84 protein-coding genes and 3 tRNA genes (2 of these 87 running past the window's edge) are annotated in these 115,343 nt (G+C 73.9%); 44 read left to right on the top strand and 43 right to left on the bottom strand.

The genetic code is table 11. From position 1 onward, the window contains the following. Nucleotides 1-340, top strand: the 3' portion of a protein-coding gene (locus tag QBL21_RS27970; RefSeq protein ID WP_407565003.1) for a VOC family protein. It extends 77 nt beyond the left edge of the window; 340 of the gene's 417 nt are visible here — the last part of the coding sequence; its start codon lies off the left edge, out of view; its stop codon occupies nucleotides 338-340. Between the two features lie 36 nt (nucleotides 341-376). Here QBL21_RS27970 and QBL21_RS27965 read toward each other — a convergent pair whose 3' ends face one another. The 3 genes from QBL21_RS27965 to QBL21_RS27955 form a co-directional block, all read right to left on the bottom strand. Continuing rightward, nucleotides 377-976, bottom strand: a complete 600-nt coding sequence (locus QBL21_RS27965; protein WP_407565002.1) for a hypothetical protein — start codon at nucleotides 974-976, stop codon at nucleotides 377-379. A 244-nt stretch (nucleotides 977-1,220) separates the two neighbouring features. Next, complete coding sequence (locus QBL21_RS27960; protein WP_407565001.1) at nucleotides 1,221-2,630, bottom strand: adenylosuccinate lyase family protein; 1,410 nt, start codon at nucleotides 2,628-2,630, stop codon at nucleotides 1,221-1,223. Beyond that, on the bottom strand, nucleotides 2,627-4,576 hold the full coding sequence (locus tag QBL21_RS27955; protein WP_407566587.1) for an FAD/NAD(P)-binding protein: 1,950 nt from the start codon (nucleotides 4,574-4,576) through the stop codon (nucleotides 2,627-2,629). Before QBL21_RS27955 ends, QBL21_RS27960 begins: the two co-directional genes overlap by 4 nt. A 214-nt stretch (nucleotides 4,577-4,790) precedes the next feature. Here QBL21_RS27955 and QBL21_RS27950 point away from each other — a divergent pair, with 214 nt between their 5' ends. Next, the gene (locus tag QBL21_RS27950; protein ID WP_407565000.1) at nucleotides 4,791-5,342 is read left to right on the top strand and encodes a hypothetical protein; all 552 of its coding nucleotides are present in this window, start codon (nucleotides 4,791-4,793) and stop codon (nucleotides 5,340-5,342) included. Here the strand turns inward: QBL21_RS27950 and QBL21_RS27945 are convergent. After that, a complete protein-coding gene (locus tag QBL21_RS27945; protein WP_407564999.1) occupies nucleotides 5,339-6,193 on the bottom strand; it encodes a helix-turn-helix domain-containing protein in 855 nt (284 codons plus the stop codon). The genes QBL21_RS27950 and QBL21_RS27945 overlap by 4 nt on opposite strands. A gap of 593 nt (nucleotides 6,194-6,786) precedes the next feature. Here QBL21_RS27945 and QBL21_RS27940 point away from each other — a divergent pair. After that, the gene (locus QBL21_RS27940; protein WP_407564998.1) at nucleotides 6,787-7,563 is read left to right on the top strand and encodes an MBL fold metallo-hydrolase; all 777 of its coding nucleotides are present in this window, start codon (nucleotides 6,787-6,789) and stop codon (nucleotides 7,561-7,563) included. 60 nt (nucleotides 7,564-7,623) lie between these two features. Here the strand turns inward: QBL21_RS27940 and QBL21_RS27935 are convergent, their stop codons facing one another. The 4 genes from QBL21_RS27935 to QBL21_RS27920 form a co-directional block, all read right to left on the bottom strand. Then, on the bottom strand, nucleotides 7,624-9,174 hold the full coding sequence (locus tag QBL21_RS27935) for an alpha/beta hydrolase (protein ID WP_407564997.1): 1,551 nt from the start codon (nucleotides 9,172-9,174) through the stop codon (nucleotides 7,624-7,626). A gap of 490 nt (nucleotides 9,175-9,664) precedes the next feature. Further along, nucleotides 9,665-10,759 carry an HTTM domain-containing protein gene (locus tag QBL21_RS27930; RefSeq protein ID WP_407564996.1) on the bottom strand — a complete coding sequence of 365 codons (1,095 nt, stop codon included), beginning with the start codon at nucleotides 10,757-10,759 and terminating at the stop codon, nucleotides 9,665-9,667. A gap of 55 nt (nucleotides 10,760-10,814) precedes the next feature. Continuing rightward, nucleotides 10,815-11,402, bottom strand: coding sequence for a DUF5819 family protein (locus QBL21_RS27925; protein ID WP_407564995.1), 588 nt, complete (start codon nucleotides 11,400-11,402; stop codon nucleotides 10,815-10,817). A 394-nt stretch (nucleotides 11,403-11,796) separates the two neighbouring features. Next, nucleotides 11,797-13,149, bottom strand: coding sequence for an ice-binding family protein (locus tag QBL21_RS27920; protein ID WP_407564994.1), 1,353 nt, complete (start codon nucleotides 13,147-13,149; stop codon nucleotides 11,797-11,799). Nucleotides 13,150-13,504: 355 nt separating this feature from the next. Between QBL21_RS27920 and QBL21_RS27915 the strand changes: the two genes are divergently transcribed. Next, entirely contained in the window at nucleotides 13,505-14,044 is a 540-nt protein-coding gene (locus QBL21_RS27915) for a winged helix-turn-helix domain-containing protein (RefSeq protein ID WP_407564993.1), read from the top strand. Then, nucleotides 14,041-14,571, top strand: coding sequence for a transposase (locus QBL21_RS27910; protein ID WP_407566586.1), 531 nt, complete (start codon nucleotides 14,041-14,043; stop codon nucleotides 14,569-14,571). Before QBL21_RS27915 ends, QBL21_RS27910 begins: the two co-directional genes overlap by 4 nt. A gap of 654 nt (nucleotides 14,572-15,225) precedes the next feature. On the opposite strand, the gene QBL21_RS27905 is transcribed toward QBL21_RS27910, so the two are convergent. Beyond that, nucleotides 15,226-15,298 (bottom strand) — tRNA-Arg (locus QBL21_RS27905). 294 nt (nucleotides 15,299-15,592) lie between these two features. Between QBL21_RS27905 and QBL21_RS27900 the strand changes: the two genes are divergently transcribed. The 7 genes from QBL21_RS27900 (at nucleotide 15,593) to QBL21_RS27870 (ending at nucleotide 26,456) form a co-directional block, all read left to right on the top strand. After that, nucleotides 15,593-17,455, top strand: coding sequence for a dynamin family protein (locus tag QBL21_RS27900; RefSeq protein WP_407564992.1), 1,863 nt, complete (start codon nucleotides 15,593-15,595; stop codon nucleotides 17,453-17,455). A gap of 818 nt (nucleotides 17,456-18,273) precedes the next feature. Continuing rightward, entirely contained in the window at nucleotides 18,274-20,466 is a 2,193-nt protein-coding gene (locus QBL21_RS27895; RefSeq protein ID WP_407564991.1) for a GTPase, read from the top strand. Nucleotides 20,467-20,586: 120 nt separating this feature from the next. Beyond that, nucleotides 20,587-21,111: a single-stranded DNA-binding protein gene (locus QBL21_RS27890; RefSeq protein WP_407564990.1), complete on the top strand. Its 525-nt coding sequence runs from the start codon at nucleotides 20,587-20,589 to the stop codon at nucleotides 21,109-21,111. A 544-nt stretch (nucleotides 21,112-21,655) separates the two neighbouring features. Further along, nucleotides 21,656-23,071 carry a Cys-Gln thioester bond-forming surface protein gene (locus QBL21_RS27885; RefSeq protein WP_407564989.1) on the top strand — a complete coding sequence of 472 codons (1,416 nt, stop codon included), beginning with the start codon at nucleotides 21,656-21,658 and terminating at the stop codon, nucleotides 23,069-23,071. Between the two features lie 355 nt (nucleotides 23,072-23,426). Beyond that, complete coding sequence (gene ettA / locus QBL21_RS27880; protein WP_407564988.1) at nucleotides 23,427-25,091, top strand: energy-dependent translational throttle protein EttA; 1,665 nt, start codon at nucleotides 23,427-23,429, stop codon at nucleotides 25,089-25,091. A gap of 1 nt (nucleotide 25,092) precedes the next feature. Next, complete coding sequence (locus tag QBL21_RS27875) at nucleotides 25,093-25,584, top strand: acyl-CoA thioesterase (protein WP_407566585.1); 492 nt, start codon at nucleotides 25,093-25,095, stop codon at nucleotides 25,582-25,584. Continuing rightward, entirely contained in the window at nucleotides 25,581-26,456 is an 876-nt protein-coding gene (locus QBL21_RS27870) for a hypothetical protein (protein ID WP_407564987.1), read from the top strand. Before QBL21_RS27875 ends, QBL21_RS27870 begins: the two co-directional genes overlap by 4 nt. A gap of 62 nt (nucleotides 26,457-26,518) precedes the next feature. Here the strand turns inward: QBL21_RS27870 and QBL21_RS27865 are convergent, their stop codons facing one another. The 4 genes from QBL21_RS27865 to QBL21_RS27850 all read right to left on the bottom strand — a co-directional run bounded on the left by QBL21_RS27865 (nucleotide 26,519) and on the right by QBL21_RS27850 (nucleotide 34,408). Continuing rightward, on the bottom strand, nucleotides 26,519-27,481 hold the full coding sequence (locus QBL21_RS27865; protein WP_407566584.1) for an ABC transporter ATP-binding protein: 963 nt from the start codon (nucleotides 27,479-27,481) through the stop codon (nucleotides 26,519-26,521). 31 nt (nucleotides 27,482-27,512) lie between these two features. Further along, nucleotides 27,513-30,347: a hypothetical protein gene (locus tag QBL21_RS27860; protein WP_407564986.1), complete on the bottom strand. Its 2,835-nt coding sequence runs from the start codon at nucleotides 30,345-30,347 to the stop codon at nucleotides 27,513-27,515. Nucleotides 30,348-30,406: 59 nt separating this feature from the next. Further along, nucleotides 30,407-33,871 carry an FtsX-like permease family protein gene (locus tag QBL21_RS27855; protein WP_407564985.1) on the bottom strand — a complete coding sequence of 1,155 codons (3,465 nt, stop codon included), beginning with the start codon at nucleotides 33,869-33,871 and terminating at the stop codon, nucleotides 30,407-30,409. Between the two features lie 132 nt (nucleotides 33,872-34,003). Continuing rightward, nucleotides 34,004-34,408, bottom strand: a complete 405-nt coding sequence (locus QBL21_RS27850; RefSeq protein ID WP_407564984.1) for a globin — start codon at nucleotides 34,406-34,408, stop codon at nucleotides 34,004-34,006. A gap of 136 nt (nucleotides 34,409-34,544) precedes the next feature. Here QBL21_RS27850 and QBL21_RS27845 point away from each other — a divergent pair, with 136 nt between their 5' ends. Further along, complete coding sequence (locus QBL21_RS27845) at nucleotides 34,545-35,558, top strand: virginiamycin B lyase (protein WP_407564983.1); 1,014 nt, start codon at nucleotides 34,545-34,547, stop codon at nucleotides 35,556-35,558. A 23-nt stretch (nucleotides 35,559-35,581) separates the two neighbouring features. Here QBL21_RS27845 and QBL21_RS27840 read toward each other — a convergent pair whose 3' ends face one another. Together QBL21_RS27840 and QBL21_RS27835 are read right to left on the bottom strand one after the other, a co-directional pair. Then, on the bottom strand, nucleotides 35,582-36,052 hold the full coding sequence (locus QBL21_RS27840; protein WP_407564982.1) for a hypothetical protein: 471 nt from the start codon (nucleotides 36,050-36,052) through the stop codon (nucleotides 35,582-35,584). A 158-nt stretch (nucleotides 36,053-36,210) separates the two neighbouring features. Beyond that, entirely contained in the window at nucleotides 36,211-36,753 is a 543-nt protein-coding gene (locus tag QBL21_RS27835; RefSeq protein WP_407564981.1) for an ATP-binding protein, read from the bottom strand. 321 nt (nucleotides 36,754-37,074) lie between these two features. Here QBL21_RS27835 and QBL21_RS27830 point away from each other — a divergent pair, with 321 nt between their 5' ends. Genes QBL21_RS27830 through QBL21_RS27820 form a run of 3 tightly spaced genes read left to right on the top strand, consistent with a single transcriptional unit; the run spans nucleotide 37,075 to nucleotide 38,438 of the window. Beyond that, nucleotides 37,075-37,944, top strand: coding sequence for a helix-turn-helix domain-containing protein (locus QBL21_RS27830; protein WP_407564980.1), 870 nt, complete (start codon nucleotides 37,075-37,077; stop codon nucleotides 37,942-37,944). Beyond that, nucleotides 37,944-38,156, top strand: a complete 213-nt coding sequence (locus QBL21_RS27825; protein WP_407564979.1) for a DUF397 domain-containing protein — start codon at nucleotides 37,944-37,946, stop codon at nucleotides 38,154-38,156. Before QBL21_RS27830 ends, QBL21_RS27825 begins: the two co-directional genes overlap by 1 nt. A 42-nt stretch (nucleotides 38,157-38,198) precedes the next feature. Continuing rightward, nucleotides 38,199-38,438: a DUF397 domain-containing protein gene (locus QBL21_RS27820; RefSeq protein ID WP_407564978.1), complete on the top strand. Its 240-nt coding sequence runs from the start codon at nucleotides 38,199-38,201 to the stop codon at nucleotides 38,436-38,438. Between the two features lie 258 nt (nucleotides 38,439-38,696). Here QBL21_RS27820 and QBL21_RS27815 read toward each other — a convergent pair whose 3' ends face one another. The 8 genes from QBL21_RS27815 to QBL21_RS27780 form a co-directional block, all read right to left on the bottom strand. Further along, the gene (locus tag QBL21_RS27815) at nucleotides 38,697-39,101 is read right to left on the bottom strand and encodes a hypothetical protein (RefSeq protein WP_407564977.1); all 405 of its coding nucleotides are present in this window, start codon (nucleotides 39,099-39,101) and stop codon (nucleotides 38,697-38,699) included. 216 nt (nucleotides 39,102-39,317) lie between these two features. Next, entirely contained in the window at nucleotides 39,318-40,385 is a 1,068-nt protein-coding gene (locus tag QBL21_RS27810; protein ID WP_407564976.1) for an ABC transporter permease, read from the bottom strand. Next, a complete protein-coding gene (locus QBL21_RS27805; protein ID WP_407564975.1) occupies nucleotides 40,382-41,107 on the bottom strand; it encodes an ABC transporter ATP-binding protein in 726 nt (241 codons plus the stop codon). Before QBL21_RS27805 ends, QBL21_RS27810 begins: the two co-directional genes overlap by 4 nt. Nucleotides 41,108-41,253: 146 nt before the next feature. Then, complete coding sequence (locus tag QBL21_RS27800; protein ID WP_407564974.1) at nucleotides 41,254-42,528, bottom strand: extracellular solute-binding protein; 1,275 nt, start codon at nucleotides 42,526-42,528, stop codon at nucleotides 41,254-41,256. Nucleotides 42,529-42,530: 2 nt separating this feature from the next. Then, nucleotides 42,531-43,517: a hypothetical protein gene (locus tag QBL21_RS27795; RefSeq protein ID WP_407564973.1), complete on the bottom strand. Its 987-nt coding sequence runs from the start codon at nucleotides 43,515-43,517 to the stop codon at nucleotides 42,531-42,533. Continuing rightward, on the bottom strand, nucleotides 43,514-44,992 hold the full coding sequence (locus QBL21_RS27790; RefSeq protein ID WP_407564972.1) for a hypothetical protein: 1,479 nt from the start codon (nucleotides 44,990-44,992) through the stop codon (nucleotides 43,514-43,516). The genes QBL21_RS27795 and QBL21_RS27790 overlap by 4 nt, the downstream gene beginning before the upstream one ends. Before the next feature lie 24 nt (nucleotides 44,993-45,016). Next, nucleotides 45,017-47,548 (bottom strand): tetratricopeptide repeat protein, encoded by a 2,532-nt coding sequence (locus QBL21_RS27785; protein WP_407564971.1) that lies wholly within the window; start codon nucleotides 47,546-47,548, stop codon nucleotides 45,017-45,019. Continuing rightward, nucleotides 47,545-48,894: a serine protease gene (locus tag QBL21_RS27780; RefSeq protein WP_407564970.1), complete on the bottom strand. Its 1,350-nt coding sequence runs from the start codon at nucleotides 48,892-48,894 to the stop codon at nucleotides 47,545-47,547. Before QBL21_RS27780 ends, QBL21_RS27785 begins: the two co-directional genes overlap by 4 nt. A 90-nt stretch (nucleotides 48,895-48,984) precedes the next feature. Between QBL21_RS27780 and QBL21_RS27775 the strand changes: the two genes are divergently transcribed. Next, the gene (locus tag QBL21_RS27775; protein WP_407564969.1) at nucleotides 48,985-49,290 is read left to right on the top strand and encodes a trypco2 family protein; all 306 of its coding nucleotides are present in this window, start codon (nucleotides 48,985-48,987) and stop codon (nucleotides 49,288-49,290) included. Nucleotides 49,291-49,448: 158 nt separating this feature from the next. Here the strand turns inward: QBL21_RS27775 and QBL21_RS27770 are convergent, their stop codons facing one another. From QBL21_RS27770 to QBL21_RS27735, 8 genes are all read right to left on the bottom strand, one after another. Beyond that, the gene (locus QBL21_RS27770) at nucleotides 49,449-50,378 is read right to left on the bottom strand and encodes an FHA domain-containing protein (protein ID WP_407564968.1); all 930 of its coding nucleotides are present in this window, start codon (nucleotides 50,376-50,378) and stop codon (nucleotides 49,449-49,451) included. 94 nt (nucleotides 50,379-50,472) lie between these two features. Next, nucleotides 50,473-51,828, bottom strand: coding sequence for a vWA domain-containing protein (locus QBL21_RS27765; protein WP_407564967.1), 1,356 nt, complete (start codon nucleotides 51,826-51,828; stop codon nucleotides 50,473-50,475). A 122-nt stretch (nucleotides 51,829-51,950) separates the two neighbouring features. Further along, nucleotides 51,951-53,357: a PP2C family protein-serine/threonine phosphatase gene (locus QBL21_RS27760; protein WP_407564966.1), complete on the bottom strand. Its 1,407-nt coding sequence runs from the start codon at nucleotides 53,355-53,357 to the stop codon at nucleotides 51,951-51,953. A gap of 11 nt (nucleotides 53,358-53,368) precedes the next feature. Further along, the gene (locus tag QBL21_RS27755; RefSeq protein WP_407564965.1) at nucleotides 53,369-55,960 is read right to left on the bottom strand and encodes a tetratricopeptide repeat protein; all 2,592 of its coding nucleotides are present in this window, start codon (nucleotides 55,958-55,960) and stop codon (nucleotides 53,369-53,371) included. Between the two features lie 28 nt (nucleotides 55,961-55,988). After that, nucleotides 55,989-57,290, bottom strand: a complete 1,302-nt coding sequence (locus tag QBL21_RS27750) for a hypothetical protein (RefSeq protein WP_407566583.1) — start codon at nucleotides 57,288-57,290, stop codon at nucleotides 55,989-55,991. Nucleotides 57,291-57,374: 84 nt separating this feature from the next. After that, nucleotides 57,375-58,373 carry a glutamate ABC transporter substrate-binding protein gene (locus QBL21_RS27745; RefSeq protein WP_407564964.1) on the bottom strand — a complete coding sequence of 333 codons (999 nt, stop codon included), beginning with the start codon at nucleotides 58,371-58,373 and terminating at the stop codon, nucleotides 57,375-57,377. 20 nt (nucleotides 58,374-58,393) lie between these two features. Continuing rightward, nucleotides 58,394-59,899, bottom strand: a complete 1,506-nt coding sequence (locus QBL21_RS27740) for a hypothetical protein (RefSeq protein ID WP_407564963.1) — start codon at nucleotides 59,897-59,899, stop codon at nucleotides 58,394-58,396. A gap of 332 nt (nucleotides 59,900-60,231) precedes the next feature. Next, nucleotides 60,232-60,768 (bottom strand): HNH endonuclease, encoded by a 537-nt coding sequence (locus QBL21_RS27735; protein WP_407564962.1) that lies wholly within the window; start codon nucleotides 60,766-60,768, stop codon nucleotides 60,232-60,234. A 322-nt stretch (nucleotides 60,769-61,090) separates the two neighbouring features. On the opposite strand from QBL21_RS27735, the gene QBL21_RS27730 reads away from it, so the two are divergent. The 7 genes from QBL21_RS27730 to QBL21_RS27700 all read left to right on the top strand — a co-directional run bounded on the left by QBL21_RS27730 (nucleotide 61,091) and on the right by QBL21_RS27700 (nucleotide 69,108). Further along, the gene (locus QBL21_RS27730; protein WP_407564961.1) at nucleotides 61,091-62,101 is read left to right on the top strand and encodes a mechanosensitive ion channel family protein; all 1,011 of its coding nucleotides are present in this window, start codon (nucleotides 61,091-61,093) and stop codon (nucleotides 62,099-62,101) included. Between the two features lie 172 nt (nucleotides 62,102-62,273). After that, complete coding sequence (locus QBL21_RS27725) at nucleotides 62,274-63,482, top strand: ROK family protein (protein ID WP_407564960.1); 1,209 nt, start codon at nucleotides 62,274-62,276, stop codon at nucleotides 63,480-63,482. Nucleotides 63,483-63,592: 110 nt separating this feature from the next. Then, nucleotides 63,593-64,939 (top strand): ABC transporter substrate-binding protein, encoded by a 1,347-nt coding sequence (locus QBL21_RS27720; RefSeq protein WP_407564959.1) that lies wholly within the window; start codon nucleotides 63,593-63,595, stop codon nucleotides 64,937-64,939. Then, complete coding sequence (locus QBL21_RS27715) at nucleotides 64,939-65,886, top strand: carbohydrate ABC transporter permease (protein WP_407564958.1); 948 nt, start codon at nucleotides 64,939-64,941, stop codon at nucleotides 65,884-65,886. The genes QBL21_RS27720 and QBL21_RS27715 overlap by 1 nt, the downstream gene beginning before the upstream one ends. Beyond that, nucleotides 65,886-66,815 carry a carbohydrate ABC transporter permease gene (locus QBL21_RS27710; RefSeq protein WP_407564957.1) on the top strand — a complete coding sequence of 310 codons (930 nt, stop codon included), beginning with the start codon at nucleotides 65,886-65,888 and terminating at the stop codon, nucleotides 66,813-66,815. The genes QBL21_RS27715 and QBL21_RS27710 overlap by 1 nt, the downstream gene beginning before the upstream one ends. Continuing rightward, nucleotides 66,812-68,077, top strand: a complete 1,266-nt coding sequence (locus QBL21_RS27705; protein WP_407564956.1) for a 6-phospho-beta-glucosidase — start codon at nucleotides 66,812-66,814, stop codon at nucleotides 68,075-68,077. Before QBL21_RS27710 ends, QBL21_RS27705 begins: the two co-directional genes overlap by 4 nt. Next, nucleotides 68,068-69,108 (top strand): N-acetylglucosamine kinase, encoded by a 1,041-nt coding sequence (locus QBL21_RS27700; protein WP_407564955.1) that lies wholly within the window; start codon nucleotides 68,068-68,070, stop codon nucleotides 69,106-69,108. The genes QBL21_RS27705 and QBL21_RS27700 overlap by 10 nt, the downstream gene beginning before the upstream one ends. A gap of 265 nt (nucleotides 69,109-69,373) precedes the next feature. Here QBL21_RS27700 and QBL21_RS27695 read toward each other — a convergent pair whose 3' ends face one another. Next, nucleotides 69,374-72,514 (bottom strand): beta-N-acetylglucosaminidase domain-containing protein, encoded by a 3,141-nt coding sequence (locus QBL21_RS27695; protein WP_407564954.1) that lies wholly within the window; start codon nucleotides 72,512-72,514, stop codon nucleotides 69,374-69,376. 598 nt (nucleotides 72,515-73,112) lie between these two features. Here QBL21_RS27695 and QBL21_RS27690 point away from each other — a divergent pair. From QBL21_RS27690 to QBL21_RS27675, 4 genes are all read left to right on the top strand, one after another. After that, nucleotides 73,113-73,334 (top strand): hypothetical protein, encoded by a 222-nt coding sequence (locus tag QBL21_RS27690; protein WP_037752677.1) that lies wholly within the window; start codon nucleotides 73,113-73,115, stop codon nucleotides 73,332-73,334. A gap of 135 nt (nucleotides 73,335-73,469) precedes the next feature. Continuing rightward, entirely contained in the window at nucleotides 73,470-75,728 is a 2,259-nt protein-coding gene (locus QBL21_RS27685; RefSeq protein ID WP_407564953.1) for a 4-alpha-glucanotransferase, read from the top strand. Next, nucleotides 75,721-77,382: an alpha-L-fucosidase gene (locus tag QBL21_RS27680; RefSeq protein WP_407564952.1), complete on the top strand. Its 1,662-nt coding sequence runs from the start codon at nucleotides 75,721-75,723 to the stop codon at nucleotides 77,380-77,382. Before QBL21_RS27685 ends, QBL21_RS27680 begins: the two co-directional genes overlap by 8 nt. A gap of 88 nt (nucleotides 77,383-77,470) precedes the next feature. Next, nucleotides 77,471-77,695, top strand: a complete 225-nt coding sequence (locus QBL21_RS27675; RefSeq protein ID WP_407564951.1) for a hypothetical protein — start codon at nucleotides 77,471-77,473, stop codon at nucleotides 77,693-77,695. Nucleotides 77,696-77,861: 166 nt separating this feature from the next. On the opposite strand, the gene QBL21_RS27670 is transcribed toward QBL21_RS27675, so the two are convergent. Next, entirely contained in the window at nucleotides 77,862-78,659 is a 798-nt protein-coding gene (locus QBL21_RS27670) for a VOC family protein (protein WP_407564950.1), read from the bottom strand. A 176-nt stretch (nucleotides 78,660-78,835) separates the two neighbouring features. Here QBL21_RS27670 and QBL21_RS27665 point away from each other — a divergent pair, with 176 nt between their 5' ends. Together QBL21_RS27665 and QBL21_RS27660 are read left to right on the top strand one after the other, a co-directional pair. Beyond that, complete coding sequence (locus tag QBL21_RS27665; RefSeq protein WP_407564949.1) at nucleotides 78,836-80,260, top strand: RNA polymerase subunit sigma-70; 1,425 nt, start codon at nucleotides 78,836-78,838, stop codon at nucleotides 80,258-80,260. Nucleotides 80,261-80,491: 231 nt separating this feature from the next. Further along, complete coding sequence (locus QBL21_RS27660; protein ID WP_407564948.1) at nucleotides 80,492-81,274, top strand: SDR family NAD(P)-dependent oxidoreductase; 783 nt, start codon at nucleotides 80,492-80,494, stop codon at nucleotides 81,272-81,274. Nucleotides 81,275-81,339: 65 nt separating this feature from the next. Here QBL21_RS27660 and pepN (QBL21_RS27655) read toward each other — a convergent pair whose 3' ends face one another. The 3 genes from pepN (QBL21_RS27655) to QBL21_RS27645 form a co-directional block, all read right to left on the bottom strand. Next, a complete protein-coding gene (pepN, locus tag QBL21_RS27655) occupies nucleotides 81,340-83,922 on the bottom strand; it encodes an aminopeptidase N (RefSeq protein WP_407564947.1) in 2,583 nt (860 codons plus the stop codon). Nucleotides 83,923-84,182: 260 nt separating this feature from the next. Then, nucleotides 84,183-85,220: an aspartate-semialdehyde dehydrogenase gene (locus tag QBL21_RS27650; protein WP_407564946.1), complete on the bottom strand. Its 1,038-nt coding sequence runs from the start codon at nucleotides 85,218-85,220 to the stop codon at nucleotides 84,183-84,185. Nucleotides 85,221-85,446: 226 nt separating this feature from the next. Continuing rightward, complete coding sequence (locus tag QBL21_RS27645) at nucleotides 85,447-88,773, bottom strand: S8 family serine peptidase (protein ID WP_407564945.1); 3,327 nt, start codon at nucleotides 88,771-88,773, stop codon at nucleotides 85,447-85,449. Between the two features lie 368 nt (nucleotides 88,774-89,141). On the opposite strand from QBL21_RS27645, the gene QBL21_RS27640 reads away from it, so the two are divergent. Next, nucleotides 89,142-90,914: a TIGR03767 family metallophosphoesterase gene (locus tag QBL21_RS27640; protein WP_407564944.1), complete on the top strand. Its 1,773-nt coding sequence runs from the start codon at nucleotides 89,142-89,144 to the stop codon at nucleotides 90,912-90,914. Nucleotides 90,915-91,010: 96 nt separating this feature from the next. Here QBL21_RS27640 and QBL21_RS27635 read toward each other — a convergent pair whose 3' ends face one another. The 3 genes from QBL21_RS27635 to QBL21_RS27625 form a co-directional block, all read right to left on the bottom strand. Continuing rightward, complete coding sequence (locus tag QBL21_RS27635; RefSeq protein WP_407564943.1) at nucleotides 91,011-92,105, bottom strand: hypothetical protein; 1,095 nt, start codon at nucleotides 92,103-92,105, stop codon at nucleotides 91,011-91,013. A gap of 144 nt (nucleotides 92,106-92,249) precedes the next feature. After that, complete coding sequence (pepN, locus tag QBL21_RS27630; protein WP_407564942.1) at nucleotides 92,250-94,856, bottom strand: aminopeptidase N; 2,607 nt, start codon at nucleotides 94,854-94,856, stop codon at nucleotides 92,250-92,252. A gap of 36 nt (nucleotides 94,857-94,892) precedes the next feature. Continuing rightward, the gene (locus QBL21_RS27625; RefSeq protein ID WP_407564941.1) at nucleotides 94,893-96,341 is read right to left on the bottom strand and encodes an amino acid permease; all 1,449 of its coding nucleotides are present in this window, start codon (nucleotides 96,339-96,341) and stop codon (nucleotides 94,893-94,895) included. 351 nt (nucleotides 96,342-96,692) lie between these two features. Between QBL21_RS27625 and QBL21_RS27620 the strand changes: the two genes are divergently transcribed. From QBL21_RS27620 to QBL21_RS27605, 4 genes are all read left to right on the top strand, one after another. Then, on the top strand, nucleotides 96,693-97,310 hold the full coding sequence (locus tag QBL21_RS27620) for a biotin transporter BioY (protein WP_407564940.1): 618 nt from the start codon (nucleotides 96,693-96,695) through the stop codon (nucleotides 97,308-97,310). Nucleotides 97,311-97,739: 429 nt separating this feature from the next. Then, nucleotides 97,740-98,225 (top strand): ribose-5-phosphate isomerase, encoded by a 486-nt coding sequence (locus QBL21_RS27615; protein WP_407564939.1) that lies wholly within the window; start codon nucleotides 97,740-97,742, stop codon nucleotides 98,223-98,225. 66 nt (nucleotides 98,226-98,291) lie between these two features. Further along, entirely contained in the window at nucleotides 98,292-99,101 is an 810-nt protein-coding gene (locus QBL21_RS27610) for an Fpg/Nei family DNA glycosylase (RefSeq protein WP_407564938.1), read from the top strand. A 145-nt stretch (nucleotides 99,102-99,246) separates the two neighbouring features. Next, nucleotides 99,247-100,389, top strand: a complete 1,143-nt coding sequence (locus QBL21_RS27605; protein WP_407564937.1) for a PP2C family protein-serine/threonine phosphatase — start codon at nucleotides 99,247-99,249, stop codon at nucleotides 100,387-100,389. Between the two features lie 213 nt (nucleotides 100,390-100,602). Here QBL21_RS27605 and QBL21_RS27600 read toward each other — a convergent pair whose 3' ends face one another. Beyond that, nucleotides 100,603-101,796, bottom strand: a complete 1,194-nt coding sequence (locus tag QBL21_RS27600) for a cation:proton antiporter (protein ID WP_407564936.1) — start codon at nucleotides 101,794-101,796, stop codon at nucleotides 100,603-100,605. Nucleotides 101,797-102,098: 302 nt separating this feature from the next. On the opposite strand from QBL21_RS27600, the gene QBL21_RS27595 reads away from it, so the two are divergent. After that, nucleotides 102,099-102,908 carry an ABC transporter ATP-binding protein gene (locus tag QBL21_RS27595; RefSeq protein ID WP_407564935.1) on the top strand — a complete coding sequence of 270 codons (810 nt, stop codon included), beginning with the start codon at nucleotides 102,099-102,101 and terminating at the stop codon, nucleotides 102,906-102,908. 23 nt (nucleotides 102,909-102,931) lie between these two features. Beyond that, on the top strand, nucleotides 102,932-105,484 hold the full coding sequence (locus tag QBL21_RS27590) for an FtsX-like permease family protein (RefSeq protein ID WP_407566582.1): 2,553 nt from the start codon (nucleotides 102,932-102,934) through the stop codon (nucleotides 105,482-105,484). A gap of 133 nt (nucleotides 105,485-105,617) precedes the next feature. On the opposite strand, the gene QBL21_RS27585 is transcribed toward QBL21_RS27590, so the two are convergent. Next, entirely contained in the window at nucleotides 105,618-106,757 is a 1,140-nt protein-coding gene (locus QBL21_RS27585) for an acyltransferase family protein (protein WP_407564934.1), read from the bottom strand. A 623-nt stretch (nucleotides 106,758-107,380) separates the two neighbouring features. On the opposite strand from QBL21_RS27585, the gene QBL21_RS27580 reads away from it, so the two are divergent. Next, nucleotides 107,381-107,575, top strand: coding sequence for a hypothetical protein (locus tag QBL21_RS27580; RefSeq protein ID WP_407564933.1), 195 nt, complete (start codon nucleotides 107,381-107,383; stop codon nucleotides 107,573-107,575). A gap of 108 nt (nucleotides 107,576-107,683) precedes the next feature. Here QBL21_RS27580 and QBL21_RS27575 read toward each other — a convergent pair. Further along, a tRNA-Gly gene (locus QBL21_RS27575) sits at nucleotides 107,684-107,754 on the bottom strand. A 224-nt stretch (nucleotides 107,755-107,978) separates the two neighbouring features. Between QBL21_RS27575 and QBL21_RS27570 the strand changes: the two genes are divergently transcribed. The 5 genes from QBL21_RS27570 (at nucleotide 107,979) to clpX (ending at nucleotide 112,931) form a co-directional block, all read left to right on the top strand. Then, nucleotides 107,979-108,052: transfer RNA gene (locus QBL21_RS27570), tRNA-Pro, on the top strand. 185 nt (nucleotides 108,053-108,237) lie between these two features. Then, on the top strand, nucleotides 108,238-109,665 hold the full coding sequence (gene tig / locus QBL21_RS27565) for a trigger factor (RefSeq protein WP_407564932.1): 1,428 nt from the start codon (nucleotides 108,238-108,240) through the stop codon (nucleotides 109,663-109,665). Nucleotides 109,666-110,045: 380 nt separating this feature from the next. Beyond that, nucleotides 110,046-110,648 (top strand): ATP-dependent Clp protease proteolytic subunit, encoded by a 603-nt coding sequence (locus QBL21_RS27560; RefSeq protein WP_407566581.1) that lies wholly within the window; start codon nucleotides 110,046-110,048, stop codon nucleotides 110,646-110,648. Between the two features lie 81 nt (nucleotides 110,649-110,729). Beyond that, nucleotides 110,730-111,422, top strand: coding sequence for an ATP-dependent Clp protease proteolytic subunit (locus tag QBL21_RS27555; protein ID WP_407564931.1), 693 nt, complete (start codon nucleotides 110,730-110,732; stop codon nucleotides 111,420-111,422). A 216-nt stretch (nucleotides 111,423-111,638) separates the two neighbouring features. Next, on the top strand, nucleotides 111,639-112,931 hold the full coding sequence (clpX, locus tag QBL21_RS27550; protein WP_407564930.1) for an ATP-dependent Clp protease ATP-binding subunit ClpX: 1,293 nt from the start codon (nucleotides 111,639-111,641) through the stop codon (nucleotides 112,929-112,931). A 112-nt stretch (nucleotides 112,932-113,043) separates the two neighbouring features. Here clpX and QBL21_RS27545 read toward each other — a convergent pair whose 3' ends face one another. Then, entirely contained in the window at nucleotides 113,044-114,144 is a 1,101-nt protein-coding gene (locus tag QBL21_RS27545; protein WP_407564929.1) for a hypothetical protein, read from the bottom strand. A gap of 179 nt (nucleotides 114,145-114,323) precedes the next feature. On the opposite strand from QBL21_RS27545, the gene QBL21_RS27540 reads away from it, so the two are divergent. Continuing rightward, on the top strand, nucleotides 114,324-115,343 hold the 5' portion of the coding sequence (locus QBL21_RS27540; RefSeq protein WP_407566580.1) for a valine--tRNA ligase. The gene runs 1,596 nt beyond the window's last position; 1,020 of the gene's 2,616 nt are visible here — the first part of the coding sequence; it begins with the start codon at nucleotides 114,324-114,326; its stop codon lies off the right edge, out of view.

Raw genomic sequence — 115,343 nt, 5'->3', positions numbered from 1 at the left:
CGATCTGGAGGTCCGCGACGACGTCGAGTTCGAGGGCATGCGCTGGGTGACCGTGGGGTCCCCCTCGCAGCCCGAGGTGAACATCGTCCTCGAACCGCCGCTTGCCGACCCCAACGCCTCGCCCGCGGACCGCGAGGCCATGGCGCAGTTGCTGGCCAAGGGCCTGCTGCCCGGCGTCATCTTCGCCACCGACGACTGCGACGCGACCTTCGAGCGCATCGTCGCCTCCGGCGCGGAGGTGCTCCAGGAGCCGGTCGACCAGCCCTTCGGGGTACGGGACTGCGCGTTCCGCGACCCGTCGGGCAACCTGCTCCGGTTCAGCCAGCCGCGCCGTTCCTGACCCGCGCCGTACCTGACGGAGCGGGACGGGCGGCTGCTACCGCGCGCCCTCCAGCCGGGCCGAGCGGGCCGCGGCGGCCTCCGCGACCCGGCGGCTCTCCCGCGCGGTGCGCTCGGTGTCCGCCACCCGCTCGCGGGCCTTCTCCACCTGCCAGTGCGCCGCGTCCCGCGCCGCCCCCGCCGCCTCCATCTCCCGCTCCAGGGCACCGATGTACTCCTGTGCCTGGCGCAGCCCGGCCTCGGCCCTGGCCTTCTGCTGCTCGGCCTGCCGCACCTCGCCGTCCAGCCGGACGGCCTGCCACTGCGCCTCCTCGGCCTCCTGGCGGGCGCTGAGCATCTCCAGGAAGCCCGCGAGGTTCCGCACCGCACCGGCCATCTGCTGCAAGAGGAAGGCGGCGGAGGCCACGTCGTGCACCTCGAAGTTGTTGGCGCTGTCGGCCTCGTCCGACACCCGCAGGAACGGCCGCCCCGGGCGGCCGTCGGTCAACGAGTACGCGCACAGATCCACATCGAACCCCACTGTCTGGCGGGGGTCGCCCCGCCCCTGAAACATCGCCCCGGCATTCCAGCCCAGGTGGAGCACCCGGGACAGGTCGTCACCGAGAGCCCCGAAATGGTCTTCCGGTGAGTCGGCCATGTTGCACCACGGCGGACAGACGAATTGGAGGCACTCATCCATGACGGTCACCCCCTTCCTATCGTCACGAGCCGCCCCGGACTGGAGTGTTGATCACCCGCAGGGGGTACGTGGGGCCGGAGTGCCATCGACGCAGGGTGGTGAACTCGCCGCGTACGCACCGGTGATGGCGGTGCCGGCGAGGCGGCGACCCGCTCGCGTGCGGACGCGCACGTGCGGCCAAGTCGCCTGCCCCGCCGCGGAGTTACTTCCCGTCGAGCGCCCGGTCCACCAGCGCGCCGGCCGCGCCGGTGTACGAGGCGGGGTCGAGGAGGGCTGCGAGGGCCGGTTCGTCGAAGTGTTCGGCGATCGCGGGCACTGCCGCGAGAATCCCCGGCAGGGCCCGTCCCGTACGCTCCGACTCCCCGGCGGCGTCGGTGAGCAACTGCTTCGCCCGCGCCTTGCCGAGCAGCGGGGCGAGCACCGCGGCGACGCGCTCGGAGGTGACCAGGTTCTCCGTCATCCGCATGTTGGCGCGCATGCGTTCGGGCCTGACCTGGAGGCCCTCGGCGAGTTCCACCGCGGTGTGCGCCGCGCCGCCCGCCAGGCGCAGGCACTCGCGCAGCAGGTGCCACTCGGCGTGCCAGGCGCCGGCGGAGCGCTCGTCCTCGGTGACCATGCACTGGGTCACGGCGGCGGCCAGCGCCGGGACCTGGAGGGACGCGCTGCGGATGAGGGTGGCGAGCACCGGGTTCCGCTTGTGCGGCATCGCGGAGGAGCCGCCGCGGCCGGCCACCGCGGGCTCGGCCACCTCGGCGACCTCGGTCCGGCCCAGCGACTGCACGTCCACGGCGATCTTGCCGAGCGCCCCGGCGACGAAGGCCGTGACGGCGGCGACGTCGGCGACGGGGGTGCGCAGCACGTGCCAGGGCAGTGCGGCGGGCGCGAGCCCCGTCTCGTCGGCGAACGCGGCGGTCAGCCGCTCCACGTACGCGCCGGAGTCCTCCGTTCCGCCCCCGTCAAGGGCCGCGTACTCCAGATACCCGGCCAGCGTCCCCGCCGCCCCGCCGAGCGAGACGGGCAGCCCGCCCTCCAGCACCCGCCCCACCCGCTCCGCCGCGTCCAGCACCACCTGCCGCCACCCGGCGGCCTTGAGCCCGAACGTCGTCGGCACCGCGTGCAGCGTCAGCGTCCGCCCGGCCATCAGCGTGTCGCGGTGCTCCGCCGCCAGCACCTCCAGCGCCCGTGCGGTGCGCAGCAGGTCGGCGTGGACCAGGCGCAGCGCCCGGTCGCACACCAGCATCGCGCCGGTGTCGAAGACGTCCTGGCTGGTCGAGCCCCGGTGCACGTACTCGGCGGCCCCGGGGTCGCGTTCGGCCACCACCCCGGAGAGCGCCTTGACCAGCCCGACCACGGGGTTGGCCGTCTCCCGCGCGGCGCACGCGAGCGCGCGCAGGTCGAGCAGGTCGGCGCGGGCCGCGGCGGTGATCGCCGCGGCGGCGGACGCGGGCATGGTGCCCGTACGGGCCTGGGCGCGCGCCAGCGCCGCCTCGGCGTCCAGCATCGCCTGGAGCCACGCCCCGTCCGACACGGCGGCTTCGGCGGGGGTGCCGGCCCGGACGGGGGAGAGCAGGCCGGCGTCGAGGCCGGCCTCCGGGGTCGGGGTCGGGGTCACGAAGGCTCCTCTGTGGCTGGGGGGCGCGGGCCGTCCGCGGCGGTGAGGGCGAGGACGGCGCGGGCGATGGCGTCGGAGTCGCCGAGCGTCACGGAGTTCACCCCGGGTCGTATGCCCGCGGCGGTGACCCAGTGCACCGTCTCGGTCGGCACGCCGTAGGCGAAGCGGCGGGGGTGGGGCCGGTCCTCGGCGTCGACCAGGCGGTACGGGCGCTCGCCGACGGCCAGCCCGCCGGTCACCACGTCGTCGCCGGAGTCGCTGGAGATGCGGTACGGGCGGCACTGGCCGGTGGCGAGGAGGTGGGTGAGCAGGGGGTCGGCGGTGCGCCGGATGTCGGGCTCCGGCAGCCGCGCCTCGATCAGCGCCGCCGCCCGCACCGGCGGGCCCTGCACCCGGCTGGACTCGGCGACGAACGCCGGCTCCTCGCCCGTACGGTCGACGCGGACGCGCAGCTCCGGGCCCATGAACTCCAGGACGCCCGCGTTGGCCAGCGCGATGGTCTCCTCGATGCGGGAGGCGGGCGGGCCGATGGACAGATAGGCGTTCAGCGGCGTGTACCAGTTCTGGAGGTCGTCGCGGTACGAGATGCCCTCCAGGCCGCCGTGGTCGACGATGAGACGGATCTCGTTGCGCAGGTCACGCAGCACGTCGAGCGCCGCCTTGAGCGGGCCGCTGACGTTGCCCTCACGGGCCTCGCGCACGTCGTCGGCCAGGTGGCCCAGCAGCCAGTCGCGGAACTCCTCGCGGCTGCGGAACTCGCGGGTCGCGTACGGGCGGTCGATGCGCTCCCAGTCCCAGCGGTCCGCGGCGGGGATCCCGTGCTCGTCCAGCAGCGCGGCCTCGACCTCCGCGGTGGGCGCGGCGAGGTAGCGCACGACGAACGCCTCCCGCTCCGCCTCCCGGCCCTTCGCCGCCAGCAGGGCGCCGTAGTAGACGCTCGCGACCTCCTTGGCGATCAGCGGCCACAGGTCGACGGCGAAGTACACGCGCCGGCCCTCGGCGCCGCGCTCGCGCAGCCGGGCGATGACCTCGGGGGTGAGCAGCCGCGGCTCGTAACGGCCGTGCGCGCCCTTCTCGTTGTGGCCGCGGGCGTGGTACGGGACGCCGCGCCGGGAGCCGGCGAACAGATGCGGCTCGCGGCCCGAGGGCCGGTACACCAGCCGGTCGCCGCTGCGCTCGAACCGGCCGCCGCGGCCGGTGGTGAGCAGGGCGAGGTGGTCGAAGAAGTTCAGCCCGAGCCCGCGCAGCACCACCGTCTGCCCGGGGCGGATCGCCGACAGGTCGGCGTCGGCGGGGTTGACGGGCGTGACGAGCACGAGCCCGCACTCCGCCGCCTCCCGCGCCAGCTCCTTCTCGCGCTCGGTCGCCCGCGCCGGCAGGTGCCCCTGGGCGAGGACGACGGCGTCGAGATGGCGTAACCGGGTGCCGTCTTCGAGGACGAGGCACTGGCCGGCGGCGCCTTCCTCCTCGTCGAGGGTGACCGCGGTGGTCCGGTGCACCTGCACCGTCACGTGCTCCGGGGCGCCCTCCACCACCCGGCGGAAGGTGTCGCCCAGGTAGTGCCCGTAGAACGCGCGCGTCGGGTAGTCGTCCTCACCCAACTGCCGCGCCTCGGCCAGCACCCCGCCCGGCAGCGGGCCTCCTTCTCCCCGTACGACGGACCGCGCCCACTCGTACAGGCTGGGCCCGGCCTCGATGGGGCCCTCCATCTCCACGCTCGCGTCGGTGTAGATGGTCACCTGGGAGGCGACGGTGTTCATCAGCAGCAGATCAGGCTGGTCGGTCCGCCACACCCGCCCCGCGCCCGGCGGGTGGGGGTCGACGACATGGATGCGCAGCTCCTCATGGGCGGGGGACTTGCGCTCGTTCGCGCAGATCCGCTCCAGGACCGACAGACCTCGCGGCCCGGCGCCGACGATGCAGACGTTCAACTGCCCGTTGGACATGGACACCTACTCCTCGGAGGCGACGTACAGGACCCTTGCGTAGGAGACTTCCACAATGCCCGACCTCACATCGATGACAAATTCCTGTGAGGTGAACGCGCGGGCAGCGCGGGGGACGTGCGGACGGGGGCGCTGACGTGCGGATTTCCGCGCGGGCGCACGACCCGATGCGGTATGAAGTCGGGGGCGGTCGGCGTCCGGGAGGTGGTGCGGGGTGGAGAACGTCTTGCCGGGTGTGGTGGGGGCGTTCATCGGTCTGGCGGGTGTGCTGCTCGGCGCCTGGGCGACCGGGCGCAGCGAGGACCGGCGGTGGCTGCGGGAGCAGAAGCTGAAGAGCGCGGCCGACATGATCACGGCCGGGCTGCACCTGTACGAGGCGCAGGTGGACGGCAGCGACCAGCGCCGGCTCAGCACGGCGGACCGCGTGGCGTGGCAGGACCGGCTCCAGACGGGCAGGTCGCACATCCACCTGCTGTGCGGTGCGGGGACACGCGCGGCGGCGGACGGGTTCTCGGGGCTGGTGTGGCGGAACGAGGGCAGCGGGCACGTGTCGGAGGAGGACGACGTGGTGCGGGCGCTGCGGGAGTTCAACGGGCATCTGCGGCGGGAGATCAGGTCGGACGGCCCGGAGCGGTCGCTGCGGCGGGCGGGGCTCCGGCGGGTTCCGCGGTCGGCGGGGCCGCTGGGGCCGGTGGGGCCGACTGGGCCGGCGGGGGCGGCGGGGCCGGAGCGGGCGCCGGGGGACGGTGCGGGGCGGGGAGCCTAGACCGGCGGGTGGGGAGCGTCGGTCCCGTCGGGTCCGGTCGCGGGGGCGAGGAGGGCTCGCAGGCGGCCCGGCGGCAGTCCGGATTCGGCGCGTACGACGTGCGTCATGTGCGCCTGGTCGGCGAAGCCGAGTTCGGCGGCGAGGCCGCCGAGGTCGCGTTCGCCGCCTGCCAGCCGCTCCAGCGCCCGCGCGGCGCGCAGCCGGTTGCGGTAGCGGCTCAGCGTGGCGCCGGTCGCGGCGCGGAACACCCGGCTCAGGTGGTGCGGCGAGCAGCCCAGTTCGGCGGCGAGGGCGAGCAGCCCGAGCCGCGGGTCGGCGGCCAGCGCCTCCCGGGCGCCGTCGGCGAGCCGCCGCCGGGCCGCGGCCGTGGCCGGAGCGCCGCTCGCCACCCGCCGCGCGTCGAGCTGCGCAAGCGCCGCCGCGGCCAGCGCGACGGCCGACTCGGCGGCCCGGAAGGCGTCCCCCGGACCGCGGCCGGCGGCGGCGCAGAGCAGCCGGTGCCGTAGCGCCATCGCGGGCGTGGTGAACACCAGCCCCTCCGGCACGGCCGGATCGCCGCCCAGGAGTGAGGCGAGCAGCGGCTCCGAGGGCACCAGCTCGGTGTAGCGGTCGGCGCCACGCGGATGCGCGAACTGCTGCTCGCTGCCGAGCCGTTCGACGTACACCGACGCGGGGTCCATCGTCTGCTCCACGCCGTCCACCCGGGCCCGTACGACACCGTCGCGCACGAGAACGAGCCCGAAGACGTCCGCGGCACGCAGGGGCGTCCACCCGGCGGGCGGATCACCGCAGCGCACGTCGGTGACGCAGAGGTCGTCGCCGGTGAGGAGCGCGCGCCGGATCACGGCCATGCGCCCGAGCCTTGCATACCAGCGCGGCGATCGCGCACGAACTTACAAGCGCGGCGGGGGCGGTGGGCGGGAGCGTGGCGTCGTACGGCGGTTGCGTGGGGCCGCCGGTGGCGGAGGGAGCGGCGATGGGGCGGACGGACGACGTGGGTGCGGGGAGCGAAGCGGGCGGTGGCGTGGCCGGTGGGTCGGGTGCTGTGAAGGGCGGTGCGGCGGCCGGCCAGAAAGGCGGCGGGGCGGCCGGTGGCACGGTCGGTGGGGCGGGCCGTGCCGCGGGCGGCGGTGTGGTGGGGGAGGCCGGCGGCGGAGGTGCCGGACGGGGCGGTGACGTGCGGAGGGGGCGTGGCGCCGGGGGCTCCTGGGGGCGGCGACGGGTGTTGCGGGGGGTCGGGGCGGTGGCCGCGGGGGCGGTTGCCGCGTCGGCGACCGGGGCGGCGGCTGCCGCCGCGACCCGGCCGCGCCGCGGCCCGGCGGGCTCCGCCGCGGGCGGCCCCGCCTCCGGTGCCGAGACAGTCGGCGCCGAAACAGTCGGCGCCGAGGCTGCCGGTGTCGAGGCTGCCGGTGTCGCCGTGTGCCGGGCCGGGGGGTTCGAGGTGGTGGCGTTGCTGGACGCGCACGGGACGTTTCCGATGCCGCGGGCGGACGCCTTCCCCGGTGCCTCCGCCGCCGCGTGGGCGGAGGCTCGGCGCGTCGACCCGCGGGCGTTCGGACCCGGCGACGCCTGGGAGCTGGACTTCCGCTGCTTCGCCGTACGCCGGCCCGGCGGCCGGGTCGTGCTGGTCGACTCCGGCATCGGCCCCGCCGGCAGCCCCGCCGCGAGCTGGGCGCCGGTGCCGGGCCTGCTGCCCGGGCGGCTGGCCGCCGCCGGCATCGCCCCGGACGACGTGGACGCCGTGGTCCTCAGCCACCTGCACGAGGACCACTACGGCTGGTCCGTGACCCCCGACGGCGTACCCGCCTTCCCGCGTGCCCGCTACGTCGTCCAGGCCGCCGAACTCGCCGCCCTCGCCCCCGGCGACTCCGCGACGACGTACGCCGTCGAGCCGCTGCGCGCCGCCGGGCAACTGCACATCGTGGACGGCGGCACCCGGCTGGCCGCCCACCGCGGCGGTGCCGTGACGCTCGTACCGACGCCCGGGCACACCCCCGGACACCAGTCGGTCGTCGTGGACGGCGGCCGTCGGCAGGTCGTCATCGCCGGCGACGTCCTCGTCCACGCCGTGCAGCTCGCCGACCCGGCCGTGCGGTACTTCTTCGAGGACGACCCCGACCTCGCCCGCCTCACCCGGCGGCTGCTCCTGGAACGGGCCGGGGAGCGCGGCGCGGTGCTCGCCACGGCCCATCTGAACCGGCCGTTCGTAGCCCTGCGCTGACCTGCCAGGCGCGGCCGGCGCGCGCGTGCCCCCGGAGGTCGGCTCCGGGGGCACGCCGCTTCAGGGCTTGCAGCGCCGGTCGGCCGCGGGCAGGGGGCCGCCGGCGAGGTAGGCGTTGACGGCTTCGTCGGCGCAGGGCACGGGGCGGTTGCCGCCGAGGGAGTTGGCGTAGACGCCGTGGCTGCGAAGGTCCACCGTCAGCAGGCGGGAGCCGTCGAGCGCCCGGTGCAGGGCGACGCCGCCCCGGTACGGGGTGTTGTTGTCGCGGGTCGCGTGGAGCATCAGGACGGGCACGTCGTTGTCGATGGCGGTGCCGGTGTCGCCGGGCCGGGTCGGCCAGAAGGCGCAGGCGGAGATGGCGTTGGCCTGGGGGCCGAAGACCGGCTGGCCGGCGCGGCTCTGCTGGGTGGCGCGCCAGTAGGCGTGCGTGCCGGTCGGCCAGCCGCCCGCGGGCCAGCCGCCGTCCGCGCACATGGTGAACGAGGGGATCGCGAAGAGCATGTCGGCGTCGGGCGATGCGAGCAGCGTCAGCCACTGCGCGAGCACCGGGTCGGGCTCGACCGCCTGCCCGCCGAGGGCGTCCAGCAGGTTCCGTACGATGCGCGCGAGCGCGGGGTCGCTCTCCTCGTACTGGAGCAACTGGTGCATGATCAGCCGCAGTCGGGCGGCGTCCGCCTCGTGGTCGCCGATGGCGAGGGGCTGCCGCTCGGCCCGGGTGACGAGCCGTGTCACGGCCGCGCGGACACGCGGGGCGGTGCGGCCCAGCCGGTACGTGCCGTGGCGGTCGGCCGCCCACGCCGCCCACTCGCCGAGTGCGGCTTCCGCGGCGGGGCCGGTGTCCTGGAACAACTCGTACTGCGTGAGCGCCGGGTCGGTGCCGCTGTCCAGCACGATGCGGTCGGCGCGGCGCGGGAAGAGCTGGGTGTAGACGGCGCCGAGGTCGGCGCCGTAGGAGACGCCGAAGTACGACAGCGACGGCTCGCCGAGTGCGGCCCGGACGGCGTCCATGTCGCGGGCGACGTTGCGGCTGGTGGCGTGCGCCAGCAACGCGGTGTTGCCCGCGGGCTGTCCGCAGCGCCGCGCCATGTCGCGTGCGGCGGTGACGGCGGCGTCGAAGACCTCCCGGTGGGAGCCGGTGACCGGGGCGGGCGCGCCGGCGGGCGGGGCGCAGGCCAGGGGCGTGCTGTCGCCGAGGAAGCGCGGGTCGAAGCCGATCAGGTCGTAGCGGCCGGCGACCTCGCCGAGCACCGGGCTCAGCGCGAGCGGGTACTCCAGCCCCGGCCCGCCGGGGCCGCCGGGGTTGGCCAGCAGGATGCCGCGCCGCTCGGCGGGCGGGGCGGTGGCGCGGATGCGCGACACGGCGATCTCGACGCTGCGGCCTTCGGGGGCGGCGTAGTCGAGCGGCACGGTGACGTGTCCGCACTCGGCCCCGGCCTCCGCCAGCCCGGGGTGCCGCTCGGCGGAGCACGGACCCCAGTCGACGCCCTGCCGCCCGCCGGCGGCGGGCGGGGGCGCGGCGGACGCGGGTGCGGTGACGCACAGGGAGGCGGTCAGGGCGGCGGTGGCGAGCAGGGCAAGGGAGGGGAGGGAGGCAGGGGAGAGGGTGCGCATCGTGCTCCTGGAATGCCTGGAGTGCCGTGAGCGGCCGACCCGCCTGAGGTGGCTGAAGCGCTCGGCGCGTCCGGTGCGTCCGGGCACTCGGGTGATGATCTAGGGACGAAAGTTACGATGCGGTGCGACCCGCGGCCATCGGGCCAACCGCCCGACTCCGCAGGGGGATAACCCCCGGGCGGCGAGCCGGGGGGAGATGATCAGCGTTCCGACCAGCAGGTCGGGCCCTCCCCGGGGAGAAGGGCAGCCCTGCGCCCCGGCAGGACTCGAACCGGTGACCAAGCGCTGAGAAGGCGCTCGCCCGCCCCGAAGATATGCGGCTGACCTGCATAAATGCGAGCTTTCAGCGCTCGTTATCCAAGTCTGGGGGGCGCACTCGGGATCTGTCGATGCCTGGAACTGCGGGCCGTCGGGCGCAATAGTGTGGCTTGGAGGACAGCGGCGGCCTGTGCCGGCCGGGTTCCTCACCCTCCGGGCAGGTCGCGCCGTTTCATCTGCTCGTGCGGGCGGGGTCGCCCGCGGCCGGCGTCTGTGTCTCGGGGAGGTGCTGTGCGGGTACGGACGTCGTCTTGGTGGGCGTGGTCACTGCGTCTTCGGTGTTCGTACGGCGCCGGAGGGAGTGGAGTCTGGCTTCGGCGGCTCGGTAGAAGCGGTCTGGCAGGAACACCGCGTCCGCGATGAGCATCGCGCCGGAGAAGAAGGGAAGGCCCATGAGTACGGCGATTCCCAGGTGCATGGCCAGCGTCATGACCAGCACCGGATACTTGAGCCTGCCGAACAGTACGAAGGGGAACGAGACCTGGAGCAGCACTGCCATGTAGCCGGCGAGCGCGAGCAGTTGCAGGTGCTCGGACGCGAGGCCGGAGAGCGCGGGCCAGGGCTGGAAGAGGTCGAGGTGTGTGACGTAGTGCAGCGCGGTTCCGTTGCCCCAGGTGTTTCCTTGCACCTTGTAGAGCCCGGCGGCTCCGTAGACGATGCAGATCTGAGCGGCGATGACGAACATGCCGCAGTTGTGCAGCAGCGTCGTCACCTGTCGTCGAGCGGTTTCCAGCTCGCGGAGCCAGGGGGCCAGGGACAGGTTCCTCTTGGCCGTACCGCGTCCCCTCGCGCGGCAGGCACGGCGCGCGTCGAGCGACCAGCGCCGGCCGCAGGCGGTGAAGCAGAGATACACCGCCATGAGGAGGACGATGTTGTCTCCGCCGTCGGTGCTGAAGATGGCCCGGGCGTGGAAGGACGTCACGACGAGGGCGAACAGGAGTGATGTCGCCCTGGTGCGCCATCCGGCCGCGAAGAGCAGAGAGATGAGGAGTGCGGCCCCGTAGCAGAGTTCGAAGTAGAGCGGGTCGTCGGAGAGCGTCAGGAAACTGATCCAGCTCGTCTGGTCGAAGAGCTGCCGCGCGAGAGCCGGTGTCCAGGGTGCTTCGGGCCCCCACAGTTCGTCCCGGTGCGGGTACTCGTTGAGCAAGAACGCGAAGTAGAGCGTTCCGTACCCGATGCGCAGCACGGCTGCGGCGTGGAGGGACACATGCCACTCTACGAGCATGATGCGCATGCCGCCGACGCGTTCGAGGAGTCGATCTGGCATGGATCCGGCGGCCCGTACGCTTCTCCGAGTGGGCGGGGACGGCGCGGGAGTCCGGTCAGAGTGCATCGCGTTCCACCTTCCACCACGGCAGGTTCCGTGTTTCCGCGGGCTGGGGTTGCGGCCGGGAGCCGTTCGCACGGGCAGGGCCCGTGATGGGCTGCGTGACCACGCGCATCTGAAGGGCCTCGAAGTCTCCGCCCCGTGCCGCCGAGACTCGTTGTGCGGCCACGTTGCGTAGGTACTGCTTCATCATCACGGCGCGTTCGGAGTGGGATTCATCGGTGTTGCCGTGCATTTCGACGTAGGCGGTCCATGCCCGGCGCAGCGTGTTCTGCGCTGTGTGGCTGGGTGCGATGTGATGCCGTACCGCGGCGTTGTCCAAGGCGGTGAGATCGAACCAGGGGCTGGTCTGTGATTCACCGTCGGCCGTGGTATGCCGGGTTCGCACGGAGATCTGCCGGTCGACCGACTCCGGGTTCGGGGCGAACAACCGCCAATTCTGCTCGAAGAGGGGATACACCCAGGAGTGGATCTGCTTTTCGTAGCGTTGCGAGAGGGGATTGGATGGTGCCACGTGCAAGAACACCAGGGCGAGGTGAGCGATCGTCATCACCAGGGCCAGGGCAACCATGCCGGTGACCACATTTCTCAGGTGACGCGACAGGGCCCTCGAGCGTCGCGATGCTGTGGTGTCCCCCCGTGGCGGAGGTTCAGAAGGGACTTCTTTCAGGCTCACCGGATTACGGTCGTTCAGCACGCGGTCACGACCGGCATGTTCCATCTTGACCGACGTCTCCTTCTTGTGTTCGTACGCTTCAGCATCAAGTCGGCGGGCGGCGGCGTTTCAACGCCGCCGCCCGCCGCTCCGCTGGCTGCGCCCTCAGGAGCACTCCCACGAATGCACCTGGTAGGCGGTGCAGCGGTCGGTCGCACGGACGCTGCGGGTAGGAGGATGATCCCGCAGCGCACGGCTCACGACGGGATTCGCCACAGCCGGACGGGTGTATTTTCTGCCATGGGCCCGGTCCGGCCCTGGACTACGACGAGGCCTTGTCGTGGTGCTTGCACTTGTCGTGGTGCTTGCACTTGTCGTGGTGCTTGCACTTGTCGTGGTGCTTGCACTTGTCGTGGTGCTTGCACTTGTCGTGGTGCTTGCACTTGTCGTGGTGCTTGCACTTGTCGTGGTGCTTGCACTTGTCGTGGTGCTTGCACTTGTCGTGGTGCTTGCACTTGTCGTGGTGCTTGCACTTGTCGTGGTGCTTGCACTTGTCATGGTGCTCGCACTTGTCGCCGTGCCCCCCGCCGGTGGTGGCTCCCGTCGTGGCTCCGGTGGTGCCGCCGGTCGTGGTGGCCCCTGTGCTGCCGCCGGTGGTGGTGGCTCCGGTGGAGCCACCGGTCGTCGTGGCCCCTGTGGTCCCGCCTGTGTTGGTGGCGCCTGTGGTGCCGCCGGTCGTGGTGACACTCGTGGTGCCACCTGCGGTGTTGGCCCCAGTGGTGCCGGCGGTAGTGGAGTTGCCGGCGATGGCACCTCCCAGCAGCCCGCCGGTGGTCACCCCGGTAAGACCGCCGAGCAGCCCACCCCCGCCGGTAGTGCCCCCGGTGGTGGTCGTCGCACCGTTGGTGGTGGCACCGTTGGTGGTGGCACCGTTGGTCCCGCCGTTGCACTCCGGACGAGTGATCACGTTGGTGTCCAGGGACGTCGTGCCGTTACGCGCGAGCGCACGACCCTCGATGGTCGCGCCGGTGTTCGCGGTAATCGAGGTGAGGGCCAGGATGTTGCCCACGAAGGTGGTGTCGGTTCCCAGCGTCGCCGAACTCCCGATCTGCCAGAAAACGTTGCATGGCGATGCGCCGTTAATGAGCTCGACATTGCTGGCCGACGCAGTGGTCAGGGTGGATCCGACCTGGAAGACCCACACGGCATCGGGGTCGCCGTCGGCGTCCAGGGTCAGTGTGCCGGTCAGCCCGATCGAGGAGGAGGCGTTGTAGACACCCGGAGCGAGGGTCATACCGCCGAGATCGCCCGCGATACTCGCATCCGGAGCCTGACCAGCGGCGTCGTTGTAGGCCGTGACCAGATCACTCTGCGCTTGAAGAGCGACCGCGTCCGCGGAGTGGATCGCCCCGTTCACCAGCCCCGGCGGAAAACCGGTGATCGCTGTCCCGGGACTGACGCCGAGATCACCGGTTACCACAGTCGGGCCGGTATTGGTCACCGACTGACCGCCGAGAACAGCGAAGCTCTCCGTGGTGCCGAGCGGGACTTGGGTCGCGATTGCGTAGGTCTGCGTCGTCGTGATGGCGATCGCAGTGACCACCATCGCCACCAGCGCCGCCAGCCACGAAATGACTGTGCGCCATCTCGGGGCTCTGGACTCATTCAAGGACATCTTGACGCTCACTCCTTTGTGTAACAGCGGAGGGTGTTTCACGCAGAGAACGTGAACACGAATCTCTCCGGCGCCACAGCCTCACCGGGGCGGAGCATGACGGTTCGTCAGAACGGAGAGGAACTCAGGGTAGTAGAAGAATGCATTTAGCATTGGAGGCGGATGGGTGAAATTACCTTCGCCTAACAGTTAAAATTAAAATATGCTCACACGGGATAGCCGATTCCGGATTCTCGACGTGCGAGTCCTGAAGAACCAAGCGCTCTCGCCGGCCGTTCAACTTCGGGATTACTGAGGTTCAACTCGTGGAGTCGTAGGGGCTGACGGTTCGTCGTCCGTGCGGTATCACCGGGGCATGCGGTATCCACAGGGGGGCGGGCTGACCGCTGAACGGCAGCAGTTCCGCGAGGAGTTACGGTTCAAGGCGGCCGAGAGGTTCGCCCGGGGCGAGGTGAGCTCGGTGATCGCCAGGGACTTGCGGGTCAGCGTCCGCTCGGTGCAGCGATGGCGGCAGGTGTGGGACAAGGGTGGTCCGCGGGCTCTGCGATCACAGGGGCCGGCGTCGCTGCCGAGGCTGAGCGAGAAGCAATTCGCCCAGTTGGAGGCGGAGCTGGCCAAGGGGCCGGCCGCGCACGGCTGGGAAGACCAGCGCTGGACCCTGAGCCGTGTGAGAACGGTGATCGGTCGGCGGTTCCATCTCACCTACACGGTGCAGGGCGTGCGCAAGCTGCTGGTCCGCAACGGCTGGTCCTGCCAGGTCCCGGTCCGACGGGCGATCGAGCGGGACGACGAGGCGGTCGCCGGGTGGGTCAAGGAGGTGTGGCCCTGCGCGGAAGACTCGCGGCGGCCCGTGGAGCCTGGCTCGTCTTCGAGGACGAAGCCGGCTTCTCCATGACGCCGCCGCAGGCGAAGACCTGGTCACAGCGCGGCCGGACCCCGGTGGTGCGGGTGCGCGGCCGTTCCCGCAGACGGGTGTCCATAGCCGCGCTGACCTGCTACAAGCCCGGCCACCGGTCACGGCTGATCTACCGGCCACGCCCAGACGACGGCCGCCGCGACGGACGCAAGAGCTTCTCCTGGCGCGACTACCGGGACCTGCTGATCACAGCCCACCAGCAACTCGGCGGCCCGATCGTGCTCGTCTGGGACAACCTGAACGTCCACAAGGCCGCCGGCCTGCGGGAGTTCGCCGCCTCACGGGGCTGGCTGACCATCTACTATCTGCCGCCCTACGCACCCGACCTGAACCCCGTCGAAGGGATCTGGTCGCTCCTGCGGCGCGGCTGGCTCTCCAACGTCGCCTTCAGCACCCCCGACCACCTCATCCAACGCATCCGACGCGGCCTACGGCACATCCAGTACCGCAGCGACCTCATAGACGGCTGCCTCGCCGAGACCGGCCTGACCATCAGACCCACCTGAGCAACCCAGCGACATCACGAGTTGAACCTCAGTAGCTGACCAGTTCGAGAACCCTTCCCCCGACTGCTCCCCGGTCAGCCGGCCAGATCGAGGGCCCTGGCCCGGCGCCGGAGGGGCAGTGGGGATTGTCCGGATGCCGGCGCAGCCCACAGCCAGGTCGTCAGTGGCGTGGCCGAGGTTCGGTCCCGCAGCCCATGAGTCCCACTGAGGAGGGCCGTGCTCTCGATGCCCTCTGTGGGAAGACCTCCTCGTCGAGCACGTCTTCGTGCTGGAGCCGGTCACGGCGGTCAACGACACGCAGCCGGACCGCGCGGTCTCGTATCGGAAGTGCGCCGCCCCGCCGCCCAAACCGGACGATCACCTGTAACGGATCGAAGGGCTCCGGTACCTTCCGGCGGCTGCATGAGGCAGTCCGAGGGCCCGTGCGGGCGGCCCCGACGGCTTGATTGTCCGCTCCGTGGCCGCCGTGGGCGGCGCCGAGGAACTGATCCCGGGGGCGCATGGGGGGCGGCCACCCGTAGCAGCCCGGTTTCGGCCTGCTCCAGCGGGACGGACGCCATGGTCATCTCAATGGCGGACGGGTGCCGGCCGGCGGGTGGGGGTCAAGTGCCTGAAGTAAGGGAAGGCCCTCCCTGGGGGAGGAGGGCAGCCCTGCGCCCCCGGCAGGACTCGAACCTGCGACCAAGCGCTTAGAAGGCGCCTGCTCTATCCGCTGAGCTACGGGGGCCGGTGTGGCGTGGAACGGTGGCCGGGCTCGGCGGATCCGTGACCTTGCCAGGGGTCAAGGATAGGGCTCCGTTGAGCCACACCCGGTAGCTTCACTCCGGCACCACCTTGTGGAGGTTCAGTGAAGCGTCCCGATAATCGCAGGCGAGTGCGATTCGCGCACCGCTTTTTTCCGGGTGGCGCCGGTGGTGTTGTGCAGTCGTTATGCCCGGGTGGCGGAAGCTTCTGGGTTGAAGAAGGCGCGCTGCGGGGCTAAACGCTTTCAAATTCGGATGGAAGCGGGCATTCTTCGCATGTGGCGACCTCGGACGTACGGCCTGACCTGCTGAACGCACTCTCCGCCCTGCGCGAGTGCGTCGCCGCCGCGCGCTTTCCCCTCCCCCTCCCGGGGGCGGACGGAGCGCGGCGGAGCAGGGCTGAACTGCTGGCTCAGCTCGACGACTACCTGGTGCCCCGGCTGCACCGGCCGGACGCGCCGCTGCTGGCGGTGGTCGGCGGGTCGACGGGGGCGGGGAAGTCGACGCTCGTCAACTCGCTCGTCGGCAGATGCGTCAGCGAGTCCGGCGTGTTGCGGCCCACGACGCGGATGCCCGTCCTCGTCTGCCATCCCGACGACCAGTCCTGGTTCGCCGGGCAGCGGGTGCTGCCGCATCTGACGCGGGTGTGGATGCCCCGGCAGGACGCCCCGCACGGGCGCGTCGAGGCGTACGAGTCGTACGGTGCGTACGAGGCACAGGAGGTCGAGGAGCCGTACGGGGACCACGGCGGCGGTGCCCGTGAGGTGTACCGGGGCGGCGGTGCGCGTGAGGTGTACGGCGGCGGTGCCCGCGAGATGTACGGGGGCGGCGGGAACGGCCGTACGGGGTACGCGGCGAACAGGGGTGCCTCCGGGGCGTACGACATGCCCGACCCGTACCGCACCCGGCAGGGGCCGCCTCGCGCGGCAGCGACCTTCGGCGAGGGCGGCCACGGGCCGGACGGGACCCTGCTGCGCATCGAGGTCGACGAGAACGTGCCCAGCGGCCTCGCCCTCCTCGACGCCCCCGACATCGACTCCCTCGCCGGGCACGCCCGCGAGCTGGCCGCCGAGCTGGTGTGCGCCGCGGACGTGTGGGTGCTGGTGACGACCGCCTCTCGGTACGCGGACGCGGTGCCCTGGCACCTGCTGCGTACGGCAAAGGAGTACGACGTCAGCCTGGTCACCGTGCTCGACCGGGTGCCGCACCAGGTCGCCGGTGAGATCTCCCTCCAGTACGCGACGCTGCTGCGCAAGGCCGGGCTCGGCGACGTGCCCCGCTTCACCGTCCCCGAACTCCCCGAGTCCGCCGGCGGCGGCAACGGGCTGCTGCCCGCCACGGCCGTGCAGGAGCTGCGCGACTGGCTCGCCCGCCGCGCCCAGGACCCCGAAGCCCGCGCGGAAGCCGCCCTGCGGACCGCGAACGGCGTGCTCGCGTCGCTGCGTTCCCGGGTCTCTTCGCTGGCCGGGGCGTGCGCCGCGCAGCACGCGGCGTCGACGCGGATGGCGCACCGCGTGGAGCGGTCGTACGAGGAGGCCGCCGAGCAGGCGCACGCCGACCTCGTCGGCGGCGCCGCGTTCGCCGGCGACGCCCTCGCGCACTACCGCAACCGCGCCCTGACCGGCGCCTCCGCCGACCTCCTCGACGCCCTGACCGGCAGCGTCGCCGCCGTCCTGTACTGCGCCGTCGCCGCCGCCGACGAACGCTTCACCGCCGAGCTGCGCCGCGAGCCGGCGGCAGCGGCGGTGCCGTTCGCCGACGCGGGCACGGGGGCGCAGGAGCGGGTGGGCGTGCTCGTCCGGCGCTGGCAGCGGTGCCTGGAGGAACTGGTCGACGAGGCGTTGCGGGCGGCGGAACAGGGCGCCGACGCGAACCCGGAGGAGGTGGCGGCGCTGCTGGCGGTGGCGCTGCTCGGCGGCCGGAACGGGGCCGGGGCGGCGGACGAGTTGGCGGCGCTGCTGGGCGCGAAGGGCGGGCTGCGGCTGCGGAGCCGGGGCGGGCGGCTGCTCGGCACGTACTTCGAGCGGGTGCTCGACGGGGAACGGGACCGCCGGCTGGCGGCGATCGACGCCTTGGAGGCGCAGTCGGGCCAGCAGGCTCAGTTGATCGCGGCGATGTCCGTGTTGCAGCGGGAGAAGTGACGGGAGAGGTGGACGAGGTGCGCGCGGAGGAGACGGCGGGACGCGAGTCGGCGGAGGTTCCGGTTCCAATTGGGGAGGCGGCGGAGCCGGCGGCGGCGGTCGGTGGGGCGGACAGGGCGGGCGAGGTGGCCGAGTTGCGTGGGGTCGCGGCGGTCGGGGCTGTTGCGGCGGTCACTGGGGCGGGGGGCGTTGCTCGGGCGCCAGAAGGTGGGGATGGCGGGGAGGGCTCCGGGGGCGCGGAGGGGGCACGGGTTTCTGAGGGTGCGGGGGCTTCCGGAGGTGCGCCGGTAACCGGAGGTGCGGAGGTCGGCGCGCGTGACCTCGGTGCTGGCGGCGGTGTCGGCGGTGTCGGCGAGGCGCGGGGTGATGAGGCTTCGGCGTCGGCGCCCGCCGGGATGTGGGACGACGGGTTGATCGCCCGGCGCTCCGTGCGGTGGGGTGTGCGCCGCGGACGGCAGCAGGCGGTACGGGCGGAGGACGGCGCGGGGGCGGCTGACTCCGTGCCCGGGCCGGGGGACGGCGGGGAGCCGGGCGGGGAGCCGGGGAGCGGGGTGGCCGGCGCGTCCGAGGCGCCGGCGGCAACCGCGTCGGGGGACGGGGTGGTTGGAGCGGGTGAGTCGTCGAGGGCTTCGGTTTCGGTTTCGGCTTCGGGTTCGGGGCGGGTGGGGGCGCGGGTTGGGGATGCGCCTTCCGCCGGGGCCGGGGATGTGGTGGAGGCCGGGGGCGGCGTGGATACGGGGGGTGGCGTGGGCGCCGGGTTCGGTGCGGAGGACGGGGGTCGGGCGGATGGCGGTGGGCGAGAGGGCGGTGTCGCGGAGATGGGTGCGGACGGCGGGTTGGACGTACGGGGGGCGGGGGCGCCGGAGCCGGCGGGTGGTGCGGCGGCGGAGGGCGGTGGGGCCGGGTCCGAGGCCGGGCCGGGCGGCGGTGGCTCCGAGGCCGGGTCGGGCGGCGGCGGCTCGGACATCGGGTCGGTCGGCGGTGGCTTCGGGGACGGGCCCACCGGCGGTGGGTTCGACGTCGGGCCGGGCGGCCACGGCTACGAGGCCGAGTCGGTCGGCGATGACTTCGGGGATCCTGCGGGGCTCGGGGCGGGCCCGGTCGACGGTGGTCCCTCGGACGCCGGCGGGCGCGGCGGTGCGTACGACGGGGACGGTGCCGTGCCGCGTGCCGCGGCTCGGGGTCGCGGCGGGGCACGCGCGGGGCACGAGGCGGACGCGGGGCTGCCCGGAGGGTTCGTACCACGTGCCGAAGGCCCCCTGCGGGGGCGGCTCGACGCCCTGCGCGAACTCGTCGGCCTCTCCCGTACGCGACTCGACGGGCGCACGCTCGCCGAGGCGGGCCGCGTACTCGACGAAGCCGCCGACCGGCAGCGGCTCTCCCTCGACCACGCCGTCGTCGCCATCGCGGGCGCCACCGGCAGCGGCAAGTCCAGCCTCTTCAACGCGCTCGCCGGCGCCCCCCTCTCCGATGTCGGGGTGCGCAGGCCCACCACCTCCCTGCCCTCCGCCTGCGCCTGGCGCGGCGCCGGGGACCACGCGCCCACCCTGCTCCTCGAACGCCTCGGGCTCCCGCCGCGCGCCGCCCGCCCGCTCCGCGACGACCTGGGGCTGCGCGGGCTCGTCCTCGTCGACCTGCCCGACCACGACTCGGCGGTGGACGAGCACCGCCGCCGCGTGGAGGACCTGCTGCGCCGGGTCGACGCGGTGATCTGGGTGGTCGACCCGGAGAAGTACGCGGACGCGGCGCTGCACGAGCGCTATCTGCAACCGCTGGCCGGCTACGCCGAGGTGATGTTCGTCGTCCTCAACCAGGTGGACCGGCTGCCCGGGAACGCCGTCGGGCAGGTGCTCGACGACCTGCGCCGGCTCCTCGACGAGGACGGTCTCGCGCTCGGCGAGCACGGCGAGCCCGGCGCGTGCGTGCTGTCGCTGTCCGCGCTCACCGGGGAGGGCGTGGGCGATCTGCGCGCGGAGCTGGTGTCGTTCATCGCGGAGCGGCGGGCGGCCGAGCGCCGGCTGACCGCGGACGTGGACGGGGCGACGGCGCGGCTGCACGAGGTGTACGTGGGCGAAGGCGGCGGGGGCGGGCTGGACGAGCGGATCAGGGCGGAGTTCGAGGACCGGCTCGCGGAGGCGGTGGGGGCGGCGGCCACGGGGCAGGCGGCGGAGCAGTTGTGGCTGCGGGAGGCGGAACAGGCGTGCGGGGCGCGGCTGGTGGAGCTGTGGCGGGGCCGGGTGGCGGGTGCCGCCGGCGGCTCCGCGAAGCGGGCACCGGCGGACGTGAGCGTGCTGATGCCGGAACCCCGGGACGGGCAGCAGGGGTTGGTTCCCGCGCGGGCGGTGGTGGAGCAGGCGGTACGGACCGTCGCCGACGAGGCGGGCGTCGGGCTGCCGGCGCCGTGGGCGAAGGCGGTGCGCGAGGCGGGGGTGCGCGGGGCGGAGGGGCTCGCGGACGGGCTGACGCGGCACGCGGCGAACGCGGACCCGGGCGCGGATCCGGACTCGGTTACGGGCCCTGACTCGGTCTCTGCCCCGGGCTCTGGCTCTGACCCGGGCTCTGGCTCTGACCCGCGCGCGGAGTCGCTGGACGCGGGTGAACCCGGTGCCCGTGCTTCTGCCGCCCTGGCCGGGCCGGGCGCGGGCGGTGTGCCCCGGCCGCGGTGGTGGTCGGTGGTGGGTGCGGTGCAGCGCGGGTTGCTCGGGCTCCAGGCGCTGGCCGTGCTGTGGCTGGTCGCAGCGCTGTTCGGCGTCACCGGTGTGCCGTGGCCGGTGCCGCTGGCCCTGGTGGTGATCGCCGCCGCCGGCGGTCCCGGGCTGGCGCTGGCCTGCCGACTCGCGGCCAGGGGTCCGGCGCGGCGGTACGGCGAGGAGGCGGAGCGGCGGTTGCGCGAGGCGGCTGCCGCGAGCGGGCGGGCGCGGGTGCTGGAGCCGATGGCGGCGGAGCTGCTGCGCTACCGCGAGGTGCGGGAGCAGTACGCCGTTGCGTCGGGCGGTGACACACGTCCCTGACCTGCTGATACGTCCTCCCGGCCGGAGTTATCCACAGGGGTCGCGGGTTCGTTCGGGAGCGTGCAGCATGGAGGTCAGCGGGCAGGTGACGTGCCCGGACGGGGGAGAGGTGCGTGCGAGATGAACGAGACGATGGTGACCGTGGTGGGGAACGCCGCGACGAGCGCCGATTACCGCACGACGCAGTCGGGGGTGCCGGCGGTGCGTTTCCGGCTGGCGGCCACGGTGCGGCGGTTCGACCAGGCAAGTGGTAGCTGGACCGATGCGTACACGAATTTCTTCACGGTCTGGGCCTGGCGCCAGTTGGCGGACAACGTGGCGGCATCCGTGGCCATCGGTGAACCGCTGCTGGTGCGGGGCCGATTGCGGGTCAGGGAGTACGAGAAAGAGGGCGTGCGGTGCACGGACCCGACCATCGACGCGACTGCCGTGGGGCACGACCTCGGCTGGGGCACGGCGGCGTTCCGCCGGGTGTCGCGGCTCCGGCCGTCGTTCGCGGAGCCGGGCAGGGCGGAGCTGGACGGCACCGCGCGGGACGCCCTGGTCCCGTCCATGGAGGTCGGCGGGGTGCCCGCCGCGGCGGAGAGGGCGGAGAGGGCGGAGAAGGGCGAGCGGCAGCCGGTGCTGACCCCGGACCTGGGCTGAACAGGCCGAACGGGGCTGAGCCCGGGGCTGCGCAGGGCTGAACCCGGGGCGGGACCGGGGGCTGAACCGGGGCGGGACCGGTGCTGATCGGGGCAGGACCGGTGCTGACCCGGGGCTGGCACCCCGGCCGAGGCAGGCGGGCCGAGCCGAGCCCGGTCGGGCACGGAGCCGTCGCCGCCGCGGCCGGTGGGGCGGGCCCGGCCCCAGGCCCGCATCCCGGCCCGCTCCAGGCTCGCATCCCGGCCCGCCACCCGGGCCCGGGTGCCGGTCGGCGGGCGAAGTGGCGGCCGTGCGGTGACGTTTCCGAGACGATCAGTTCGACCGCGGCCCGCGAACTTCTGCCGGTCCGCTGGGGTTAGCCCGAAATAGTCGTCGCCCGATGTAACGATTCCGTTCTAAAACCCCGTTCCCTTGGGGCATTTGAGGTTCGCGGGACGAGGGGAGTCCATAGGATTCCGAGCGGCTCGTCGAGCCCGGAGCGAAGGCGTTCTTACGGCGGGGGCATCCGAGCCTTGACCAACCCGCCCGGAGGGGATTTTCGACCATGACTTCTGTTCGGAGGCCGTCACATCGTCGGTCTGCTCGGCTCACCGCGGCCGTGCTTGCCGCGGGCCTTGCCACCGCCGGTGCGATAGCCGGCGCCGGTCCCGCGGCAGCGCAGGAAGCGCCGCCTGCCAACGGCGCCACCGCCACCCTGGGCGGGCTCACGATCAAGGACACCGCCATCGTCCACGGCGACAGCGGTGACGACGAGATCGGTGCCGGTCTGTTCGAGATGGCCGTCGACCAGGGCGGCTCCATCCAGACCTACTGCATCGACTTCGGCAACCCCACCCAGCCGGAGGCCAAGTACCAGGAGGTGCCCTGGAGTTCCTCGTCGCTCCAGAACAACCCCGACGCGGGGAAGATCAACTGGATTCTCCAGAACTCCTACCCGCAGGTGGACGACCTCTCCGCGCTCGCGGAGACGGCCGGTGCGGGTGAGCTGACCGAGAACACCGCCGCGGCCGGCACCCAGATCGCCATCTGGCGCTTCTCCGACAAGGTGAACGTCGAGGCCAAGGACCCCGAGGCGGAGAAGCTGGCCGACTACCTGGAGGCCAGTGCCGAGGCCATCGAGGAGCCCGCGCCCTCGCTGAACCTCGGTCCGACGGCGATCTCCGGCAAGTCCGGTGAGAAGCTGGGCCCGGTGACGGTGAACACCGACGCCGCCAGCGCCGCGCTCTCGCTGTCGCCGGAGGCCGAGTCCGCCGGCGTCAAGGTCGTGGACGCCAACGGCGAGGCCCTGGCCAGCGCCGCGGACGGCACCGAGGTCTTCCTCGACGTGCCCGCCGGTACCCCCGACGGGTCGGCGACGCTGACCGCCGAGGCCACCACCCAGGTGCCCGTCGGCCGCGCCTTCGCCGGCGTCGGTGAGCACGCGAAGAGCCAGACCCAGATCCTGGCCGGCTCCAGCGACACCACCGTCACCGCGCAGGCCACCGCCACGTGGGCGAGCAAGGGCCCGATCCCGGCGCTGTCCGCCGACAAGAACTGCGCCAAGGGCGGCGTGGACGTGACCGCCGAGAACAAGGGCGACCAGCCCTTCTCCTTCGAGCTGGCGGGCGAGTCCCACACCGTGGCCCCGGGCGAGTCCAAGACCGTGCTGGTCGAGGTCGCCGAGGACCAGGCGTACGAGATCACCATCAACGGTGACGACGGCTTCAGCGAGAAGTTCACCGGCGTGCTCGACTGCGAGACCGCGGGCAACGACACTCCGGCGCCCAGCGAGCCGAGCCCGGCTTCCGCGGGCGGCTCCGCCGGTGACGACTCCGGCGACGACGGCGGCGACCTGGCGAACACCGGTGGCAGCAGTGCCACCCCGGTGATCGCGGGCGTGGCCATCGGCCTGGTCGTGGTCGGCGGTGCGACCGTCTTCCTGCTCCGCCGGCGTGCCGGTGGCGGCGCCGACGCCGCCTGACGGCTGACGCTCTGCACGACGCATCCGCACGACAGAAGGGGCCGGATCCCACGGGATCCGGCCCCTTCTCGTGTCCCCTCCCGCCGTCCCTCACACGCCCCCGCGCGGCCCGCGAAAGGCCCGTCCTGCGCCCCGCCGGCCGCCCCGGCGGTACGGGCCCCGCCCCCGCACCCCGTACGCCCCGCAGAGCCCTCGCACAGCCCCCGCCGGGCGCCCCGCCGCGCCCCCGGGCGGCCGCCCGTGCCGTCCCCGGCGCCGTGGGCGCCGGGCGCGCACCGGGGCCGTTTTCGTACGGGGCCGCGCGTGCGGCAAGATGGGTGCATCTGCCCACCTCGCATCTGCCGGACGGTTTCTCTTGGCTGAGTTCATCTACACCATGCGCAAGGCACGCAAGGCGCACGGCGACAAGGTCATCCTTGACAACGTCACCTTGAACTTCCTGCCCGGCGCCAAGATCGGTGTCGTGGGCCCCAACGGTGCCGGGAAGTCCACCGTGCTCAAGATCATGGCGGGCCTGGAGCATCCGTCGAACGGCGACGCGTTCCTCTCCCCCGGCTACAGCGTCGGCATCCTCCTCCAGGAGCCCCCGCTCAGCGAGGACAAGACCGTCCTGGAGAACGTCCAGGAGGGTGTCGCCGAGACCAAGGGCAAGCTCGACCGGTTCAACGAGATCGCCGAGCAGATGGCGACCGAGTACACCGACGCGCTGATGGAGGAGATGGGCAAGCTCCAGGAGGAGCTGGACCACGAGAACGCGTGGGACCTCGACGCCCAGCTCGAACAGGCCATGGACGCCCTCGGCTGCCCGCCCGGCGACTGGCCCGTCACCAACCTCTCCGGCGGCGAGCGCCGCCGCGTCGCGCTCTGCAAGCTGCTGCTGGAGGCCCCCGACCTCCTCCTCCTGGACGAGCCCACCAACCACCTCGACGCCGAGTCCGTCGCCTGGCTGGAGCAGCACCTCGCGCAGTACGAGGGCACCGTCGTCGCCATCACCCACGACCGGTACTTCCTCGACAACGTCGCCGGCTGGATCCTGGAGCTGGACCGCGGTCGCGCCTTCCCCTACGAGGGCAACTACTCCACGTACCTGGAGACGAAGGCCGCGCGCCTGAAGGTCGAGGGCCAGAAGGACGCCAAGCGGCAGAAGCGCCTGAAGGAAGAGCTGGAGTGGGTCCGCTCCAACGCCAAGGGCCGGCAGGCGAAGTCCAAGGCGCGTCTCGCCCGCTACGAGGAGATGGCGGCCGAGGCGGAGAAGATGCGCAAGCTCGACTTCGAGGAGATCCAGATCCCGCCGGGCCCGCGCCTGGGCAGCGTCGTCGTCGAGGTCGAGAAGCTCAGCAAGGGCTTCGGCGAGAAGCTGCTCATCGAGGACCTGTCCTTCACGCTCCCGCGCAACGGCATCGTCGGCGTCATCGGCCCCAACGGCGCCGGCAAGACGACCCTGTTCAAGATGATCCTCGGCCAGGAGAAGCCGGACTCCGGCAGCATCCGGGTCGGCGACACCGTCTCCGTCAGCTACGTCGACCAGTCCCGCGGGAACATCGACGCCAAGAAGACGCTGTGGGAGGTCGTCTCCGACGGCCTCGACTACATCAACGTCGGGCAGGTCGAGATGCCGTCGCGGGCGTACGTGTCCGCCTTCGGCTTCAAGGGCCCGGACCAGCAGAAGCCCGCCGGCGTCCTCTCCGGCGGCGAGCGCAACCGGCTCAACCTGGCCCTCACACTCAAGCTCGGCGGCAACCTGCTGCTGCTCGACGAGCCGACCAACGACCTCGACGTCGAGACCCTGTCCTCGCTGGAGAACGCGCTGCTGGAGTTCCCGGGCTGCGCCGTGGTCATCACGCACGACCGCTGGTTCCTGGACCGCATCGCGACGCACATCCTGGCGTACGAGGGCGACAGCAAGTGGTTCTGGTTCGAGGGCAACTTCGAGTCGTACGAGAAGAACAAGATCGAGCGGCTCGGCCCGGACGCCGCGCGCCCGCACCGCGCCACGTACAAGAAGCTCACCCGTGGCTGACGTGGCCCGGCACGTCTACCGATGCCCGCTGCGGTGGGCGGACATGGACGCGTACGGCCACGTCAACAACGTGGAGTTCCTCCGCTATCTGGAGGAGGCCAGGATCGACTTCATGTTCCGGCTGGCGCCCGACGAGGGCGCCGCCGGCGGCGGCACGTCCTTCGCGGGCGGCTCGGTCGTGGCCCGGCACGAGATCGACTACCGGCGCCAGCTCGTGCACCGGTACGAGCCGGTGACGGTCGAGGTGTGGGTGACGGAGATCCGGGCGGCGGCGGCGACGCTGGCGTACGAGGTGAAGGACGGCCCGGAGGACGGCGGCGCGGTGTACGCGCGGGCGTCGACCGTCATCGTGCCGTACGACTTCGGCGCCGGCCGGCCGCGGCGGATCACCGCGGAGGAGCGGGCGTTCCTGGAGAAGTACCTGGGGCCGCCGCCGGCGGGGCGCGGCGAGCGGGGAGCGCACGGAGAGCCGGGGGAGGCAGCGGCGGCATGACGCGGCGCCTGGTGTTCGCCGAGGGACGGCAGGCGGAGGGCCTGGCGGTGTTCCTGGGGCGGCTGTTGCGGTACGACAGGGGCGCGGCGGTACGTCTCCGGGTGGCCCCCGGCGCCGCGGGCGGGGGCGCGGGAGCGGCGCTGGCCGTCTTCGGGCACGCGCCGGCGCTGGAGGTGATCGTGGTCCGTACGGCGCTGCTGACGGCCGCGGCGGCGGAGCTGGACGAGACGGTGTCGGCGGGGGAACTGGCGGAGGCGATCGACGCCGCCGCCGGAACGGCGAACACCGATACGGCGAACGCCGCCACCGAGAACGTCGCCACCGAGAACGCCGGCACCCAGAGCGCGGGAGCGACGAACGCCCCGGCGGCGCACCCCGGTGCCGGTCAGGGCGAACGCCGGCCCGCGGGGGACGCCGCCGGACGGAGCGCCGGGCCCCGGCCCGTACGCGGGGAGTTGGCCGTGGCGCTGCCGGAGCCCGTGAGCGGGCCCGGGTGGGCCGGGCTGCTGCCGCCGCGCGGCGGCTGGGAGCCGGTGGCCGGGCTGCCGCGCCCGGAGGAGCTGCACGTCGCGGTGGTGGCGGGCGTCGCGGAGTTCAAGGCCCGGGTGGAGGCGCTGCCCGAGGAGAAGCGGACGCGCGCCGAGGTCGACCGGATAGGCGGCGACATCTGGAGCCGTCCGCTGGGCGGGACCCCGCTCCCGCTGCGCGCGGCCCACGCCGCCCGCGTCTTCGGCCTGCTGCCGCCCACCGCCGACCCGGCCGAGCCGACGCTCCTCGCCGCCGGCAACTGGCTCCGCCTGCGCACCCCGTACGGCTCGGTGGCGCTGCGCCGCACGGGCGGCCTGGGCCGCCTCGGCGTCACCCCCGTCTGACGCAGCCCGCCGGGGCGGGCGCACCCGGAGTCCCGCGCCCCCCGGCCCGACCGGCGCGGGCCCTACTCCTGGCCCTCCCGGTCCGGGCTGACCCGGATGTGGTCCTCCTCCAGGTCCAGGACGACCCGCTCCCGGATGTCCAGGGCCTCCGTGTACCGCCGCGGCAGTTGGAGCCGCCCCGTGCGGTCGACCGCGGCGTACTCGCGGGCCACCACCCGCTCCTCCCCGCTCGCGTCGACCTCCGTGCGGCGTACGACCTCCGACGCCATCCGGCCGTCGCGGATCGCGACCGTGCGGCGGACCTGCGTCGACACGGCCTGGTCGTGGGTGACGATGACGATGGTCGTGCCCAGCTCCTCGTTCGCCGTGCGGAAGGCGGCGAAGATCTGCTCCGCCGTCGCCGAGTCCAGCTCGCCCGTGGGCTCGTCCGCCAGGATCACCGCCGGGGAGTTGGCCAGCGCCACGGCGATCGCCGCGCGCTGCTGCTCGCCGCCGGACATCTGCTGCGGGCGGCGGTCGCGGCAGTGGGCGAGGCCCAGGAGGCCCAGCAGCTCCTCGGCGAACGCCACCCGCCGGCGGCGGGCGTGCCGGCCGCCGCCGCCCTCGCTGAGCTGCATCGGCAGCACGACGTTCTGCACGGCGGTCAGATACGGCAGCAGGTTGCGCGCGGTCTGCTGCCAGACGAAGCCCACGACCTCCCGGCGGTAGCGCAGCCGCGCCCGCGCGTCCATCGCCAGCAGGTCGAAGTCCGCGACCGTGGCGGTGCCGGCGGTGGGCACGTCGAGGCCGGCGAGGATGCCGAGCAGGGTCGACTTGCCGCTGCCGGAGGCGCCGACCAGGGCCAGCAGCTCACCCTCGGCGACCAGCAGGTCGAGACCCTGGAGCGCCTGCACCTCCACGCCGTCCGTGCGGAAGATGCGGACGAGCTGGTCGCAGGAGATCAGCGCGTCGTGTCCGTACGCCGGCTTGGCGCGCTGCTCCGCCGCCCGCCGCTCCAGCTCCTCCAGAGTCGTGCCGCTCGTCATGCCGCCCGTGCTCTCTCGCGTCTGCGCCATCTCACTCCCTCTCCCCGGCCCGCAGTTCCCGTACGGCCCGCCGTCTGCCGCCCCACCACGCCTGCACCAGCACCGCCGCCAGCGCCAGCCCCGGCACCGCCACGGACGGCAGCGCCAGCGCCAGCGGGTCCGCCCGCAGCTCCGCGCCGCCGGCGCCGAGCAGGTCGGGGCTCTCCTCGCCGAGCGCGAGCGCGCTCAGGTCGATGCCGGGCCCCAGCAGCCGTACGGTCACCAGCCCCGCCAGCGCCCCGACCAGACCGGCCGCCACCAACTGCGGCAGCGCCTCCAGCACCAGCAGCCGCCGCCCGTGCCGTCGGCTGAAGCCCATGGTGCGCAGCCGGGCCAGCAGCGCGATCCGCTCGGGCGCGGCCCGCAGCAGCGACAGCAGTACGGCGAGCAGGGCGTAGCCGGTGGCGGCGACGGCGGCGACGGCGTACAGCCGCTCGGCGCCCCGCTGGAGCTCCGAGGCGGCCAGCTCGTCCGTCACGTCGCCGCGCAGCAGCAGGGCGGCGCCGGGCGCGGAGTCGCGGGCCAGGGCGCGCAGCGCGGCGCGGTCCAGGCCGCCGGCTGCGGAGAGCAGCAGCGTGTCGGGCCGCGCCTCGGTAAGCTCCTCGGTGCCGGGCAGTTGCCGCGCCACGCTCTCGGCGTCCACCACCGCGAACTGGCCGCCGGTCAGCGCCGGCGTCACCGGCCGTACCTCGGCGACCTCCGCGGTGATCCGGCCCCGGGACGACTGGAGCCCCAGCGTGCCGTCGCCGATCAGGTCGGCGACGCCGGGGGAGACGAGCGCGGGCAGCGCCCTGCCGCCGTCCTCGTCCCGCAGCCGCCCGGCGTCGAAGGTGCCGAGGCCGAGGTCCGCGCTGAGCCGCGCGTACGCGGCGGCGTCGACCGTCAGCAGCGTGACGTCGCCGCTCAGCCCGATGACCTGGAGCCCGCTCTCGGTGCTGACGGAGGCCACGTGCCGTACGCCGCCGACCTTCCGCGCCCGGTCGGCGAGCCCGTCCGGAAGCGGTGCGGCGGAGGTGAGGCGGGCGTCACCGCCGACGCTGCGCAGCGAGGCCGTCTCGCGCGCGTCGGCCACGCCCGCGAGCACCGAGCCGCCGAAGGAGGCGGTGGTCAGCGCCACGAGCAGTGCCAGCAGCGGCAGCGCGGACGCCGCCGGGGTGCGCCCGGCGCGGGCCAGCGACAGGAAGCCGATGGCCCCGCGCGCCCACGCCGCGGGGCGGGCGGCCAGCCGCAGCGGCAGCGGGTAGAGGCGTACGAACACGGCCGCGGCGACGATCCCGACGAGCACGGGCGCCGCGCTGACGAGCGCGTCGGCGCCGCCGTCCGCGCTGCCCCGGCGGCGCAGCACCACGATGGCGCCCACCGCCAGCACCACCGCCGTCAGCTCCGCCACCAGCCGCTGCCGCGAGGGCCGCGCCCGGACCAGGTCGGTACGGGCCGGGGGCCGCGGCCGGCGTACGGCGGCCACGGCGAGCGCCGGCAGCGCGCAGAGCGCCAGCAGAGCCGTCGCGCCCGCGGCGAGCAGCGCCGGGCCGTTCCGCCCGTCGGGCAGCAGCAGCACGGCGAGGCCGCAGCCGGCCGCGGCGGCGGGCAGGACGGCGGCGGCGTTCTCGGCGAGGAGGCGTACGGCGATGCCCTTCAGCGAGCCGCCGCGCGAGCGGAGCAGCGCCAGCTCGGCGCGGCGCCGGGCCGCGGCGAGACCGCCGCTGATGCCCAGCACCACGGCCGCGACGGCGCCGACGCCGAAGGCCGCGACGGCCACGACGGGCGTGACGGCCTTGCGCAGCCCCGCGTAGCTGTCGAGCAGCCCGGTGGTGCCGGTGGAGACGTCGAGCCGGCCGCCGGTGCGCGCGCTGAGCCGCTCGTAGCCGGGGCCCTCCTGGAGGCGGGACAGGGCGTCGAGCACGGCGGGCACGTCGCGGCCGGTGAGCGCGCCGCCGGCCACGGGCACGTTCCAGTACGGCGAGGTGCCCGCGTCCTCGGTGGACAGGCTGAACGCCTGCGTCTCGGTGAAGAGCGCGGGGCCGCTGGCGGGGTGCAGGAGGAAGGCGGCGGCCCAGTAGCGGTGCGGGTCGAGCGTGGTCGGCTTCTGGCGCAGCTCGGGGGTGCGCAGGAGGGGGTCGACGGACCAGTAGTCGCTGCCCGGCGCCTTCGGCTCGACGATGCCGGTGACGTGGACGACGACCGTGCTCTCGGCCTGCGGCAGGTGGACGCGGGAGCCGACGCGGATGTTCAGCTTGTCGGCGGTCGCGGCGGAGACGGCGGCCTCGAAGACGACGTCGTCCCCGCCGCCGCGCGCCGCGCCCGCATGGCCGGGCGCCGTCGGCTCCGGCAGCCGGCCGTCGATGACGCGGGCGCGCTCCTCGACCCCGGCGCGCGCGTCGAGCTGCACCTCGGGCCGCTGCCCGTCGGTCTTCGGCAGCCACGGGTCGCGGGTGACGAGCACGGGGTCGGTCCGTACGCCGTACGAGACCTGCCCCCGCTCGGCCCGCAGCGGGTCGCGGAACTCCCGCAGTACCGGCGCCAGGAACGCCGCGACGGCCGTCCCCGACATCGACTCCGCCTGGTCCTCGAACATCACCTCGGGGTCCGGCTGCGCGGTCAGCGCCACGTTGCGCTCGGCGGCGGTGGCGCCGTCGATCAGCCGGCGGGCCTCGCGGTCCTCGTACGTGTCCACACCGCGCGGGAACGCGGCGGCGAGGAACGCGGTGACGAGCACGAGCAGCGCGAGCGCGACCGCGCCGCCCGGCGCGGCCCGCAGCCGGGTCCGCACCCAGGGGGCGGCACCGGGGCTCTCCGGGGCCTCCGGCGGGTCCTGTGCGGGGGGCATGTCACCGACCTCCCGGTGTGTACGGAGCCGGCCGGACGGCGGCACGTGCGGACGGCATGTCACTCGCCTCCCAGGCGCAGGGCCGTCGCCGGATCGCCGCGGCGCAGCGCGACGAGCACGGTGACGAGGACGGGTACGGCCGCGACCGCCGCGAGCAGGGCCGCCACCGACCCCGGCGGCAGCTCCACCACCACCGAGGGCACCGGCTGGGTGGCCCGGCCGGTGAGGGTGATGAGCGGGATCACCGCGCGGGCCAGCGCCCAGCCGAGCAGCGTCCCGGCGGCCAGCGCGAGCGTGATCAGCACGGACTGCTCGGCGGCGAACGTACGGGCCAACTGCCGCTGCGGCGCGCCCAGGGCGCGGAGCACGGCGAACTCGCGGGTCCGTTCGCGTACGGAGGCCGCCGCGCTGACGGCGAAGCCGAGCGCCGCCAGCACCGCCGCGGCGACGGCGGTGGCGGCGAGCGCGGCCTGCGGGCCCGCGCCGAGCGGGTCGCTGCCGAGTTCCGCGGCGAGTTCGTCGCGTACGAGGACGTTGGCGGGGTCGGTGTCGGCGCGGCCGCGCAGTGCCGCGACGGTGGTGTCGGTCCCGTCCGGCCCCGTCGTCAGCCACCACTCGGTGGGCAGCAGCGTGGCCAGGCTCCGCTGGGTCAGCGCGCGGTTGGCGGTGGGCAGGTCGAGCAGCAGCGCGCCGCCGAACCGCGCGCGCGACGGCTCCGCGGCGGCGGCGGGCGAGCCCGGGCCGGTGGTCGGCAGCTCCCGCACCGACCCGGCGATCTTCACGGAGAGGCTTCCGCCGGGCACGGGGACGCTGATGGTGTCGCCGACCTTCGAGCCGGTGGACCGCAGCATCCTGTCGGTGGCCAGCGCGGTCAGCGGCGGGGTCGGGCCGCGGGCGGCGGTGACGGTGAGGGTGACCAGCGGCGGGCCGCTCCAGGAGTCGTAGCTCTGGTCGCCGGTGTCGTAGCGCACGGAGAGCGCGGAGCGGTCGGTGGCACGGGGCCGGTCGACGACCGCGGTGGAGATCTCCTCGGGCAGCGCCTCGGGCTCGGAGGTCGCCCGCCCGTGCCAGGTGAACCCGTCCGGCACCGGCACCTCCCGGGCCTCGTCGGAGCCGGTCTCCGCGCCGTCCTCGCCGCCGAGGGGCCTGGCGACCTCGACGCGCTCGACGTCGAGCCGCCGCTCCCCGCCGTCCCGCGGCTGCGGGTGTACGAGCCGGAGCCCGGTGAGCCGCAGCGGCCCCGCGGGGCGGCCGTCGGGGGCGCCCGCTGCGGCGGCGATGTCGGCGGTGAGGGTGTGCGGGCGGCCGTCCGCGGGGAGGTCGCCGGCGGGCAGCTCGTACGCGGCCCCGTACCGGTCCTCGACGAGCGCCGTCACCGCGGCGCTCCCGCGGGCGCTCGCGTCGGCGCCGAGCCGCGCCACGAGCCGCAACTCCCCCGGGGACCCAGGCAGTTCCAGCCCTCCGGGCCCCGCCGCCCGCTCGCCGGGCGAGGAGCCCCCGGTGTACGCCGCCGGGTCCGCCCCGTCCGCTGCCTCGTCCGCCGGTGGGGCGAGCTTGCGCAGCAGCTCGGCGCCCCGCGCGCCGTCCGCCAGGTCCTTCCGCAGCCGCAGCCCCTCCACCGCCCCGGCCGTGTCCAGGGCCAGCACCTCCGCCGACTCGCCGCCCGACAGGCTCATGCCCCACCGGGCCGCGGGCGCTGCGGCCGTCACGCCCGGGACGCGCTCCATCATGCCGCCCTGGCCCAGCTCGGGAAGCCGGCTGGTCAGGACCCGTACGTCCGTGCCTGCGTGGAAGTCCGCCTGGTCGCGCTGCGAACGGTCCCACGAGGCGCCCTGTGCCAGCGCCAGAATCCCGATCGCCACCGCCAGCACCAGCAGCAGTACGGGACCCGCGCCCCGCAGCGGGCGGCGGCTCAACTGCCAGCCGGCCAGCGCCGAGGGCAGCCCCCGCCCCGCCACCGCGCGGCGCTCCGCGAGCCGGGCGACGGGCGGCAGCAGGCGCAGCGTCAGCACCGTGCCGGCCAGCAGCGCCAGCGCCGGCGCGGCGACCAGCACCGGGTCGATGCCCAGCGTGCCGGAGCGGTCGCCGCTGAGGGTGCCGCTGCCGGAGGTCTGCCGGTCGAGCTGCCAGTACGCCACCCCGGCCACCACCAGCAGCGCCCCGTCGGCGCCCGCCCGCAGCGGCGCGGGCAGCGCCCTGGCCCGTACCGTACGGCCCGGGGACAGCACCCCGTCCGAGCCGCCGCCACGCAGCAGCGTCGGCGCCACCACGGCCGCCGCGCAGCCCAGCGCGCAGCCGGCGGCGATGAGCCAGGTGCCGCTGCCCGCCGCGGAGTCCGGGGTGAGCCCGGCCCGCTCCAGCGGGCCCCGCGCGGACAGCAGCCGGATCAGCGGCCCGGCGAGCAGCGGCGCGGCGATCGCGGCTGGCAGCGCGAGGAGCAGCGACTCGGCGGCGGTCAGCACGCCGATGCGCTGCCGCGAGCCGCCGCGGGCGCGCAGCAGATCCGTTTCGCCGCGGCGCTCCGCGCCGAGCAGCCGGGCGACGAGCATCAGCGCGTACCCGGCGAGCAGCACGAGCTGGAGGGCGACGATCAGCAGCGTCGACCGGCTGACGAGCAGCGCCCGCTCGGTGCCGTCGAGGAGCTGCGGCAGCCGGGTGGCGGCCACCGCGCGGCCGTCGAAGACCGGCTCGTCCGCGAGCGCGCCGGACGCCTTCTTCACCGAGGCGCGCAGGGCGTCCGCGCGGTCGGCGGTCATCGTGTCGAAGTCCCCGCGCAGCACCCACGCCCCGGCGGCCTGTGCCACGCGGCCGGAGGCGAAGGAGCCGGGGTCGGTGAGCAGCGGGCCGTAGGTGGTGTAGCCGCCCTGCTGCACGCCCTTGCCGCGCAGTTCGTCGGCGAGCCAGTAGGGGGCGTCGCGGTCGCGGGGGCGGTAGACGCCGGTGATCTCGACGGGCAGCGGGGGGTCGTCGTCGCCGCGGCCGGCGAGGGTGAGGGTGTCGCCGGGGGCGAGGCCGAGCCGGTCGGCGGCGATCTGCGGCACGGCGACCGGCACGGCGCCACCGCCCGAAGCGGCAGCGGAGTCAGGCGCTTTCTCCGCCGCCCCCGGCCAGCGGCCCGCCGCCAGCGCGACCTCCGACCGCTCCAGCGCCCCCAGATGCGTCAGGTCCGGGTCCTCCCCGGCCCGCGCCGCCGGCGGCTGGAGCCGGCGCGGCAGCTCGTACGGCCCGGAGCGGTCCAGGCTCTGCACCCGTACCGGCAGCCCCGCGAAGGCGTCGCGCGCGTTCTTCCCGACCGCCTCGGCCGCCGCCGCGCGGTCCTCGCCCGTCAGATACGGGGCCTCCAGGGTCAGCGCCGCGTCGGCCGCCGCGTCACCCGCCAGCGTGCGCCGCAGCGCGGCGTCGCCGACGGTGCCGGAGAAGGCGGCGAGCGTGGCGAGTACGGCGGTGGTGAGCAGGACGGCGAGCAGAGCCGCGGCGAGGAGCAGCCGATGGGCGCGCGCCCGCAGCAGAACGAACCCCGTCACGCATCCCCCTGACACCACCGTCGAATTGTCTGGATGCTGTCAGAGCACGATCGGCCGCGGTAGCGAGGGGAAAGGGAATTTGACCTGATCGTGACCGGCCCCAACCCGCGGGTACGGAGCGGAATCCGCCGGTCAGCCGGGGGCGTTGACCATCGAGGCGGCGGCGTACACGAGGTAGTCCCAGAGCTGCTTCTCCTGCGCCGCGGGCAGCTTCAGCTCGTCCACCGCCGCGCGCATGTGGCGGAGCCACGCGTCGTGCGCCGCGCGGTCCACCGTGAACGGCGCGTGCCGCATGCGCAGCCGCGGATGGCCGCGCGCGTCGCTGTACGTGCGCGGGCCGCCCCAGTACTGCATGAGGAAAAGCGTCAGCCGCTCCTCCGCCGGGCCGAGGTCCTCCTCGGGGTACATCGGGCGCAGCAGCGGATCCTCCGCCACGCCCTGGTAGAACCGGTGGACGAGGCGGCGGAACGTCTCCTCGCCGCCCACCTGCTCGTAGAACGTCCCCGGCGGCGGCGGTCCCACTGGAATCTCAGTCATCGCTCCCATCGTCTCATCCCGCCCGGCCGAGGACCGAAGTCGTAGGACCCGGGCCCGGCCGGCCGCGAACCCCCACCCTGCCCTGACTCTCCGGGAAAAGCAGTTGCACCGGCGGTCCGCCCGCAGCCAGGGTGCGGTGGTCACCGGAACGGAGATCGAACTCCCCGTCGCGGACGGGGCCCTCTCCGGTGTGGACTTCGGCGGACACGGTGAGGGCGTGCCGCTTGTCAGCCCCCACGTCTGCGAGGAGTTTGCCGTGCACCCTTCTGCTGCCCCGGCCGTCAGGGAGATCCCCGTGGCGGACCGGGATGCCGGCCCCTACGGCATCGCGACCGGCCCCGACGGTGCGCTGTGGCTGACCTTCGCGCACAGCGGCCGCATCGCGCGTCTCACCCTCGACGGCGAACTCGACGCGTACCCCCTGGACTCGCCCGAGTGCCGCCCCGCGGTCATCACTCCCGGGCCGGACGAAGCGCTGTGGTTCACCCGGTCCCGGGACCACCGGATCGGCCGCATCACCGCCGGCGGCGAGACGGAATCCTTCCCCGTACCGACGCCCGACAGCGGGCCCTTCGGTATCGCCGCCGGGCCGGACGGGGCGCTGTGGTTCACCGAGATGAACACCGACCGTATCGGCCGCGTCACCTGCGAGGGAGAGATCACCGAGTTCGTCCTTCCCCATACGGGCGCCTACCCCTCGGCGATCACCGCGGGCCCCGACGGGGCCCTGTGGTTCACCCTCAACCAGGCGAACGCCATCGGCCGCATCACCGTCGATGGAGACATCACCACCCACCCGCTGCCCACCCCCGGCGCCGCACCCGTGGGCATCACCGGCGACGGCGCCGCCCTGTGGTTCGTCGAGATCGCGGCGGGCCAGATCGGCAGGATCTCGGTGGACGGCGAGATCACGGAGTTCCCGCTCCCCGACCGCACGGCCAGACCCCACGCCATCGTCGCGGCGGCCCCCGGGGACCTCTGGTTCACCGAATGGGGAGCCAACCGCATCGGCCGCATCACCGACGGCGGCGAGATCGCCGAGTACGGTCTGCCGTCACCGTCGTCCGAGCCGCACGGCATCACCGTAGGCCCCGACGGCGCCCTGTGGGCGGCCCTTGAGACGGGAGGGGTCGCGCGGCTGGAACCGTAGCCCGGGGCCGGCGTGGGGCCCCGTCAGTCGGCTGGGCTTCGCCGGGCCGCGGCTGGGCGCGCCGGGTCTCCGGCAGGTGTGGGGCGGAGGTGTTCCACCGTCACGCGCACCCGGCGGCCCAACCGCCGGTGCATCGCGGTCGCGACGGTCGCGGACACCCGGCCGTCGACGCTGCCCACAGCTACGGTGACCGGCCCGCCACCCGGCCCGCTGCGGAACGCACGCACCACGGGGACGATGCCCTCGACCAACTCTGGAAGACCGTCCGCGCCCGGCACCAGGGGGGCGCACGTGTCACAGATGGTGATGCCGATGAGGCTGTCAGGCTCCAGCTCCAAGGAGTCGCCGAACTGACGCAGGTCGAGGGTGATGTCCGCGGCGGGGATCGGACCGCGCCCGTAGGTGAAGCTCGTGACGCGGACCGCCGCGGGCGGTTCCTCGGCCGACTCCCGTACCTGCTGCTGCTTGGCGCCCTTGACGTTGCCGTTGGTCATCGTTCTTTCCTCGTCCCTTCGTGGTGCCGTGGGGTCGGTACGCGTGGCGATAGCGGCGGGCGTGCGGGGTGGGGGCGCCTGTAAAGCTCGTGGTTCGCGGCCGGTCGGCACCCCTGCCAGAACCCACGGCAACCTCGCGAGCACGTCACGGAAGCCGTTCATCGTCTACGGCCCGATGTCGTGTCGGCGGACTGCTCGTACGCCGACGACGCTGTGGCCGCGGGGACAGCCAACTGCGCCCACACGCTGGTACCCGCGAGCCTTCGGACCGTGCCCCACCGATCCGCCAGTTCTCCGACCAGGAACAGCCCGCGACCGGAGAGAGCGAATGCGTCGGTCTGGTCGGTCTGGCGGTCGGCCCAGTCCGGCCGGGCCGGGCCCTGGTCGATCACTCTGACCGTCAGCCGCCGCAGCTCCCGGCCGGTGAGCTGAACAGCCACGATGATCTGTGAACTGTCCGTGTGCACGCAGGCGTTGGTCGCCAGCTCACTGGCGATCAGCACGGTGTCGTGGGCCTGGTCGGGCGGGATCTGCCAGGCGGCCAGCCAGGACCGGACGAAGCCCCGCGCACACCCGGGCGTCGTGGCGCAGCCGCCGGGCAGCACGGCGCACGCGCGTCGACGGCCGCGTCGGGCGGCAGCCCGAGCTGCGAGGAGATCGTGGGTGACGTCGGCGACGGTCACGACCCGGGGCCGGATCATGTGCACACCCGCCCGGCGGGAGCCGACGCCTTCGGTACGCGGTCTCGCCCCAGGCGGGCCGCAACGTCACGCCGTAAGGCCCTGGTCGTCCGTAGAACGTCGATGCAAGGTGCATCACAGGAGGTCGTTCGGGGGCTGCTCTGACTCGGCATCAGCGGCCTCGGCTTCGTCGGAGGGTATTGCGGAGGACGGACCTCCGCCGGGCCAGCGACCCGGCACGTACGAACGAGGGCATGACTGCAATATCGAGCACAACTTGCTCGAAGAGACAGAACACTTGTTTTATCGCCAGTACTCCGCGTGACTGGCACAATGCTCCCCATGACGCACAAGAAGCTCCCTCCGCCAGTCATGAGGCGCCGCGTAGGTAGCTTGCTGCGCGATTACCGCGAACGAGCCGACCTCGCGCCCGGCGCAGCCGCCAAGCGGCTCGGCTGGGACTCCACGCGGCAAGGCCGCATCGAGCGCGGGATCTACCGGGTGCCCGAAGGCGACATGCGCAAGATGCTGGAGGCGTACGGCATCCACGAGGACGAGGATGCTGTTCGCGAGTTGGCCGCGGCCTCCAACGAGGCACCGGGGGCGGGCTGGTGGGCCTCGTACATGGGTCAAATCTCCAATGCTCTCCTCGACTTCATCACCCTTGAGTCGAAGGCGAAGAGGATCCAGGTCCAGCACCCGGCGATCATCCCCGGGCTGCTCCAGGCGCCCGGATACGTCAGGGAGATCTTTAACAGCCCTCTCCACCCGGACAACCGCGAAAGGTCGGGCATGTTGAGCGCCATCCGGATGGCGCGCCAGGAAGTCCTGCACCGCCCCGGCAGCCCGGTCCAACTCCACGCGCTGATCTCCGAAGCCGCTCTCCTTCACCGCTTCCCCAACGCTCCGGGGGTCATGAAGGAGCAACTACGCAAGCTGGCCGACGACGCCGGGCAACCCAACATCATCGTCCAGATTGTCCCGGTAGACGTGCCCGCTTACGCGGCTGCAAACCAGGCCATGACCATCTTAAACTTCCGCCATCCCTGGCCCACGACCGTTTCTATCGATAGCTCCCTGGGTGGCAGTTTCCTGGATGACCCAGCCGAAGTGAGCGACCTCTCCGTTGTGTTCGAGGAGATCGCCAAGGTCGCACTTCCCGCGGACGAGTCGCGGGATCGCATCAACACTCACCTGGAGGGGAACTTTTGATGACCGGCTACGTCCGTACCGATGAGAAGACTGGCCTGACCTGGCACAAGTCGTCCTACAGCGGCGGGGAGCAGGGGCAGTGCGTAGAGGTTGCCGAGACGGCCAGGGCGATCCAGATTCGGGACTCCAAGAACCCTGACGGTTCTTCGTTGGTTTTCACCCCTGCCGAGTTCAGCGTTTTCATTCAGTTCGCAGCCGAGTTCGACGTCTGACAGCGGGGATGTTCTTGACGGGTACCTGAAAGGACTGCGCAAATGACCACGAAAGTCGGACGTGCCCTGTCACCTGAGCTGGAGGGCGCCATCTGGAAGAAGTCCTCACACAGTGGAGGAAGCGAAGGGCAGTGCGTCGAGTACGCCGACGTGACCCAGACGCATGCCGGTATCGCAGTTCGTGACTCGAAGGACCCTGACGGTTCTGCCTTGTTGTTTACGCCCGAGGCGTTCAACGGATTCATCGCGGCCCTGAAGAGGTACGAGTTCGACCTGCCCTGACCTGACCTGGCGCATCCGATGAGGAGCGGCCCGCCTCCCCACTCGTGACAGGGGGGCGGGCCACTTCTCGTGCAACGGACTTGTCCGGTGAGCGACAGCGAACGCGAGTCGCCCAGAGGAGGTGTTCACCTCCGCGACGCCGCCGCTGCCCGAGACCACGGACCAAGGCGTGGCAGACGCCATCAGGTCAGCGGCCTCCCGAACTGAAACACAGCCGCACGATCAGCTCATCGGCTGCCGTTTCAGCAATTACAGGCACTACGCGGCGTACCCGCCCGTAATGAGATCCTTGGTGATGAAGTTGAGATAGTACTGCGCGCCGTCCCTGACGTTGGTGGCCACCACGAGCCACTCTCCGCCCTCGGTCCGCTTCCAGTCGGCCTGGCACCCCGTTCTCACGAAGCACACCCGCACGAACACGTCCCATCCGGTCCGGACGTTGATGTCGGAGCAACTGCTGGTGGTCGTCAGGTAGTTACCCGTCGCCGGCACCGGGTAGCTCACATCGCCCTGGTACTTGGTGAAGCTCTTCGCGTCGCCGTAGCAGGACATCGCTGTCCTGCCATCCTGTTGCGTCGCACCCGCCGGCACGGCACCGACGGCAAGCGTGCCGACGAGTAACGCCGCTCCAGCCGTCGCCGCGGCCACTCGATTGAATTTCATGAGGGAATCTCTCCTCTGCGTGTATGTGGGAACCACATGGACCTAGGCGTTCGGCGGTCGAATTCAGGAACCCGAGCCATTCCGGACCGGCGACCAACCAGGTCCCGCGCGAAAGAAGGTGCCGCCGGTCGCCCACGCCGCTTCGCGCTGGCAAGTATCCACAGCGTCTCGGGGACCGGTCCCGGGTCGATGCCGGTGAGCCCTTCCGGGAATGCGCTACGAGGCGTCCCAGCGGAACAGCCGGTGCGCCAGCGCCGTGAACACCGCCGCCGTCAGCAGCAGCACGCCCATCGCCGGCAGCGCGTCCGACCAGCTTCCGCCGCGCGTGAGCACGTCCTGCGACGCCTGCACCAGGTGCTTGAGCGGCAGCGCCTCGGAGATGTTCTGCACCCACGGCGGTGCGTCGTCCATCGGGAAGAACGACCCGGACAGGAAAGCCATCGGCAGCACGATGACCTGCGCGAGCCCGTTGGCGGCGTCCTCGGTCTTCGCCCACGCGCCGATCGCGAAGCCGATCGACATGAACGCCACGCTGCCGCAGGCCACCAGCGGGATCACCAGCCACCAGTCGCCGGTCAGCTTCAGCCCGTAGTACGGCACGGTGGCCACCAGCAGGAAGATGGCGGTCTGGCCGAAGGCCAGCAGCATGTTGACGCCGAGGCGGGCGGAGATCACCGGTCCGGCGCGTACCGGCGCCAGCCACAGCCGCCGCAGGATGCGCTTCTTGCGCCAACTGACCAGCCCGAGCGCCGCGCTGAACACCCCGCCCATCGCGACCGCCCAGCCCAGCAGGCCGGGGGTGAAGAACTGGATGGCCTGGAGCGACTCGTCCTCGACCTGCCCGCCGGTCAGCGTGTACGCGGGCGGCTGCCCGGTCGCCGCGATGCTGGCCCCGTCCACGACCGACCGCAGGACGCCGCCGACGCTGCCCGCCTGCACCGGGTCGGCGGCCGAGACGCGCATCTGCACCCTGCCGCCGGGCTCCTCCCACACGGCGGCGTCGGCGTCGCCGTCGCGCACCTTCTCCAGCGCCTCGGCCCGGTCCGCGGACTTCTCGATCTCCAGGACGTCGTCGAGGCCGGCGCGCTGCTTCGCCGACATCTCGTCGAACACCTCGACGGCGCCGACCTGCACCACCGTGGCGCGGGAGACGCCCGCGTCCTTGAAGAGCACGCCGAACAGGGCCAGGAACATCAGCGGGAAGACGAGGATGAAGAACACGGAGGCGCGGTCGCGCAGCAGCCCCAGCGCCATGGCCTTCGACAGGCTGACGAACGGCTTCACTCGCGGTACTCCCGCCCGGTCAACTGGAGGAACACGTCCTCCAGCGAGGCCACTGCCAGCTCCGCGACCAGCTCGGCGGGCGGGCCGATGCGCAGGATGCGGCCCGCGTCCATCACCGCGACGCGGTCGCAGAGCACCTCGGCCTCGTCCATGTAGTGCGTGGTCAGCACGACGGTGCGGCCCGCGGCGTTGATGCCGCGCAGCAGGTCCCACAGGTTGCGCCGGGCCTGCGGGTCGAGGCCGGTGGTCGGCTCGTCGAGGAAGACCAGCTCGGGGTCGTGCACCAGGGCGCAGGCGATCGAGAGCCGCTGCGCCTGCCCGCCGGAGAGCTTGTCCTCGCGGGTGCCGGCCTTCTCGGTGAGGCCGACCTCGGCGAGCATCGCGTCGGCCCGCTCGTCGCCGACGCCGTAGAGGGAGGCGAAGGTGCGGATCTGCTCGCGGGCGGTCAGCTTCTCGAAGAACGCCGACGCCTGGAGCTGGACGCCCATGCGCCGCAGCAGCGTGGGGTTGCGCGGCCACGACGGCTCGCCGAGGAGCAGCGCGCGGCCCTCGTCGGGGCGGCGCAGGCCCTCGACCATCTCCAGGGTGGTGGTCTTGCCGGCGCCGTTCGGCCCCAGCAGCCCGAAGAACTCGCCCTCGCGGACCTCGAAGCTGACCCCGTCGACCGCGCGCACGTCGCCGTAGCGCTTGTGCAGGTCGGTGACGGAGATCGCGGCGGTCATGCCGCCGACCCTAGACCCGGAGCGGCGGCTTCGGGAGGGGTGGGGCGCCGCCGTTTCCCCAGTTCGGGGACGGTACGGGGACGGGGAGTGGGACGGAGGGCGGGCCTGGGGCGCGGTCGGGGCGCGGGCCGGGGCCCGGGTCGGTCTCAGCCGCAGATGCCCGTCATCCACGGCCGCCGCTCCTCGTAGTCCTGCACCTCCTGGATGTTGCGCAGCCACGGCAGCGGGTCGAGGGCGTCGGCGGCGAGGTACTGGAGCGCGGCGCTGTAGAACGCGTCGCGTACCGCCGGCGGCATCACGTCGGAGGCGTCCAGGCAGCGCGGCAGCGCGGTGTCCTCCAGGTCGCGGACGATCCGCAGCGTCACCGGATCCTCCGGACGCGGCATGCCCCGCTCGGAGTTGGCGCTGTACAGCGGCGACTCCGAGGCCGCGGCCCAGGCCCGCTGCCCTTCCCGGGAGGCGAGGAACCGGAAGACCTCCCGCGCCTTGGCCCGGTCGTCGAAGAGCGCCGCGAAGTCCCCGCTCACCTCCCGCCCGCGGGGCACCGTCGTGCCCGGCAGGTACGGGGTCGAGGGCGCGTAGTCCGCCCGGCCGGCGGCGTCCCCGTACAGGTCGCGGGCGAACGAGCCCTGGTGCTCCGCCGCACACCGCTCGCCGGTCCCCTCCCGCCCGCCGAACAGCAGCCCCTCCGCGCCCGCGGCGCCCCGGTGGTCGTTGAGCAGCGCCCAGCGCGCCGGGTCGCTGCCGGCCGACTTCAGCACCGAGCCGAACGCCGTCCAGGCCCGGACCACGGGCTCCGCCGTCCAGGCCAGCGCCCCGCTCGCCCAGCTCGCGTACGTCCGCGGCCCGGCGGTCTGGAGCAGCAGGTCCTCGATCCAGTCGCTGGCCGGCCAGCCCGCGGCGCCGTCGTCGCCCATGCCGACGCACCACTGCCTGGCGCCGACGGACTCCGGCCTGCCGTCGGCCGCCCGGTACCAGACGATGCTCTTCAGCGCCGCCCGCACCGGCACCCAGTACACGCGCCTGCCGGACTCCCCGGTGGCCCGCGGCGTCCACGGCGCGGCGTAGTGCCCCGGCTCGTACAGCCCCCGCCCGTCGAGGGGCTGGAGCCGGCCCTCGGCGGCGTAGTCCGCCAGTTCGCCGGTGCCCGGCATGATCACGATGTCGGGCGGGGTGCCGGCCAGCACCTGCGAGAGCAGCACCTCGCGCTGGGCGGCGGTGCCCTGGTAGACGTAGTCGAAGTCGCGGCCGTCGAGCAGCTCCTCGAAGGTGTCCTCCTGCGTGCCGGTCCACGGCCCGAGCACCGTGACCGGCCGGTCCACCGCCTCGTCGACGGGCGGCTGGCCGCCGACGCAGCCGGCGAGCACGGCCGCCACGGCCGCCGCCACGAGCGTCCGGCGCAGCCGGGGCCTCCGAGGCATGGCTAGTCCTTCCCGTAGTCCGCGTAGAGCCGCCACAGCAGTCCGCCCGCGGCGCAGGCCACGGCCAGCCCGCAGCCCGCCGCCAGCCACGGCATCGCGCGGGTGGCCGCCGAGGTGGACGCGATGAGGCTGCGCACGGTCGCGGCGCCGGCGTCGATGCGGTCCCGGTCGTCGGTGCGGTCGACGGCCGCCAGCTCGGTGTGGATCGCGTCCAGCGTGTCCTGGGTGTCGTACGTCGCCGCCAGCGGCACCGTGGCCAGCACGCCGACGAGCACGAGCGCCACCGCCAGCCAGCCGCTGAACAGCCGCCCGCAGTACCGCCACAGCACCCGCCAGGCCAGCAGCAGCACCAGCGCCAGCAGCAGCAGCGCCGCCACCGCGACGATCCAGCCGGCCTTCTCGGCGGCGCTCACGTCCGTCCGGTCCTCGATGTTCGCGAGCTGCCGGTCCTGGAGGCCGGCGAGCCGCGGGAGGATGCCGGTGACCTCGCGCGTCAGCACCGTCTCGGCCTCGTAGAGCTTCTGCTCCCGCATCGGCCGGTCCGCGGCGTCCCGGTAGTAGGCGGCGTCGGTTATGGCGTCCTGGTACGAGTCGTGCAGCACGTTCAGCACCTCGACGACCCGGCGGCCGTCGTCGCCCTCGATCTGCCGGTCGGACAGCCGCGACAGCGCCTGGCGGGCCGCGCCGCTCTGCTGCCGGTAGCGCTCGCCGGGGCCGACGGTGTCCATGAGGCCGTCCTCGTAGGAGCGGCGCACCTCCGCGTCGGCGGCCAGCAGCGCCGTGCGGAACGCGACCGCGTCCTGGACCGCGGGCACCGAGCGCGCCTGGAGTTCGGCGGGCACGCGGTGCACGGTGTCGTACGACACGAGCAGCGCGGCGGATCCGGCCGCGCCGAGCACCAGCACCGCGGTGAGCAGGCGCAGCAGCCGGTACTTGACGGTCTTCGGGAAGAGCAGCGCGCGGACGAGCCGCCCGAGCCGCGCTCTCACCGCCGGTCCCCGGCGGCGGCCAGCGGGGTGCCGCAGACGACGCAGTACACGGCGGCGGCCGCGGAGACCCGGGCGCAGCCCGGGGCGGGGCAGGGGATGCCGGCGGGCGCCGGCGGGCCGGCGTCCAGCGGCCGGTCCTGCCCGCGCGACAGCCGGCTGCGCAGCACCGCCGTCCGGTCGACGGTGGCGCCGGCCCGTACCCGTACGACGCCGTTGGCCGCGTCCAGCACCTCGGCGACCCGGTTCAGGTCGTGGTCGAGGAAGTCCCGGTCCTTCAGCGCGTACGCGAGCTTCGCCGCCTCGCCCAGCATCTCCCGTGCCCTGCGCAGGTCGCCGCGGGAGATGGCGGTGCAGCCGGCGTTGAACGCCTCGGCCAGGTCGTCGCGCAGCAGGTACGTGGCGCTGGCGCCGCGGGCCCGCACCCGGCCGGGAGCCGCGTCGTACGACCAGCACACCCGCACCGTCGCCGCCGCCCGCCCCGGCAGCGCCGCCACCCCGGGGCCCAGCGAGACCTCGGCCAGCAGCAGGTCGGCGTCGAGCATGTCGGCCTCCCGCCCGGCGGCCGGGTCGCCGTCCGGGCGGGCCTCGACCGACAGGATGTAGCGGCGGGCGCCCGCGTCCCACAGCCGCGTGGTGAAGACCTGCCGCCACGGGTCCGCGCCGGCCGGCCGCGGGTCGCACCGCAGCTCCCGGCTGACGGGGGCCGCCTCGCGGAACGACAGCAGCGTCACGCCGGTACGCAGCCGCACCTCGACCGGCACCGCCGGCACCCGGGTCGCGCGCAGCCGTCCGGCGATGTCCGCGAGCCGGGCGGCCAGCGGCTCCGCACCCTCCGCCAGCTCCGCCCTGCCGTGCAGCCGGGTCGCGATCCGGGCCGGCAGCGCCGGCTCCCAGGCGCCGCCGACGCCGATGACGTCGCACGTCAACTCGCCGACACAGGCGTCGATCGCGGCGTCGAGGCGGCCGTCGTCGTGGCCCCGGCCGTCGGTGACCACGAGCAGGTGGGTGATCCGCCGCGGCGCGCGGGCGGCGTGCGCGCGGGCGGCGTCGAGCCACGCCGCGTAGCCGCCGGTCCCGCCGCCCGCCGGGCCCGCGCCCCCGGCGGGCAGCAGCCGCTCCGCCTCGAACCGCGCGGTGTTGCGGCTGATGTCGTCCGCGTACGCCCAGACCTCGCTGGCGTCGTACGGGTAGCAGATCCGCGGCGCGCCGCCGCCGTGCAGCACGGCGAACGACGTGCCGTCGGGCAGCGCCGCGATCGCGGCGCCCACCGCCCGGCGGGTCTCCTCCAGCCGGTGCGGCGCGAAGTCGAGGGCCACGACCACGCCGGTGTCGGCGGGCGCCGGGACCGGCCCGCCCGCGCCCTCGGCGGTCACCTCCACGGTGGTGTCGACGGTGTGCGCGGCCACGTCGGCCCGCAGCCGGTGCTGCGCCTCCGCGGCGTCCGCGAGCGTGACGCCGAACCGCAGCGTGTCCATCGGGAATCGCCTCCAGCGGGCGGGTCAGGCGACGGTGGGCGGGCGGACCGCGTTGTGCAGCTCGATGAGCTTGGCGCGGTCGTCGTCCCGGCAGTGCCGGGACAGTTTCCGGTAGCAGGCCGCGAGCAGCAGCCGGATGCTCCGCTCGGGGGTGTCGCGCGCGGCGGTCAGCCGGGACGGCAGGGCGCGGGGCAGGGGGCGTTCGCTCGCGCGCGGGCGGTACGGCTCGCCGAAGAGCTGCCCGTACGCGAAGCCGCCGCCCCCGGCGCCGCCGCCCGTGCCGCCGCCCCCGGCGCCGCCCGTACCGCCGTCCGCAGAACCGCCGCCGCCCGCGCCCTGCGTGCCCGGCTCCGTGACCAGGTCGAGCGCCCACTCCAGGAACTCCGCCTCCAGCAGCAGCCCGTGCTCCTGCGCCAGATGCAGCGGCGCCGCGCTGCCGGTGTCCGCGGCGTCCGCCAGCCGCGCGCGGGCCCGGCCGATCTCGGCCAGCGGCGGCAGCGCCGGGCCCTCGGGACCCAGCCGCGCGGCCGAGACCCGCAGCGTGGCGATCCACGCGGCGCCGTGGTCGGGCGAGTCCATCGGCATGTTGTCCAGCACGTCCACCGCCTCCTGCCGGCTGCCGCGGGCGAGCGCGAGCCGGGCCAGGCCGAAGGCGCCGTTGCCCTGCATGCGGTTGCGGTACCAGACGGTGCGGTAGTGGTCGGTGGCGGTCCTGCGCAGCTCCTCCGCGGTGCGCCCGGCCGCCGCCGCGGGCCGGCCGGCGGCGGCCAGCCGCTCGGCGCAGTAGCCGAGCGCCAGCTTCGGCGCGTACTCGCCGGGCAGCCGCCGGTAGACCGCCTCGTAGTGCGCGTACGCCCGGCTCAGCGCCGCCACTTCGAGTGACACCGCGTCGCCCGGGCCCGTCTCACCCTCCGGGGTGGCGCCCGGCCCGCCGCCGTCCGCGGCGGCCTGCGCCCGTACCAGGTCGAGCAGCCCCTCGTACCAGTCCAACTGCCACGCCCGGTCCGGGCTGCCGGCCAGGATCCCGCGCGCCTCGGCCAGCTCCGCCGCCGCCTTCCGGGTCGCGGGCGCCGGTGCGGCGCGCAGGTGCAGCCGTACGTTGTGGAAGCAGATCTCGGCGGACGGCTTGCCCGCCGTCTGGTGGAGCTTCTTGTCCGGGTGCGTCGAGGAGAGCCCGAAGAGGTTGCGCTGCTCGTCCTTCGGGTGCGGCCGGGGCACCGGCAGCGCCGGCGCCACGTCGCCCGCCTTCGGCGGCCGGGCGTCCAGCGGCTGCGACACCGGGCGCGCGCCCCGCCGCGGCACCGTGCGCTCCAGCCAGCGGCGCAGCGGCGGCAGTTGGCCGAGCCCCGCGTCGAGCAGCCGCCGCGTCGGTACGAACAGGGTGGAGGGCTCCGGCCGGTCGGGCTTGTTGCGCAGCGCCCGGATCTCCCGCAGCACGCCGCGCAGTTGCTCGCTCATCTCGGCGGCGGACGCGAACCGCTCACCCGGCTCCGGCGCCGTGGCGCACTGCACGACGTACCGGAAGGAGGTGATCCCGGTGCCGGGGATGTCGCGGGTGGCGGCGAAGCGGGCCAGCTCCTGGAGGGTGCGGCCGACGGTGTGCAGGTCGTGGGCGACGGTCGGCCCGGTGCGGTCGACCTCGGGGGCGGCGTAGCCCGCGGTGAGCGCGGGCGCGGTGGCCTCGCCGATCCGGCGTACGCCGCCGAGGTCGATGACCTTCAGGCCGTCGCGGTAGTGGATGACGTTGGAGGGCTTCATGTCGCAGTACGCCAGCGGGCCTTCCTTGTCCTTGCGCTCGTGCAGGTGCCCCAGCGCGTCGAGGATCCGGCAGCCGTAGGTGATGACCTCCTCTATGTCGAGGCCCCGCCGGCCGCGGCGCACCTCGGTGACGACCTTCTCCAGGGTGTTGCTGCCGACGTACTCCATGACGATGTAGTTCCTCGACTCCTCTGCGCTCTCCCGCTCCTCGCGCAGGTAGTCGAGGATCCGCACGATGTCGGGGTGGTCGAGCGCGATGAGGTAGCGGCGCTCCTCCTCGGCGAGCCGGGCGAGCTGCTCGTCGTGCCGGTTGAGCAGCTCCTTCACCGCGACCTGGGTGTTGGCCAGGCGGGTGTTCTCGGCGAGGTGGACCCAGCCCTGGCCGCCGTGGGCCAGGCAGCCGAGCACCCGGTACTGGCCGAGCATGTCGCCCTCGCGCAGCCGCGGCACGAACGAGTAGCGGTGCCGGCACTTCGGGCAGTGGCCCTCGTTCGGCACGGGCGGATCCACCAGCGGCGGCGCCAGCAGGGCGCCGCACTCCTTGTTGCCGCAGCGCTTGCCGTACGCCAGCGGGGCGTCCTCGGGGATCACCGAGTCGTGCGCCTCCTCGGCGGGCAGCTCCGGCAGCACCAGGGGATACGCCGGCCCGCCGTCCGGCTCCGGCAGCGGCGGCGCGTCGCGGTGCCGGCCGCAGCGCGTGCAGTAGCCCGCGGCCAGCAGCTCGCCGGCGCAGTTGGCGCCGGAGAACATCCGGTGGGGGCAGCGGGTGGGTGCGCCGGCCGCGTCCGCGTCGGTCATGAGGGGCCCTCCAGACGGGCGATGTCCGCGTGCAGCCGGTCGGTCAGCGCGCGTAACTCCCGTACCGGGTCGCGGGCGCAGTCGTGCGCGGTGAGCGCGGCGTTGCGGCCGTTGGCCACCCGCGGGCCGGACCTGCCGCGCTCCAGCGCGATCACCTTGCGGACCAGGCCGCGGGCGTACGCGCGCAGCGCCGGGCACTCCACCCGCCGCTCCGCCTCCCGCAGCACCCGGCCGTCGGACCCGCGCGGCACCACCAGCAGCCGCACGCCCAGAATCGTCAGCCGGCCCAGCACGTCCAGGGCCGCCGCCGGGTCCGCGGACCTGTCGACCCCCGCCACGGCGACCTTGACCGGCAGGTCGAGCCGCCGGCCGGAGTCGCGCAGGGCGGGCCGCGGGCCGCTGCCGCGCAGCCAGGCGGTGAGGGCGCTGCCGTACGGCTCCGGCAGCCGCAGCCGCTCGCCGAGCGCGTACGCGAGGTGGTCGGCGGTGCTCCCGGCGGCGTTCAGGGCGATCTCGACGCGGTCGAGCGCGGCGGTGAAGGCCAGGTCGCGCGCGGAGCCCTCGGGGGCGGCGGCGAGCAGCACCGGCGGCCCGGCTCCTGCGGCCCAGCCGGCGAGCAGCGCGGCGAGTTCGGCGTCCACGCCCGTGCCGGGCCGCGCCGGCACCACGGCGGACAGCGCGGCGTCGCGCGGCGCGGGGCCGCCGACGAGCCGGTCCACCTCCGGCAGCAGCGCCGCGATCCGGTCGAGCGGGATCATGTACGCGTGCCGCTTCTCGAACTCGGGCACCCGCTCGTCGTCGTAGAACCGGCTGACGACCATGCCCAGCAGCTCCGGCGGCGGCTCCGCCGAGACCTCCTCCAACTGCGCGTTGGCGACGGCCGTGCCGCTGAAGCCCTCGGTGGCCACGTACGCCGGGACCTCCGGGGTCAGTTGCCACCAGGCGCCGTACGGGCCCTCCACCCGGGCCCGTACCCACAACCCCTGGTCCCGGTCCTTGGGGAAGCCGCCCATGCGCACCGTCCAGCCCGTGTAGCGGGGGATGCGGCGCAGCGGCGCCGGGCGCACCCCCGGGCGGGGCGGGTCGACGGAGAGCAGCGCGACGTCACCGTCGGCCGGGTCCGCGGCGCGGGGCTTGACGCAGCCGGGCAGCGCGCGGGCGCGGCTGGGCTCGACGCCCGGGTAGTCGGCGTAGTCGACGGTCAACTCGGCGTCGGCGTGCGGCAGGACGTGCGCCGAGGTCAGGGCCCGGTCCGGGGCGATGAGGATGCCCGCGCCGAGGATGCCGCGGCCGTCGCGCAGCCGCAGCCGCCAGCCGATCCCGTCCGCGCCGGCACGATCCCCCATGACCGGTGACGATAACGCGGTGGACACCTCCCGCTCTACACTCTGGCACGTAACGATGACGCACAGTCATGGAGCGGAGGGGGCTCGCGGGTGGCACGGGAGACGCAGGACGACGAGTTGGTGGGGCTGGCGGACGCGATCGCCGAGGTGCGGCGGGAGCTGGCGAAGGCCGAGCGGGAGGGGGAGCGGAGCGACGGCGACTGGAGGTTCCGGGTGGACCGGGTGAGCCTGGAGTTCGCCGTGGAGCTGCACCGCACGGGGGAGGGGCGCCTGTCGCTGCGGCTGGGGGTGGTGGAGGCGGGTGCCGGCGGGTCCGCTACCCGGGTGGGTACGCACCGGATGCAGGTGGAGCTGGTGCCGCACGGCGCGGCCGGTGAGCGGCCGATCGGCCGCTGACGCCTCGTCGTCGAGGCGAGCGGCGGGCCGGGGGCCGGATGGCCGGGGCCCGGGTCCGGCGGTGACGTACGGGATGGGGTCCGTACGACATCGCCTCTGCCGGCGGCTCGGAGCGGTTCGGGACCGGGCCGTCCGGGTCGTGCGGGGTGAACGGGCGGCTAGCCCCGCTCGATGCGGATCGTCGTCCACGCGCCGACGTGCACCCGGTCGCCCTCTTTCAGCGGCACCGGGACGAAGGGCTGGATCGGGTCGGCCGCGCCGTTGACGGTCGTGCCGTTGGTGCTGTTCTGGTCGACGACCGCCCAGCCGCCCTCCGGCTGCTCGACGAGCATCGCGTGCTTGTGCGAGACCCCCGGGTCCTCCGGCGGCCGGGCGAGGTCGATGTCCGGCACCTCACCCGTCGACTGGCGCTTGCGGCCGATCGCGATCTGCGGGCCGACCAGCGGCACCTTCTGCTCCGGCGAGTACGCGGGCAGGTTCAGCCCGTGCGCCTCGGGACCGCTGCGGGACATCATCGCCGCGAAGTACTCCCGGTCCGGCGCCACGACCGCCACCCAGCCCACCGGCTGCGGCGGCCCCTGGCCGGGGAAGTGCTGCCCGTGGTGCTGCTGCGGCGGCGGCTGCGCCGAGCTGGGCGGCGTGATCACGAAGTCGCCGGCCATCCGCGGGTCCGGCTGCACCGGCGGTGCCTGCGGCGGTACGCCGTGGCCCATGCCGGGATGCGGCGGCGGCGGGGGCGGGGGCGGCGGTGCCTGCGCCGCGCCGGTGTCCGGGCCCAGCGGCTCGGGACCGCGGTGGACCTGGGAGGGCCCCGACGGCTGGTAGCCCAGCCCTTGCGGGTGCTGCGGGTGGAAGCCCTGCGAGAACCCGGAGGCCATCGTCGGCGGGACGTACGGCTGGGCACTCTGGGTGACGAAGTTGTACCGGCACTCCTCGCAGAACTGCGCCTGCCCCTCGCGGGGCGTGCCGCACGACGGGCAGGGCTCGGCGGCCTGTGTGGGCTCGCCGGCGGGGGGACCGGGGTAGCCGTAGCCCCCCGGGCCCGGCGGCGGGACCTGGGCGGCCGGCGGCGGGACGGCGCCCGGCATGCGGATACCGCACACCTCGCACCAGTCCTCGGCTCCTGACGGGTGACCGTTCGGGCAGGTCGCCATCTCGGTGGATCCCCCTGTCTCACTCTCGTCACTTCTTGACGCGGACGGTCTTCGTCGACCGTGTCTCCAGTGTCATCTCGTCGGCCTCCGCGACCTTGGCCTTCAGACGCACAGTACCGCTCGCCGCGTCGACCACGTCCACCACCTTCGACAGTAGCTTCGCGGTGTCCGCGTTGCCGGAGGCGCTCGCGAGCTGGACGGCGCGGCCCAGTTTGGCCGTGGCACCGTCCATGTCACCGGCCTTGCGGTCCTCCAGGCCCTGCTGGATGACCTGGGCGAGTTCCGCCTGTCCGGTGTAGTGCGCGACCTGCGCGTTGATACGGGTGGAGGCCGCCATGTCGTCCGTCCACACCGCCCGGATCAGCCCCTGGGAGAGGGTCTGCGCGCTGCCGTCGGGCTGCGGCAGGATCAGCGAGACGCGGGCGGCGAGCATCTCCTGGCCGACGGAGGCGGGGGGCACCTCGACGCAGACGTGGTAGTCGCGGGACTCGTCGCCCCACGAGCCGGTGGGGTAGTCGCCGGCGCGCGGGCCGGCCTCCGTACGCCGCTCGGTCAGCTCCTCGACCGTGGGCGCCACCTGCTTGACGAACTTTATGGTCGAGCCCTGCGGCGTCCACAGCCGCAGCGCCACGTCCGCGACCTCCTTGCCCATCGCGGCCTCCATCATCTGCGTGAAGTCCGCGGCCAGACCGGCCGGGTCGGCGACGATGTCGGCGGTGCCGAGCAGCGCCGAGGCGATGCCGGTGACCTCCTTGACCTCCCAGTCCGTGCCGACGCCGCGGGCGTCGCAGGTGAAGCGGCCGGCGCAGGCGTCGAGGGCGGCCCGCAGGTCCTCCGGCGACTCGTGCTCGTTGCGGCCGTCGGTGAGCAGGATGCCGTGCCGGATCGCCACCTCGGCGGAGCCCAGCAGCTTGTCCGTGAGCCGCAGCCAGGTGCCGATCGCGGTGCCGCCGCCGGCGCTGAGCTTGCGCAGCGCCTCCTTGGCCTCGGCGCGGGTCGAGGCGTCGGCGACCGCGAGCCGGCCGCCGCCGGGGTACACCTCGCGGGCCACGTGGGTGCCGGCGACGACGGCGAAGGCGACGCCGTCGCGTACCGTCTCGATCGCGGCGGCGGTGGCGTCCCGGGCGTTGCGCATCTTGGTGGGGGGATAGTCCATCGAGCCCGAGCAGTCGACCATGATCACGACGCCCGCGTCCGGGCCCCCGGAGCCGAACTGCGTACGCGCCGGATCGGCGGCCGGCAGCGGCATGCCGCCCGTCGTGCCGCCGCCCGTCGAGGCGACGGTCACGATCGCGTTCACCTCGCGGCCGCCCTCGGGCAGATACTCGTTCTGGTAGACCTCGACCGAGAACTCCGGCGCGTTCGACTTCGAGAAGTTGGCCATCTCGTCCCCTCCCACTGATGGTATTTAGATCTATGTAGACAATTCACCGGGCATGAGAGGCTGAACACGTTACTTGCGCCGCCCCCCCCTGGCGGATCAGGCCACCCCCCGTCCCCCTGCCATCAGGAAGGGCCTGCCCCGCCCGCCGGGCCGGGGAACGGGAGTACCGCCACTGTTACGTTGTCGTGGCCGCCGCCGTCCAGCGCGTGGCCGACGAGCACCTGGGCCGCGTGCAGCGGCCGGGTCGCGGCGTCCGGGGGCACCGCGGCGGCGAGTTCGGCCGCGGCCTCCGCGTAGTTCCACAGGCCGTCGGTGCACACGATCACCACACCCGGGCCGTCCGGCTTGAAGGACGCCGTGTGCGGGTCGAGTTCGTGCGCGTCCGCGCCCAGCCAGCCGGTGATCGCGTGCGCGCGCTCGTCCGCGTACGCGTCCGCCTCGGACATCAGCCCGGCGGCGACCATCTGCGCCGCCCACGAGTCGTCCTCGGTGAGCCGGGCCGACGGCGCGGCCCGGTCGTCCGGCACCCAGTACGCGCGCGAGTCGCCGATCCAGCCGACGGTCAGGATGCCGCCGGCGATCACTGCGCTGACGATCGTGCAGGCCGGCGCGTTCTGGTTGCTCAGCGGCGAGTGCTGCGCGGCCAGTTCGTTCACCGAGGCGGCGGCGGCGAGCAGCGCCTCGTGCATCGCCTGCTGCGGGTGCAGCCCGCGGCCCAGCGTGGTCCGCAGCGACGCGCCCGCGGCGACGCTGGCCGCGGCGGACGCCTCGTCCGGGCGACCGGCGGAGGACACGCCGTCGCAGACGACGGCGACCGTGGCGGGGGCGCCGCCCGGCAGGGTCGTGTCGGCGATGGCGAAGAAGTCCTCGTTGCGGTGGTGGCGCAGACCCCGGTCGCTGACCGCGGCGACGCCGTCGACCTCGTGCTCCATGTGGTCCCGCTCGCGTGGCTGCGCGTGACCGCAGCGCTCGCAGTAGCCGTCGGCGTCGATCGCGCCCGTACGGCACGCGATGCAGAGCCGGCCGGGCGGCACCGGCCCGGCGGCGGGCCGCTCGGCGGCGGGCCGCTCGGCGGCTTCCGGCGCGACGGCCGTGCCCAGCGCCGCGCGCGGGTCGGCGCCCTGCGGCGCCACCGGCTCGACGATGCGGTAGTGCTCCGGGTCCTCCTCGGGCGCCTCCAGCAGGAACTCGTCGGAGTCCCCGCCGTCGTGCGGGCCGGCCCCGGGTCCCGCGATGCGGTAACTGCCGGTGCGCTGCCCCTCCGACGACCTGCTGTCCGGCGCCGCTGCCGGACCGGCGGGCGGCACGGGCGGCGCAGGCGGTGCGGCCGGCGGTGCCGGCGCGGCGCCGTTGGGACGGGCCGCGGGCTCCGCCGCCGCCGGTCCGACCGCCGCGGGAGCGGGCGCCGGCGTGGGCGCCGGCGCGGCGAGATCCGCACCGCACGCCCCGCAGAACAGGTCACCCGCCTCCAGTGGTTCCTCGCACGTGGGGCACGTACTCACTTGGGATACGGGAGGTGTGTTCGCCATGGGCTTTCCTCTCATACCCAGGTCTTCGGCCGGTAGCGGTTGGCCCGTTCGACCATGTCGATCCGCTCATGGCCGTGGGGTGCGAGACGGGCCAGCACCCGGAAGGAGTTTTCCAGACCGAGCCGCAGCCCGTTCTCATCCAGCGCGCAACCCAGCAGTGGGCGCGGCGGACCGGAGGGGCCGCCCGGACCCGCGCCGGCCCCCGTGCTGCCGGTCAGCACCCAGTCCAGCGCACTGCCCAGCACCTCGGTGGACAGCCGGGCCCTGCGGCCCGAGTCCAGCCCCATGTCCTGGAGCCGCTCCACCTGCGTGCCGGCCGCCTGGAGGTCGGTCAGCAGCGGCTCCTGCGGGGCGCGCTGGCGCAGCCGGGCTCTGATCGTGGCGACGCGCGCCGCGGTGAAGTGGATCGACGCCTCCGGTACGGACTCCAGCGCCCGTACCGCACCGGACCGGTCGGCGGCGGCGAGCCGCACCCGGGCCAGGCCGAACGCGGCGCTGACGTACGCCGGGTCGGTCGTCCACACCAGCCGGTAGTACTCGGTGGCGTTGTCCAACTGGCCCAGCACCTCGGCGCAGATGCCCAGCGCCAGCTTCGGCGCGGGCTCGCCGGGGAAGGCGTCGTAGATCGCGTCGAAGGACAGCGCGGCGGTCTCGAAGTCGCGGGTGGCCAGTGCCTGGAGCCCGCGGTACCAGACGATCCGCCAGTCGTCGGGGTGCTGCGTGCCCAGCTCGGCCAGCGCCGAGCCGGTCGCGGCCAGGTCGCCCAGCTCCAGGTGGGCGCGTACCCGGCGGAGCTGTAGCTCGATGGAGTCGGTCGGCGCGTTGGACAGCGCCGCGGTCAGCTCCGCCGGCGCGGCGGCCATCAGGCCCGCCAGGAAGCCGGCGTTGGGGTCGCTGGGATTCACCCGCGGCACCGGCAGCGCCAGCGCCGCCGCGGGGGAGTCCAGCGGCAGCGTGTCGGCGATCTGCGCGGGCAGCGCCACCTGCGTGCCCATCCCCTGCCCGCCGCCCGGCAACTGCGGCGGTACGCCCTGCGCGGCCGGCAGCGCCGGGCTGCCGTTGCCCGCGGCCCGCGCCGCGCGCTCGCGCTTGTCGACCGCCCGGGCGCCGAGCCGCGAGGTCTCGCCGGTCGCCGGCGGGAACAGCTCGGTGTCCACCACCCGCAGCTCCGCCCCGAAGAGCGTGGACAGCGCCGGCTGCGGCTTGCCCGTCTGGAGCGCCACGACCTCCCGCAGCACGCCCGTCAACTGCTCGGACATCTCCGCGGCGGAGGCGAACCGGCGGGCCGGGTCGGGGTCGGTGGCGCGCACCAGCAGGCGGTAGAAGGACTCGTACCGGTTGAAGACGTCGATCGAGTCGGGGTCGGGCAGGGTGTCGACGAAGACGTTGGTGTAGCCCTGGAAGTCGAAGGTCAGCACGGCCAGCGTGCGGGCCACCGTGTACAGGTCGGAGGCGATGGACGGGCCGACGTCGGCGACCTCCGGCGCCTGGTAGCCGACGGTGCCGAAGATCGCGGACTCGTCGTCGTCCATGCGGCGCACCGCGCCCATGTCGATGAGCTTGAGCTGGTCGCCCTGCTGGATGGCGTTGTCGACCTTGAAGTCGCAGTACAGCAGGTTGCGGCTGTGCAGGTGCCCGAGCGCCTCCAGCGCCTCGATCCCGTACGCGCACGCCACCTCGACCGGCAGCGGGTCGCGCTTGCCGTCCGGCGTGCGCCGCTCGTTGGCGATCTCCTTCATCGACTTGCCGCCGACGTACTCCATCACGATGTAGCCGTCGAGGCTGCCGGTGCGCTGGTCGAGGTGCTCGACGAAGTTGTAGATGCGCACGATGCCCGCGTGCTCGATCTCCGCGAGGAAGCGGCGCTCGGAGACCGCGGCGGCGATGGCGTCCTCGTCACCGGTGTTCAGCAGGCCCTTGAGGACCACCCAGCGGTCCGCGACCGCGCGGTCGATCGCCAGGTAGATCCAGCCCAGACCGCCGTGCGCCAGGCACCCCGCGACCTGGTACTGGCCGTGGACGATGTCGCCCGCCTGGAGCTTCGGCACGAAGGAGTACGGCTGCCCGCACTTGGTGCAGAAGCCCTCCGTACGCCCCGGCCGCCCGCCGCGCGAACGGCCCACCGGCGCCCCGCAGTCGCTGCGGCTGCAATACCGCTTGCGCTCGGGCACCTCGGGGTTCTCCAGCACCGCGGTGCGCGGGTCGGGCCGCGGCACCTCCGGCACCGTCACCAGGCCCGCGCCCAGCTTGCCGCGGGAGGCGATCGCGGACGTACGGGAACTCTTGACCGAGACGGAACGGCCCGTCGACTCCCCGGTCAGCGCGCGCGACAGCCGCCCGGAGACCGACCGGCGCGACGCCCGCGAACTGCTCCGCGACGTGCTGCTCGACCGGCTCGAAGCGCTGGAGCTGCTCGACGAGCTGCCCCTGCTGCCCCGGCTGCCGCGCCGGTGGCCCGTCACCCCGGTGGGCGCCGAGCCGACCACGCCGTCCGGCGAGACGACGGGGGCGAGCCCGCAGGTGTCGCAGTACAGCTCGCCGCCGCCGACGTCCTCGTACGTTCCTCCGCAGCCCGGCCGCTGACATGCCTGCGCGTTGCTCATGACTCCCCCAACTCCGTTCCGTCCAGCCTCACGCCATGCCCCCGGGCCGGTCGACCGGGCCCGCGAGCACCTCCGCCGTGGCCCGCTGGTAGCGCAGCACCGCCTGCTCCGCCGCGATCAGATCGCAGGGCGCCGACCACAGCAGCCGGCGCGCCGCGTCGTACCGCTCCACCAGGATGCGGTCCTCGGCGAAGCCGTGCCGCGCCACCTTCGCCTTGTACGCGTCCAGCCGGCCGCGCAGCTCCGCCCGCACGGCCAGCGGCGCGGTCACCGCGGTCAGCGACTCCCGCGCCCGTAGCAACTCCTCCTCGGCCCGCTGCTCCAGGCTCTCCAGCAGCGGCGAAAGCCGGTGCCACTGGGCGCGCCTGCGGAACTCGACCGCGTTGGCCAACTGCTCGTTCAACGCCGTCGGCGGGCCGCTGACCGCCGGGACCTCGGACGCCGCGATCTTCGCCAGCACCTCGCCGCGCGCCCGGCGCGCCTCGCCCAGCGTACGGTCCGCGCGCGACAGCACGTCACGCACCCTGATCAGCCGCTCCTCCGCGTCCTGCCGGACGTGCAGCACGGCGTCGATCTCCCGGCGCACGTCCTCCAGACCGCGCGCCGCCGTGTCGTAGCGCGCGGTGTCCGGCGTACCGCCGCCGGGCGCCGCGCCGGGACTGCGCCCCGCCGGCCGGGACCAGAACGCCAGCGGGTCGCGGACCACCTCGTCGCGCAGCGACGCCAGCTCCGCGGTGATCCGCTCCAGGTCGTCGCCCGCCGGGTGCTCCCCGGGACGTACGCCGACGGACTGCGCCAGCGAACGGGTGCGCTGCAACTCGGCGGCGAGCAGGTCGATGCGCGCGGGCAGCGCCGACCACACGGAGTCCGCCGCCGCGACGACGTCGATCACCTCCGCGTACCACCGGTTCATCCGCTCCACCAGCTCGTCCAGCTTCAGCGACTCCGACAGCCGGGCGGGCCCCGTCAGCGACGCCGGATAGCCGCCCGCGACCGTACGGGGCAGGGCGGCGGCACCCGGCGCGATGGTGACGCCGTGGTCCCGCAGCAGCGCCGTCAGCTCGGCCAGCTCCGCGGTGCCGGGCGAACGGCGGCGGGTGCGGATCCGGCGGGCCGAGCCGAGCGCGCCGGTGTACGCGTCGAAGTGCGCCCACAGCAGCGAGATCGCCTGCTCGGCGGCGGCCCAGCGCTCCTTGGTCGTACCGGACAGCTCGGCGCCTTCCAGCAGCCGGCGTCCCGCGTGGTCCTGGAGCGCGAGCAGCGAGGTCTCGATCGCCTCGTGCTCGGCCCCCAGACGCGCAAGCGCACGATCGACCTCCTCGCGGTCCATCGAACCCCGTGGCGGGAGCGGCATCTCTTTCCCTCCGTGCTGCCGTACTCTGCCCGTTGCCGTGCTGTTCCCGTGTGCGCCCGCTCAGTCCTTGTACCTGGGGGCGGGCGGCCCTTCGATCCCCGGCATGGCGTCGGCCAGCCACTTGTCGTACGACTCCATCCAGCCGTTCTCGCGGTAGTCCTCCAGCAGGTGGTTGACGCGGCGCACCAGATCGTGGTCGTTCTTGTTCATCGCCACGCCGTAGGGCTCGGGGCGGTTCAGGGTGCCGAAGAGCTTCATCGACGGGTCCTGCGCGGCCTGGCCGGCCGCCAGCGCGTTGTCGGTGACGACCGCGTCCGCCTCGCCGAGCTGCACCCGCACCAGGCAGTCGAGCTGGTTGGGCACCAGCATGACCTCCGCGCCGAACGACTCCTCCTCCAGCGCACCCTGGCCCGTGGAGCCCTCGGCGGTGCACACGCGCTTGCCGTCCAGGCTCTCGTCGAAGCCGGTGATCTTCGAGTCGGCGGGCGCCAGCACCTGCTGGTCACCGGTGAAGTACTCGGTGGAGAACGCCACCTCCTCGATGCGCTCGCAGTTGATGGTCATCGTGCGCACCACGACGTCCACCCGCTCGTCCTTGAGCGCCGGGATGCGCTCGCTGGTCGGGATGGAGCGGAAGACGACCTTGCCCTCCTCGTTCCCCTTGCCGAAGATCTCCCCGGCGATGGCCCGCGCCAGGTCGATGTCGAAGCCCTCCAGGTCGCCGGTGAGCGGGTTGCGGTAGCCCCACTGGAAGCTGTTCTGGTCGATGCCCGCGATCAGATAGCCGCGGTCGATGATCCGCTTGACGCCGTCGCCGGAGGCGGTCGCGGACGGCCGCAGGCTCGCCTCCGGCGTCTCGCACTTCTCCTGGCTCGACTTCGCCGGCTGCGCCGCGACCGCGCCGCCGCCGGCCCGCTCGTCCGCCGTGCCGTCCTGCCGGTCGTCGCCCGCGAGGCCCGGCAGCAGTGCGGCGGTCAGCGCGACGGCCGCCGCCGTCCCGGCCACGCCGCCCCAGCCGCGCAGGTTCCGCCTCGTCCTCGGCGCCTTCGCCGTCCGCATCGCTGCCTCCCCCTTCGCCGTCACCGGTACTCCGAGAGCCGGCGGCCGATGCCGAACACCGCGCCGGCCGCGCCGAGCACGCCGAGCACCGCTCCGCCGATCCACAGGCCGGAGAGCGCCCCGCGGCCGTCCTCGGCCGCCGACGTGAACTCCTGCCGCTCGTGGTCCAGAGCGACCTTCAGGCTGTCGTCGACCGCGTCGAAGAACTCGCTGGTCGACTCCTCCTCGTCGCCGCCGAGGACCATGTCCTTCGCGGCCTCGTAGTCGCCCGCGACGTTCTTGTCCTGTGCCTCGCCGTGCATCTTGCGCCACTCGCGCACGTTGTTCATGGCCTTGGCGATGGGCTCGCGGCCGGCGTCGTCGTCGGCCAGCTCCATGGCGCGGCCCAGCATGCTGCCCCCGGGCGCCGCCTCGGCGGCGGGGTCCTTGCCGGCCAGCTTGTTCATGCCCTTGACGTAGCTGTCCTCGTACTTGTCCACGCCCTCCTCGGTGGTGACGGAGCCGCGGTTGACGTACGTGAGGTTCTCGTCGGCACGGGCCCGCAGGGTGTTGATCCGGGCCTCGTTGAGCGCGTGCATCGACTGGGCGCCGTGCCGGTCGGAGTCGCCGAGGCCGGAGCGGGCGAAGGTGTGCCCGACGGCGAGCCAGAGCAGCACGATCACGGTGGCCGCGGAGGCCGCCACCAGGCCGTGGTTGAACACCCGGTTGGTACGGCGGTAGTGGCGGCGCTGCGCCCAGAACAGGACCCCGAGCGCGAGCAGCCCGCTGACCAGCGCGGCCCACGGCCACGACTTGGCGTCGGAGTAGTCCTCCTCCAACTGGCCGGTCTCGGAGAGGTAGAGCTGCTGGGCGGCGGGCAGCAGCGTCTCGCGCATCTGCTCGTCCGCGTAGCGCAGGTACGCGCCGCCGAGCGGCAGGCCCTGGCGGTTGTTGGCGCGGGCGGTCTCGACCAGCGAGGTGTAGACCGGCAGCGCCTGGTTCAGCTTCTCGATCTGCTTCTGCGACTCCCCGGCCCCCTGGGAGTTGGCCGCCGCCTTCACCAGCAGCTTCGACGCCTGCTTGATGTCCGCGTCGTACCGCGCGCGCACCTGGGGCGGCTCCTGCCCGCCCTCCAGGAAGCCGCTGGCCGCCGTGGTGTTGGCGCCGGCCAGCGAGCGGTAGATGTCCGCGGCGTCGGCGCTCAGCGGCTGGCTGCGGTTGATGACGTCGTCGGCCGCCGCCGACCGGTCGGACACCTGCCATGCGGTCAGCGCCCCGAACAGCACGACCAGCACCGCGAGTACGGCCCCGATGATCCGCAGCCGGCCCGGCTCGGTGGTCGCCGCGCCGCGCAGCTTGTCGAGGCCCTCGGCGAACGCGGAGCGCCGCGCCGGCGGCGTGGCGGGCGGCGGCGGTGCCGGCGGGCCGCCCCCCGCGGACCCCGGCTGCGGTACGAGTGGGCCGTCGGGCGCGGCCTGCGCGGGAAACGCAGGCGCGGTCTGGTGCTCCGGCGGCGCGGCGCTGCCGGCCGGCGGCGGGTACGTCACGTGACCTCCCCCTGGGTCGCTGGCTGTTCGCCCGGTTGCGTGGGCGGGTCCAGTCCACCCCGGGCACGTCGGCAAGTATGGCGGCCCGCTGAGACCGTCACACCGCGATTCCCGGGATCTTGTTCGGATCGGTACCGTAGCGCGCCACGCAGTGGGCGTCAGGCTCCCATCCTGCCTTCCATCACGCGCAGAGCATCCGTTCGGTTCCTGTTCCGACCGGCTTCCGCGCCCCGGGGGGAGAGCCGGGGCGCGGGGGCCGCGGGGGGCGTCTCGAAGGACGTCGCCGCGGGAATCTCTGCGGGCATCGCGGCGGGCATAACAAAGGCCCGGTTCTAGGCAGAGATGCCGTCGATCCGGGCCAGGGCCTCGTCCGCGCCGTATGGCTGGAGGTAGGGCAACCAGCGCGGATCCCTATGCCCTGTTCCGATGATGCGCCAGGCAAGTCCGGACGGCGGCGCGGGCTGGTGGCGCAACCGCCAGCCCAGCTCGTGGATCGGCCGGTCGGCCTTCACGTGGTTGCAGCGGCGGCAGGCCGCCACGACGTTGTCCCAGCGGTGCAGTCCGCCGCGGCTGCGCGGGATCACGTGGTCGACGCTCGTGGCCACGCCGCCGCAGTACGCGCAGCGCCCCCCGTCGCGGGCGAAGAGCGCCCGGCGGGTGAGCGGAACGGGCCCCCTGACGGGGACCCGTACGAACCTCTGTAGCCGCACGACGCTCGGCGCCGCTATCACCCGGGTGGCGCTGTGCAGGAAGGCGCCGGATTCCTCCAGGCTCACAGCCTTGCCGTTCAGCACCAGCACGAGCGCGCGGCGCAGCGGCACGACGCCGAGCGGCTCGTATGAAGCATTCAGGACGAGGACGTGCGGCACGGTGCCTCCTTGTACGCCGGCGGCGCGTGGCTCGCGCCGGGACGATCTGGTCAACAGTGTGTCCTGCACTCCCGCCTCCGCGCCAGCCACGATCAGGTAAACGGGCCAACCGTCCGGCAAGGTTCCACGGCCGCCCCCGTGATGTTGATCCCCCTTTCGGCCCCGCCCTACGCCTGCCCGCGGGGGCGGTAACAGGACCGCAACACGGGCCGGCGCCGCCCGCCCCACGGCGCCCGCGACGGCCCCGTCGCAGTGGCAAAGGGGCAGGCCGGAGCGCCGGGTAGGGTGAGGGCGTCCACCCCTGAACGGAAGGTTCCAAGCCGTGTCCGCCACCGCCCGCCCGGCTGCCGAGAGCCCCTCCCCGACGATCGAGGACGGCCGCAGGAGCGCGGAGGAGACGGCGGGATGGATCCAGGAGAACTGGACCTCGTGGCTGGGCGTGGGCCTGCGGATCCTGCTCGTCGTCGTGATCGCGTACGTGCTGCGCCGCGTGGTGCAGCGCATGATCACCAAGTTGATAGGGCGCATGACGCGGACCGCCGACGCCGTCGACGGCACCGCGCTCGGCGGGCTGCTGGTCAACCACGAGAGACGCAGGCAGCGCTCCGAGGCGCTGGGCTCCATCCTGCGCAGCGGCGCCTCCTTTGTGATTCTCGGCACAGCCGCCCTGACCGTGCTCTCCGCGCTCAAGATCGACCTGGCGCCGCTGCTGGCCAGCGCCGGCGTCGCGGGCGTCGCGCTCGGCTTCGGCGCCCGCAACCTGGTGATGGACTTCCTCTCCGGGGTCTTCATGCTCGTCGAGGACCAGTACGGGGTCGGGGACACCATCGACGTCGGCGAGGTCACCGGCGAGGTGATCGAGGTCGGGCTGCGGGTGACCAAGCTGCGCGGCGACAACGGGGCGATCTGGTACATGCGCAACGGCGAGGTCAAGCGGATCGGCAACCTCAGCCAGGGCTGGGCGACGGCCGTCGTCGACGTGCCCGTGGCGGCCGGCGAGGACCTGGACCGAGTGCGCGCCGTGATCGTCGACACCGGCGAGGAGTTCGGCCGGACGGAGCCGTGGAGCGAGCAGTTGTGGGGCGAGGTCGAGGTGCTGGGCCTGACCGCCGTCTCGCAGGGTACGGCGACGCTTCAGGTGCAGGTCAGGACGATGCCGGGGAAGTCCATCGGGGTCGAGCGGGAGCTGCGCTGGCGGCTTCGGGAGGCGCTGCTCGCGGCCGGCGTCGTCATGTCGGACGTACCGCCGGGCACGGTGGTGCCGCTCCGGGCGGAGCAGGCCGCGCTGCCGCAGCAGCCGGCCGCCCCGGGCGGCGGTGGCGGCGGGGAGTAGGCCGGGGCGGGCCGCCGGGGCCGCCGGGGCGCCGGAGCAGCCGCGTTTCGCCCGTCCTCTTGACGCGCCTCGTCCGCGGCACTACTTTCGCCGCACTCCGACAGGAAAGTTTCCTAACCATTCGGGGTGTACACGGTACGGCACGAGCCCTGATCGGTGAGAGGTGACGCCCATGGCCGGTGGCCCGGGGACGCTGCGCGCGATGAACGACCGCGCCGCGCTGGAGCTGCTGCTGGAGCACGGCACGCTCTCGCGTACCCGGCTCGGCAACCTCACCGGCCTGTCCAAGCCGACCGCCTCGCAGCTCCTGGCCCGGCTGGAGGCGGCCGGGCTGGTGATCGCCACCGGCACCAGCGAGGGCAGCCCGGGACCCAACGCCCAGCTCTACGCCCTCAACCCCGCCGTCGCCCACGTCGTCGGGCTCGACGTCACCGCCGCCCGGATCCGCGCGGCCGTCGCCGACGTCACCGGCCGCACGGTCGGCTCGTACGAGCTGACCACCGCCAAGCGCACCGGCGGCGGCGCCGCGGCGGAGGGCACCGTGCGCCGCGTCGTCCGCGCCGTCGACGGCGCCGCCAAGGACGCCGGGCTCACCCGCGCCGAGCTGCACCGCGCCGTCATCGGCACCCCCGGCGCCTTCGATCCCGGCACCGGCCGCCTGCGCTACGCCTCCCACCTGCCCGGCTGGCACTCCCCGACCCTGCTGGAGGAGCTGGCCGCCGCCCTGCCCATGCCGCTGGCGTACGACAACGACGTGAACCTCGCCGCCGTCGCGGAACAGCGCCGCGGCGCCGCCCGCGGCCACGACGACTTCGTACTGCTGTGGAACGAGGAGGGCCTCGGCGCCGCCGTCGTCATCGGCGGCCGGCTGCACCGCGGCAGCACCGGCGGCGCCGGCGAGGTCGGCTTCCTGCCGGTGCCCGGCGCCACCCTCGTCCGCCAGGTCACCCGCGCCAACAGCGGCGGCTTCCAGGAGCTGGCCGGCGCCCAGGCGCTCGCCCCGCTCGCCCGCGAGCTGGGCCTCGCCCCCGAGCGCGGGCACTACGCCGAGGTCGCCGTCGCACTCGTCGCCCGCGCCGCCGCCGAGCCCGAAGACCCCCGGCAGGCCGAACTCCTCGACCGCTTCGCGCAGCGCCTGGCCGTCGGCCTCGCCTCCGTCGTCGCCGTCCTCGACCCGCAGCTCATCGTGCTCTCCGGCGCCGTGCTGGCCGCCGGCGGCGAGCGGCTGCGCACGCTCGTCCAGGCCGAGCTGGCCGAACTGGCCGCGCCCCGGCCGCGCCTGGTGACCGGCGAGGTCGAGCAGCACCCGGTACTCACCGGCGCGCTGGAGACCGCGCTCGCCGCCACCCGCGACGAGGTCTTCGACACCACCGTCCGCTGACGCCCCGCCCGGCACACGCACGGCCCGTCTCCCGCACCACCCGCCCGGCACGAGCCCGCCCGCCCCGTACCCACCCGAGTCCCCTGCACCCGCCAGGAGGTACCACGACCATGCCCGCAACCCGCCCACGTGCCCGCGCCGCCGCCGCGGTCGCTGCCGCGGCCGCGCTGTCCCTCTTCGCCGCCGCCTGCACCGGCAGCAACGACTCCGGCTCCGCGAAGGACGACCCCGACGCCGACGTCACGCTCACCTTCTGGCACGGCTGGAGCGCGCCGTCCGAGGTCGAGGCGATCGAGGCCAACATCGACGCCTTCGAGAAGAAGTTCCCCAACATCACGGTGAAGTCCGTCAAGGGCGTCAACGACGACAAGCTCAACCAGGGCCTGCGCGCCGGCGGCTCCAACGCCCCCGACGTGGTGTCCTCGTTCACCACCGACAACGTCGGCCGCTTCTGCTCCTCCCACGTCCTCGCCGACCTCGACCCCTTCCTGGAGGAGTCCGGCATCAGCCCCGAGGAGACCTTCCCGGCGCCGATGCTCGACTACACCCAGTACGAGGGCAAGCGCTGCGCGCTGCCCCTGCTCGGCGACGCCTACGGCCTCTACTACAACAAGGACGCCTTCGCGGAAGCCGGCATCGACGCCCCGCCGAAGACCCTCTCCGAGCTGGAGGAGGTCGCCAAGAAGCTCACCAAGCCCGACGGCGACGGCTACGAACAGCTCGGCTTCATGCCCAACTACCAGGGCTACGAGACCACCGTCGAGCACTACGGCGGGCAGTTCGGCCTCACCTACTTCGACGACGAGGGCAACTCCAACGCCGCCGCCGACCCGAAGACGGCCGAGATGTTCGAGTGGCAGAAGAGCATGGTCGACGCCCTCGGCGGCTTCGAGAAGCTGCGCAAGTACCGCAACACCTTCGGCGACGAGTGGGGCCCCAAGCACCCGTTCCACACCGGGCAGGTCGCCATGCAGATGGACGGCGAGTGGCGCGGCAAGATGGCCGCCGACGCCGACGTCGGCTTCGAGATAGGCGCGGCCCCCTTCCCCGTACCCGACGACCAGGCGGACTCGTACGGCAAGGGCTACCTCTCCGGCACCATCACCGGCATCGCCACCACCAGCGAGAAGAAGAACGCCGCCTGGGAGCTGGTGAAGTACCTGACCACCGACACCGACGCCGTCGTGGACTTCGCCAACGCCATCCACAACGTGCCCTCCACGCTGGCCGCGCTGAAGTCCCCGAAGCTCAACGACGACCCGGTCTACCGCACGTTCGTCGACATCGCCCAGCACCCGGAGTCCAGCCACGCCCCGTCCTCGAAGAACGGCGGCGCCTTCCTGCTCACCCTCCAGGACTACGGGCTGAAGTACGAGAGCGGCAAGGAGGACGATCTGGCGTCCCTGCTGGAGCAGGCCGACGAGCAGATCGACAAGGACAACGCGCAGGCCGGCTGATGGCCGCCGCCGTCCACACCCTGGGTGCGCGGCGCCGCCGCGCGGCGCTGCGCACCCTCGGGTTCCTCTCGCCCTGGCTCGTCGGCTTCGGCGTCTTCTTCGCCTACCCGCTCGGCGCCACCGTCTACTTCTCCTTCATGAAGTACGACGGGTTCACCGACCCCGTCTGGGTGGGCCTGAAGAACTGGCGCTACGTCCTGTTCGACTACCCCTTCTTCTGGCCCGCCCTGGCCAACACCCTGTGGCTGGTTGCCGTGATGGTCACCCTGCGCACGGTCTTCGGGCTCGGCATCGGGCTGCTCATCACGAAGATCAAGACCGGCGGCGGCGTCTTCCGCACCCTGTTCTACCTGCCGTACCTGGCGCCACCGGTCGCCGCCACCATGTCCTTCGTCTTCCTGATGAACCCCGGCACCGGACCGGTCAACACCATCCTCGACCGGCTCGGCCTGGGCGAGCCCGGCTGGTTCAACGACGCCCAGTGGTCCAAACCGGCGCTGACGGTCCTCGCGCTGTGGTGCGTCGGCGACCTCATGGTCATCTTCATGGCCTCGCTGCTGGACGTGCCCAGGGAGCAGTACGAGGCCGCCGAGCTGGACGGCGCCGGCGCCTGGGCGAGGTTCCGGTACGTCACGCTGCCGAACATCCGGCCCGTCGTGCTCTTCGCCGTCGTCACCGGCGTGATCGCCACGATGCAGTACTACACCGAGCCCATCGTGGCCGCGAAGGTCGCCAGCGGCGTCATCGGTGGATCCGGCCAGCACTTCGAGCCCGGCTATCCGGAGAAGTCGACCCTCACCGTCCCGCAGAGCATCTACCACCTGGGCTTCCAGCGGTTCGACACGGGCGCGGCGTGCGTCGTCGCCCTCGTGCTCTTCGTCCTCGCGATGGCCTTCACGTACCTGCTGATGCGCCGCGGCAGCGGCTTTCTGAAGGAGGACGACTGATGGCGGCGGCACACCTGGCCGAGCGGAAGCGGCCGGCGGCGGCGCGCCCGCCGGCCCGCGGCAGGCGCCCGCGGCGCGGCCCGGCGACGAACGCGCAGGCGCGCCGCAGGGAGCTGCTGAACTGGGTGGCGGTGCACGCCCTGGCCATCGCCGCCGCGCTGTTCTTCGTGCTGCCGTTCGTCTTCGTCTTCCTCACCGCGGTGATGAGCGACGACCAGGCGCTGACCCGGGCGCTGTGGCCGCGTACCTGGGAGTGGGGCAACTTCGGCACCGTGTGGGAGACCCCGGGCTTCCTCACCTGGTGGCGCAACACGCTGCTGTACGCGGGCCTGGGCACCGTGCTCGCCGTCGGCTCCAGCCTCCCCGTGGCGTACGCGCTGGCCAAGTTCCGCTTCCGCGGCCGGAACCTGGCGATGATGATGGTCATCGCGGCGATGATGCTGCCCCCGCAGGTCGTCATCGTGCCCATGTACCTGTTCTGGTCCCGGCAGATGGACCTGACCGGCACGCTGTGGCCGCTGATCATCCCGTTCGCCTTCGCCAACCCCTTCAGCGTCTTCCTGCTGCGGCAGTTCCTGCTGACCATCCCGCGCGAGTACACCGAGGCCGCGCGCATCGACGGCTGCGGCGAACTGCGCACGCTCCTGCGCATCGTGGTGCCGATGGCGAAACCCGCCATCGCCGCCGTCGCCCTGTTCCACTTCTTCTACTGCTGGAACGACTACTTCGGGCCGCAGATCTACGCCTCGGAGGACCCCGGCTGGTGGACGCTGAGCTACGGGCTGGAATCGTTCAAGGGCGCCCACCAGACCGACTGGAACCTCACCATGGCTGCCACGGTCCTGGTCATGGCGCCGGTGATCGTGGTCTTCTTCTTCGCCCAGAAAGCCTTCATCGAGGGCGTCACGCTGACAGGAGTCAAAGGGTGAAACTCGCAGTGGTAGGCGGCGGCTCGACCTACACCCCCGAGCTGGTCGACGGGTTCGCGCGGCTGCGCGACACGCTGCCCGTCGACGAGCTGGTGCTCATCGACCCCGCCGCCGAGCGGCTGGAGCTGATCGGCGCCCTGGCGCGGCGGATGTTCGCCCGGCAGGGCCACCCGGGGCGGGTCGTCACCACCGACCGGCTGGAGGAGGGCGTCGAGGGCGCCGACGCGGTCCTCGTCCAACTGCGCGTCGGCGGGCAGGCGGCGCGGCAGCAGGACGAGACGTGGCCGCTGGACTGCGGCTGCGTCGGGCAGGAGACGACCGGCGCGGGCGGTCTCGCCAAGGCGCTGCGCACCGTGCCCGTGGTGCTCGACATCGCCGAACGGGTCCGCAGGGCCGCGCCGGACGCCTGGATCATCGACTTCACCAACCCCGTCGGCATCGTCACCCGCGCCCTGCTCCAGGCCGGACACCGCGCGGTCGGCCTCTGCAACGTCGCGATCCACCTCCAGCGGAAGTTCGCCGCGCTCCTTGGGACCGAGCCGGAGAACGTCCACCTGGAGCACGTCGGCCTCAACCACCTCACCTGGGAGCTGGGCGTACGCCTCGGCGGCCCCGGCGGCGTCGACGTGGTGCCCAAGCTCATCGGCGAGCACAGCGCCCGGATCGCCGAGGACCTGCACCTGCCGCCCGGGCTGCTGACCCGGCTCGGCGTCGTGCCCTCGTACTACCTGCGCTACTACTACGCCCACGACGAGGTCGTACGCGAGCAGCGCGAGGGCCCCACGCGGGGCGCGAAGGTCGCCGGGATGGAGGCCGAACTGCTGCGGATGTACGCCGACCCGACGCTCGACACCAAGCCGGAGCTGCTGTCGCAGCGCGGCGGCGCGTACTACTCCGAGGCCGCCGTCGCGCTCGCCGCGTCCCTGCTGGGCGGGGCGGCGGGCGCCGTCCAGGTCGTCAACACCGCCAACCGCGGCACGCTGCCGTTCCTCCCCGACGACGCCGTCGTCGAGGTGCAGGCCGAGGTCACCGCCGACGGCGCCCGGCCGCTCGCCGTCCCGGACCTGGACCCGCTGTTCGCCGGCCTCGTCGCGCACGCCACGGCGTACGAGCGGCTGGCGCTGGAGGCGGCGCTGCACGGCGGGCACGAGCGGGTCTTCCGCGCGCTGCTGGCGCACCCGCTGGTCGGGCAGTACGACCGCGCCGAGCGGCTGACGGACGCGCTGATAGAGCACAACCGGGAGCACCTGTCGTGGGCCTGAGCCCGGGGCGGACAGCCGCTGTGCTGGCGATCGACGCCGGGAACAGCAAGACGGACGCGGCGCTGGTCGCGGCGGACGGCACGGTGCTGGGCCAGGGGCGCAGCGGCGGCTTCCGGCCCCCGACGACGGGGGTGGCGGCGGCGGTCGACGTGCTGGCGGAGGCGGTGGCCGGGGCGGTACGGCAGGCGGGAGCCGGTGCCTTCGGCGACTCCGCTGATTCCGGCGACTCCGGCGACTCCGGCGGGCCCGTCGCCGCGCACGTGTCCGCGTGCCTGGCCAACGTCGACCTGCCCGTCGAGGAACGCACCGTCGGCGCGGCGCTGGAGGCCCGCGGCTGGGGCCGTACGGTCGCCGTCCACAACGACACCTTCGCGCTGCTGCGCGCCGGCCTCCCGCCGGGCGCCGAGCCGCGCGGCGTCGCCGTCGTCTGCGGCGCCGGCATCAACTGCGCCGGGCTGCTGCCCGACGGCCGCACCCACCGGTTCCTCGCCCTCGGCAAGCTCTCCGGCGACTGGGGCGGCGGCGCGGGCCTGGCGGCGGAGGCGATCTGGTACGCGGCGCGGGCGGAGGACGGCCGCGGCGAGCCGACCGCCCTGGCGACGGCGGTACCCGAGCACTTCGGCCTCCGCACCATGTACGAGCTGATCGAGGGCGTGCACCTGGGCCGCGTCCCGGTGGCGCGCACCCAGCGGCTCGCGCCGCTGCTGTTCGCGGTGGCGGCCGGGGGCGACGCGGTGGCGCGGTCCCTCGTGGACCGGCTGGCCGACGAGGTGGTGGCGCTGGCGGCGGTGGCGCTGGAGCGGCTCGGGCTGCTCGACGAGGAGGTGCCGGTGGTCCTCGGCGGCAGCGTCCTGGCCGCGGGCCACGCGCAGTTGGACGACCGGATACGGATGCTGCTCACGGCCCGCGCCCCGAAGGCGGTCCCGCGGGTGGTCACGGCCCCGCCGGTGCTGGGCGCGGCCCTGCTGGGCCTGGACCACGCGGGCGCCCCGGAGGAGGCCAGGTCCCGTACCCGGCAGCACTACGGCTGAGGGGACTACGGCTGGGGGCGGGAGCGGCGGCGCACCGGCCCGCCGCCCGTCCGGTGGCGCCCGGCCGGGGCGGTGGCGGCGGGCTTCGCACCCCGTCCTGACATGCGCGAAGCGGTCCGGCCCGGTGGCGGACCGCGGTCGCTCACGCCGACGCGGGCGGTGCGAGCGCCCTCCGCTCCCCGGCCCGGGAGCCGTGCTCCTCCCGGGCCGTGCTCCGCCCCCGAACCGCGGGCGGCCGGCCGCGCCGGTCTCCGCGTCCCGGCGGTCAGCCGCGTACGGCGCGTACCTCCAGGGCGTAGAGCGAGTAGCCGAACTCCGTGGCCCGCTCCACCCCCTGGACGCGCACGTAACGCACCTCGCGCTCGTCCATCCGCACCGACTCGCGCCCGCCCCCGCCGTCGTCCACGGCCGCCGCGGTGCGCCAGCGGCGGCCGTCGGCGGAGACCTGCACGCGGTAGCGCTTGGCGTACGCGCTCTCCCAGTTCAGCGCCACCTCACCGACCCGCACCGGCTCCGCGAGCCGCACCTGCACCCAGGCGCCGTCCTCGACCGGCGAGGACCACCGCGTCTCCGGATCGCCGTCGGCCACCGCCGCCGCCGGGAAGTCCGGCGTCTCGTCCGCCGACGACGACGCGCGGCCGGCGGGCGCCAGGTCGGGGCCGCCCACCGCGGGGTAGGCGTGCACGGTGACGGTACGGACCTGGGTGCCGCCGCCGTCCTCCAGCCGCACCGGGATCTCGTACGTGCCGGCCGCCACGTCGTCCGTCGCGCGGATCTCGATCGGCGCCCGGGCGGTCGTGCCGCGCGGTATCCGCACCTTGCCGGGGAACTCGGCCGTCAGCCCCTCCGGCGCCTTCGCCGTCACCTTGCCGCCCGAGTCGCCCGGCCGCCGCGCGGACAACTCCGCGTCCACCACGACCGGATCGCCGCCGATGGTCACGTCGGCCTCGTCGCGGGAGAGCGTGAGCCGGGCGCCGGGCTCGTCGGCGGACCACGGCACCACCTCGTGCACCACCGGCGCGGTGGTGTCGGCCGCCCACACGAGCCGTACGGCGTCGGCGTCGGCGCGCCCGGCGGACAGCTCCGTCCAGCCGCCGCCGTCGAGGTCGCCCAGCGGGCGCCACCCGGTGCGGCCCCCGTCCCGTACCCGAACCTGCACCTCCGCCTTGGTGCCGGTGCCGGGCTGGGTCAGCACCGTCACCGCCCGCAGCGGCTGCCGGTCGAACTCCACCACCAGCGCCTCGTACGCGCCGGGCGACGGCGGCCGGGCCGCCTCGTACGCCGTGGCCGGCCTGCCGTCGGCAGCCGCCGACACCGACGAGCCCGGCAGCGGCTCCGCGCCGCCGGAGGCGGACGCCCCGGTGCCGGCACCGCGCTTGCCGCCGCCCGCGCCCAGCCAGGAGTCCGAGTCGGTCAGCGCCCGGCTGAGGAAGGCGTCGAGCACACCCGCGCCCACCACCCCGCCGCCGCGGCCCGCCTCGCCGGCCAGCCGTTGCAGCTCCAGCCGCGCCTGCCACGCCTCCTGGTTGCGCCCGTCGGCCTGCGCGGTGACCATGTCCACCGCCCGCTCGCCGGCCTCGCCGTACCGCGCCAACTGCGCCAGCCACGGCCGCACCTCGTCGCCGAACGTGCCGTCCGCCAGCGGCGCCAGCTCCTCCGGCGCGCGGCGCATCACGGTGAACGCGTCCCGCAGCCGCTGCGCCGCCCTCTCCGCGCCCCGCCGCCCGCCCGCCGCGCGCTCCCGCTCGCGCCAGAAGTCCGCGATCAGCGGCCGCAGATACGCCGACTCCTTGGCGCCCAGCTCCGAGGAGGCCGAGTTCCCGGCCAGCGCGGCGAGCGCGGCGCCCGCGCCCTCGGGGTCGGGGGCGTCCGCGGCCAGGTCGCGCACGGCGGCGCGCCAGGCGGCGTCCGGGTCGTACGCGCGCGGGTTCCAGGCGTAGTCGGCGACCGTGAACAGCGGCACGCGGGAGGCGGCGGGCTGCTCCATCGCGCCGGCCAGCAGGCCCGCGGAGCCGCCGGCGACCGCCGGGTCGCGGCCGTCGTACGGGCCGAGGAAGATACGGTCGCGGGCGTAGTCGTTGACGGGGTAGTTGTCCTGGGTGACCAGCGGGTGGCCGCCGAACGCGGCCTGTGCCTCGCGCAGTTGGCCGCCGCTGATCTCCTTGGGCACGGCCCCGACGCCGGACCACGCGACCTCCACCCGCTCGTCCAGCTCGCCGGCGAGCGCGGAGCGGTAGTCGGTGGTGCCGTCCTGGTAGTACTCGGTCGGCAGCAGCGACAGCGGCGCCGCGTCCGGGTGGCGCCGGGACAGGTGCGCGGCCAGCGCGTTGGCGGTCTCGGCCTGCGCGCGGGCGGCGGCCTCCGGGCCCGAGCCGTACTCGTCGGCGTCCTCGCCGCAGGCCCACTCGCTGTAGCTGACGTCCTGGAACTGGAGCTGGAAGGCCCGTACGCCCAGTGCCCACATCGCGTCCGCCTTGGCCAGCAGGTCCTTGCGGTCGCGGCCGGAGGAGAAGCAGAAGTTCTGGCCGGGCGCCACCGCCCAGGCGAGCGTCACGTGGTTGGCGCGGGCCCGCTCGGCCAGCTCGCGGAACCGGGCGCGCTGGTCGGCGGGGTACGCCTCGCGCCAGCCGGCCTGGCGGTACTGGTCGTCGCCGGGGGAGTAGAGGTAGCGGTTGAGCTTGGTGCGGCCCATGAAGTCGAGCTGCGCCAGGCGCTGTTCGTGGCTCCAGGGGCGGCCGTAGTGGTTCTCGGCGATGCCGCGCACGGCGGTGCCGGGCCAGTCGCGTACGGACACCGCGGGCAGCGTGTTCTCCGTACGGGCCGCGCGGGCCAGTTCGCGCAGCGTCTGCACGGCGTGGAAGAGGCCCGCCGCGTCCGTGCCGGCCAGCGCGACGACGTCGCGGCCCGCGTGCTGCCCGGCGGCCAGCCGGTAGCCGCCGGCCGGCAGGTCGGCCTGCTCGCCGGCGCCCAGGGCGCGCAGCGCGGCGTCGGCGGGGGAGCGCCGGGGCGGGCCCGGGACGCCCGCGGGGCCGGCCGGCGTCTCCTCGGCGTAGACCACAAGACCGGTGGCGGGCAGCGCCGCGCCGGGGCGTGCCTGCGTGAACTCCCGTACGCCGAAGGACCGCAGCACCTCGCGCAGCTCCGCGAGCGCCCGCGGGTCCGCGCCCTCGGGGGTGACCAGCACCGCCTGCCCGCCCGCGTGCACCTCGCCGTCGCGGGCGCGCAACTGCTGCGGGCGCGGCCACACCGCGTCGCGCAGCGCCGCCTCCGCGGCCGGCGTCCCGGTCGATCCGGCCGACCCCGCGCCGCCGGCGTCCGGCTGCTGCGGCTGTGCGGCGGCGTCCGGCGCCCGGCCGCCGAGCAGCCCGCCGATGACGGCGGCGGACAGCGCCGTCGCCGTGGCCACCCGCCGCCTGGCAGCTCCGCCCAACTCCGCCTGCCCTCCGTCCGCTTCCGATGCCGTACACCGGCCCCCCGGCCGTCGTATCCGACCGTACGCCGACGCCGTCGACCGTTCGTCACCCCGGCGTTGCACCGCGGTTAAGGATGTCCGTACGCGCGCGGTACACCGTCCCGCGCGCCGCCGCCACCCGCCCGCACGCGAGCGGGGCGCAGCCGAGAGCCCACCACCGCGGCACCGCCGCTGTCAACGCGCCGGTCGGCCCCGATCCGCCGGGAGAGCGAGCCAGGGTACCGGCGCCGTACCGCCGCGGCACCCCCGGCCTGCGCGGGAGCCGCCACCGTGCCGTCGCCGCGCCGTCATCGTGCGCTCACCGCGCGGTGCCGTCCGGACGGCGGCCGTCTTCCGTTCGCCCGGTTCCCGGCGGAAAAAGCGGGCCGGGAGGGCATACGTGCCCCAGCTCTTGCGTTACACAGGGCCCGTTACAGTGAAATCGCCCGTGCCGGGTAGTGTGACGTAAGGCACGAACGCGTGTCGCCACGACTGCCGGACCCTTGATCGGGTAGCGGCCGACGTGACCAGCCGACATCGAGGAGGACCCGCGGTGGCCGCTCCCGCTCCGTATGAAGTCAGCCACGACCACCACCTCAAACCCGTCGAGGGCGCCGACCCCGACTACGGCCTGGCCGGCGCCTGCTCCTGCGCCGAGCTGCCGCTGACCAGCGAACCCCCGCTGGCCGCGGGCACCCCGCTGACGAGCGAGCCGCCGCTCGCCGCCGACGACAACCTCATCAGCGAGCCGCTGCCGCCCGTTCACTTCACGTGACGGCCTGCTGACGGCGCGCGTCTGCCGCAGTACGATCAGCCTGCCGGCTCACCCCGGCGGCGACCCTCCGGGGCCCGCGTCCGGGTTTGTGGGTGACGCCGGAGCCGATGACGTCGCATACCACCTGGGGGTGGCATGTCTCTGGCGCGGTTAGCTGCGCTGCACGGAGTCGCGGTCTCGTACGAACGCACTCCCGGCCGCGCCGTCCAGATCCCCGACGGCACTCTCGTCGCCGTCCTCGCCGCGCTCGGCGTGGACGCCTCCGGGCCCGCCGCCGTGACCGCGGCCCTCGCCGCGCACGAAGCGGCCGAGCGGAACCGGCTCCTGCCCGCGACCCTCGTGCCGCCCGCCGGCACCCTCCTCGACCCCGGGCCGCTGCCCGCCGGCACCGAGACCGCCCTGGCCGACGAGGCCGGCGGCGAACTCGACCCCCGCGCCCCGCTCCCGCCCGGCGTCCACACCCTCACCGCCACCGCCCCCGACGGGCGCACCGGCACCGCCACGGTCATCGCCGCCCCCGCGCGTGTGCCGCAGCCGCGCCGGCGCGGCGCCGGGCTCGCGCTCCCGCTGCCCGCGCTGCTGTCCACCCGCTCCTGGGGCATGGGCGACCTCGGTGACCTCGCCGAGCTGGCCGCCTGGTCCGCACGCACCCACGGCATGGACTTCGTGCAGCTCGGCCCGCTGCACGCCGCCGTCCCCGGCGCCGCGGGACAGCCCGCGGAGCCGTCCCCGTACCGGCCCTCCTCCCGGCGCTTCGCCGACCCCGTGCACCTGCGGATCGAGGACATACCGGAATACCGCTACCTGGCCCCCGACGACCGCGAACGGGCCGCCGAGCTGGCCGGCCGCGCCGCCGCGCTCCGCGAGAAGGTGCGCGCCAAGGGCGGGCTCATCGACCGCGACGAGGTGTGGCGGCTCAAGCGCGCCGCGCTGGAACTGCTGATGCGCGTCGAGCTGACGCCCGGCCGGCGCGTCGCGTACCACCACTTCCTCGCCGAACAGGGCCAGCCCCTCGACGACTACGCCGCCTGGTGCGCGCTCGCCGAGATCCACGGCCCCGACTGGCGCACCTGGCCCGGCGGCCTCGCCGACCCGCGCTCCAACGCCACCACCCGCGCCCGGCACGACCTGCTCGACCGCATCGACTTCCACTGCCGGCTGGCCTGGCTCACCGACAACCAGCTCTGGCGGGCCCAGCGCATCGCCCGGGACGCGGGCATGGCCGTCGGCGTCGTCCACGACCTGGCGGCCGGGGTGCACCCCTCGGGCGCCGACGCCTGGGCGGAGCAGTCCGTCCTCGCCGCCGGCGTCACCGCCGGCGCCCCGCCGCACGCCCCGGGCGCCCCGGGCGCGGACGGCACGGACCACGGCGTGCCGCCGTGGCGGCCCGACCGGCTCGCGGCCACCGGGTACGGCCCGTACCGCTCGCTGCTGCGCGTCGCCCTGCGGCGGGCGGGAGCGCTGCGCGTCGGGCAGGTGAGCGGGCTGTTCCGGCAGTGGTGGGTGCCGGCGGGACGGCCGCCGGCGGAGGGCACGTACGTCGCGTACGACGCGGCGGCGATGCTCGGCGTGCTGGCGCTGGAGGCGCACCGCGCGGGCACCCCGGTGCTCGGTAACGACCTCGGCGGCGCCCCGGCGGACCGCGGCATACGGGACGCGCTGGCGGCGCGCGGCGTGCTGGGCACCTCGGTGCTGTGGGCCGAGCGCGAGCCGGCGCCGGAGGCCCCCGGCGGCGTACCGTGCCCGCGGCCGCCGGAGCGCTGGCGGGACGACGTGCTGGCCACCGTCACCGGCCACGACCTGCCGCCCACCGCCGCCCGGCTCAGCGGCGCGCACCTGGCGATACGCCACGAACTGGGGCTCGTCGACATCCCGCTGCCCGCCGCCCGCGCCATCGACGCCGTCGAGGTCGGCGCCTGGCTCGACCTGCTCGACCGGCTCCGGCTGCTGCCCGGCGGCCGGGCCGACGAGGCGTCCGTCATCACCGGCCTGTACCGCTTCCTGGCCCGCACCCCCGCGCGGCTGGTCGGCGTCTGGCTGCCGGACGCGGCCGGCGACCACCGCCCGCAGCACGTGCCGGGGGCGGGCGGCGAGTACCCGCACTGGCGGCTGCCGATCGCCGACCCCGACGGCCGCACCCTGCTCCTGGAGGAACTGGCCGACTCGCCGCGTACGCACCGGCTGCTGGCGGAGGTGGTGCGCGAGATCGGCGGCAGGGACGGCGGCGCCGTCCCGGGGCTCCCGGCCGCCGGGCCCGGCGGCGCGGAGCCGCGCGGTGGTGAGGTTCGCCTTGCGGAGTCCCGCGGTGCGGAGTCCCGCGGTGAGCAGCCAGGCGGTGCGGAGTCAGGCGGTGCGGACTCCGGCGGTACGGGCGAGGAGGACCCCGGTGCGTAGCGCCGCCCGCTCCGTCGGCACCGGAGCCGCGGCCGTCGCCCTCACGGCGACCGCCCTGCTGCCCGCCGCCCGCGAGCCCGCCTCCGCCGCCGACGGATGCAGCCGGCCGATCGAGCCCGCCTCCCACATGACGGTCGAGGACTGCGACACCTCCGAGCGCATCGTCGCCAAGGCCGCCCACATCGTGCCCACCCGCGGCCAGCTCGCCTGGCAGCGGCGCGAGGTGACCGCCTTCACCCACTTCGGCATGAACACCCTCACGGACCGCGAGTGGGGCTCGGGCGCGGAGGACCCGGCGCTCTTCGACCCCGGCCGCGTCGACGTCGCCCAGTGGATGCGTACGTACCAGGCGATGGGCGCCGAGCTGGCCATGCTCACCGCCAAGCACCACGACGGCTTCAACCTCTACCCGACGCGCTACTCCGACCACTCCGTGGCCGCCAGCCCGCACAGCCGCGACCTCCTCGGCACGTACGTCAAGGAAGCCCGCAGGGCCGGCCTCGACGTCGGCGTCTACCTCTCCCCGTCCGACGGCGCGGAACTGCCGCACGACTGGCACGCCGGCTGGCTCGCGGACCTGCGCGCGAAGCAGCAGGCGGGCGAGCCGCTGACGAGCGTCGAGCGCACCGCGCTGGCCGACGGCGGCCCGCCCTCGGGCCACGGCCGCTACGGCAACGGCAGCCCCGTGCGCACGCACACCATCCCCACCCTCGCCGAGGGCGACGACCGCGCCGACGACGTCGCCGCCGGGCGGCTGCCCACGTTCACGGTGCGCGCCAACGACTACGACGCGTACTACCTGAACCAGGTCTACGAGCTGTTCACCGAGTACGGCCCCATCGACGAGCTGTGGCTCGACGGCGCCAACCCGTGGCGGGACGCGGGCCTCACGCAGGAGTACGACTTCCGGCAGTGGTACGAGCTGATCCACGCGCTCTCCCCGGACACCGTCGTCTTCCAGGGTCCGCAGGGCGTCCGCTGGGTCGGCAACGAGCGCGGCGTCGCCCGCGAGACCGAGTGGAGCGTCACCCCGCACACCGTCGACCCCCGCTCCACGCACGGCGCGCTGCCCAACGACTCCACCGACGCCGACATCGGCTCCCGCGCCCGGCTCCTCGCGGACGGGGTGCGCCACCTCCAGTGGTATCCGGCGGAGGCCGACGTCTCCAACCGCCCCGGCTGGTTCCACCACCCCGGCGAGCGGCCGAAGACCGCGGACGAGCTGTTCGCGCTCTACGAGCGGAGCGTCGGCCGCAACGCGCCGCTGCTGCTCAACGTGCCGCCCGCCCGCGACGGCCGGATCGCCGCCGAGGACGTACGCGAACTGCGCACCTTCGGCGACCGGGTGCGCGCGGTCTACGGCGAGAACGTGCTCGACCGGCGCGGCCCGCAGACCTTCGACCGGGTCCGGCTCGGCGAGGACATCCGGCACGGGCAGCGCGTCGAGCGCTTCGCGGTGGAGGCGCAGGACCCCCGGACGGGTCAGTGGCGCGAGATCGCGGCGGGCACCACGATCGGCGCGTACCGGATCCTGCCGCTGGCCGCGCCGGTGACGGCGGAGCGGCTGCGGGTACGGGTGGACGAGGCGCGGGCGAAGCCGCGGCTGCTGCCGGTGACGGCGCACCTGAGCACGGCGGGGGAGCGCGCGCCGTAGCGGGTGCGGCGGCGGGTGGCGCGGCGGGCGGCGCGCGTTAGGAGACCCCGGGCGCGCGGGCGGCGGCGGTGTTCGCTACGGTTTGAGCGTGAACAGGAAGAAGACCCTGCGCGCCGGTGCACTTACCGCCGGGACGGCGCTGCTCATGCTGATGTCGTCCCCCGCCGCCTCCGCGCTCAACCGCGACGACGGCGACGACCCGGGCCCCGGGCTGAGCGTCGCGGAGACCCTCGGTCTCTTCGTGCTCACCCCGCTGGTCGCTTTCGCGGTGATCGCCGGACTGGTGGTCGCCGCCGAGAAGAAGAAGGGCTGACGGCCCCGGCCGTACGCCACGCGCAGGCGCCTGCTCCGTACCCAGGGGCGGGCGCTTTTGGCGCGCGTACGGGCATGGGCACGAGCGCCCTGGCCCGGGGTGGCCGGAGGCCGGGTCCGGGCGGACCGGCGCCCGGGCCCGTCGCTTGGGCTCGGCGTCCGCCCGCTCAGGCGAACTCCGGCATCTCCCCGACCGTCCGGTTGACGTTGATCACCGTGAACGACGCGCCCTGCGGGTCCTTCAGCGTCGCCATGCGCCCGAACGGCGAGTCCTGCGGCCCGAACGTCACGCTGCCCCCGCGCCGCTCCGTCGTCTCCACGGCACGGTCGCAGTCGTCCACCGCGAAGCAGACGCCCACGTGCGGGGGCGTCCCGGCGGGGAAGACGTTGCCGCTCATCTGCGCCCGGCCGAGCAGCGGGTCGCCGTCGCCGAGGCTCCACACCGCGTAGTCCATGGTGTCGTCCTGCATCCTGCGCACCCGGTAGCCGAAGACCTCGGGGAAGAAGGCGTCGGCGTGCTCGGGGTTGCGGGTGTCGACCTCCGCCCAGCAGAAGGTGCCGGGCTCGCCGATCGCGGCGAAGCCCTCGTGGCTGCCCGACTGCCACAGGCCGAAGCGGATGCCGTCCGGGTCCTCGGCGATCGCCATCGTGCCGTACGAGCCGACCTCCATCGGGCCCGTCACGACCCGGCCGCCGTGCTCGCCGACGTGCCCGGCGGTGGCGGCGGCGTCGGGCGTGGCGAAGTACAGCATCCAGTCCGCCTCGGCGTCCTGCGTGCCCGGCATCGGCGGGGCCAGCCCGGCGGCGACACCGCTGTCGGCGGACGCCTGGGTGTAGTGGCCGGCGGCCTCGCCGCCGTCCTCGAAGGTCCAGCCGAAGACGTCGGCGTAGAAGCTCTTCGCGGAGTCGAGGTCGGGGAAGGTCGCGTCCGCCCAGCAGGGTGCACCTTCGGGTCGTACGGTCATGATCGGTCGCCTCCTCCGAGGCTGGGGGGAATGCGTGGATTTCTGCACTTCTCACGCTAGCCCCGCGGCCCGCCGCCCGCGCGCGGGCGGGGCGGGGGCGGCGGACCCCGGGGCCGACGGGCGCTGGCAGAATTGCGTCACGTACACACCGCGTGACGCTGACCGGGGGAGGGGCCGTGTCCGTACCGGACGACACCTGCGCGGCCTGCGGCCGGCCGCTGCCGCCCCGCGCCGGCCGCCGGGGCCGTACGTCCGTCTACTGCTCCGCCGCCTGCCGCCAGCGCGCCTACCGCGAGCGCAGCGCCCCCGGGGCGGTCGGCTCCGTGCGGGAGCTGATCTCCGACGTCGCCGAGCGCGCCGGGCGGCTCACGCCGCAGCCGCCGGGGACGTTCTACGCGGAGGTGACGGAGCTGTCGTCGTCGGTGGGGCGGCTGCGGCGCATCGCGCGTACGGCGCGGGACGCGGCGGAAGGCGGCACGCAGGCCCGGACGGACGGCACGCAGGAAAACGTCTCGCAGGAAAACGTCTCGCCGGAAAACGTCACGCCGCCGCCCGTGACGAATCCGCCACCGGACACCTCCGGCGCCCCGGAGGCTCCCGACGACGCGGACTTCGCCGGGCTGATGGAGACGTACCGCCGCGAGCTTCAGGTCCACTGCTACCGGATGACCGGCTCGTACGACGAGTCGGAGGACCTCGTCCAGGAGACCTTCCTCAAGGCGTGGCGCCGCCGCGAGACCTACGAGGGCCGCGCCGCCGTACGCGCCTGGCTCTACCGCATCGCCACCAACACCTGCCTCGACCACCTCCGCCGCCACTCCCGCACCCCCGCCCGCTACGAGCGCCTGCCCGGCATGACCCACGGCGACGCCGAGCCGCCCGTCCGCGTCACCTGGCTCCAGCCCTACCCCGACGAGCTGCTGGCCGACGTGCCCGCCGCCGACGCCGGCCCGGAGGCCCTGGCCGTCGCCCGCGAGACCGTCGACCTGGTCTTCGTCACCGCGCTCCAGCACCTGCCGCCGCGCCAGCGGGCGGTGCTCGTCCTGCGCGACGTCGTCGGCCTGCCCGCCGCGCAGACCGCCGGCCTGCTCGACCTGAGCACCGCCGCGGTGAACAGCGCCCTCCAGCGCGCCCGGCCCGCGCTGCGCGCGCACCTGCCCGCCGGCAAGCGCGCCGAGTGGGCGCCGCCGACGCCGCCGACGTCCGCGGAGCTGGCGGTCGTCGAGCGGTACCGGGAGGCGGCCGAGCGGCTCGACATGGCGGCGATGGCGGCCGTGCTGACGGAGGACGCGAAGCTGACGATGCCGCCGAACCCGTTCTGGTTCGTCGGGAGGCAGACGATCGCGGACTTCGTCGCCCAGTCGCTCGACCCGGCCCTGCCCGCCTTCTTCGGCGACTGGCGGCATGTCCCCACCCGCGCCAACGGCCGCCCCGCGGTCGCCGGTTACGTGCGCCGGCCGGGCACGACGGTGTACCGGGCGCAGACGCTGGAGGTGCTGCGGGTGACCGGGGGCACGGCCCGTGCCGGAGGGCGGATAGCCGAGATCACCACGTTCGAGCCGCACCTGCTGCCCGCGTTCGGGCTCCCGATGACGCTCTGAGGAGCGGGCCTGACGTACGGCGGAGTGCGGGCATCCCGGCGGTGCCCCGGAACGCCCACCCGCGTACGCCGCAGGCCGGTCACCCCGATGGCGCCGGGCGTCCTGCCCGGGGCGGGCATTCGGGCGAACACCGCCGCCCGCGCCGCCGCGCCCGGCGGGGAGCGATGACTGACCCGCCCCGCATGCGTCTCATGGCCGACACCACTCGATGACCACAGCCGAGGAGCGACCATGCTGCTGGAGAACAAGAACGCGATCGTCTACGGCGCCGGCGGAGCCATCGGCGCCGCGGTGGCCCGCACCTTCGCCCGCGAGGGCGCCCACGTCCACCTCGCCGGCCGGCACGCGGCGAACGTCGAGATGGTCGCCAGGGACATCACCGAGTCCGGCGGCACCGCCCACGCGGCCGTGGTCGACGCACTGGACGAGCGCGCGGTGGAGGAGCACGCGGCCCGGGTGGCGGCGGAGGCGGGCTCCATCGACGTGAGCATCAACCTGATCACCCGCAACGACGTGCAGGGCACCCCGCTGGTCGACCTGTCCGTCACGGACTACGTCTCCTGCGTCACCGGCGGCCTCACCACCAACTTCATCACCGCCCGCGCCGCGGGCAGGCGCATGGCGGAGCAGGGCTCCGGCGTCATCCTGGCGCTCGACAGCGGCTCGTCCCACACCAGCCCGATGATGGGCGGCACCTGCCCCGCGGACGCGGCGATCGACAGCCTCGTCCGCGCCCTCGCCCAGGAACTCGGCCCCCGCGGCGTCCGCGCCGTCGGCCTGTGGGCCGCCGGCGTCCCGGAGACCCTCACCCCGCAGAAGCTCGGCGCGGTCAACCCGTCGATGGCCACCCCGGAAGCCCTCCGCGGCGTCCTTGCCACCCTCGACGACCTCCGCATGCTCCCGTCCTCCCCCCGCCTCCAGGAGATCGCCGACCTCGCCGCCTTCCTCGCCTCCCCCCGCGCAGGAGCGGTCACCGGCACCTGGATCAACGCCACCGCCATGTTCACAAGCTGAGCCCCGGCGGGGACGCGTGCGGGCCCCCGGCGGTGCCGGGGGCCCGTGGGGTCGGGGGCAGGGGGTCAGGGTGTGGCCGCGGCTGCGTCGGCCTGCTGGGCGCGGAGGGCGCGCTCGACGCCGGCGCGGGACTCCGTGACCATGCGGCGCAGGGCCGGGGGCGGCTGGGCCTCGGCCAGCCAGGTGTCCGTCGCGTCCAGGGTGGCCTGGGAGACCTGGAGGGACGGGTAGAGGCCGACGACGATCTGCTGGGCGATCTCGTGGCTGCGGGACTCGAAGACGTCCTTGACCGCGTCGAAGTACTTCGCCGTGAACGGGGCCAGCAGGTCCCGCTGGTCGGTCTGGACGAAGCCGCCGATCACCGCCTCCTGCACCGCGTTGGCGAGGTTGCCCTCCTCGACGACATCCGTCCACGCCCGCGACTTCGCCGCCGCCGTGGGCCGGGCCGCGCGGGCCGAGGCCGCGTGGCGTTCGCCGGCGGCGGTCTTGTCGCGCTCCAGCTCCGCCGCGATGGCGTCCTCGCCGGCGCGGCCGGTGGCGGCCAGCCGGTGCAGCAGCGTCCAGCGCAGCTCGGTGTCGACGTCGAGGCCCTCGATGGTGCGGGAGCCGTCGAGCAGGCCGGCGAGCAGGTCCAGTTGGCCCTCGGTGCGGGCGGTGGCCGCGAAGGCGCGGGCCCAGGCGAGCTGGTGGTCGCCGGCCGGCTCGGCGGCGTGGAGCTGGGTCTCCGTCTCCGCCGACCAGCGGGCGAGCCCCGTCTCGCGCCAGTCGGGCGCCGCGTAGAGGTCGAGGGCCAGCTTCACCTGGCGGTGCAGGGACTGCACCACGCCGATGTCGCTCTCCTTCCGGATGCCGGAGAGGACGAGGTCCAGGTAGTCGCGGGTGGGCAGTTCGCCGTCGCGGGTCATGTCCCAGGCCGACGCCCAGCACAGGGCCCGCGGCAGGGTGGTCTCGAAGTCGCCGAGGTGGCGGGTCACCACGTCCAGGGAGGCGGGGTCCAGCCGGACCTTGGCGTAGGTGAGGTCGTCGTCGTTGAGCAGGACGACGGCGGGGCGGGGCCGGCCGGCCAGTTGCGGCACGTCGGTCAGCTCGCCGTCGATGTCCAGCTCCAGCCGGTCGGTGCGCACCAGCCGGCCGTCCTTCAGCTCGTACAGCCCGATGGCGATGCGGTGCGGGCGCAGCACCGGCTCGCCCTTGGCGCCGGCGGGCAGCGCGGGGGCCTCCTGGCGGATGGCGAACGACCTGACCACGCCGTCGGAGTCGGTCTCCAGCTCGGGCCGCAGCACGTTGATCCCGGCGGTCTCCAGCCACGCCTTGGACCAGGCCGCCAGGTCGCGCCCGCTGGTCTCCTCCAGCGCGCCGAGCAGGTCGCTCAGCCGGGTGTTGCCGAAGGCGTGGCGCTTGAAGTACGCCTGCACGCCGCGGAAGAACTCGTCCTCGCCGACGTACGCCACGAGCTGCTTGAGCACCGAGGCGCCCTTGGCGTACGTGATGCCGTCGAAGTTGACCAGCACGTCGTCGAGGTCGGCGATCTCGGCCATGATCGGGTGGGTGGACGGCAGTTGGTCCTGCCGGTAGGCCCAGGTCTTCATCTGGTTCGCGAACGACGTCCACGCGTGCGGCCAGCGCGAGCCGGGGGCCTGGGCGAGGCAGGCGGTGGAGGAGTAGGTGGCGAACGACTCGTTCAGCCAGAGGTCGTTCCACCACTCCATGGTCACCAGGTCGCCGAACCACATGTGGGCCAGCTCGTGCAGGATCGTGTCGGCCCGCATCTCGTACGCCGCGTCGGTGACCTTGGAGCGGAACACGTACTGGTCGCGGAAGGTGACCGCGCCCGCGTTCTCCATCGCGCCGGCGTTGAACTCCGGGACGAAGAGCTGGTCGTACTTCTCGAACGGGTACGGGTAGTCGAAGCGCTTCTGGAACCAGTCGAAGCCCTGCCGCGTGACCTCGAAGATCGCCTCCGCGTCCAGGTACTCGGCGAGGGACGGCCGGCAGTACACGCCCAGCGGCACCGTCCGCCCGTCGCCCTCCCAGGTGCCGTGCACCGACGCGTACGGCCCGGCGATCAGCGCGGTGATGTACGTCGACATCCGCGGCGTGGGCGTGAAGCGCCACACCCCGTCCGCCGGCTCGGGCGTCGGGGAGTTGGAGATGACCTGCCAGCCCTCCGGCGCGGTCACCGTGAACGCGAACGTCGCCTTCAGGTCCGGCTGTTCGAAGTTCGCGAACACCCGGCGCGCGTCGGGGACCTCGAACTGCGTGTACAGGTACGTCTCGCCGTCCACCGGGTCGACGAAGCGGTGCAGTCCTTCACCCGTATTGGTGTACGCGCAGTCGGCGACGACCCGCAGCACGTTCGGCCCCGAGCGCAGCCCCGGCAGGGTGATCCGGGAGTCGGCGAAGACCTCGGCGGCGTCGAGCGCGGTGCCGTTCAGCACCACCTCGTGCACCTCGGGCGCGACGAGGTCGGCGAAGGTCTCCGCGCCGTCCTCGGCGGCCGAGAACCGCACCGTCGTCACCGACCGGAAGGTGCCCCCCTCCTTGGCCTCCTTGGCGCCGGAGATGTCGAGGTCGATCTCGTACGCGTCCACCTTCAGCAGGCGCGCGCGCTCCCGCGCCTCTTCCCGGGTCAGATTCGTGCCAGGCACCTGGGCTACTCCTTACCCCTACGACTGACCGCAATCCTCGCACGCCGGACGCCTGCGCGGAGCGGCCTGTGGATGACGGCGGCACCCCGGCCGTACGGCCCGTACCGCCTGTGGAAAACCCGGCCCGGCGCCGGGCCGGGCCACCGGTCGAACACCGCCGATCGCCGGTCGGTCGCGTATCAGCCGTCGGTCAGCCGCCCGGTCGGCTTCCGGGTCAACCACCCAGCGGCCGGCGGCTGGCCGACCCCGTGTCGCCCTCCTCAGGACCGCCGCTCGGCCGCCACCAGCTCCGCGATCTGCACCGCGTTCAGCGCCGCGCCCTTGCGCAGGTTGTCCCCCGAGAGGAACAGCGCGAGCCCGTTCTCCGCCGTCTCGTCGCGCCGGATGCGGCCCACGTACGACACGTCCCGCCCCGCCGCGCCCAGCGGCGTCGGCACGTCCGCGAGCGCCACGCCCTCCGCTCCGGCCAGCACCTCCGCGGCCCGCGCGGGGCTCAGCGGCTCGGCGAAGCGCGCGTTGACCTGGAGCGAGTGCCCGGTGAAGACCGGGACGCGGACGCAGGTGCCGGAGACCTTCAGCTCCGGGATCTCCAGGATCTTGCGCGACTCGTGGCGCAGCTTCTGCTCCTCGTCCGTCTCGTCGAGCCCGTCGTCGACGAGGGAGCCGGCCAGCGGCAGCACGTTGTACGCGATCGGGGCCACGTACTTCTCCGGCTCGGGGAAGGCGACCGCGGCGCCGTCCCGGGTCAGCTTCGGCGCGTCCTCGCCGGCGGCGCGGACCTGCCGGAACAGCTCCTCCACGCCGGCCAGGCCGGAGCCGGAGACCGCCTGGTAGGTGGCGACGACCATGGAGACCAGGCCCGCCTCCCGGTGCAGCGGCTTGAGCACGGGCATCGCGGCCATCGTGGTGCAGTTCGGGTTGGCGACGATGCCCTTGGGGCGGTCGGCCACCGCGTGCGGGTTGACCTCGGAGACGACCAGCGGCACGTCGGGGTCGCGGCGCCACGCGGAGGAGTTGTCGATCACGACCGGGCCCTGCGCCGCGACCTTCTCGGCGATCGCCCTGGAGGTGGCGCCGCCGGCGGAGAACAGCACGATGTCGAGCCCGGAGTAGTCGGCGGTGCCGGCGTCCTCGACCGTGACCGTACCGCCGGGAGCGCCCTGCCACGGCAGCGTGCGCCCCGCGGACCGGGCCGACGCGAACAGGCGAAGCTGGTCCACCGGGAAGGCCCGCTCGGCGAGGATGTCGCGCATCACTCCGCCGACCTGGCCGGTGGCTCCGACGATTCCGATCTTCATGGCTCTCCGTTTCACAGGTGCGGGGTGCGCCCTCCATGATGCCGGGCGCCGGGCGGCTGGCTCCAGTCGTTTCCCCTGCCCAGCCGCCCGCCCCGGGCGACCCCCCGCGGCGAACTGAGACACACGCCACAGGGGCGGGACACCGGCACTGCGGCGTCCCGCCCCCGCGGGTTCCTTCAGGACGTACGCGCCGCGCACACCGGCGCGCGCGTACGGGCAGCCGCCGCTACGGCACCACCGTCCCGATGCGCACGCTGCCCGCGCCCGCCGCCGTGCCGCGGGCGTTCTGCAACTGCACCTCGCCGAAGAACTCGCGGCCCTGCGGACCGGGCGCCGCCACCGTGACCTCGGCCGCGACCTCGGTGCTCTCGCCGCTGGCCAGCTCGACCGGCTCGTCGCCGACGCCCACCTCGCCCAGCGCCGGGGAGAAGTACACGTCGCGGTAGTCGTACTCCGTCGTGCCCGCTGGCACGTCGTAGGCGAAGACCTCCACCGTGTACGTCCCGGGCTCCGGGTCGGCGAGGGAGACCCCCTCCTCCGAGTCGGCGTCCGCGGCCTGCGCCACCTGCACACCGTCGCGGTAGAGCGTCAGGTCCAGGTCCGCGTTGGCGTCGGAGGTGGCGCCGATCACCGCGTCGAGCCGGGTGACGCCCTCGGCGACCTCGATCTCCGTGGTCTGCGTCTCACCGTTCGCGATGCTCGGCCGGGTCGACAGACCCGAGCCGAGCGGCCCGCCGGCGAGCTTGCCGGACACCGGCGCGAACTCGTTGGTGACGGTCCACTCCACCGGGCTCGGCGTGCCGACCTTCGCCTCCTCGATCGTCTGCACCTCGGGGTCGAAGGCCGCGCCGAGCGCGGTCGCCTCGACCGTGAACGGGTTGTCCAGCTCCGGCGAGGTGCGCCGCGACTCGACCTCGATCTCCCACACGCCCGGCATCGGTTCGTCGTAGGAGCGCAGGTCGGGGCGGCAGGTGTTCGCCGGGTTGTCGTAGTTGTTGTAGCAGAACGGCGTCGAGGTCTCGTCGACCGGAATGCCCCACGGGTCGATCGCGATCCAGCGGGTCTGGCTCTTGCCCTTCAGCCCGCTCATCGCCACCTCAAGGGTCTTCGCGCCCTCGGGGACCTTCACGAAGTACGAGCGGTGGTCGTTGCGCTGCACCTTGTTCGACACCTGGTACCCGTACGCCGGCGCCGCCAGCTCCTGCGAGCCGACCACCGTCGTCAGCACCCGGTGGTCGATGCCCTCGGTGCGCTTGCCGTCGACCAGCAGCGCGGCGCTGTGCAGCCCCGCGGAGCGCGGCTTGGCCTGCACCCGGACGGTCAGCGGCTGGCCGCGGCGCAGCGTGACGTCGTCGTCGCCGAGCAGCTTGAACGTGCCGTCGTTGCCCTGCCACTCCAGCTCGTGCGGCGTGCCGCCGGCCGGTCCGGAGGTGCGGGTGAGGGTGATCTCGTACGTCTCGGACTCGCCGCGCGCCGGGCCGCTCTCGCGGTCGTAGACGCCGCTGCCCACGCCGGGGGTGGCGAGGAAGCCGCCGAGCACGGTGTCGACGGGCGCCTTCACGTCGTACTCGTACGCCGTGGCGCCGTCCTCCAGGGAGTCCCAGGCGTCGACGACGTCGACCCGGCCGGCACCCTCCGCGTACGCCTGCACGCCGGGGATGTGGTCGGCGGTGGAGGTCATCGCGGTGCGCAGCGAGTTCGGGGTGACGTCGATGCCCTCGCGCTCGGCGGCGGACAGCAGCAGCGCCGCGGCGCCCGCGGTCTGCGGCGAGGACATCGAGGTGCCCTGGAGCATGCCGTAGCCGGGCGGCAGCTCGTAGCCGGCCTCGGGGACGGGCTCGCCGGGCTGCCAGGTCGGGATGGTGTTGACCGACGCGCCCGGCGCGGTGATCGTCGGGGTGGCGCCGCCGTCCTCGCGCGGGCCGCGGGAGGAGAACGGCATCATCGCGTACTTCTTCTCCACGCGGCTGCCGTAGTTCGCGGCCCAGGTCTCGCGGGACGCGGCCGCGCCGACGCTGATGACCTTGTCGGCCAGGCCGGGGTCGCCGATCGTGTTAGCGCCCGGGCCGTCGTTGCCCGCGGAGATGACGAGCTGGATGCCGTAGGTGTCGATGAGCCGGTTGTACAGCTCGGCGCGGGCGTTGTTGCCGTCGTTGAGCGGCGGCAAGCCGCCGATCGACATGTTGACGACGTCGACGCCGCGGTTGGCGACCAGGTCGATCATGCCCTCGGTGAGCGCGACCGCGGTGCAGCCGCCGCTCCAGGTGCAGGCCCGGGAGGAGACGAGCTTGGCGCCGGGCGCCGCGCCGTTCATCCGGCCGCCGAAGAGGCCGTTGGCGGCGGTGATGCCGGCGACGTGGGTGCCGTGCGCGCCCTCGACGACGCCGACGTTGACGAAGTCCTCCTTCTTGCCGATCCAGTCCCCGCCGTACGGGTCCATCGGGACGTCCTTGCGGATCTCCACGACGAACGGGATCGCCTCGGCGATCGCCGTGGCCGGGTCGTCGGCGCCGAAGTAGGCGAACTTGTGGTCCTCGCCGTACGGGGCCATCGGCTTGTCGTTGCGGAAGTCGCCGTCGTCGCCGAGGTCGACGCGGACGGTGCCGGCGGCGGCGTCGTACAGCAGCGCCCAGGAGTCGGTGGTGTCGCCGTCGCGGTTCAGGTCGCCCTGCATCTCGCCGCCCAGCGTGGCGTTCTCGCTGAAGAGGGAGACGGAGTAGGCGCCGCGCGGGGCGGTGTACTCGCGGTCGTTGAACGTGAACGACGGGCCGGAGACGTCGGTGACCATCGCGCGCCAGGTGCGGTCGCCGTCCACGATCGGGTCGGTGGCCGTCACCCAGTCGGTGATCTTGCGCTCGCCGGTGGTGGTCTTGCGCAGCGCGGGGTGGGCGAGGTCGACGCCGGAGTCGAGGATGCCGATGGTGATGCCGCGGCCGTCGGCCTTCGGGTGCTGCTTGACGAAGTCGACGGCGCCGGTCTCGTGGGCCGGCTGGTACGGGTTCTTCGCCGGCGTCGAGCGGTCGGGGGCCGGGTAGGCGCCCTGGGCGCCGCTGCCGGTGCCCCCCTTGTCGCCGCGGGCGCGGTCGGCGTCCGGCCGCGGGTCGGGCAGCTCGATCTCCTCGTTCAGATCGATGCCGTGCACGGCGGACATCTTCGCTGCCCTGGCGATGGCGGCGTCGGCGCGGCCGGTGGGCACCGTGGCGCGGACGTAGCCGAGCCTGTCGTGCGTACGGCCCACGGAGGCGCCGCGTACGCCGCGGAAGGTGTCGGCGACCTCGGCCGTCTCCCCGGGCTTCACGGCCACCAGCAGCGTGACGTTCTTGTCGCCCCCCGCCTTCGCCTCGGCGAGCAGCTCCGCGTCCTTCGCGCCGAGTTTGTCCGCCGCGGCCTTGGGCCGGTCGGGCTCCGGGGCGCCCTCCGCGGCCTGCGTGGCCGCCGAGCCGGTCGCGGTGAGCGCGGCGGCCAGTCCGGCCGCGAGGGCTATTCGGGCGGCGGCGCGCGGCCGTCCGCCCCCCGGTATGCGTCCGGGTGTGCGTCTGGGAGAGATCGTCATCTCTTGTTCAACCCCCACCTGTGTGGAAACCGGCATCCGGTGCCGACTGTCCGCATATCTATCAGCAAGTCACTCGTGTGCGGGGGGAGTTGCGTGTGGCGGATTGCGGCGTTGGCGCATAGCCGCCAGGAGGGGGTGTGCGGCGCGTTCCCGCCGCGATGAACCCACGGTGACCGCGGCCACTCGAACGGGCGAGGATCGCGTGTCCATTGCGCGGTGTTATCGGCCGGTGAAGGTATTTGTGGGCTTCCCGGCCGCCGTCGTTCCGGTTGCGTTAAGTAGCAGGTCACCCGGCGTGCCAAGGCTCCGAGTGTACGGGTGCACCCACCCGCGTCGAAGCCTCCCGCTCGTCCCCCTCAGGAGCGCCGATGCACCGCGAAACCACGTCCACCAGGCCCCCGGGCCCCCGCCGGCGCGCCGTCCTCCTGGGCGCCGCCGGGGCCGCGGGCACGGCCGCCGGCCTCGGTCTGGCCCTCGGTCCGGGGCAGCCGCAGGCGACCGCGCGCTCCGCCGGGCCGCCCGCGCTGGCCTCGCGGGCCGGCGCACGCGGGCTCGCGCCCGGCGCGCCGCCGGCGCCCTCGTCGTCGGGCACCACGATCCGTACGACGGCGGCGGCCGTCGGCCACGGCGGCTACCGGCACCTGACCGAGGGCGCGGGCTGGCCCCGGGTCGTACGCGCCGAACTGGGCGCCGCCGGCGCGCGCCGCGAGGACACGCGCACCGCGCTCACCGCCTTCGTCCAGCTCACCGACCTGCACATCGTGGACGTGCAGACGCCGCTGCGCTCGGAGTACTTCCGCGAGCGCGTGGGCGACGGCTGGCGCCCGCAGGAGGCGCTGAGCGTGCCGGGCGCGGTCGCGCTCATCGAGCGCGTCAACTCGCTGTCCGCCGGGCCCGCCACCGGGCTCGCCCTCGGCTGCGCCGTCACCACCGGCGACAACACCGACAACAACAACGCGCTGGAACTGGAGTGGTACCTCACCGCGATGAGCGGCGGGCGGATCGTGCCCAACAGCGGCGACCCCGTGTCGTACGAGGGCGTCCAGAACAGCGGCGTCGACCGCTACTGGCACCCGGAGGACCCGCTGCGCGACGCCGACAAGGCGCTGGGCTTCCCGCGCGTCGACGGCTTCCTCCAGGCGGCGACCCGCGAGGTGACGAGCCCGGGGCTGCACCTGCCGTGGTACTCCACGGTCGGCAACCACGACCTGCTGCCCGGCGGCTGCTACGCCGCCCGGCAGCCGTACTTCGCGGAGTACGCCGCCGGTGACCGCAAGCTGATGACGCTGCCGGAGTCCGTCGCCGGGCCGCTGTTCGACTCCCTGCGCGCGGGCACCGATCCGCGGGGCGAGGCGTTCGCCGAGATGCTGCGCACGCAGCGGCACCTGATGCGCACGGTCACGCCGGACGCCCGGCGTGTGCCGTTCACGTCGCAGGAGTACGTGGCCGCACACCTGGAGCAGCGCTTCGCCGGGGCGGGCCCGGTGGGCCACGGCTACACCGAGGCCAACCGCGCCTCCGGCGAGCTGTACTACGACTTCGCGCTCGGCGAGACGGGCCCCGGCGTCGTCGGCATCAGCCTGGACACCACAGACGAGGGCGGCGACTACCGCGGCTCGCTGGGCACGGCGCAGTTGCGCTGGCTGGAGCGGAAGCTCGCCGAGCACCGGGACGCGTACGTCGTCGTCTTCAGCCACCACACCAGCAAGTCGATGAACAACACGACGCCGGACCCCTCCCGCCCGGACGACAAGCGGCACACGGGGGCGGAGCTGCTGGAACTGCTGCTGGCCCACCGCAACGTGGTCGCGTGGGTGAACGGGCACAGCCACCGCAACGAGATCACCCCGCACGGCGACGCCGCCGGCGGGCTGTGGGAGATCACCACCGCCTCGCACGTGGACTTCCCGCAACTGGCCCGGGTGGTGGAGCTGGCGGACAACGGCGACGGGACGCTGTCGCTGTTCACGACGCTGATCGAGTCGGCGGCCCCGTACCGCGTGGACGGCGGCGACCTCGGCCAGGCCGGACTCGCGTCCCTCTACCGCGAACTCGCGCTCAACGCCCCCCACTCGCCGCGCCGCCGCGCCCTGGCGGGTCTGGAGACCGACCGCAACACCGAGCTGCTGCGCACCCGTTGACCCCCGCCGGCCGGGGGCCGGCGGGAGGGTGTCACCGCCGCGCGCCCGGCCGGAGTGCGCAGGACCGGGCGGGGCGGCCGGCCCGGGGCCGGCCCGTCACCTCGGCAGGACCACCACGTGCGTGGTCTGCTCCCGTTCCGCCGAGGCCAGCATCGCGGCGCGTACCACCTCCGCCTGCTGTTCCGGTGACTCGCGCAGCTTGCGCGGGGTGACGTGGACGACGGTGATGCCCAGCCGCTCCAGGGTCTCCCGCTTCTTCGCGTACCGGGACCACAGGGCCTCCTCGTCGTAGGAGCCATGGCGGGGGGCGCGGGCGTCGATCTCCAGGGCGACCGCGTGGTCCGGCCAGTAGGCGTCGACGCCGCCGAGGTGTGGACCGCCGGGGAGGCGGAGGTCGACGTTCCACAGCGGGTCGGGCAGGGCGTGGGTGTCGACCATGGCGTAGAGGCGGCCCTCGGCCATCGCGCGGCCCTCGGCGATCAGGATGTCGACCGCGTCGCTCACGTGCGGGCGGCCCAGCAGCCGGGCCCGGCTCAGCTCCCGCACCACCGCCGCCGCCTCGCAGTGGCCGCCGCGGACCGCCTCCGTCAGCAGCCGGTGCACGTCGGCGGCGTCGGTGAGGACCCCGACCGTGTCGGCCAGGGCGCGGGGGACCGGGGCCACGGGCAGGCCCGTGACGCGGTCGGGGCGCGGGAGGGTGTGGGTGCGGACCAGGCGGGCGAGGCCGGTGGAGCGCAGCCGGCGGGTGCGGGGGAGCAGGACGTCGATTCGGTCGAGCGCGAGCAGCGGCGGGGCCGCCGCGAAGCCGTGCAGCGCGAGCGCCGCGAGACCGGTGATCATCGCGTCGCCGTACGGGGCCGGGTCGGCGTCCTGCGCCGGGGCGGAGGCGGACGTGCCGCGGGTCTGGCCGGGGACGGTGGCGCGGCCGGGCGCGCGGCCGGGCGCCTGCCCGGCGTACAGCAGGGCCGCGTGCAGGCGCTCCTCCGGCGTCGGTGGCCCGGCGTGCAGGAGGTAGACGCCGGGCAGGAGCTGCTGCCACTGGCCGCCGGGGCGGCAGCGCTGCGCGGCGTCGGCGGCGGCGACGCCGTGCTCGCGCAGTTGTCCGGTGGTCATCACCCGGCGGCGGGCGCAGGTGGCGTGGCTGAGCGGGCGCGGGCTGAGCGGCGCGGGGAAGGGCGAGTTCGCGTTCATGGCCGCTGGATTCCCGGCCGCCCGCCCTCCCCTAACCGCTGTTACAGGGCCGTCGAAGAATACGGACAAGTCAGGGCTAAAGTGCACACGTTCGACTGCCGATCAGGGAAGCCATTACTCCGTACGGGGCACGCCCCGCGCGGGTCAGCCCTGTCCGTCGCGCGCCTGCGCGCGCAGCGCACGCGCCAGGTCGTCGCGCGCCTCCCACACCAGCCGCCGCAGCGCCGGCGGCGCCGTGCCGTCGGTGTCGCGCAGCCAGGCGTCCGTCGCGTCCAGCGTCCCCCGGTGCGCCTGGAGCGCCGGGAAGAGGCCCCGTACGACCGCCATGGCGCTCTCGATCGTGCGCTCCCGCCAGATCCGCTCGATGGCCTCGAAGTACCGCGGCGCGTACGGCGCGAGCAGCTCGCGCTGTCCCGGCCGGGTGAAGCCGGAGATCGTCGCCTCGACGATCGCGTTGGACAGCTCGTCGGAGTCGACGACCGCCCTCCACGCCCGCTCCTTGACGTGCGCGTCCGGCCGGGCGGCCAGGCAGCGGACCTGGTGGCGCTTGCCGGACGCGGTGTCGTCGCGGGCCAGTTCGGCGTCGATGGCGGCCTCGTCGGCGACGCCGTGGGCGGCGAGCGGGAGCAGCACGTCCCAGCGCAGCTCCTGGTCGACGTCCAGCCCGTCGATCTTCGCCTGCCCGTCGAGGAGGCCGCGCAGCAGTTGCAGGTCCTGTTCCGTACCGGCGACGGAGGCGAAGAAGCGGGCCCACGCCAACTGGTGGTCGCTGCCGGGCGGCGCGAGCCGCAGCTCGCGCAGCGCGCCCTCGGCGAGGAGCCGTTCGGCGTCGTCGCGGTGGCCGGGGGCGGTGTAGTGGTCGACGGTGTAGTGCGCCTGCTGGTGGAGCCCCTGGAGCACGCCGATGTCGGTCTCGCGGCCGGCGAAGCGCTGCACGAGCCCGAGGTAGTCGCGGGCGGGCATCAGGCCGTCGCGGGTGAGGTCCCAGGCGGCGGCCCAGGCGATGGCGCGGGCGAGGGGGTCGGTGAGGTCGCCGAGGCGGTCGCGGACGGTGCCGAGGGAGCGCTCGTCGAAGCGGGCCTTGCAGAACGTCAGGTCCTCGTCGTTGACGAGGATCAGCTCCGGGCGCGGCTGCCCGGCCAGCTCGGCGACGACGGCGTGCCCGTCGGTGACGTCGGCCTCGGCGCGCGCGTAGCGCACCAGTTCGCCGGAGGCGCCCTCCTGCGCGTACAGCCCGACGGCCACCCGGTGCGGCCGCGGCGGCGCCCCGGCCGCGGCGCCCGGACCGCTCCCGGGGCCCTCGCGCAGGATCGCCAGCTCGGTGATCCGGTCGTTCGCGTCGTACGTCGCCTGCGGCGTGAGGGTGTCGACGCCGGCGGTCTGGAGCCACGACCGGGACCACGCCGACATGTCCCGCCCCGACGTCTCCTCCAGCGCCGCCAGCAGGTCGGCGAGCCGGGTGTTGCGGAAGGCGTGCCGCTTGAAGTAGCGGCGGGCGCCCTCCATGAAGGCGTCCCGGCCGACGTACGCCACGAGCTGCTTGAGCACCGCCGCGCCCTTGGCGTACGTGATGCCGTCGAAGTTGAGCTTGGCGGCCTCCAGGTCCTGGATGTCGGCCGTGATCGGGTGCGTCGTGGGCAGTTGGTCGGCCCGGTACGCCCACGCCTTGCGGCGGTTGGCGAAGGTGATCCAGCTCCCCGTGAACCGGGTGGCCTCCGCGAGCGCCAGCGCGCCCATGTAGTCGGCGAACGACTCCTTGAGCCACAGGTCGTCCCACCACTCCATGGTCACCAGGTCGCCGAACCACATGTGCGCCATCTCGTGCAGCACGACGTTCGCCCGGCGCTCGTACGCCGCGTCGGTGACCTTGCCGCGGAAGACGAACTCCTCGCGGAACGTGACGAGCCCCGGGTTCTCCATCGCGCCGATGTTGTACTCCGGCACGAACGCCTGGTCGTACTTGCCCCAGGGGTACGGATAGTCGAAGTGGTCGTGGAAGAAGTCCAGGCCCTGCTTGGTGACGGTGAAGATGTCGTCCGCGTCGAAGTGCCGGGCGAGCGACCTGCGGCACAGCGCGCCGAGCGGCACCACCAGCTCCCGGCCGTCCTCGAACGTGCGCGTGTAGCGGTCCTCGACCCGGGTGTACGGGCCGGCGACGACGGCCGTGATGTACGTGGAGATCGGCTTCGTCGGCTCGAACCGCCAGGTGGCGGAGCCGTCCTGGTGCCGCTCCGGCCGGCCGGCCAGGGCGGCGCCGGAGAGCACGGTCCAGGACTCGGGCGCCGTGACGGTGAAGGTGAACGGGGCCTTGAGGTCCGGCTGTTCGAACGTGGCGAAGACGCGGCGGGCGTCGGCCGGCTCGTACTGCGTGTAGAGGTAGACCTCGCCGTCCTCCGGGTCGACGAAGCGGTGCATGCCCTCGCCGGTGCGGCTGAACGCGCACCATGCGTCGACCACGACCTCGTTCTCCGCCGCCAGGTCCGCAAGCTCGATCCGGGAGCCGTCGAAGACCGACCCGGGGTCGAGGTCCCGGCCGTTGAGGGTCACCGCGGTGACGTCCGGCGCGATGAGGTCGAGGAAGGTCGCCGCGCCCGGCTGGGCGCAGCGGAACCGCACGGTGGTCACCGACCGGAAGGGCTCCGGCGCCGGGGCCGGCGCGCTGCGCAGGTCCAGCTCGACCTCGTACGCCTCGACCTCCAGCAGCCGCGCGCGCTCCCGGGCCTCCTCGCGGGTCAGGTTCTCACCGGGCACGGGGGACTCCTTCGTCTCGCAGGTCGACAGGCGAAATCATGTCATGGGGGTAGCCCGGTGGCGGTGCTGACGTACCAGGCCCACGAGGGACAGCGCCACCGCCAGAGCGGCCGTGGTCAGCAACTGCGTACGCGAGTCAGGCTCGCGCAGCATCAGCACCAGGATCCCGCCCATGCCGGCCAGCGCCGCCCAGGTCAGATACGGGTACGCCCACATCCGTACCGTCAGCAGCTCCGGCGACTCGCGCTCCAGCCGCCGGCGGGTGCGCAACTGGGCGACGGCGGTGAACCCCCAGACCACGAGGATCGCGGCGCCGACCATGTTCAGCAGCCACTGGAAGAGGGTGTCGGGCCAGCGGTAGCTGAGCAGCACGGCGACGAAGCCGAAGGAGCAGGTGGCGACGACCGCGCGGCGCGGCACCCGGTGCGTGAGCTTGCCCAGGAAGCGCGGGCCCTGGCCGCGGGCGACCAGCGAGTACGCCATGCGCGAGGCGCCGTAGATGTTGGCGTTCATCGCGGACAGCAGCGCGACCAGCACGACGACGTTCATCACCTCGCCGGCTGCCGGGATGCCGAGGTGGTCGAGCGCGGCGGCGTACGGGCCGGACTTCACCTTCGGGTCGTCCCACGGGATCAGCGTGACGACGACCAGCATGGAGCCGACGTAGAAGATCGCGATCCGGTACATCGCGGTACGCACCGCGCGCGCGACGCCGCGCCGCGGGTCCGTGGACTCGGCGGCGGCGATGGTCACGTTCTCCAGCCCGCCGTACGCGAAGACCGAGGCGAGCAGGCCGACGAGCAGCCCCTCCGAGCCGTTCGGCAGGAAGCCGTCGCCGGCCCCGGTGAGGTTCCCGGTGCCGGGCGAGTCGGTGCCCGGCAGCAGGCCGAGCACGGCGAGCAGGCCGAGGGCGAGGAAGGCGGCGATCGCCACGACCTTCAGACCGGCGAACCAGAACTCGGCCTCGCCGAAGTTGCCGACCGCCGCCAGGTTCGTGACGCAGAAGACGGCCATGAAGAGCAGGACCCACATCCAGGACTCGGTGCCCGGCAGCCAGCCCGTCACGATCTGCGAGGCGCCGATGGCCTCGACGGCGATGGCGACGCCCAGCAGCGTCCAGAACATCCAGCCGGAGGTGAGCCCCGCCCACGGGCCGAGGGCGCGCTCGGCGTGGACGGAGAAGGAGCCGGAGGCGGGGTTGGCGGCGGACATCTCGCCGAGCATCCGCATCACGAGCATCACGAGCAGCCCGGAGACGGCGTAGGCGAGGACGATGCCGGGGCCCGCGGCGGCGATGCCGGCGCCGGAGCCGACGAAGAGCCCGGCGCCGATCACGCCGCCGAGGGCGATCATCGTCAGGTGGCGCTGCTTGAGGCCGGTGCCGAGGGCGGACGGTACGGGGACGGGGTGCGCCGCGGCGGCGCCGGTGGCGCCGGCAGTGCCGGGCGGGCCGGGGGTGCTGTCGGCATGGGGGGTTGCGCTCATGGTGTGTCCTGTGGGGGGTAGTGCGTGGCAACGATTCAGTGTGCGGCATCGCGCCGGACGCGGTTCGCCGGTGCGAGGCGGCGTTGGAGGGGTTCTACAGCGGGACTCGGGCCCGCGGCCGGGAGTTCGGGCCGGGGCGAAACCTCAACCCGGTGTGGTCAATCTCACGTGACCTGCCCGGATGCGGACTCCCCTGCCTCCGGGCCGGTAGCCGCGGGGATCCGGGGGAGTGACAGCTTTGTGCGGAACGGGTTGGCACCTTTCCACGGTGATCGGCCTCCGGCGGTCGGCTAGCGTACGCAGCGTCCTCGTACCCCGCGACGGACCCGCGAACCGAGACCGGAGAACCCGATGAGCACTGCCGCCGTCTCCTCCCCGCGCCCGGCCCGCCCCGGCGCCGTACTCGCCGACGTGCTGCCCGCGTCCACCGCGGCCCGCGCCCGGCTGCGCGACATCGCCCTCGTGGCCGGCGGCGCGGCCCTCACCGGCGCCGCCGCGCAGCTCTCCGTGCCCGTGCCGGGCTCGCCGGTGCCGGTCACCGGGCAGACGTTCGCCGCGCTGCTCGTCGGCGCCTCGCTGGGCACCGGGCGGGCGTTCCTCTCGCTCGCGCTGTACGCGGTCGCGGGCGTCGCCGGGATGCCGTGGTTCGCGGAGGGCTCCTCGGGGTGGGGGATGCCGTCCTTCGGCTACGTCCTCGGGATGCTGCTGGCCGCCGTGGCCGTCGGCGCGCTGGCCCGCCGCGGCGGTGACCGCGACGTGTGGCGCACGGCGGGCACGATGGTCGTCGGCAGCGTCGTCATCTACGGCGTGGGCGTGCCGTACCTGGCCCTCTCGCTGAACGTCTCCCTCACCGAGGCGGTCTCCCTCGGCCTCACCCCGTACCTCCTCGGCGACGCCCTGAAGGCCGCCCTGGCGATGGGCGCCCTACCGGCCGCCTGGCACCTCGCCGGCCGCGCCCACCGGGGCTGACCCCCACCCCCCGCCCCCCGGCGGCTTCGCGGCCGGGGGGGCAGCTCCAGCGCCGGGGCGGACGAGGTCACCGGGTCGTCCGCTTCTCCGTAGCCGGTAGGCCGATCTCGTCCTGTGCCACCCGGCAGCGGCCGAGTTCGACGAGGAGCCGGGACGCGAGGAACCAGGGGGCGGCCGGATGACCGTAGGGGAGGCAATCGTCGGTCGGGCACTGAACGAGCGTGCCATCGGCGGCCGTGGTGATCAGGCCACGGAACCCCCCGGACGCGGGGCCTGACCGTCCCGGCCGGGAGCGTTACGGCGTCACCGTCGAACCGGACCGCCAGTGCGTATGGCTCGACTCCCCGGAGGGCGAGTGCTGGACCCTTCCGGTGGACGGGGAGCCAGGCTCGCGTACGCGGGCCTGGCGGGGCCCGTAGAATCCGGGCCATGCGCGTGTATCTCGGCAGCGACCATGCCGGCTACGAACTCAAGAACCACCTCGTCGACTGGCTGACGCAGCACGGGCACGAGCCCGTCGACTGCGGTCCGCTGATCTACGACGCCGCCGACGACTACCCGCCGTTCTGCCTGCGCGCCGCCGAGCGCACCGTCGCCGACCCCGGCAGCCTCGGCGTCGTCATCGGCGGTTCCGGCAACGGCGAGCAGATCGCCGCCAACAAGGTGGCCGGCGTGCGCTCCGCGCTGGCGTGGAGCGAGGAGACGGCGCGGCTGGCGCGCGAGCACAACGACGCCAACGTCGTCTCCGTGGGCGCGCGGATGCACACGCGCGACGAGGCCACCAGCTTCGTCGAGGTGTTCCTCGCCACCCCCTACGCCGGGGAGGAGCGCCACCAGCGGCGCATCGACATGCTCGGCGCGTACGAGCAGAGCGGCAAGCTCCCCGACGTGCCGGCGCACCATCCGCAGCCGTAGCGGCAGTACGACGGGCACGACGGGCACGGCGGACGGCACGGGACGCACGGGAGCGAGAGAGGGCGTATGCCTGAGGGCCACACGATCCACCGCCTGTCCGTCGAGTACGGCGTCCGCTTCGGCGGCCGGGCGGTCCGCGCGGCGAGCCCGCAGGGCAAGTTCGCCGACGGGGCCGCCCTCGTCGACGGCTGCCGGCTGACCGGCACCGACGCCCACGGCAAGCACCTCTTCCTCGGCTTCGGCCCGGTCGGCCACCTCCACGTCCACCTCGGCATCTACGGCAAGGTCGCCTTCGGCGACGGCCCGGCGCCCGCGCCCGTGGGCGCCGTCCGGCTGCGGCTGGCCACCGGCGCCGGCTACGCCGACCTGCGCGGACCCTCGGCGTGCGAGCTGATCACCGAGGAGGAGAAGGACGCCGTGCACGCCCGGCTCGGCGACGACCCGCTGCGCGCCGGCGACGACGGCGAGGCGTCCTGGGCGCGGATCTCAAACAGCCGCGCGCCCGTCGCCACGCTGCTCATGGACCAGCGGGTGATCTCCGGCGTCGGCAACATCTACCGCACCGAGGTCCTCTTCCGGCACGGCATCGACCCGTACCGCCCGGGCCGGGACCTCGACCGCGCCACCTGGGAGGCGGTCTGGGCGGACCTCGCGGTGCTGATGCGCGAGGGTGTACGCACCGGGCGCATCGACACCGTACGGCCCGAGCACATGCCCGAGGCGATGGGCCGCCCGCCGCGCGTCGACAGGCACGGCAGCGAGGTCTACATCTACCGCCGAGCCGGGCAGCTCTGCCACCTCTGCGGCACCGAGGTACGCACCGCCACGCTCGCCGCCCGCAACCTTTTCTGGTGCCCCACATGCCAGCCCACGTGACCCTCGTCCCAACTGCGTCTGCGCAGGCCCACCTTCGTTCCAAACGCCGTGAATTCGCATACGATTCCGGCAGTGCCGCGCGAAGAGGGCGGGCGGCACGCCGTGAATCGACGCCCGGCGCGGCGGGTGGATAGGGTCCCGGGGCATGGCCGGAGGTGCGGGTTCCACCTCGCAAGCGGCCCGGTGGCACAAGACGCTGCACCGGGCCCGGGTCGGCGTGCGCAGGGCCGGTGTCGACTACTTCCGCGGTGAGGGCTCCGACTGGATCGCCCTCGTCGTCCTCCTGCTGACCATCCCGGCGCTCGCCGCCGGCACCGTCGTCTCGCCCGCCTGGGTCTCGCCGGCCGCGCTGGTGCTGCCGATCTTCATCGGCGGCCTGGTGCTGCGGCCCGCCAGCCTCCTCGCGCTGTACGCCGCCTCCGCCACCGCGCTCATCGTCGAGGCGATGCTCCTCGGCCCGTACGCCGAGGGCCCGGCCCGGGTGACGCCGGGCACCGTGCTGGTGATCGCCTCGGTGGGCCTGACGGGGCTGACCGTCGCGCAGTTCCGCAGCCGCGTGGGCGTGCCCTGGCGGCGCGGCGGCACGATGCTCTTCGACCTGCGCGAGCGGATCCGGGTGCAGAGCAAGCTGCCGCGGCTGCCGCGCGGCTGGCACGCCGAGATGTCGCTGCGCCCGGCCGGCGGCCAGTCCTTCTCCGGCGACTTCGTCGTCGCCTCCCGTACCCACGGCGGCCACATCCTGGAGGCCGTGCTCACCGACGTCTCCGGCAAGGGCATGGCGGCCGGGTCGCGGGCGCTGCTGCTCTCCGGCGCCTTCGGCGGGCTGCTCGGCTCGCTGCCGCCGCACGACTTCCTGCCCGCCGCCAACGGCTACCTGCTGCGCCAGGAGTGGCAGGAGGGCTTCGCCACGTCCGTGCACCTGGTGCTGGACCTGGAGTCCGGGGACTACGAGCTGTTCTCGGCGGGGCACGTGCCCGGCGTGCAGCTCAGCGCCGGCTCGGGGCGCTGGGAGGAGAAGGGCGCGGACGGGCCGCTGCTCGGCGTGGTGGAGGAGGCGCAGTTCGACCCGCTGAAGGGCACGCTGCGCCGCGGGGACGTGCTGATGCTCTTCACGGACGGGCTGGTCGAGGCGCCGGACCGGGATCTGACCGAGGGCATGGACCGGCTGATAGGCGAGGCGGACCACTACGCGTCGAGTACGTTCCGGGGCGCGGCCTGGCATCTGATCGAGAAGGTGGCCAAGGACGTCAAGGACGACCGGGCGCTGCTGCTGATCTGCCGCGAGTGAGGGCGTACGGGGCCGGGTGAGGGCCCCGGGAGCCGGGGACGGGATGCGGGGGTACGGGGGATCCGGGGGGCCGGGGGTTCCGGGGGCGCCTTCCACGGACGATCCGGGGGGTTCCGCGGGCGCGCACGGACATCCGCGCGCAGCGGCAGCGGGCATGCGTGGACCGGGGCGCTCGCGCGTCGCCGTCGCGCGCGTACGCCCCGGTCCCCGCGGTCAGCTGGCCGCGGCCGTCTCCGGCGCCGGTTCCAGCGGAGTGCCGCCCTTGGGCGGTTTGCCCCCGGGCAGGAAGCGGGCCATCCAGTGCGACCGGCCGGCCGCCAGCGGCCCGAGCACGGCGAGCAGCAGCACGTACCCGGCGATGAAGGGCGACAGCCGCCGGTCGAGACCGGCCGTGGCCGCCATCGTGGCCAGGATCAGCGCGAACTCGCCGCGGGCCAGCAGCGTCAGCGCGATGTTCGACGCGGGCAGCGCCCCGAACCCGTACAGCTTCGCGGCGGCGAGGCCGGCGGTCACGTTCATCACGATCGTCAGCAGCACCGCGAGGGCCACAGGGGCCGCGACCGAGGGCAGGTCGCCCGGGTCGATCGAGAGCCCGAAGCCGAAGAAGAAGATGGCGCCGAAGGCGTCCCGCAGCGGGTGCACGAGCGTACGGATCCGGTCCGCGGACGTCGTACTGCCGAGCATCAGGCCGACCATGAACGCGCCGATGGCGTCCGCCACCCCGAACCACTCCGAGATCCCCGCGACCAGCACCGCGGCGCCGAGGAAGGAGATGACGAGCAGTTCGTTGTCGCGGGTGTCGAAGAGCCGGCTGATGACCTTGGTGCCGAAGCGCGCGAGGGTCGCCAGGACCAGCAGGAACGCCATCGCCTTGCCGGCCTGGAGCGCGGCCTCGCCGGGGCCTTCGGCACCGGAGAGCACGGGCTGGAGCACGGCCAGGTAGATGGCGAGGAAGATGTCCTCGACCACGATGATGCCGAGGATGGGTTTGGTCTCGCCGTTCCCGATGCGGCCGAGGTCGACGAGGATCTTGGTGACGATCGCGGACGACGAGATGCCGAGCACACCGGCGAGCACCAGCGCCTCGGAGGTGCCCCAGCCGAGCGCGAAGCCGAAGCCGAGTCCGGCGCCCACGTTGAGCAGCAGATAGATGCCGCCCGCCAGGGCCATGCGGCGACCGCCCGACTTCAGGTCGTCCATGTGGAATTCGAGACCGAGGTAGAACAGCAGCAGGACGAGGCCCAGAGCGGTGAGCATCTCCAGGTCGTGCGGGTCCTTGACCAGCACGATGCCGGGGGTGTTCGGGCCGAGCAGGATGCCGGCCAGGATGAAGAGCGGGATGGTGGGCAGCCCGATGCGACTTCCGATACGGGCCAGAATGGCGGCTGCCATGAAGGCGCCGCCCATGGCAATCAGGGTGTCTGCGTGTCCGATGGGTTCCTCCCGGGGTCGTGGGGACGGCCGTTCCGGGACCTGAGCCCTTTACTTACTTTACCTCATTGTTGCCCTGGCAATTAATCGATCGGACGCTCTTTCGCAGGTCTTCGGCCGTCCGCCCCCTGCCCGTCCGCGGCCCGCCACCCGCCGCCACCTGGGGTTAACCCCACCCCGCGTCCGCCGGTAGCCGCCATGGCCCGGGCCCGGCCCGGCTCCGTAGCGTCGAGAGCACGACGACCACGACCACGTGCACAGACGAAGGGGCGGACGACATGCGGCTGCGGAGCAGGGGAGACCGGCAGGACGAAGGGGCGCCCGCCGCCCCCGGCCACGCCGTCGAACTACGCGGCGTACAGCGGCGCTACGGCCGCGGCGCCGGCGCCGTCCACGCGCTGCGCGGCATCGACCTCGCCCTCCCCCGGGGCACCTACACCGCCGTCATGGGCCCCTCCGGCTCCGGCAAGTCCACGCTCCTCCAGTGCGCCGCGGGACTCGACCGGCCCACCGCGGGCTCGGTGCTCCTCGGCGGTACGGAGCTGACCGGGCTCGGCGAGAACAAGCTCACCGAACTGCGCCGCAGCCGCCTCGGGTTCGTCTTCCAGGCGTTCAACCTGCTGCCGTCGCTGACCGTCGAGCAGAACGTACTGCTGCCGATGCGCCTCGCCGGGCTGCGCGCCGACCACCGCCGGGCGGCGGAGGTGCTGACGCAGGTCGGGCTCACCGCGCACGGCAGGCGGCGGCCCGCGGAGCTGTCCGGCGGCCAGCAGCAGCGCGTGGCGATCGCGCGGGCGCTGGTCACCAGGCCGGACGTGATCTTCGCGGACGAGCCGACGGGGGCGCTGGACACGCGCACGGCGGCGGAGATCCTGTCGCTGCTGCGGCACGCGGTCGACGTCCTCGGCGCGACGGTGGTCATGGTCACCCACGACCCGGTCGCCGCGTCGTACGCGGACGTGGCGCTGTTCCTCGCGGACGGCGCCCTCGCGGGCAGCCTCCAGCGGCCGACGGCGGAGCAGGTCGCGGCCCGGATGGCGACGCTCGACCCGCGCGGCGGGCGGCGTCCGGCGGAGACGGCGGCGTGAGCGGCGGGGTGCCGCGGGCGGGGATGCGGGCGCGTACGAACGGGCTGGCCCGGGCCGCGATCCGGTTTAGGCCGTCCGGCTTCGCCGGGACGTTCGTGGCGCTGATGATGGCGGCGCTGATCGTGTCGGCCTGCGGGATCCTGCTGGAGACGGGCGTACGGGCCACGGTGCCGCCCGAGCGGTACGCGGGCGCGCCGGTGGTGGTCGCCGCGGACCAGCGGGCGCATCTGACGGTGGGCAGCGGCGACGGCGAGTACGACGCCTCGGAGCAGGTGCCGGACCGGGAGTGGGTGAAGAAGGGGCTGGTGGAGCGCGTCGCGGCGGCACGGGGCGTCGCGTCGGCGGTCCCGGACGTCACCTTCCCGACCCGGCTGGCGCCCGCGGGCGACGGGGCCGACGGGGCCGACGGGGCCGCGCTCACCGCGCAGGGCTGGGGCTCCCACGCCTTCACCGGCACCGCGCTCACCGCCGGGTCGGCGCCGGGGGCGGGTGAGGTGGTCCTCGACCGCGCGACGGCCCGTGCCGCGGGCGCCGACGTGGGCGACCGGGTCGCGCTCGTACTCCCCGCCGGACAGCAGGAGTACCGCGTCGCCGGCCTCGCGGCACCGCCGCCGAAGTCCCCGGCGCCGAAGTCCCCGGAAGGCGCCGGGGGCGCGGCCTACCTCGCCGACGACGCCGCCGCCCGCGCCGCCGGGCACGCGGGCCGGTTCGACGCGGTCGCCGTGCTGCCCGCCGAGGGCGTCGGCACCGGGCAGCTCGCCGACGCCGTGCGCGGCGCCGTGGGGGAGCGGGCCGAGGTGCACACCGGGGACGGGCGCGGCGGCGCGGAGGGCGCCGGAGTCGCGGAGGCCGAGGAGTTGCTGACCGGGCTCGGCGGTTCGTTCGGCGGCATCGCCGCCACCGTCGCCGTGTTCACCGCGGCGGGTACCGTCGCCCTCTCCGTCGCGCAGCGCAAACGCGAGTTCGCGCTGCTGCGGGCGGTCGGCGCGACCCCGCGGCAGATCCGCCGCACGGTGGCGGCCGAGGCGCTGCTCGTCGCGCCGGCCGCCGGGCTCGCCGGCCTGCTGCCCGGCATCGGGCTGGCCTCCTGGTGGTTCGGCCAGCTCAAGGACCGCGACGCGGTACCCGCCGCCGTCGACCTGCACATCTCCTTCATCCCGCTCGCGGTCGCCGTGGGCGCGGCGCTGCTCAGCGCGCTGGTCGCCGGCTGGACCGCCTCCCGCAGGCCCGCCAAGATCAAGCCGGGCCAGGCGCTCACCGAGGCGTCCGTGGAGCGGCTGCGCCCCGGGATCGTACGCACCCTCCTCGGGCTCGCCGCCGCGGGCGGCGGCATCGCGCTCAGCGGCGTCGCCGCCCGCTCCGCCGGGGACGACGCGGCGCAGGCTGCGCTCGGCGTGGTGATGCTGTTCATGCTGGCCGTCGCGCTGCTGGGGCCGCTGATCGCGCGGCTGGCCGCCGCGCTGTTCGGCCTGCCGCTGCGTGCCGGCGACGCCAGCGCGGAGCTGGCCGCCGCCAACTCCCGTACGAACGCCCGCCGGCTGGCCTCCGCGATCACGCCGATCGTGCTGGCGACCGCGTTCGCCTCGGTGCTGGTCTTCATGCACACCAGCGAGGACCACGCCACCGCCACCCAGCAGCGCGACGGCGTCACCGCCGACCACGTCGTCACCCACCCCGGCGGGCTGCCCGCCGACGCCGCCGGGCGCGCGGCGCGGCAGCCCGGGGTGGACGCGGCGGTGGGGGTGCTGCGCTCGGAGGTGCTGGTGCCGCTCGGCGGCGGGGGCGACCGGTGGCTCCAGGACGCGACGGCGCAGGGCGTCTCCGGCGACGGGCTCGCCCGCGTCCAGGACCTCGACGTCCGCGACGGCGCCCTCGACCGGCTGCACGACACCGGCACGGTGGCGCTCGACGAGATCCTGGCCCGCTCCGCGGGCGTCGGCGTCGGCGAGCGCGTCGAGCTGCGGCTGCCGGACGGCACCCTCCAGAAGGCCGAGGTGGTGGCCACGTACGGGCGCGGCCTCGGGCTCGCCCAGGTGACGCTGGACCGCGCGGCGCTGGCGGGGCACGTCACCGCCGCGTACGACACGGACCTGCTGGTCAGCGGCGGGCGCGCCGCCGACCTCGGCGCCCTCGGCGGCGCCGGCACCGCCGTGGCCGACGCCGCCGGCTACGCGCGGCAGCAGGACGTGGACCGCAGCCTCAACCGGTGGGCGAACTTCACCATGGCCGGCGTGCTCGGCGGCTTCGCCGCGATCGCGGCGCTCAACACGTTGGTGATGACGGTGCTGGACCGCCGCCGCGAGCTGGGGATGCTGCGGCTGATCGGCTCCACCCGGCGCCAGGTGCTCGGCATGATCCGCTGGGAGGGGCTGCTCGTCGGGGTCGCGGGCCTGGTGCTGGGCGCGGCGATCGCGGCGGCGACCCTGGTGCCCATGGTCCGCGGGATCACCGGCGGGGAGCCGTACCTGCCGCCGCTGACGGTCGCGGCGTTCACGGCGGGGGCGGTGGGGCTGGCGCTGCTGGGCACCGTGCTGCCGGCCCGCGCCGCGCTGCGGCGGGCGGAGCCGGCGGGCTGACGGCGCGGGACCCGCAGCAGGGCGCGGGTCGTACGGGAACGCGAGCGGCCCGGGCCGCCCCCTCCACGAGGAACACGGGGAAGGGACAACCCGGGCCGTATGCGGTGCTGCGGTGCTGCGGTGCTGCGAGCGTTCAGCGGCCGGCGGTCGCGTGCTCCCGCTCGGGGGCGGGCTCCTCTGCCGCCGGCCGGGACCGGGGCGAGCCGGCGCGGCCGTCGCCGGTGTCCGACCTGAACAGCCAGTCCATCTTCGGCTCCATGGCCCACCGGAACATCCGCCGCACCGGCGGGGTGCAGAGCACCGTGATGATGGCGACCGCGATCGCCGTCACCGCGACGGCGCCCAGCGGGGTGTGCGCGAAGTCGTTGTCGTACCAGCCCCAGAAGCGCGAGCCCTTCGCGAGGAACCCGTGCAGCAGGTAGCCGTACAGCGTGCCGGCGCCCAGCACCGTGAACCACATGGTGCGCCGCGGCACCCAGGCCAGGAAGCACGCCGTGAGCACCAGCGCGCAGCCGAACATCGCGAACGTCATCGCCGGCCCGGCCCAGATGGGCGCACCCAACTCCTGAGCGGAGTCGCGGTGGTAGAACCAGCCGGCGTTCATCCGCGGCACGGCCCAGTACGCGACGACCGCGGCCGTCAGCGCCACGGGCACGGACAGCAGCCGCACCTCGCGCCGGCGCACCAGTTGGAAGTGCTCCGGTCTGAGCGTCAGGCCGAGCACGAAGAACGGCATGAACTGGAGCACGCGCTGGAGGTCGAGGTCGTTGCCGACGGTGTCGCTCATGGACGCGGCGGTGGCGATGACCAGCGCCAGCGGCACCGGCCAGCGCACCGCCCGCCACAGCGGCGTCGTCATCCGCCAGACGAACAGCGCGATGAGGAACCACGTCAGGTACCACGGGTCGAGGATGCTGATGCGGTAGTCGGGATCCTCGCCCGCCCAGCGCTTGAAGAACGTGTACGCGGTCTCGAAGATCACGTACGGCACGAGCACGCCGGTGACGAGCCGCTGCACGCGCCCGGGCCGGCCGAGGTCGAACGAGCGTGACATGAAGCCGGAGATGAGGATGAACGCCGGCATGTGGAACGAGTAGACGAGCAGATAGAGCGCGGACGCGGCGCGGCTGTCGTCGCGCAGCGGCTCCCAGGCGTGGCCGAGCGCGACCAGCACGATGGCCAGGTATTTCGTGTTGTCGAAGAAGGGGTCGCGGGTCTTCGGCTTGCCGGAGTCGCCGGCCGGGCGAGCCGCGGTCTGCGGCAGGTGGGTCACGAAGCCTCCAGGTACGAGTCCGGCGGCGGAACCCGGAACCGCACCGGCGGGTTGGGATCGAGGGGGGATCGGAACATCGTCGGCACCATAGCGTCCGAGTGTCGGGCCCGTAAATTCGAAGTCGGTGTCGGTAATTTCCTCACCAGCGGCGAGGCCCGCGAGGTCAGGGGGCATCACTGTATGCCAGGTTTGTCCTGAATGAACCGGACATAGACGTACGAAACCCCGGCGTGTCTGCGGACCCTCTTTCGGCCAGTTTCCGCATGCATGGACACGGTGGGAATGGGGAATTACCGCGCCTCGGGAACACCGGTCCGGGTGCCGCGCATTGCGTATATCCGTGCTACCGGATCACGGAATTCGGAATCACCGGCGGTTTCCCCCGGCCCGCCGCCGGGGATGGACCGCATGGGGCGCACCACCGGCGCGGGGGCCGTGCGGCGTCCCGCGTACGGCGCACCGCGTGCGCCGTGGGCGCAGATCGGTGTAAGGGGCGCGAGATATCAGCCAGTTGGGCATCCCACGCACCCCCGTGCACCTCTTGGTGGCACGATGGATCCACCGGGGTGTGCGGGCGGCGGGTGCCCTGGGTGGGTGAACGAGAACCTAGGGGTGATCAGGGCGTGGCTATCTCACTGTCATTGGTGCTGCTGATGGGGATCATCCTGGTCGTGCTGATCCGCGGCGGCTCGATCAAGGTGGGCCCGGCGGTCGTCGCGGTGCTCTTCGGCTTCTTTCTGGCGTCCACCAGCGCCGCACCGGACATTCAGGATGCTCTCGACGAAATCAGTCAGAGCATCAGCGACATCGGCACCTGACCGCCCCCGGGGGCGACCCGGCCGCCGCGCACACATCAACGGCCGGGATCCCGGCCTGCGCGCGTCCCGCCGGGACGCGGCGCGGCCCGTACCCCGGCCGTCTCCTTGAGCGGGTGACGGGAATCGAACCCGCGTAGCCAGCTTGGAAGGCTGGAGCTCTACCATTGAGCTACACCCGCAGGCGCCACCCGGACCGGGTGACACGCCCTGCATCGTAGCCGCTGCGCCCCTCGTCCCGCACGCCGCTTGCCTTCGGTTGCCTCCGGGCGCCCGGTCACGCGTCCTTGCGCGCGCGGCGCCACGCGTCGCGTGCGGGCCCCGACCCCGGCCGCGTACGGCGTCACCAGGGCCGTAATCGGCGGCGGCACGGCTTCGCGGGCATGTACCCTACTGCTCGCACATGCGGGGTGTGGCGCAGCTTGGTAGCGCGTCCGCTTTGGGAGCGGAAGGTCGTCGGTTCGAATCCGGCCACCCCGACCGCGGCGGGGACCTTCGGCACGAAGGTCCCTTATGGGGAGCGGACCCGGCACCGGTACTATGCAAGCTGCGTTCCTGCGTGCCTGGACCGGGCCGCTCCACGCTTCAGCCGGAAGCCGGACGCAGCCACAAGAAGTCCAGAAGAAGTACAGCACTTCCCAGACGCCATCCCAAGGAGACCGACCGTGAAGAGCGCCGTGGAGACCCTGAACCCGACCCGGGTTCGGCTCACTGTCGAGGTGCCCTTCGAGGAGCTCAAGCCCAGCCTCGACGCGGCGTACAAGAAGATCAACCAGCAGGTCACCGTGCCGGGCTTCCGCAAGGGCAAGATCCCGGCCCGCATCATCGACCAGCGGTTCGGTCGCGGCGCCGTCCTGGAGGAGGCCGTCAACGACGCGCTGCCGAAGCTCTACGAGGACGCCGTCAACGAGGGCGACCTCAAGCCGCTGGGCCGCCCCGAGGTCGACATCACGGAGCTCAAGGACAACGAGACGCTGACCTTCACCGCCGAGGTCGACATCCGCCCCGAGTTCGAGATCCCGGACTACTCCGGCATCAGCGTCGAGGTCGACGCCATCGAGGTGCCCGACGAGGACATCGACAAGTCCGTCGAGCAGCTCCGCGAGCGCTTCGCCTCCACCACGCCGGTGGAGCGGGCCGCGGCGGAGGGCGACGTGGTCACCCTCGACCTGGAGGCCAGCGTCGACGGCGAGGTGCTGGACGACGGCGTCGCCAGCGGCGTGTCGTACACCATCGGCTCCGGCGAGCTGCTGGACGGCATCGACGAGGCCGTCACCGGCCTGGAGGCCGGCGGCTCCGCCACCTTCGCCTCCGAGCTGAAGGGCGGCTCCGCGGCCGGCCAGGAGGCGCAGGTCAAGGTCGACGTCACGCAGGTCGCCGAGCGCGAGCTGCCGGAGCTGGACGACGAATTCGCCCAGATGGCCAGCGAGTTCGACACGCTGGAGGAGATGCGGGCGGACAGCCGCAAGCGGCTGGAGCAGATGAAGCGCTACGACCAGGCGCAGCAGGCCCAGGAGAAGGTGCTGGACGAGCTGCTCGGCCTGGTGGAGATCCCGGTGCCGGAGAAGCTGCTGGAGGAGGAGATCTCCACCCGCCGGCACAACCTGGAGAACCACCAGCTCGCCCAGATGGGGATGAACCTGGAGGGCTACCTGAAGCTCCAGGAGAAGACCGCCGAGGAGTTCGAGACCGAGCTGAAGGAGCAGGCCGAGCGCGGCATCCGCACGCAGTTCGTCCTGGACGAGCTGGTCGGCAAGGAGCAGGTGAACGTCGGCCAGGAAGAGCTGACCGAGCACCTGATGCGCCGCGCGCAGTCCTCCGGCATGAGCCCGGACCAGTTCGCCCAGGCGGTCGTCGAGGGCGGCCAGGTGCCGGTCCTGGTCGGCGAGGTCGCCCGCGGCAAGGCGCTGGCGGTCGTGGTCGAGGCCGCGACGATCACCGACACGAACGGCGAGGCGGTCGACCTCTCGGACGAGGACGAGACCGCCGAGACGGTGGACGCGGCGTCGGACGAGGCGTCGGACGAGGCGGCGGCGACCGAGCAGCCCGAGACCACCGAGGACGAGGCGAAGCCCGAGAAGGCGGACGCCTGAGGCACGCGAGCGCGCCAGGGGGCCCCGTCGCGGCAGCGGCGGGGCCCGCGGTGTTCGCGTCCGGCGATGCCCCCGAACGGGCGTCGCGCGACGCCCGTACGGGCCGCCCGGCCCGCGCCGCGAACCGCTCCGCCGCAACCCCGCTCCTCCCCGCCGCAGGGCGGCCCGCAAAGGCGTCCCGGCCCGGTACCGCCGCAGCCCGCCGGGCCGCCGGCAGGGCCCCCGTAGGGCCTGCGCTCACAGCGAACAGTTCCGGAACCGGGATGGCGCCCGCCTACCTGCGCGTTAGGGTCCATAGCAAGTCAGGCAAGTCAGGAACGTACAGTCAGACGGCCTCAGGCGGCCGTCACAGAAGAGCAGGTGGACACGTGACGAACCCGATGCTTTCCGGCCCGGGCGAGCCGTCCTTCGGCGGCCTTGGCGACCAGGTCTACAACCGGCTGCTCAACGAGCGCATCATCTTCCTGGGCCAGCCGGTCGACGACGACATCGCCAACAAGATCACGGCGCAGCTCCTCCTCCTCGCGGCCGACCCGGACAAGGACATCAACCTCTACATCAACAGCCCGGGCGGCTCCGTGACCGCCGGCATGGCGATCTACGACACGATGCAGTTCATCAAGAACGACATCGTCACCATCGCCCTGGGCCTCGCCGCCTCCATGGGCCAGTTCCTGCTCAGCGCCGGCACCCCCGGCAAGCGCTTCGCGCTGCCGAACGCCGAGATCCTGATCCACCAGCCGTCCGCCGGCCTGGCCGGCTCCGCGACGGACATCAAGATCCACGCCGAGCAGCTCATCCGCACCAAGAAGAAGATGGCGGAGCTGACCTCGCTGCACACCGGGCAGAGCGTCGAGCAGGTCACCCACGACTCCGACCGCGACCGCTGGTTCTCCGCCGAGGAGGCCAAGGAGTACGGCCTCATCGACGAGGTCATGCCGTCGGCCACGGGCATCCCCGGCGGCGGCGGCACCGGCGCCTGAGGCCCCGGCGCCCGGCCCCGACCCGCAATCAGCCCCGCGCAGCCCTACAACGCCGCACTGCCACCAGGACGGAACACCAAGATGCAGAACTTCCCCGGAAGCGGCCTCTACGACCGTACGGCCGACGAGGCCGGCGACGCCCGTCGTGCGCTGAGCGCCGAGTCCCGCTACGTCATCCCGCGCTTCGTCGAGCGCACCTCGCAGGGGATCCGCGAGTACGACCCGTACGCGAAGCTCTTCGAGGAGCGGGTCATCTTCCTCGGCGTGCAGATCGACGACGCCTCGGCGAACGACGTGATGGCCCAACTCCTGTGCCTGGAGTCGATGGACCCCGACCGGGACATCTCGGTCTACATCAACAGCCCCGGCGGCTCCTTCACGGCGCTCACCGCCATTTACGACACGATGCAGTTCGTCAAGCCGGACATCCAGACCGTCTGCATGGGCCAGGCCGCCTCGGCCGCCGCCGTGCTGCTGGCCGCCGGCACCGAGGGCAAGCGCATGGCCCTGCCGAACGCGCGCATCCTGATCCACCAGCCGTACACCGAGACCGGCCGCGGCCAGGTCTCCGACCTGGAGATCGCCGCGAAGGAGATCTTCCGGATGCGTAACCAGCTCGAAGAGATGCTGGCCAATCACTCGACGACGCCGATCGAGAAGGTCCGCGACGACATCGAGCGGGACAAGATCCTCACCGCCGAGGAGGCGCTCGAGTACGGCCTGATCGACCAGATCGTCTCCACCCGCAAGCTGTCCACCGGCATCGGCGGCTGACGGCGCGCGGCCGGCTCCCGGCTCCGTGTCCGCGGCGCCGGACCTTTCGTCCGGGCCCTTGTCCTCTGGACAGGGCCACCCGTGGAGCGGTCCCCTGGGAAGTGAACCAGTGAGTTGGGCTCAAGGGGACCGCTCGGGGCTCCGGGCAAGGTACCGTCGATACGCAACCAGGTTCCGCCCCCCAAGAGCGGATCCCAGGCGAAGGGGAAGCACCTCGTGGCACGCATCGGTGACGGCGGCGATCTGCTCAAATGCTCGTTCTGCGGCAAGAGCCAGAAGCAGGTCAAGAAGCTCATCGCAGGACCCGGTGTCTACATCTGCGACGAGTGCATCGACCTCTGTAACGAGATCATCGAAGAGGAGCTGGCCGAAAGCTCCGAGGTGCGCTGGGAGGAACTGCCCAAGCCCCGCGAGATCTACGAGTTCCTCGAGGGCTACGTCGTAGGCCAGGAGGCCGCCAAGAAGGCGCTGTCCGTCGCGGTCTACAACCACTACAAGCGGGTGCAGGCCGGCGAGAGCGGCGCCGCGGCGCAGAACCGCGAGGACGGCATCGAGCTGTCGAAGTCCAACATCCTGCTGCTCGGCCCCACCGGTTCCGGCAAGACGCTGCTGGCGCAGACCCTGGCCCGGATGCTCAACGTCCCCTTCGCCATCGCCGATGCCACCGCCCTCACCGAGGCGGGGTACGTCGGCGAGGACGTCGAGAACATCCTGCTGAAGCTGATCCAGGCCGCCGACTACGACGTCAAGAAGGCCGAGACCGGCATCATCTACATCGACGAGATCGACAAGGTCGCACGGAAGAGTGAGAACCCGTCGATCACCCGTGACGTCTCCGGCGAAGGCGTGCAGCAGGCGCTGCTGAAGATCCTGGAGGGCACCACGGCCTCCGTGCCGCCGCAGGGCGGCAGGAAGCACCCGCACCAGGAGTTCATCCAGATCGACACCACGAACGTGCTGTTCATCGTCGGCGGCGCCTTCGCCGGCCTGGAGAAGCTCATCGAGTCCCGGGCGGGCTCCAAGGGCATCGGCTTCGGCGCGACGATCCGCTCCAAGCGCGAGCTGGAGAACGAGGACCCGTTCCAGGAGGTCATGCCCGAGGACCTGGTGAAGTACGGCATGATCCCCGAGTTCATCGGGCGGCTGCCGGTCATCACCAGCGTGCACAACCTGGACCGGGCCGCCCTGCTGAAGATCCTCGTCGAGCCGCGGAACGCGCTCGTCAAGCAGTACCAGCGCCTCTTCGAACTCGACGGCGTCGAGCTGGACTTCGACCGTCCGGCACTGGAGGCCATCGCCGACCAGGCCATCCTGCGCGGCACCGGCGCCCGCGGGCTGCGCGCCATCATGGAGGAAGTGCTCCAGTCGGTGATGTACGAGGTGCCGTCCCGCAAGGACGTCGCGCGCGTGGTCATCACGGAGGAGGCGGTGCACTCCAACGTCAACCCGACGCTGGTGCCCCGCTCCCGCGCCGCCGAGCCGGAGCCGCGCCACCAGGAGAGCGCCTGAGCCGCACGCCGTCTCCGGCTCGTACGGGCCGGGCGCAGCGCACCCTGCGGTAGCGCACCGAACGGAAAGGGGCCGCCCACCGGGCGGCCCCTTCGCATGTGCGTCGTGCGGTTCAGCCGAGCGGCACCCGGACGTCGCTGCGGACCTCCGCGGTGGTGGTCGCGGCGTCGTCGATGCTCGTCTCGCCGCCCGTGATGATCTGCATCGGGTCGGTCAGCGCGACGTAGCCGATGGTGCTGCTGTCGGCCCAGGCGCAGGTCGGGAAGTTGAAGCTGTCGACCGGTGCGCTGGAGTCGGAGGTGCTGAACTTGACGTACTGGCACTTCATCGAAGCGCCCTCCTCCAGCCCGTCGGGCTCGACGTCCTCCGGGCTGCCGACCAGCTCGGCGCTGTCGCCGCCGCCGGCGGACGGGTTGGCCGCGGCTTCCTTCGCCATGTACGCGAAGAACGCGTCCAGGACGGCGTCCGGGTCCGCGATGTCGCCGTAGACGCCCTGGAACTGGAGCATCTTGCCCGTGTCGGTGGTGCCCACCTGGTAGCCGGCGCCGACGTCCTTCGCGCCGGAGATGCCGATCTGCTCCATCTGGTCGATGTCGCTCGACGACAGCCCCGTGCCGGAGGACAGGTCGTCGCTCTTCTCGTACTCGGAGGCGACCGTCTGCGGGGTGGTCAGCTTGTACTTCTCGCCGCCGCCGGCGGGCGGGCCGTCCCCGCCGCCGCTGTCGTCGCCCCCGCTGCTCCCGCCGTCCGACTGCGAGTTCTTCGACTCGTCCTTCTTGCCGTCGTCGTCGCCCCCTATGAGGAAGAACGCGGCCACGGCGATCACGGCGACCGCGACCACGGCGCCGACGACGACGAACAGGGTCTTGTTCTTGCCGCCCGGCGGCGGGGGCGGCGGGGCCTGGCCGTAGCCGGGCTGCTGCTGCCCGTACGGGCCCGCCTGCTGCTGTCCGTAACCGCCGGCCTGCTGCTGTCCGTAACCCCCGGGCTGACCGTACGCGCCGGGCTGCTGCTGCTGACCGTAGCCCTGGTCGCCGCCCTGCTGCGGGTAGCCGTAGCCGGGCTGACCGGGCTGACCGGGCTGGGCGTAGGGCGACTGCGCGGGCTGCTGCGGCTGCTGCGGCTGGCCGTAGGGACCGGGCTGCCCGTACGGGCCCGGCTGCTGCCCTCCACCCCCGTACGGTCCGGGTGGCGGCGGCTGGTTGTGACTCATTACGGTCCCCTCCGTGAGTTAATGCTGCTCCGCCCATACTGTCGGATCGCGCCGCGTTGCGCTGCCTCGGGTCTCGATCGGCTGCCTGCTCCGCGGTTGTCCACAAGGACGCACGTCGTCCACAAGTGGTTCGCAGCAGGATGTGACGCGCCTCTACACTGAGCGTCGTGACCGACGCAATGAACCCGCAGAGCAGCGCAGCAGAACTCCCCACGCAGTACACGCCCGGCGAGGTCGAGACCTCGCTGTACGAGGGCTGGGTAGAGCGCGGTTACTTCGCGGCGGACGCCAAGAGCGACAAGCCGCCGTACACGATCGTCATCCCGCCGCCGAACGTCACCGGCAGCCTGCATCTCGGCCACGCCTTCGAGCACACGCTGATCGACGCCCTCACCCGCCGCAAGCGCATGCAGGGTTACGAGACGCTGTGGCAGCCCGGCATGGACCACGCCGGCATCGCCACGCAGAACGTCGTGGAGCGCGAGCTGGCCAAGGAGGGCCTGTCGCGGCACGATCTGGGCCGCGAGGCGTTCGTCGAGCGGGTGTGGAAGTGGAAGGCGGAGTCCGGCGGGCAGATCGCCGGCCAGATGCGCCGCCTCGGCGACGGCGTCGACTGGAGCCGCGACCGCTTCACCATGGACGACGGCCTCTCGCGCGCCGTCCAGACCATCTTCAAGCGGCTCTTCGACGACGAGTTGATCTACCGCGCCGAGCGCATCATCAACTGGTGCCCCCGCTGCCTCACCGCGATCTCCGACATCGAGGTGGAGTACCAGGACGACGACGGCGAGCTGGTCTCCATCCGCTACGGCGAGGGCGACCAGTCCATCGTCGTGGCCACCACCCGCGCCGAGACGATGCTCGGCGACACCGCCGTCGCGGTCCACCCGGACGACGAGCGCTACCGGCACCTCGTCGGCACGGAGATCGTGCTGCCGCTCACCGGCCGCCGCATCCCCGTCGTCGCCGACGAGCACGTGGACCCGGAGTTCGGCTCCGGCGCCGTGAAGGTGACCCCGGCGCACGACCCCAACGACTTCGAGATCGGCCGCCGGCACGGCCTGCCGATGCTCACGGTCATGGACGAGCACGCGGTCATCACCGCCCACGGCCCGTTCCAGGGCCTGGACCGGCTGGAGGCCCGCTCGGCGATCGTCGCCGCGCTGCGCGCCGACGGCCGGATCGTGGCCGAGAAGCGC

The sequence above is a fragment of the Streptomyces sp. 184 genome (genome assembly GCF_045781775.1).
Lineage (GTDB): Bacteria > Actinomycetota > Actinomycetes > Streptomycetales > Streptomycetaceae > Streptomyces.
This window is presented reverse-complemented; position numbering and strand designations above follow the sequence as displayed.

Coding starts and splice junctions, on each gene's coding strand:
- QBL21_RS27605 (WP_407564937.1), top strand. CDS start 99,247: ATGGCCGGAGGTGCGGGTTCCACCTCGCAAGCGGCCCGGTGGCACAAG.
- QBL21_RS27670 (WP_407564950.1), bottom strand. CDS start 78,659: ATGACCGTACGACCCGAAGGTGCACCCTGCTGGGCGGACGCGACCTTC.
- QBL21_RS27640 (WP_407564944.1), top strand. CDS start 89,142: ATGCACCGCGAAACCACGTCCACCAGGCCCCCGGGCCCCCGCCGGCGC.
- QBL21_RS27895 (WP_407564991.1), top strand. CDS start 18,274: ATGGGTGCGGACGGCGGGTTGGACGTACGGGGGGCGGGGGCGCCGGAG.
- QBL21_RS27635 (WP_407564943.1), bottom strand. CDS start 92,105: ATGAACGCGAACTCGCCCTTCCCCGCGCCGCTCAGCCCGCGCCCGCTC.
- QBL21_RS27790 (WP_407564972.1), bottom strand. CDS start 44,992: ATGGACACGCTGCGGTTCGGCGTCACGCTCGCGGACGCCGCGGAGGCG.
- QBL21_RS27825 (WP_407564979.1), top strand. CDS start 37,944: ATGACCGGCTACGTCCGTACCGATGAGAAGACTGGCCTGACCTGGCAC.
- QBL21_RS27945 (WP_407564999.1), bottom strand. CDS start 6,193: ATGGCCGTGATCCGGCGCGCGCTCCTCACCGGCGACGACCTCTGCGTC.
- QBL21_RS27595 (WP_407564935.1), top strand. CDS start 102,099: ATGCGGCTGCGGAGCAGGGGAGACCGGCAGGACGAAGGGGCGCCCGCC.
- QBL21_RS27765 (WP_407564967.1), bottom strand. CDS start 51,828: ATGGCCAACTTCTCGAAGTCGAACGCGCCGGAGTTCTCGGTCGAGGTC.
- QBL21_RS27955 (WP_407566587.1), bottom strand. CDS start 4,576: ATGTCCAACGGGCAGTTGAACGTCTGCATCGTCGGCGCCGGGCCGCGA.
- QBL21_RS27820 (WP_407564978.1), top strand. CDS start 38,199: ATGACCACGAAAGTCGGACGTGCCCTGTCACCTGAGCTGGAGGGCGCC.
- QBL21_RS27920 (WP_407564994.1), bottom strand. CDS start 13,149: ATGTCCTTGAATGAGTCCAGAGCCCCGAGATGGCGCACAGTCATTTCG.
- QBL21_RS27660 (WP_407564948.1), top strand. CDS start 80,492: ATGCTGCTGGAGAACAAGAACGCGATCGTCTACGGCGCCGGCGGAGCC.
- QBL21_RS27815 (WP_407564977.1), bottom strand. CDS start 39,101: ATGAAATTCAATCGAGTGGCCGCGGCGACGGCTGGAGCGGCGTTACTC.
- QBL21_RS27590 (WP_407566582.1), top strand. CDS start 102,932: ATGCGGGCGCGTACGAACGGGCTGGCCCGGGCCGCGATCCGGTTTAGG.
- QBL21_RS27615 (WP_407564939.1), top strand. CDS start 97,740: ATGCGCGTGTATCTCGGCAGCGACCATGCCGGCTACGAACTCAAGAAC.
- QBL21_RS27715 (WP_407564958.1), top strand. CDS start 64,939: ATGGCCGCCGCCGTCCACACCCTGGGTGCGCGGCGCCGCCGCGCGGCG.
- QBL21_RS27720 (WP_407564959.1), top strand. CDS start 63,593: ATGCCCGCAACCCGCCCACGTGCCCGCGCCGCCGCCGCGGTCGCTGCC.
- QBL21_RS27860 (WP_407564986.1), bottom strand. CDS start 30,347: ATGCCCCCCGCACAGGACCCGCCGGAGGCCCCGGAGAGCCCCGGTGCC.
- QBL21_RS27620 (WP_407564940.1), top strand. CDS start 96,693: ATGAGCACTGCCGCCGTCTCCTCCCCGCGCCCGGCCCGCCCCGGCGCC.
- QBL21_RS27840 (WP_407564982.1), bottom strand. CDS start 36,052: ATGACCAACGGCAACGTCAAGGGCGCCAAGCAGCAGCAGGTACGGGAG.
- QBL21_RS27780 (WP_407564970.1), bottom strand. CDS start 48,894: ATGGGGGATCGTGCCGGCGCGGACGGGATCGGCTGGCGGCTGCGGCTG.
- QBL21_RS27930 (WP_407564996.1), bottom strand. CDS start 10,759: ATGCCAGATCGACTCCTCGAACGCGTCGGCGGCATGCGCATCATGCTC.
- QBL21_RS27965 (WP_407565002.1), bottom strand. CDS start 976: ATGGCCGACTCACCGGAAGACCATTTCGGGGCTCTCGGTGACGACCTG.
- QBL21_RS27850 (WP_407564984.1), bottom strand. CDS start 34,408: ATGACTGAGATTCCAGTGGGACCGCCGCCGCCGGGGACGTTCTACGAG.
- QBL21_RS27725 (WP_407564960.1), top strand. CDS start 62,274: ATGGCCGGTGGCCCGGGGACGCTGCGCGCGATGAACGACCGCGCCGCG.
- QBL21_RS27785 (WP_407564971.1), bottom strand. CDS start 47,548: ATGACCGACGCGGACGCGGCCGGCGCACCCACCCGCTGCCCCCACCGG.
- QBL21_RS27600 (WP_407564936.1), bottom strand. CDS start 101,796: ATGGGCGGCGCCTTCATGGCAGCCGCCATTCTGGCCCGTATCGGAAGT.
- QBL21_RS27710 (WP_407564957.1), top strand. CDS start 65,886: ATGGCGGCGGCACACCTGGCCGAGCGGAAGCGGCCGGCGGCGGCGCGC.
- QBL21_RS27835 (WP_407564981.1), bottom strand. CDS start 36,753: ATGATCCGGCCCCGGGTCGTGACCGTCGCCGACGTCACCCACGATCTC.
- QBL21_RS27770 (WP_407564968.1), bottom strand. CDS start 50,378: ATGCCGGGCGCCGTCCCGCCGCCGGCCGCCCAGGTCCCGCCGCCGGGC.
- QBL21_RS27560 (WP_407566581.1), top strand. CDS start 110,046: ATGCTTTCCGGCCCGGGCGAGCCGTCCTTCGGCGGCCTTGGCGACCAG.
- QBL21_RS27650 (WP_407564946.1), bottom strand. CDS start 85,220: ATGAAGATCGGAATCGTCGGAGCCACCGGCCAGGTCGGCGGAGTGATG.
- QBL21_RS27910 (WP_407566586.1), top strand. CDS start 14,041: ATGACGCCGCCGCAGGCGAAGACCTGGTCACAGCGCGGCCGGACCCCG.
- QBL21_RS27685 (WP_407564953.1), top strand. CDS start 73,470: ATGTCTCTGGCGCGGTTAGCTGCGCTGCACGGAGTCGCGGTCTCGTAC.
- QBL21_RS27885 (WP_407564989.1), top strand. CDS start 21,656: ATGACTTCTGTTCGGAGGCCGTCACATCGTCGGTCTGCTCGGCTCACC.
- QBL21_RS27865 (WP_407566584.1), bottom strand. CDS start 27,481: ATGACGAGCGGCACGACTCTGGAGGAGCTGGAGCGGCGGGCGGCGGAG.
- QBL21_RS27800 (WP_407564974.1), bottom strand. CDS start 42,528: ATGCCTCGGAGGCCCCGGCTGCGCCGGACGCTCGTGGCGGCGGCCGTG.
- QBL21_RS27545 (WP_407564929.1), bottom strand. CDS start 114,144: ATGAGTCACAACCAGCCGCCGCCACCCGGACCGTACGGGGGTGGAGGG.
- QBL21_RS27805 (WP_407564975.1), bottom strand. CDS start 41,107: ATGACCGCCGCGATCTCCGTCACCGACCTGCACAAGCGCTACGGCGAC.
- QBL21_RS27935 (WP_407564997.1), bottom strand. CDS start 9,174: ATGCGCACCCTCTCCCCTGCCTCCCTCCCCTCCCTTGCCCTGCTCGCC.
- QBL21_RS27890 (WP_407564990.1), top strand. CDS start 20,587: ATGAACGAGACGATGGTGACCGTGGTGGGGAACGCCGCGACGAGCGCC.
- QBL21_RS27830 (WP_407564980.1), top strand. CDS start 37,075: ATGACGCACAAGAAGCTCCCTCCGCCAGTCATGAGGCGCCGCGTAGGT.
- QBL21_RS27625 (WP_407564941.1), bottom strand. CDS start 96,341: ATGAGCGCAACCCCCCATGCCGACAGCACCCCCGGCCCGCCCGGCACT.
- QBL21_RS27610 (WP_407564938.1), top strand. CDS start 98,292: ATGCCTGAGGGCCACACGATCCACCGCCTGTCCGTCGAGTACGGCGTC.
- QBL21_RS27745 (WP_407564964.1), bottom strand. CDS start 58,373: ATGCGGACGGCGAAGGCGCCGAGGACGAGGCGGAACCTGCGCGGCTGG.
- QBL21_RS27760 (WP_407564966.1), bottom strand. CDS start 53,357: ATGGCGAACACACCTCCCGTATCCCAAGTGAGTACGTGCCCCACGTGC.
- QBL21_RS27915 (WP_407564993.1), top strand. CDS start 13,505: ATGCGGTATCCACAGGGGGGCGGGCTGACCGCTGAACGGCAGCAGTTC.
- QBL21_RS27555 (WP_407564931.1), top strand. CDS start 110,730: ATGCAGAACTTCCCCGGAAGCGGCCTCTACGACCGTACGGCCGACGAG.
- QBL21_RS27645 (WP_407564945.1), bottom strand. CDS start 88,773: ATGACGATCTCTCCCAGACGCACACCCGGACGCATACCGGGGGGCGGA.
- QBL21_RS27755 (WP_407564965.1), bottom strand. CDS start 55,960: ATGAGCAACGCGCAGGCATGTCAGCGGCCGGGCTGCGGAGGAACGTAC.
- QBL21_RS27870 (WP_407564987.1), top strand. CDS start 25,581: ATGACGCGGCGCCTGGTGTTCGCCGAGGGACGGCAGGCGGAGGGCCTG.
- QBL21_RS27750 (WP_407566583.1), bottom strand. CDS start 57,290: ATGGACCGCGAGGAGGTCGATCGTGCGCTTGCGCGTCTGGGGGCCGAG.